At 44.7% G+C, this 115,343-nt stretch carries 102 protein-coding genes, 8 pseudogenes and 2 riboswitches (2 of these 112 running past the window's edge); of the genes and pseudogenes, 48 read left to right on the forward strand and 62 right to left on the reverse strand.

The features are described 5' to 3' along the window. Positions 1-514, forward strand: the 3' portion of a protein-coding gene (locus P4S59_RS18355; protein ID WP_006741386.1) for a LysE family translocator. 101 nt of this gene lie to the left of the window's left edge; only the last 514 of its 615 coding nucleotides appear in the window; its start codon lies off the left edge, out of view; its stop codon occupies positions 512-514. Between the two features lie 93 nt (positions 515-607). On the opposite strand, the gene P4S59_RS18360 is transcribed toward P4S59_RS18355, so the two are convergent. The 10 genes and pseudogenes from P4S59_RS18360 to doeA all read right to left on the reverse strand — a co-directional run bounded on the left by P4S59_RS18360 (position 608) and on the right by doeA (position 11,321). Beyond that, on the reverse strand, positions 608-1,129 hold the full coding sequence (locus tag P4S59_RS18360; protein WP_337168822.1) for a DUF2058 domain-containing protein: 522 nt from the start codon (positions 1,127-1,129) through the stop codon (positions 608-610). Positions 1,130-1,176: 47 nt separating this feature from the next. Beyond that, positions 1,177-1,953: a maleate cis-trans isomerase family protein gene (locus P4S59_RS18365; protein WP_134645445.1), complete on the reverse strand. Its 777-nt coding sequence runs from the start codon at positions 1,951-1,953 to the stop codon at positions 1,177-1,179. Positions 1,954-2,009: 56 nt separating this feature from the next. Further along, positions 2,010-2,969 (reverse strand): cyclodeaminase, encoded by a 960-nt coding sequence (locus P4S59_RS18370; RefSeq protein ID WP_046875814.1) that lies wholly within the window; start codon positions 2,967-2,969, stop codon positions 2,010-2,012. A 14-nt stretch (positions 2,970-2,983) separates the two neighbouring features. Then, complete coding sequence (gene eutB, locus P4S59_RS18375; protein WP_006741390.1) at positions 2,984-3,958, reverse strand: hydroxyectoine utilization dehydratase EutB; 975 nt, start codon at positions 3,956-3,958, stop codon at positions 2,984-2,986. Between the two features lie 87 nt (positions 3,959-4,045). After that, a pseudogene (locus tag P4S59_RS18380) lies at positions 4,046-5,451 on the reverse strand (aspartate aminotransferase family protein). Positions 5,452-5,492: 41 nt separating this feature from the next. Then, positions 5,493-7,013, reverse strand: a complete 1,521-nt coding sequence (locus P4S59_RS18385) for an NAD-dependent succinate-semialdehyde dehydrogenase (protein WP_337168823.1) — start codon at positions 7,011-7,013, stop codon at positions 5,493-5,495. Positions 7,014-7,168: 155 nt separating this feature from the next. Further along, positions 7,169-7,648: an Lrp/AsnC family transcriptional regulator gene (locus P4S59_RS18390; protein WP_006741393.1), complete on the reverse strand. Its 480-nt coding sequence runs from the start codon at positions 7,646-7,648 to the stop codon at positions 7,169-7,171. 91 nt (positions 7,649-7,739) lie between these two features. Next, positions 7,740-8,753, reverse strand: coding sequence for a TRAP transporter substrate-binding protein (locus P4S59_RS18395; RefSeq protein WP_337168824.1), 1,014 nt, complete (start codon positions 8,751-8,753; stop codon positions 7,740-7,742). Between the two features lie 318 nt (positions 8,754-9,071). Beyond that, on the reverse strand, positions 9,072-10,079 hold the full coding sequence (gene doeB, locus P4S59_RS18400; protein ID WP_337168825.1) for a N(2)-acetyl-L-2,4-diaminobutanoate deacetylase DoeB: 1,008 nt from the start codon (positions 10,077-10,079) through the stop codon (positions 9,072-9,074). Positions 10,080-10,133: 54 nt separating this feature from the next. Continuing rightward, complete coding sequence (doeA, locus tag P4S59_RS18405; protein WP_337168826.1) at positions 10,134-11,321, reverse strand: ectoine hydrolase DoeA; 1,188 nt, start codon at positions 11,319-11,321, stop codon at positions 10,134-10,136. 273 nt (positions 11,322-11,594) lie between these two features. On the opposite strand from doeA, the gene ehuR reads away from it, so the two are divergent. The 3 genes from ehuR (at position 11,595) to P4S59_RS18420 (ending at position 14,992) form a co-directional block, all read left to right on the forward strand. Continuing rightward, a complete protein-coding gene (ehuR, locus tag P4S59_RS18410; RefSeq protein WP_080936811.1) occupies positions 11,595-13,028 on the forward strand; it encodes a MocR-like ectoine utilization transcription factor EhuR in 1,434 nt (477 codons plus the stop codon). Between the two features lie 132 nt (positions 13,029-13,160). Beyond that, positions 13,161-13,718, forward strand: a complete 558-nt coding sequence (locus P4S59_RS18415; protein WP_258634053.1) for a TRAP transporter small permease — start codon at positions 13,161-13,163, stop codon at positions 13,716-13,718. Further along, complete coding sequence (locus P4S59_RS18420; protein ID WP_005392736.1) at positions 13,715-14,992, forward strand: TRAP transporter large permease; 1,278 nt, start codon at positions 13,715-13,717, stop codon at positions 14,990-14,992. Before P4S59_RS18415 ends, P4S59_RS18420 begins: the two co-directional genes overlap by 4 nt. A 64-nt stretch (positions 14,993-15,056) precedes the next feature. Here the strand turns inward: P4S59_RS18420 and P4S59_RS18425 are convergent, their stop codons facing one another. Beyond that, positions 15,057-16,058 carry an AraC family transcriptional regulator ligand-binding domain-containing protein gene (locus tag P4S59_RS18425; protein ID WP_337168827.1) on the reverse strand — a complete coding sequence of 334 codons (1,002 nt, stop codon included), beginning with the start codon at positions 16,056-16,058 and terminating at the stop codon, positions 15,057-15,059. Between the two features lie 131 nt (positions 16,059-16,189). Here P4S59_RS18425 and P4S59_RS18430 point away from each other — a divergent pair, with 131 nt between their 5' ends. From P4S59_RS18430 to P4S59_RS18440, 3 genes are read left to right on the forward strand one after another with little or no spacing between them, the layout of a single operon-like run. After that, positions 16,190-16,951, forward strand: coding sequence for an SDR family NAD(P)-dependent oxidoreductase (locus P4S59_RS18430; protein ID WP_237308738.1), 762 nt, complete (start codon positions 16,190-16,192; stop codon positions 16,949-16,951). Between the two features lie 49 nt (positions 16,952-17,000). After that, the gene (locus P4S59_RS18435) at positions 17,001-17,513 is read left to right on the forward strand and encodes a 2,4'-dihydroxyacetophenone dioxygenase family protein (RefSeq protein ID WP_025633388.1); all 513 of its coding nucleotides are present in this window, start codon (positions 17,001-17,003) and stop codon (positions 17,511-17,513) included. 4 nt (positions 17,514-17,517) lie between these two features. Further along, positions 17,518-18,576: a zinc-binding dehydrogenase gene (locus P4S59_RS18440; protein WP_237308740.1), complete on the forward strand. Its 1,059-nt coding sequence runs from the start codon at positions 17,518-17,520 to the stop codon at positions 18,574-18,576. Positions 18,577-18,659: 83 nt separating this feature from the next. On the opposite strand, the gene P4S59_RS18445 is transcribed toward P4S59_RS18440, so the two are convergent. Both P4S59_RS18445 and grxB read right to left on the reverse strand, forming a co-directional pair. Next, the gene (locus P4S59_RS18445) at positions 18,660-19,784 is read right to left on the reverse strand and encodes an alkene reductase (RefSeq protein ID WP_337168828.1); all 1,125 of its coding nucleotides are present in this window, start codon (positions 19,782-19,784) and stop codon (positions 18,660-18,662) included. A 10-nt stretch (positions 19,785-19,794) separates the two neighbouring features. Then, positions 19,795-20,424 (reverse strand): glutaredoxin 2, encoded by a 630-nt coding sequence (grxB, locus tag P4S59_RS18450; RefSeq protein WP_248379496.1) that lies wholly within the window; start codon positions 20,422-20,424, stop codon positions 19,795-19,797. A gap of 215 nt (positions 20,425-20,639) precedes the next feature. On the opposite strand from grxB, the gene P4S59_RS18455 reads away from it, so the two are divergent. Continuing rightward, positions 20,640-21,575: a LysR family transcriptional regulator gene (locus tag P4S59_RS18455; protein ID WP_006741404.1), complete on the forward strand. Its 936-nt coding sequence runs from the start codon at positions 20,640-20,642 to the stop codon at positions 21,573-21,575. On the opposite strand, the gene P4S59_RS18460 is transcribed toward P4S59_RS18455, so the two are convergent. Then, complete coding sequence (locus P4S59_RS18460) at positions 21,528-22,439, reverse strand: LysR family transcriptional regulator (protein WP_100088689.1); 912 nt, start codon at positions 22,437-22,439, stop codon at positions 21,528-21,530. The genes P4S59_RS18455 and P4S59_RS18460 overlap by 48 nt on opposite strands. A 220-nt stretch (positions 22,440-22,659) precedes the next feature. Here P4S59_RS18460 and P4S59_RS18465 point away from each other — a divergent pair, with 220 nt between their 5' ends. Further along, the gene (locus tag P4S59_RS18465) at positions 22,660-25,539 is read left to right on the forward strand and encodes an MGH1-like glycoside hydrolase domain-containing protein (protein WP_337168829.1); all 2,880 of its coding nucleotides are present in this window, start codon (positions 22,660-22,662) and stop codon (positions 25,537-25,539) included. Positions 25,540-25,645: 106 nt separating this feature from the next. Here P4S59_RS18465 and P4S59_RS18470 read toward each other — a convergent pair whose 3' ends face one another. Next, positions 25,646-27,214, reverse strand: a complete 1,569-nt coding sequence (locus tag P4S59_RS18470) for a DEAD/DEAH box helicase (RefSeq protein ID WP_337168830.1) — start codon at positions 27,212-27,214, stop codon at positions 25,646-25,648. A gap of 281 nt (positions 27,215-27,495) precedes the next feature. Next, the gene (locus tag P4S59_RS18475; RefSeq protein WP_337168831.1) at positions 27,496-28,206 is read right to left on the reverse strand and encodes a lipoate--protein ligase family protein; all 711 of its coding nucleotides are present in this window, start codon (positions 28,204-28,206) and stop codon (positions 27,496-27,498) included. Between the two features lie 195 nt (positions 28,207-28,401). Here P4S59_RS18475 and P4S59_RS18480 point away from each other — a divergent pair, with 195 nt between their 5' ends. Beyond that, the gene (locus P4S59_RS18480) at positions 28,402-28,731 is read left to right on the forward strand and encodes a DUF4156 domain-containing protein (RefSeq protein ID WP_114323403.1); all 330 of its coding nucleotides are present in this window, start codon (positions 28,402-28,404) and stop codon (positions 28,729-28,731) included. Between the two features lie 103 nt (positions 28,732-28,834). Here the strand turns inward: P4S59_RS18480 and P4S59_RS18485 are convergent, their stop codons facing one another. Together P4S59_RS18485 and P4S59_RS18490 are read right to left on the reverse strand one after the other, a co-directional pair. Continuing rightward, positions 28,835-29,863 (reverse strand): hypothetical protein, encoded by a 1,029-nt coding sequence (locus P4S59_RS18485; RefSeq protein WP_337168832.1) that lies wholly within the window; start codon positions 29,861-29,863, stop codon positions 28,835-28,837. A gap of 412 nt (positions 29,864-30,275) precedes the next feature. Further along, entirely contained in the window at positions 30,276-31,424 is a 1,149-nt protein-coding gene (locus P4S59_RS18490; protein WP_182018749.1) for an aminotransferase-like domain-containing protein, read from the reverse strand. 125 nt (positions 31,425-31,549) lie between these two features. Here P4S59_RS18490 and P4S59_RS18495 point away from each other — a divergent pair, with 125 nt between their 5' ends. Further along, positions 31,550-32,419: an AraC family transcriptional regulator gene (locus tag P4S59_RS18495; RefSeq protein ID WP_258692148.1), complete on the forward strand. Its 870-nt coding sequence runs from the start codon at positions 31,550-31,552 to the stop codon at positions 32,417-32,419. Positions 32,420-32,533: 114 nt separating this feature from the next. On the opposite strand, the gene P4S59_RS18500 is transcribed toward P4S59_RS18495, so the two are convergent. Further along, positions 32,534-33,571 carry a DUF4382 domain-containing protein gene (locus tag P4S59_RS18500; protein WP_337168833.1) on the reverse strand — a complete coding sequence of 346 codons (1,038 nt, stop codon included), beginning with the start codon at positions 33,569-33,571 and terminating at the stop codon, positions 32,534-32,536. 232 nt (positions 33,572-33,803) lie between these two features. Between P4S59_RS18500 and P4S59_RS18505 the strand changes: the two genes are divergently transcribed. Continuing rightward, a complete protein-coding gene (locus tag P4S59_RS18505) occupies positions 33,804-34,043 on the forward strand; it encodes a YdcH family protein (RefSeq protein ID WP_005392770.1) in 240 nt (79 codons plus the stop codon). Between the two features lie 73 nt (positions 34,044-34,116). Here P4S59_RS18505 and P4S59_RS18510 read toward each other — a convergent pair whose 3' ends face one another. Next, positions 34,117-34,788, reverse strand: a complete 672-nt coding sequence (locus tag P4S59_RS18510; RefSeq protein ID WP_337168834.1) for a cupin domain-containing protein — start codon at positions 34,786-34,788, stop codon at positions 34,117-34,119. A 207-nt stretch (positions 34,789-34,995) separates the two neighbouring features. Here P4S59_RS18510 and P4S59_RS18515 point away from each other — a divergent pair, with 207 nt between their 5' ends. The 6 genes and pseudogenes from P4S59_RS18515 (at position 34,996) to P4S59_RS18540 (ending at position 41,814) form a co-directional block, all read left to right on the forward strand. Next, entirely contained in the window at positions 34,996-36,132 is a 1,137-nt protein-coding gene (locus P4S59_RS18515) for a hypothetical protein (RefSeq protein WP_337168835.1), read from the forward strand. Next, positions 36,122-37,047, forward strand: a pseudogene (locus tag P4S59_RS18520) (metal ABC transporter solute-binding protein, Zn/Mn family). The gene P4S59_RS18515 and the pseudogene P4S59_RS18520 overlap by 11 nt, the downstream one beginning before the upstream one ends. Positions 37,048-37,050: 3 nt before the next feature. After that, the gene (locus P4S59_RS18525) at positions 37,051-37,845 is read left to right on the forward strand and encodes a metal ABC transporter permease (protein ID WP_337168836.1); all 795 of its coding nucleotides are present in this window, start codon (positions 37,051-37,053) and stop codon (positions 37,843-37,845) included. A gap of 300 nt (positions 37,846-38,145) precedes the next feature. Beyond that, positions 38,146-38,865: a beta-ketoacyl-ACP reductase gene (locus P4S59_RS18530; protein ID WP_104973466.1), complete on the forward strand. Its 720-nt coding sequence runs from the start codon at positions 38,146-38,148 to the stop codon at positions 38,863-38,865. A 311-nt stretch (positions 38,866-39,176) separates the two neighbouring features. After that, entirely contained in the window at positions 39,177-39,908 is a 732-nt protein-coding gene (locus P4S59_RS18535) for a hypothetical protein (protein WP_085343241.1), read from the forward strand. Positions 39,909-40,440: 532 nt separating this feature from the next. Continuing rightward, on the forward strand, positions 40,441-41,814 hold the full coding sequence (locus P4S59_RS18540; RefSeq protein ID WP_337169200.1) for a carbohydrate porin: 1,374 nt from the start codon (positions 40,441-40,443) through the stop codon (positions 41,812-41,814). 64 nt (positions 41,815-41,878) lie between these two features. Here P4S59_RS18540 and P4S59_RS18545 read toward each other — a convergent pair whose 3' ends face one another. Next, positions 41,879-42,865, reverse strand: a complete 987-nt coding sequence (locus P4S59_RS18545; RefSeq protein WP_258680203.1) for a LacI family DNA-binding transcriptional regulator — start codon at positions 42,863-42,865, stop codon at positions 41,879-41,881. 235 nt (positions 42,866-43,100) lie between these two features. On the opposite strand from P4S59_RS18545, the gene P4S59_RS18550 reads away from it, so the two are divergent. The 3 genes from P4S59_RS18550 to P4S59_RS18560 all read left to right on the forward strand — a co-directional run bounded on the left by P4S59_RS18550 (position 43,101) and on the right by P4S59_RS18560 (position 47,115). After that, positions 43,101-44,540: a sucrose-specific PTS transporter subunit IIBC gene (locus P4S59_RS18550; RefSeq protein ID WP_104973469.1), complete on the forward strand. Its 1,440-nt coding sequence runs from the start codon at positions 43,101-43,103 to the stop codon at positions 44,538-44,540. A 165-nt stretch (positions 44,541-44,705) separates the two neighbouring features. Beyond that, on the forward strand, positions 44,706-45,629 hold the full coding sequence (locus tag P4S59_RS18555; protein ID WP_182033257.1) for an aminoimidazole riboside kinase: 924 nt from the start codon (positions 44,706-44,708) through the stop codon (positions 45,627-45,629). Positions 45,630-45,660: 31 nt separating this feature from the next. Then, complete coding sequence (locus P4S59_RS18560; protein ID WP_337168837.1) at positions 45,661-47,115, forward strand: sucrose-6-phosphate hydrolase; 1,455 nt, start codon at positions 45,661-45,663, stop codon at positions 47,113-47,115. A 79-nt stretch (positions 47,116-47,194) separates the two neighbouring features. Here the strand turns inward: P4S59_RS18560 and P4S59_RS18565 are convergent. Continuing rightward, positions 47,195-47,305, reverse strand: a pseudogene (locus P4S59_RS18565) (dihydrofolate reductase family protein); the annotation flags it as partial. A 254-nt stretch (positions 47,306-47,559) separates the two neighbouring features. Here P4S59_RS18565 and yghU point away from each other — a divergent pair. The 3 genes from yghU to P4S59_RS18580 all read left to right on the forward strand — a co-directional run bounded on the left by yghU (position 47,560) and on the right by P4S59_RS18580 (position 51,406). After that, positions 47,560-48,417, forward strand: coding sequence for a glutathione-dependent disulfide-bond oxidoreductase (gene yghU, locus P4S59_RS18570; protein WP_053807951.1), 858 nt, complete (start codon positions 47,560-47,562; stop codon positions 48,415-48,417). 1,197 nt (positions 48,418-49,614) lie between these two features. Continuing rightward, positions 49,615-50,784: a D-alanyl-D-alanine carboxypeptidase family protein gene (locus P4S59_RS18575; RefSeq protein ID WP_012842370.1), complete on the forward strand. Its 1,170-nt coding sequence runs from the start codon at positions 49,615-49,617 to the stop codon at positions 50,782-50,784. Positions 50,785-50,998: 214 nt separating this feature from the next. After that, on the forward strand, positions 50,999-51,406 hold the full coding sequence (locus P4S59_RS18580; RefSeq protein ID WP_006741205.1) for an SPOR domain-containing protein: 408 nt from the start codon (positions 50,999-51,001) through the stop codon (positions 51,404-51,406). 50 nt (positions 51,407-51,456) lie between these two features. Here P4S59_RS18580 and P4S59_RS18585 read toward each other — a convergent pair whose 3' ends face one another. The 5 genes from P4S59_RS18585 to cspE all read right to left on the reverse strand — a co-directional run bounded on the left by P4S59_RS18585 (position 51,457) and on the right by cspE (position 54,362). Next, positions 51,457-51,930 (reverse strand): peroxiredoxin, encoded by a 474-nt coding sequence (locus tag P4S59_RS18585; RefSeq protein WP_139061085.1) that lies wholly within the window; start codon positions 51,928-51,930, stop codon positions 51,457-51,459. A gap of 129 nt (positions 51,931-52,059) precedes the next feature. Beyond that, on the reverse strand, positions 52,060-53,073 hold the full coding sequence (locus P4S59_RS18590) for an adenosine deaminase (protein ID WP_337168838.1): 1,014 nt from the start codon (positions 53,071-53,073) through the stop codon (positions 52,060-52,062). An 89-nt stretch (positions 53,074-53,162) separates the two neighbouring features. Continuing rightward, a riboswitch (purine riboswitch) is annotated at positions 53,163-53,261 on the reverse strand. Between the two features lie 250 nt (positions 53,262-53,511). Beyond that, positions 53,512-53,652 (reverse strand): PA3496 family putative envelope integrity protein, encoded by a 141-nt coding sequence (locus P4S59_RS18595; protein WP_005396335.1) that lies wholly within the window; start codon positions 53,650-53,652, stop codon positions 53,512-53,514. A gap of 50 nt (positions 53,653-53,702) precedes the next feature. Next, positions 53,703-53,912, reverse strand: coding sequence for a hypothetical protein (locus tag P4S59_RS18600; protein ID WP_053807947.1), 210 nt, complete (start codon positions 53,910-53,912; stop codon positions 53,703-53,705). A 240-nt stretch (positions 53,913-54,152) separates the two neighbouring features. Next, complete coding sequence (gene cspE / locus P4S59_RS18605) at positions 54,153-54,362, reverse strand: transcription antiterminator/RNA stability regulator CspE (RefSeq protein WP_005396336.1); 210 nt, start codon at positions 54,360-54,362, stop codon at positions 54,153-54,155. A 391-nt stretch (positions 54,363-54,753) separates the two neighbouring features. On the opposite strand from cspE, the gene P4S59_RS18610 reads away from it, so the two are divergent. Then, positions 54,754-55,602 (forward strand): pirin family protein, encoded by an 849-nt coding sequence (locus P4S59_RS18610; RefSeq protein WP_337168839.1) that lies wholly within the window; start codon positions 54,754-54,756, stop codon positions 55,600-55,602. Between the two features lie 143 nt (positions 55,603-55,745). On the opposite strand, the gene P4S59_RS18615 is transcribed toward P4S59_RS18610, so the two are convergent. From P4S59_RS18615 to P4S59_RS18660, 10 genes and pseudogenes are all read right to left on the reverse strand, one after another. Continuing rightward, positions 55,746-56,594 (reverse strand): patatin-like phospholipase family protein, encoded by an 849-nt coding sequence (locus P4S59_RS18615; protein WP_337168840.1) that lies wholly within the window; start codon positions 56,592-56,594, stop codon positions 55,746-55,748. Positions 56,595-56,981: 387 nt separating this feature from the next. Continuing rightward, a pseudogene (locus P4S59_RS18620) lies at positions 56,982-57,321 on the reverse strand (hypothetical protein). Between the two features lie 633 nt (positions 57,322-57,954). Continuing rightward, positions 57,955-58,386, reverse strand: a complete 432-nt coding sequence (locus tag P4S59_RS18625) for a YccF domain-containing protein (protein WP_005373685.1) — start codon at positions 58,384-58,386, stop codon at positions 57,955-57,957. Between the two features lie 217 nt (positions 58,387-58,603). Continuing rightward, on the reverse strand, positions 58,604-59,536 hold the full coding sequence (locus P4S59_RS18630) for a Gfo/Idh/MocA family protein (RefSeq protein WP_337168841.1): 933 nt from the start codon (positions 59,534-59,536) through the stop codon (positions 58,604-58,606). 123 nt (positions 59,537-59,659) lie between these two features. Further along, a complete protein-coding gene (locus P4S59_RS18635) occupies positions 59,660-61,315 on the reverse strand; it encodes a phosphoethanolamine transferase (RefSeq protein ID WP_114323387.1) in 1,656 nt (551 codons plus the stop codon). Between the two features lie 22 nt (positions 61,316-61,337). Further along, positions 61,338-61,694, reverse strand: coding sequence for a diacylglycerol kinase (locus P4S59_RS18640; RefSeq protein WP_269469449.1), 357 nt, complete (start codon positions 61,692-61,694; stop codon positions 61,338-61,340). Positions 61,695-61,837: 143 nt separating this feature from the next. Next, positions 61,838-62,230 carry a glycine zipper family protein gene (locus P4S59_RS18645; RefSeq protein WP_337168842.1) on the reverse strand — a complete coding sequence of 131 codons (393 nt, stop codon included), beginning with the start codon at positions 62,228-62,230 and terminating at the stop codon, positions 61,838-61,840. A gap of 117 nt (positions 62,231-62,347) precedes the next feature. After that, positions 62,348-63,643 carry an ATP-binding protein gene (locus P4S59_RS18650; RefSeq protein WP_048624808.1) on the reverse strand — a complete coding sequence of 432 codons (1,296 nt, stop codon included), beginning with the start codon at positions 63,641-63,643 and terminating at the stop codon, positions 62,348-62,350. Further along, the gene (locus P4S59_RS18655) at positions 63,643-64,356 is read right to left on the reverse strand and encodes a response regulator (protein ID WP_256898808.1); all 714 of its coding nucleotides are present in this window, start codon (positions 64,354-64,356) and stop codon (positions 63,643-63,645) included. The genes P4S59_RS18650 and P4S59_RS18655 overlap by 1 nt, the downstream gene beginning before the upstream one ends. Before the next feature lie 214 nt (positions 64,357-64,570). Then, positions 64,571-64,867: an isoamylase early set domain-containing protein gene (locus P4S59_RS18660; protein WP_005396349.1), complete on the reverse strand. Its 297-nt coding sequence runs from the start codon at positions 64,865-64,867 to the stop codon at positions 64,571-64,573. Between the two features lie 284 nt (positions 64,868-65,151). Between P4S59_RS18660 and P4S59_RS18665 the strand changes: the two genes are divergently transcribed. Together P4S59_RS18665 and P4S59_RS18670 are read left to right on the forward strand one after the other, a co-directional pair. Beyond that, positions 65,152-65,532, forward strand: a complete 381-nt coding sequence (locus tag P4S59_RS18665) for a hypothetical protein (protein WP_185090680.1) — start codon at positions 65,152-65,154, stop codon at positions 65,530-65,532. A gap of 82 nt (positions 65,533-65,614) precedes the next feature. Next, positions 65,615-66,214, forward strand: coding sequence for a thiol:disulfide interchange protein DsbA/DsbL (locus P4S59_RS18670; RefSeq protein WP_104972344.1), 600 nt, complete (start codon positions 65,615-65,617; stop codon positions 66,212-66,214). A gap of 70 nt (positions 66,215-66,284) precedes the next feature. Here P4S59_RS18670 and P4S59_RS18675 read toward each other — a convergent pair whose 3' ends face one another. The 14 genes and pseudogenes from P4S59_RS18675 to P4S59_RS18740 form a co-directional block, all read right to left on the reverse strand. Further along, positions 66,285-66,530 (reverse strand): hypothetical protein, encoded by a 246-nt coding sequence (locus P4S59_RS18675; RefSeq protein ID WP_005373664.1) that lies wholly within the window; start codon positions 66,528-66,530, stop codon positions 66,285-66,287. Positions 66,531-66,682: 152 nt separating this feature from the next. Further along, entirely contained in the window at positions 66,683-67,126 is a 444-nt protein-coding gene (locus tag P4S59_RS18680) for a DUF3429 domain-containing protein (RefSeq protein ID WP_065645077.1), read from the reverse strand. Positions 67,127-67,136: 10 nt separating this feature from the next. Then, entirely contained in the window at positions 67,137-67,637 is a 501-nt protein-coding gene (locus P4S59_RS18685) for a glutathione peroxidase (protein WP_371131089.1), read from the reverse strand. Between the two features lie 149 nt (positions 67,638-67,786). Next, on the reverse strand, positions 67,787-68,443 hold the full coding sequence (gene ribB, locus P4S59_RS18690; protein ID WP_006741191.1) for a 3,4-dihydroxy-2-butanone-4-phosphate synthase: 657 nt from the start codon (positions 68,441-68,443) through the stop codon (positions 67,787-67,789). Positions 68,444-68,555: 112 nt separating this feature from the next. Beyond that, positions 68,556-68,696: riboswitch (FMN riboswitch) on the reverse strand. 104 nt (positions 68,697-68,800) lie between these two features. Continuing rightward, positions 68,801-69,418 carry a triacylglycerol lipase gene (locus tag P4S59_RS18695; protein ID WP_264912436.1) on the reverse strand — a complete coding sequence of 206 codons (618 nt, stop codon included), beginning with the start codon at positions 69,416-69,418 and terminating at the stop codon, positions 68,801-68,803. A gap of 117 nt (positions 69,419-69,535) precedes the next feature. After that, positions 69,536-71,389, reverse strand: a complete 1,854-nt coding sequence (locus tag P4S59_RS18700) for an MFS transporter (RefSeq protein ID WP_337168843.1) — start codon at positions 71,387-71,389, stop codon at positions 69,536-69,538. Between the two features lie 146 nt (positions 71,390-71,535). Beyond that, on the reverse strand, positions 71,536-72,294 hold the full coding sequence (locus P4S59_RS18705) for a helix-turn-helix domain-containing protein (protein ID WP_337168844.1): 759 nt from the start codon (positions 72,292-72,294) through the stop codon (positions 71,536-71,538). After that, on the reverse strand, positions 72,295-72,933 hold the full coding sequence (locus P4S59_RS18710; protein ID WP_337168845.1) for an HD domain-containing protein: 639 nt from the start codon (positions 72,931-72,933) through the stop codon (positions 72,295-72,297). Between the two features lie 261 nt (positions 72,934-73,194). Beyond that, on the reverse strand, positions 73,195-74,472 hold the full coding sequence (locus P4S59_RS18715) for a cytosine deaminase (protein WP_337168846.1): 1,278 nt from the start codon (positions 74,470-74,472) through the stop codon (positions 73,195-73,197). Between the two features lie 9 nt (positions 74,473-74,481). Further along, positions 74,482-75,719 (reverse strand): annotated as a pseudogene (gene codB, locus P4S59_RS18720) (cytosine permease). A gap of 804 nt (positions 75,720-76,523) precedes the next feature. Beyond that, the gene (locus P4S59_RS18725) at positions 76,524-77,870 is read right to left on the reverse strand and encodes a magnesium transporter (protein WP_337168847.1); all 1,347 of its coding nucleotides are present in this window, start codon (positions 77,868-77,870) and stop codon (positions 76,524-76,526) included. 112 nt (positions 77,871-77,982) lie between these two features. After that, complete coding sequence (locus P4S59_RS18730; RefSeq protein WP_337168848.1) at positions 77,983-79,305, reverse strand: ABC1 kinase family protein; 1,323 nt, start codon at positions 79,303-79,305, stop codon at positions 77,983-77,985. A 101-nt stretch (positions 79,306-79,406) separates the two neighbouring features. Continuing rightward, entirely contained in the window at positions 79,407-80,630 is a 1,224-nt protein-coding gene (locus P4S59_RS18735; RefSeq protein ID WP_337168849.1) for an HlyD family secretion protein, read from the reverse strand. Next, entirely contained in the window at positions 80,630-80,956 is a 327-nt protein-coding gene (locus P4S59_RS18740; RefSeq protein ID WP_046875867.1) for an MFS transporter, read from the reverse strand. The genes P4S59_RS18735 and P4S59_RS18740 overlap by 1 nt, the downstream gene beginning before the upstream one ends. Before the next feature lie 107 nt (positions 80,957-81,063). Here P4S59_RS18740 and P4S59_RS18745 point away from each other — a divergent pair, with 107 nt between their 5' ends. Next, on the forward strand, positions 81,064-82,065 hold the full coding sequence (locus P4S59_RS18745; protein WP_054866979.1) for an AraC family transcriptional regulator: 1,002 nt from the start codon (positions 81,064-81,066) through the stop codon (positions 82,063-82,065). Between the two features lie 85 nt (positions 82,066-82,150). On the opposite strand, the gene P4S59_RS18750 is transcribed toward P4S59_RS18745, so the two are convergent. Both P4S59_RS18750 and P4S59_RS18755 read right to left on the reverse strand, forming a co-directional pair. Beyond that, the gene (locus P4S59_RS18750; protein ID WP_046876149.1) at positions 82,151-82,840 is read right to left on the reverse strand and encodes a hypothetical protein; all 690 of its coding nucleotides are present in this window, start codon (positions 82,838-82,840) and stop codon (positions 82,151-82,153) included. Between the two features lie 12 nt (positions 82,841-82,852). Further along, positions 82,853-84,394, reverse strand: a complete 1,542-nt coding sequence (locus P4S59_RS18755) for a hypothetical protein (protein ID WP_337168850.1) — start codon at positions 84,392-84,394, stop codon at positions 82,853-82,855. Between the two features lie 366 nt (positions 84,395-84,760). Here P4S59_RS18755 and P4S59_RS18760 point away from each other — a divergent pair, with 366 nt between their 5' ends. Further along, the gene (locus P4S59_RS18760; protein ID WP_025546713.1) at positions 84,761-85,453 is read left to right on the forward strand and encodes a response regulator transcription factor; all 693 of its coding nucleotides are present in this window, start codon (positions 84,761-84,763) and stop codon (positions 85,451-85,453) included. A 3-nt stretch (positions 85,454-85,456) separates the two neighbouring features. Continuing rightward, a complete protein-coding gene (locus P4S59_RS18765; protein WP_337168851.1) occupies positions 85,457-86,779 on the forward strand; it encodes an ATP-binding protein in 1,323 nt (440 codons plus the stop codon). Here P4S59_RS18765 and P4S59_RS18770 read toward each other — a convergent pair. Then, positions 86,760-87,416 (reverse strand): pyridoxamine 5'-phosphate oxidase family protein, encoded by a 657-nt coding sequence (locus tag P4S59_RS18770; RefSeq protein WP_337168852.1) that lies wholly within the window; start codon positions 87,414-87,416, stop codon positions 86,760-86,762. The two genes, P4S59_RS18765 and P4S59_RS18770, sit on opposite strands and share 20 nt — an antisense overlap. A 100-nt stretch (positions 87,417-87,516) precedes the next feature. Here P4S59_RS18770 and pdxR point away from each other — a divergent pair, with 100 nt between their 5' ends. After that, complete coding sequence (gene pdxR, locus P4S59_RS18775) at positions 87,517-88,962, forward strand: MocR-like pyridoxine biosynthesis transcription factor PdxR (RefSeq protein ID WP_337168853.1); 1,446 nt, start codon at positions 87,517-87,519, stop codon at positions 88,960-88,962. Here pdxR and yjeH read toward each other — a convergent pair whose 3' ends face one another. Then, positions 88,963-90,225, reverse strand: a complete 1,263-nt coding sequence (gene yjeH / locus P4S59_RS18780) for an L-methionine/branched-chain amino acid transporter (protein ID WP_006741172.1) — start codon at positions 90,223-90,225, stop codon at positions 88,963-88,965. Positions 90,226-90,552: 327 nt separating this feature from the next. Between yjeH and P4S59_RS18785 the strand changes: the two genes are divergently transcribed. The 3 genes from P4S59_RS18785 (at position 90,553) to P4S59_RS18795 (ending at position 92,676) form a co-directional block, all read left to right on the forward strand. After that, entirely contained in the window at positions 90,553-91,008 is a 456-nt protein-coding gene (locus P4S59_RS18785; protein WP_005396378.1) for an Lrp/AsnC family transcriptional regulator, read from the forward strand. Positions 91,009-91,051: 43 nt separating this feature from the next. Beyond that, the gene (locus P4S59_RS18790) at positions 91,052-91,966 is read left to right on the forward strand and encodes a LysR family transcriptional regulator (protein WP_104972357.1); all 915 of its coding nucleotides are present in this window, start codon (positions 91,052-91,054) and stop codon (positions 91,964-91,966) included. Between the two features lie 95 nt (positions 91,967-92,061). Continuing rightward, entirely contained in the window at positions 92,062-92,676 is a 615-nt protein-coding gene (locus tag P4S59_RS18795) for a LysE family translocator (RefSeq protein WP_048624827.1), read from the forward strand. 145 nt (positions 92,677-92,821) lie between these two features. On the opposite strand, the gene P4S59_RS18800 is transcribed toward P4S59_RS18795, so the two are convergent. Together P4S59_RS18800 and P4S59_RS18805 are read right to left on the reverse strand one after the other, a co-directional pair. Then, positions 92,822-93,043, reverse strand: a complete 222-nt coding sequence (locus P4S59_RS18800; RefSeq protein WP_005397748.1) for a hypothetical protein — start codon at positions 93,041-93,043, stop codon at positions 92,822-92,824. A gap of 239 nt (positions 93,044-93,282) precedes the next feature. Continuing rightward, positions 93,283-94,716 carry a glyceraldehyde-3-phosphate dehydrogenase gene (locus P4S59_RS18805; RefSeq protein WP_337168854.1) on the reverse strand — a complete coding sequence of 478 codons (1,434 nt, stop codon included), beginning with the start codon at positions 94,714-94,716 and terminating at the stop codon, positions 93,283-93,285. A 615-nt stretch (positions 94,717-95,331) separates the two neighbouring features. On the opposite strand from P4S59_RS18805, the pseudogene P4S59_RS18810 reads away from it, so the two are divergent. After that, positions 95,332-97,967: pseudogene (locus P4S59_RS18810) on the forward strand (ATP-binding protein). A gap of 62 nt (positions 97,968-98,029) precedes the next feature. Here the strand turns inward: P4S59_RS18810 and P4S59_RS18815 are convergent. Both P4S59_RS18815 and P4S59_RS18820 read right to left on the reverse strand, forming a co-directional pair. Beyond that, positions 98,030-99,366: pseudogene (locus tag P4S59_RS18815) on the reverse strand (MATE family efflux transporter). Positions 99,367-99,487: 121 nt separating this feature from the next. Continuing rightward, a complete protein-coding gene (locus P4S59_RS18820; protein ID WP_005373603.1) occupies positions 99,488-99,802 on the reverse strand; it encodes a DUF496 family protein in 315 nt (104 codons plus the stop codon). A 242-nt stretch (positions 99,803-100,044) separates the two neighbouring features. Between P4S59_RS18820 and P4S59_RS18825 the strand changes: the two genes are divergently transcribed. The 8 genes and pseudogenes from P4S59_RS18825 to P4S59_RS18860 all read left to right on the forward strand — a co-directional run bounded on the left by P4S59_RS18825 (position 100,045) and on the right by P4S59_RS18860 (position 108,264). Further along, on the forward strand, positions 100,045-100,248 hold the full coding sequence (locus P4S59_RS18825) for a hypothetical protein (RefSeq protein WP_031780656.1): 204 nt from the start codon (positions 100,045-100,047) through the stop codon (positions 100,246-100,248). Between the two features lie 165 nt (positions 100,249-100,413). Further along, positions 100,414-101,064 carry a YceH family protein gene (locus tag P4S59_RS18830; RefSeq protein ID WP_047008119.1) on the forward strand — a complete coding sequence of 217 codons (651 nt, stop codon included), beginning with the start codon at positions 100,414-100,416 and terminating at the stop codon, positions 101,062-101,064. Beyond that, positions 101,061-101,381: a GIY-YIG nuclease family protein gene (locus P4S59_RS18835; RefSeq protein ID WP_012842363.1), complete on the forward strand. Its 321-nt coding sequence runs from the start codon at positions 101,061-101,063 to the stop codon at positions 101,379-101,381. Before P4S59_RS18830 ends, P4S59_RS18835 begins: the two co-directional genes overlap by 4 nt. A gap of 320 nt (positions 101,382-101,701) precedes the next feature. Beyond that, complete coding sequence (locus P4S59_RS18840; protein ID WP_005397733.1) at positions 101,702-102,799, forward strand: autoinducer 2-binding periplasmic protein LuxP; 1,098 nt, start codon at positions 101,702-101,704, stop codon at positions 102,797-102,799. Then, positions 102,799-105,374: pseudogene (gene luxQ, locus P4S59_RS18845) on the forward strand (quorum-sensing autoinducer 2 sensor kinase/phosphatase LuxQ). The gene P4S59_RS18840 and the pseudogene luxQ overlap by 1 nt, the downstream one beginning before the upstream one ends. 290 nt (positions 105,375-105,664) lie before the next feature. Beyond that, positions 105,665-106,120 (forward strand): MarR family transcriptional regulator, encoded by a 456-nt coding sequence (locus tag P4S59_RS18850; protein WP_005397727.1) that lies wholly within the window; start codon positions 105,665-105,667, stop codon positions 106,118-106,120. A 35-nt stretch (positions 106,121-106,155) separates the two neighbouring features. After that, positions 106,156-107,214 (forward strand): HlyD family secretion protein, encoded by a 1,059-nt coding sequence (locus tag P4S59_RS18855; protein WP_104972361.1) that lies wholly within the window; start codon positions 106,156-106,158, stop codon positions 107,212-107,214. Positions 107,215-107,226: 12 nt separating this feature from the next. Then, positions 107,227-108,264: a DUF2955 domain-containing protein gene (locus P4S59_RS18860; RefSeq protein ID WP_046875880.1), complete on the forward strand. Its 1,038-nt coding sequence runs from the start codon at positions 107,227-107,229 to the stop codon at positions 108,262-108,264. Positions 108,265-108,266: 2 nt separating this feature from the next. Here the strand turns inward: P4S59_RS18860 and P4S59_RS18865 are convergent, their stop codons facing one another. Together P4S59_RS18865 and P4S59_RS18870 are read right to left on the reverse strand one after the other, a co-directional pair. Next, positions 108,267-108,929: a flagellar brake domain-containing protein gene (locus P4S59_RS18865; RefSeq protein ID WP_031780653.1), complete on the reverse strand. Its 663-nt coding sequence runs from the start codon at positions 108,927-108,929 to the stop codon at positions 108,267-108,269. Between the two features lie 94 nt (positions 108,930-109,023). Then, complete coding sequence (locus tag P4S59_RS18870) at positions 109,024-109,950, reverse strand: DMT family transporter (RefSeq protein WP_203347966.1); 927 nt, start codon at positions 109,948-109,950, stop codon at positions 109,024-109,026. A gap of 148 nt (positions 109,951-110,098) precedes the next feature. On the opposite strand from P4S59_RS18870, the gene P4S59_RS18875 reads away from it, so the two are divergent. Both P4S59_RS18875 and P4S59_RS18880 read left to right on the forward strand, forming a co-directional pair. Next, complete coding sequence (locus P4S59_RS18875; protein ID WP_031780652.1) at positions 110,099-110,554, forward strand: Lrp/AsnC family transcriptional regulator; 456 nt, start codon at positions 110,099-110,101, stop codon at positions 110,552-110,554. Between the two features lie 5 nt (positions 110,555-110,559). Next, on the forward strand, positions 110,560-111,183 hold the full coding sequence (locus tag P4S59_RS18880; RefSeq protein WP_337168855.1) for a class I SAM-dependent methyltransferase: 624 nt from the start codon (positions 110,560-110,562) through the stop codon (positions 111,181-111,183). 526 nt (positions 111,184-111,709) lie between these two features. Here the strand turns inward: P4S59_RS18880 and P4S59_RS18890 are convergent. Continuing rightward, on the reverse strand, positions 111,710-112,258 hold the full coding sequence (locus P4S59_RS18890; protein ID WP_104973894.1) for an ATPase: 549 nt from the start codon (positions 112,256-112,258) through the stop codon (positions 111,710-111,712). A gap of 103 nt (positions 112,259-112,361) precedes the next feature. Between P4S59_RS18890 and P4S59_RS18895 the strand changes: the two genes are divergently transcribed. From P4S59_RS18895 to secD, 3 genes are all read left to right on the forward strand, one after another. Then, a complete protein-coding gene (locus P4S59_RS18895; protein WP_047008124.1) occupies positions 112,362-113,030 on the forward strand; it encodes an SH3 domain-containing protein in 669 nt (222 codons plus the stop codon). Positions 113,031-113,155: 125 nt separating this feature from the next. Then, entirely contained in the window at positions 113,156-113,635 is a 480-nt protein-coding gene (locus P4S59_RS18900) for a hypothetical protein (RefSeq protein ID WP_337168856.1), read from the forward strand. Between the two features lie 164 nt (positions 113,636-113,799). Then, on the forward strand, positions 113,800-115,343 hold the 5' portion of the coding sequence (gene secD, locus P4S59_RS18905) for a protein translocase subunit SecD (RefSeq protein ID WP_006741154.1). 295 nt of this gene lie beyond the right edge of the window; the window shows 1,544 of its 1,839 coding nt (coding positions 1-1,544); it begins with the start codon at positions 113,800-113,802; its stop codon lies off the right edge, out of view.

The raw sequence follows: 115,343 nt of genomic DNA on the forward strand, positions 1-115,343 counted from the left end.
CGGTTTTCGTGCCGCGTTTGTCGCTAGTTTAGGGCGTATTACGGCATTTTCTGGCATGATCGCGCTGTCTGCCTCTGGGCTCGCCGTGATTTTGTACACATCAGAAATGCTGTTTTTAGCGTTAAAGCTGGTGGGGGCGTTGTATCTATTGTGGATTGCATTCAACCTTTGGCGTTCTGAATCGAGCCCGATCTCTGAGTTAACTAACTCACGCAACTATGCAGGGCTTGCGAAACAAGAGTTTACGCTTGCCGCCGGTAACCCGAAAGCGATTCTTATTTTTACTGCATTTTTGCCGCAGTTTGTTGATGTGAACGCCAACGTTCAAGAGCAGTTTTTTGCCCTTGGCTCCACGTTTTTGATTTTAGAAATGGTCGCCATTTCAATTTACGCGATTTTTGGTTTGTACCTTAGACATTGGTTTTCAAATCCAAAGATGGCGAAACGTTTTAATCGCGGATGTTCGCTGTTTTTAGCCGCATCTGGTGTGAATTTGCTACTAAGTAAGCAATAACGCATATCATTTCTGTAGCGTATTTTTCTATTAAAAAAGAGCCGCTGATATAACATCAGCGGCTCTTTTCGTTGATGCATCTATTGTTTGTTGTTACCACATCAAGTCATCTGGCACGACGAAATCTGCGTATGGGTCGTCTTCTGCTGGAATGTCCGATTCTGGTTCTTTCTGTTCGATGATGACGGATTCATCACGTTGAGCAATTTTATTTGCTACTCCGCGTGGAATGACAACGTAGCTTTCACCGACAATAGCAATGGCTAGAATGCCTTTAATCAACTGTTCGCGGATGAGAGCATCAACATACAGTGACTTAACCAAGGTGCCATGGGTGAAGTTGTACTTAATATCGCCATCTTTTAAGTCGATCTTGTTCATCTCAATCAATTGATTGATTTGCGCTTTGAGCTCTTTATTCAAACGCTCGGCATTTTGCTGTTCGCTCAATTGTTTATCACGCTCTAACTGTTGGCGTTTATTCTCTTCAACCGCCGCTTTTACTTCGCGTGCTTGAACGCGTGATTTTTTAGAGCCTTTCTTCGCTTTCTTTAGTTTCTTTTCATTAACTAAGCCAGCTTTCAGCATTTGTTCTTGAAGGGTAAGTTTTGCCATGTTTCATCCAGTTAGTGCGCAATTTTGTGCATTTTAGCGAGTCCTTATCAGCAAGGAAAGGGCGATGATGACACGTCGGAGAAATTATCGGACTCAAGCAAACGCAATGCGTCCCAAAGCATCACTTGGTTGGAGCTTAGTACAGGAATACCAAAGCGGCTTGAGAAATAAGGCAGTAGATGCATGACTCGCATGTTCGTGCATGAAATAAATACCGCGTCCACAGTGCAATCAATCGACTCAAGCAGCTGCGCTAAGGCATTTTCTACGTCTTGTCCTCCAATGGTTGGGATATGGGGATCGTAGTCGAGATTGAAATACCCAAAGGCCAGAACGTCAATGCCATGTTCGGTCATGGACTCATAAAGTGGGTGATTGACGTCATTGGTATACGGCGTCAGCATAACGATTCTTTGAGCTTGATGGTGTTCAAGCGCTCTCAGTGCGGCTTGCCAAGGGTTAGTTGTTATGGCTTCGGGTCTCTCTTGACGAATTAAATCAGTGATTTGATCGGAGCCAATGAGCACACTAGCTGACGTACAGCCAAACGCCATGACGTTGATTGGCCACATTGGCACGATGGTGCGTACACACTCGCGGATACTGTTTTGCATGTCTGTTAAGTGCAGAGGATCGACAGTACCTGTGGTGAGAAAGCGTGAAGTGTATAAGCGGACATCTGCGGGTAAATGCTCGCGCCATTCGTTTTCTAGCACATAGTCGGTCGCGAGTTGAATGAGTCCGATTGAACGTTGATAAGCGGAGACATCCGCCGAAAAATCAAACTGAGTGGTTAAAGATTGAAACGTACAGAGCTCTGGCATGTTACGGCCCTCAAAAAGTGCGGTGGTTGCCCACCGCCAAAGTCACAGGGAATAAGTTACATCGTGGATTGAATGCTGGTGAGTTGTTGAGCAGTATAGTCAGCGATTGCGGTGTCTTGAACGCCAGTCCCTGTTAAATCACATACCGAAACATCGTCAACACGCCTTGAGTAGGGGTGCTTGCCGCAAATGATGTCGCCAAGTTCGACTAGGCTACGGGTGAGCGGTTTATCTACACTGCGTAGCTCGCCAAGTGATTCTGACTGACTGATTCGATCAACCACCAGATGCTCAGCGTTTAGGATGACCGAGGTGGCAAGCTCACGTTTATGAGGGCTGTCTGAACCCATAGCTATCACGTGTGCTCCTGATGGGATATCTTCCCAGTTCAGCAAAGGTTCTTTTGATGGTGTTGTCGTGACAATAATGTCGGCTTCTTGGCATGCTTGCTGGATAGAGGAGTGTACGGATACGGATAGATCGTATCGTTGCTCCATGCGTTGTTTGTAAGCCTGCGATTTTGTGTTGTCTCTTGCCCAGATGTTCACTTGGGAGATTGGCCTAACTAATTTTATTGCAGCGACTTGTAGTTCTGCTTGAAGCCCACTGCCAATAACCGTAATTTTGGATGCTTCTGAGTTCGACAGGTATTTCGCGGAGATAGCGCCGGCGAGAGCAGTACGAATGTCGGTTAGATACCCTTCGTCAAACAATACGCTATCAACCAGCCCTGTTTTCGCGCTAAAGAGGACCATCAAACCATTTAGGCTCGGTAGTCCCAGTTTCGGGTTATCAAAAAATCCTGGGCTGATTTTTATCGCGAAGCGCTCATTACCTTTGATATGCGCCGTTTTTACATCCACTTCGCCGTTATGCTCTTCAATTGCCATGCTAAGAATCGGAGGCATAGTGACGTTGCCTTGCCCAAGCGCTTTGAAGCCATTTTCCACGGCCGCTAACGCATTAAGATCTAACTGAGTTACTTGCTCTATCTGAGATTTATTATAGATTTTCATTCGCACGACCTCGGTTACTCTTTGACTTGGCGGCCAATTTTTAACGCCGTCTCAAAAGTGTCTGATGAGACGTTTTTTCCACTGAGCACCAAAACGACTTTCTTACCGCGTAAGTCCAGTTGATGCTGGTGAATGGCGGCAAGCCCCACTGCGGCCGCGCCTTCTACGGCAAATTTTTCTGCATCGAAAATATCTGCCATGCCTTTGGCGATGTTGTGTTCACTGACTAAAAACGCTTTATCCATGACTTCTTGCACGAGTTTGAAGGTATAGCGATTGTCTAAACCTATGCCGCCACCTAAGCTGTCAGCAAACGATTCGTGCTCTTCAACTTGCACTGGTTTTCCTGCTTTAATGCTTTCTACCATCGCAGCGCCTTTGTCCATGGAAACGCCATACACGTTCACTTTGCTGCTGTTTGATTTTGCGGCTAAGCCAATACCACCAATCAATCCGCCGCCAGATAGCCCGGCGAAAATGACGTCGACATCAGGAAGATCTTCAATGATTTCTAGTCCAATGGTCCCTTGTCCGGCGATGATGTCTGGGTGTTCGAATGGTGAGAGATAAGTCATCGACTCTTCTTCTGTTAGCCTCAATGCTTCTCGCTCCGCGTCGTCTTGAGCTTGCCCAACAATTCGAACTTCTGCGCCTAATGCTTTAATTGCGTCGACTTTGTTTTGTGGCACTAAATTGGACATACAAATCACGGTGCGGACTCCTAGTCGTTGCCCAGCATAAGCCACGGCACGGCCGTGATTACCAGTAGAGCAAGTGACGACGCCATGTTGTTTTTGTTCCTCACTCAGTTTGTTCATGGCATGAGTCGCTCCACGCAATTTAAAAGCACCAATAGGTTGTAGTGTTTCCAGTTTTAACCAAATTTCACATTGATATTGTTGCGATAACAGTGGTGAGTGAAGTAATGGTGTGCGACTGACTAATCCGTTAATCGCTTTCTTTGCGGCAAAGATTGCTTGTGTTTCCATGTAGTACGTCTCTTAGGACCGCCCCCCCCCAATTTGGTCAGAGGGGGCGGTAATCATTGGTAGGTTTTTGAGTTGGTTAATTCGCGGCTATTTTGGCTGCCACTGTTTAGACGTGACGAGGTTATCCATCACTTTATTGACCGCTTGGTGCGCTTTGTCGACAATAGTGTCGATGTCATTACGGTTCGCGATAAGCGGTGGAGCAAAGCCGAGGATGTCACCATGTGGCATGGCACGAGCGATTAAGCCTTGCTCTAAACAGGCTGCCGCGATTTGCGGACCCACTTTCAAGTTTGGATCAAAGTGTGCTCGGCGGAGTTTGTCTGAAGAAAACTCCAACGCATGCAACAAGCCAACGCCACGAGTATCACCGACCAATGGATGATCGTTAAACGTCTCCGCCATGCGTTGCTGCAAGTAAGCGCCGACCTCGGCTGCGTTTTGCACCAAGCCTTCACGTTCAATGATATCGAGGTTGCAGTTCGCGGCTGCCGCTCCCATTGGGTGACCGGAGTAGGTATAACCGTGTCCGATAGCGCCCCATTGGTCGGTGCCGTTTTCTAGCATACTCCAAACTCGTTCACCGACGATCACGCCAGACAGCGGTTGATACGCTGAGGTTAACCCTTTCGCTACCGTGATGAGATCCGGTTTCATGTCGTAGTGCAGTGAGCCAAAATCGGAGCCGAGGCGGCCAAAGCCACAGACCACTTCATCCGCAATCAAGAGTACATCGTATTTGTCGAGTACTTTGCGGATCGCCTGCCAGTATCCTTCTGGTGGTGGCACAATACCGCCAGTACCGAGCACTGGTTCCGCAATCATCGCTGCTACCGTTTCTGGGCCTTCTTCCAAGATCATCGCTTCGAGTTGATCCGCACAATATTGAGAGAATTCAAGCTCAGACATGCTCTCGTCTTCACGGCGATAGTAATACGGCGCCATGGTGTGCTTGATGCGCTCAAGCGGTAAATCAAAATGTGCGTGGAACAGAGGCAACCCTGTCATTGAACCCGAAGCGATACTTGAACCATGGTAGCCGCGATCACGGGAGATAATTTTTTCTTCTCTGGTAGACCACGAGCATTGTTGTAATACCAGACCAATTTAAGTTGAGTTTCGTTCGCATCACTGCCTGACATGCCGTAGTAGACTTTACTCATGCCTTCAGGCGCCATTTTGATGATGCGATCTGACAGTGTCACTAGTGCTTCGTTGGTATGACCGACGTAAGTATGGTAGTACGCCAGCTCTTTGGCTTGTTCATAAATGGCATCGGCCATTTCAGTCCTACCATAGCCAATGTTCACACAATACAACCCGGCAAAGCCGTCTATCAGCTCGATGCCTTCTGAATCGGTGATGCGTATTCCGCTTCCGCTCGAGATAATTCTTCCCGAAAGCTCCCCAGCCGCATACTGCTTCAGGTGGGTTGAGGCATGAAATACTCTCTGACGGTCGATCTCTAAAAGTTGTTGGGTTTTGTTGCTCATGATCCTTCTCCTCGAATAATTGGATATCCATATTTCGTGCCTTAACTGCCACTGACGGTTGGTAAAGCGCCTAAGCAGCAGTATTTGATTTCACTGTATTCTTCAAAGCCGTGGCGACTGCCTTCTCGTCCAAGCCCTGACTGTTTCACGCCGCCGAATGGGATAGGGTGGCCAGTCATCTTGACGGAGTTCACGCTCACCATGCCAAATTCCAAACCACGCATGCAGCGCCAAATTTGGTGAATATCGTGGCCATAAACATAGGCAGCTAAGCCGTACTCAGTGTCGTTGCTCATTTCAATCACGGTATCTAAGTCTTGGTAAGGCAACACGCCTGCCACAGGACAAAAATTCTCTTCGCGATACACCGCCATATCAGGGGTGACATCGGCCAGTAATGTTGGCGCGAAGAAGTTTTCGCCTGGTACGGGCTGGTGGTATCCCGCTACCAATCGCGCGCCTTTGTCGAGTGCGTCACGCACCAAATCATGCGCTTTATCCACCGCAGCGCGATTGATCAGCGGCCCCATGGTGGTTTTTTCATCTAAACCATTACCCAAAACAATGTGGTTCATTTCTTTGGCAAACGCTTCCAAAAACGCTTCGTACTTATCGTCAGGGACGAAGATACGGTTTGCGGCCAAGCAGTCTTGTCCTGCGGTTTGAAACTTGGCATCCACGGCGGCTTTGGCTGCTTGCTCGACATCCATATCTGGCAGCACGATGAAAGGGGCATTACCACCGAGCTCCATGCTGCACTTCTTCACGGTTTGTGCCGCGTCACGCAGCAGCAACTTACCCACTCGAGTTGAACCTGTGAATGAGAGCGCTTTGACTTTATCGGAGTGACACAAGGTTTGTGACACCATCACCGCATCGCCAGTGATCACGTTAAATACACCAGGTGGAAAGCCAGCTCGGTCTGCTAACTCTGCCAAGGCCAATGCGGAGAAAGGCGTTTCACTGGCAGGTTTGATAAGCACCGGACAGCCTATCGCTAATGCTGCGGCGGCTTTACGGGTGACCATTGCATTAGGAAAATTCCATGGTGTAATCAATGCTGCGACACCAATCGGTTCGCGCACCGTTGACAGCTGCGCATTCGGAATATGACTTGGGATGGTTTCGCCATAACTGCGGCGTGCTTCCTCTGCAAACCAACGAACAAAGGATGCGCCGTAGTCGATTTCACCCAAAGCATCACTTAATGTTTTGCCTTGCTCCATAACCATCAAACGAGCAAGATCTTGTTTTGATTCTAAAATCAGATCGTGCCAACGCATGAGAATTTCAGCGCGTTCTTCTGCTTGCATTTTTCGCCATTGACGAAAGGCTTGGTCGGCTTCATCAATCGCTTGATAGAGTTGTTGCTGAGATAGCTTGGTAATGTAGCCGATGACCGTACCATCCGCTGGATTATCCACCGGATGAAATTGGTCACCACTTATCCATTTGCCATTTACGTACGCTAAACCTCTCACCAAACGTACGTCTTTCATTATCGCCATCATGTCGTGCGAGGCTTTTAATTCCTCAGCATGTAAGCTGTGCAGTGCTGTCATGAGTCCTTCTCCCAGCGTCGTTGTCCATAGTTAAACTGTAATGGAGAAGTGACCGAAATAATTTCTGATGCCGAGGTTTAAACCATCAAAACTTTCTTTTCCACACCGTTAGATATGGTGATTTTTCTGGTTGTCTTTTAAGCGTGTTTTCCCTTTTAGAACAAGGCGTTTTGGTTCACTTCTAATGTGCCTGCATCACGTTTGATTGTTTTCGTCACGATGTAAGTAAAGTAGCGCTCAATGCCCACTTCTGACTCTAACCAGTTGTCGATAAGCCGCTGATATTGATCAATATCTTCCGACTGAATTTTGAGGATGTAATCGACACCGCCGCCTGTGGCATAACAATCAGTGACTTCTGGTGAGTGTTGAACCAGTTGCTCGAAACGCTTGAACGCTTGGGCGCTGTGCTCTTTGAGCGTAACTTCAACCATGACCGACGTTCGTTTGAACAAAACATCGGTATTTACTTTTGCCCCGTAGCCTTCAATGATGCCTGCTTCTTCCAGTTTTTTGACACGCTCCCAGCAAGGGCTCACGGATAGGTTAATGGCCTCGGCAAGGTGAGATTTGGTAATACGGCCATTGTCATGAAGTATTTGTAGAATTTTTACGTCGTAGCGATCGAGGCGCATAATTGGTCTCCCTGTAAAATACCAATCAGTTCAGAATAGTTGATGACTGGTCAACCGCTATAAGGTGGCCCGAAGGCCACTCCTTTTTCTGTTATTGATTGAACTCTTGTTCCAGTGAGCTCAGCACCGCTTTACCGCTGTCGCCTGTAAGCTCGATGTATTTGTCCCGCATTGGCATAGAGGCTTGTTCAAATGCTGCACGTTCGTCACTGTCGAGTTTGATCATCTGCATATCTGGTTTTGCTTGCTTAATTTGCTCAAGACGTTTTTGGTTAAACTCATCCTGTTTTTCAAATATAAAGTCAGTCATACCAGCGATGACTTTATTGACCTGATCTTGGCGGTCTTGTGGAAGGGTTTCGAACCAACTGTTGTTGGTAATGACAGTCGTAGTAAATTGTTGCTGTCCTGCCCAGATCATGTAGTCGTTCACTTCGTAGAACTTCATTTCTTCGATAGCAAAAACGGGGTTTACTTGACCATCGATCATTTTAAGTTGCAGAGCACCATAGACTTCTGAGTAGGGTAAAGGCGTAGGGTCGGCTCCAAACGATTTATAAGCCTCAACCAGCATTGGCGATGCCATCACGCGTATTTTGAAGTTATCAAAATCTTTTGGAGAACGAATCTCACGGTTGGTCGTCCACACCATTTCACCTTCTGGATACATAGTGAGAAGTTTGAGGTTTTTCTGTTCTAGCTTTCCGCCGAGTGTGTCATAGATAGTAGGGCTTGAACTCAGCACTTTTTTATTCACATCATTGTCTTGCGACAAAAGGTAAGGGATGGAGAAAACCTGCATTTCGGGCACGAATGAACCAAAAATACCTGGCGATGCGTTGGTAAATTGGATAATACCGTTCGCAGTAAGCTCGGTAAGATCTTCTGACTGACCCAATGTACCGTATGGATAGACTTCCACTGTGACGTCGCCATCGGTTGCATTTTCGATGCGCTTTTTAAACTCTTGCGCATAAGCATCTTGCACCGAGCCTTTGACTTCTTCTAGAGCGAATTTCCACGTCTCTGCATAAACATTGCTGGTGGCAAAGCTGGCAGCGATCAGTACGGCACTCGTTAGGTAGCTGTGTTTCATCGGATTCATCCATTTCTTCCTTAATCAGTTTGTGAGTCAATTCACCAACGGCAGGTGATACACCAGACCCGATGTTGTGTCGTGTTTAGGGCGTGTTGACCTTTCGAGCTGATTTTTGCAGCGATTTGTGGGTGGCCTGCATAAAAAGCCGATAACGCAGTAGAAATGAACCACAAAGGCTGCCCGAAGGGTTCGGTTAAAATCGTTTTATGCTTTGTTGAAGACCATTTGCTTAGAATGACTAGGCTGCATAGTCTTCGCCGCGCCTAAAACGATTTTACCTCGAACAAAATTTAACCGCGAAAGGTCAATACGCCCTAGTAAGAGTTAGTTTAATTCGCCACAGTCTTCGGCAATTACGGCGACCGTGTCACCAATGTTGACCATGGCAGGGAAACGACGTGCAGCAAAAATCCCACTGCGCTGCGCTTTGTATTCGATTGGGTCGCTCCCTGTACGCTCGGTTGAATAGATTCTTGCCAGTACATCGTCTTGTTTGATGGTATCGCCAAGCTCAAATAAGTATTCGGTGATACCGTTGTGCTGGCTTTGCACGTAGCAACTTGCATCGGGCATATCAAGCAACCTAGTTGGTAGGGTTGGTTTTTCGTAATCACCTGATAAGTTGCCCGAAAAACGCAAGAAGTTACGAATACCTCGGTCGGCATAAGCGATGGTTTCTGGAGTGCTGGTTCCGCCACCTCTGAGCTCTGTGGTGACGAAAATTTTGCCTTGAGATTCCACTGCAGTGTCGTACAGGCTGGTGGCGTCCATTTCGAGCAAGATCATGGTGTAAGGTGCGCCAAACAGTTTCGCACCTAAGATGCATGCTTCTTCTTGATCGAGGTTGTCGAGACGATGGGCTGCGGCGAAAGGTACGATGTCTAACGTTTTTCCACCTGAATGAATGTCTAACGCAAAATCGCACATGGGTACTAAGTAACGAGTAAAGTAATCCGCGATTTTTTCGGTCACTGAGCCTACAGGGTTTCCGGGAAAGTTGCGATTTAAATTCCCTTTATCGATAGACGATGTGCGCGAGGCATTTTGTACCGCAGGTAAGTTCATCATTGGCACAATAATGACGCGACCTTGGATTTGCTCTGCTTGCAGCGAGTTTGCCAATTTTAGCAGGCTGGTGATGCCTTCGTATTCATCACCGTGATTACCGCCAGTAAGCAGCGCCGTTGGCCCGTGACCATTTTTGATCACGGTGATAGGTATCATGATGCTTCCCCAAGCGGAGTCATCATGGGAATAGGGCAGCGCTAAAAAGCCGTGCTGCACGCCTTCTCGGTCAAAGTCTACGGTGGCTGTGATCGAGCTCTTTTGCATATCGAGTCCTTTTTGTTCTTAAGCCTAGTTCAGCAGAACTTACTGTTTGAAAAATTAGTGTTTAACAAATAAGTGGCGTGGGAAATCACACAGTGTTTTTGCACCATCACGGGTGATCACAATGCTTTCGGTGGTTTCTAACCCCCAATCTTCAAACCATAGCCCTGGCATAAAGTGGAATGTCATGCCTTCTTTTAATACGGTTTTATCAGTGTCTCGCAAGCTCATGGTTCGTTCCCCCCAATCAGGTGGGTAGCTCAGACCAATTGGGTAACCACATCGGGCGCCTTCACGTGAGAATCCTGCTTTATCGAGGACTTGGTTCAATGCGTTGGCGATGTCGGCGCAAGTATTGCCTGGTCTTGCGACTTCTAAGCCTGCTTCGAGACCTAAAGTTAATGCTTCATCTGCACGTTTGAATTTGTCGTCCGGTTCCCCAAGAAAAATAGTGCGAGAGAGTGGGCAATGGTAACGGCGATGCGCGCCAGCGATTTCGAAAAAAGTGCCCTCGCCTTTTTTGAAAGGCCTATCGTCCCACGTTAGGTGAGGTGCAGAAGCATCAGAACCAGATGGCAAAAGCGGTACGATCGCGGTGTAATCGCCAAAGTGATCTTCATGCCCAAGTACTGCTTGGCGGTTAATCTCGGCGACAAGGTGATGTTTCGGTAATCCTGGCTCGATCATATCGAACGCGACGCGATGCATGTTTTCAACAATGCGAGCTGCGCGGTACATATAAGCCAGTTCTTGATCAGATTTAACGGCGCGACACCAATTGACTAGCCCGGTTGCATCGAGAAGTTGAGCATTCGGTAAGTGCGTGGTGAGTGACTCGTAAGCGGTGGCACTAAAGTAATAGTTATCTTTTTCCACACCGATACGGCCGCGATCCCAAAGACGCGCGGCGAGTACCGCTTCTACCAGAAAATCCATTGGGTGCAATGGTGGGTTCATTACATAGTGGTCTGGGTAGTAGGTGATATTTTCTGCCGACATATATGCAGTTCTGTATGCCCCATTGGCATCTTGGCAGCGCCCAAACCAAACAGGCTCGCCAGATGATCCTACAACGACACATTGTGGGACATAAAAAGACCAACCGTCATAACCTGTCAGCCATGCCATGTTAGAAGGATCGTGAATGATAAGGACATCCAACTCTCGTTCTTCCATCGACTGCCGAACTTTTGTTAATCGGTCCTGGAATTCATCCAGTGTAAAATGCAAAGCAACGCCTCTCATATTTTCTCCTTGTTAAAAATCCGACGCCTTATGGGCCTTCGGAGACGTTGAGGTATTTCTACCTTCCACCAGGTCAGCCAGACCTGCGTTTAAAAACTATTGCAACTCACCACTGCGGCTGGGTTTGGATTAAACGATGCCATTTAACATGTTTGTTGAATCTATATTTCTCATGTCAATCATTACAATTGTGGCTCATTTTTGTGCATTACACCGCATTTGATGGCTAAAAACTCGCCATTTGTTAAATTGAAGTTACAATGAGCATTAAAAATGAATCAATTAAAATATTGTGTCATGACAATTTCTTTGAACCCGATCATTCGCCCAGGCACCGCTAAGTACATCTCCATTGGCAATTATCTTGTCGAATGTGTCCGCAGTGGTTACCTAAAACCCGGTACTCGACTACCCACACATCGTGAGTTTGCGGAGCAAATTGGCGTGAGCGTACAAACCGTCAGTCATGCATATGGTTATGCAGAGAAAAAAGGTGCGCTCGAGTCTTGGGTGGGAAACGGTACGTTTGTAAAATCAGGCTTTGTGGATGAAAGCACGGACACGGAGTTCATGCTGACGCAAGAGATGAAAGAAACGCCGGATGAAATTGATATGTCGATCGCTCATCCGGTAGTAACTGATCGCCACATTACGCTTTTTAATCAGGCGTTAATGGAAATTGCTGGGCAAACAAACAATCGCAGTTTGATCAGTAAAGCAAAGCCAGTAACAGGTCAGCCTCATCATATTGAGTCCGGAGCGCGATTTCTCAGTAGCCAAGGGTTAGACGTTGGTACCGATCAAATATTACTCACAAATGGTGCATGCCATGGCTTGACCTTGGCTTTAAGCACCGTTGTTGAACACGGTGATTTAGTCGCTTGTGGTCACTTAGTCGATCATGGCTTGATCTCTCGCTCGAGAATGCTTGGATTTAAGTTACAGCCGCTTGAGATGGATGAGTTTGGTATCACGCCGGATGCATTTGAATGGGCATGTAAACACAAACCAATCAAGGCGCTGTGTTGCACACCGAGCATGGCCAATCCGAATAGTGCGCATATGGATATTTCGCGCCGAGAGGCGATAGCAAATATTGCGAAGCAGTATGAGATCTACGTGATTGAAGATGACGTGTATGGGGCACTAGAGCCCAATCGTGTCCCACCTCTCGCCGCACTGTTACCCGAGCAGGCTTTTTATGTCACCAGTTTAACCAAAGTCGTAGCGCCAGGTATGCGTACGGGCTATTTAACGGTCCCACGTCATTTTTTGCAGCATGCGATTGGCCGTTTAGCTGCGACGAGTTGGTCTGCGACCCCGCTACCGTTTGAAGTCGCTCATTTGTGGATCGAGAACGGTACATTAAATCGACTTGTTCGATTTCAAGTCAATGAATTTGCCAAGCGCCAGCGAATAGCAAAAGCCACCTTAGAAGGGCATGTTTATAGCTCACACCCGAATGGTCAGCACATTTGGTTGAGGTTACCCGAGCAGTGGAGCAGTGATGATCTGGTCGCTTCGGCTAAGCGTTCTGGGGTGCAGATCACGGGGTATAAACCTTTTGTTCTCGATACTAATCAGCCAATGCCTTACGTGCGAATCAGTTTGGGAGCAGAGACTAATCGAGGCTACATCAAGCATGGGTTATCTGTGATTGCAGAAATTCTCGATACAAACCCTCCAACCTCTCACTTTTTGGTCTGAGCAGTATGCTCTGACCAATTTTTTCTGCGAAAGCGCCAAGTTCAGAAAATCTTTCTTATTCACCTGATTGACTTGATTGTAATGAAAAAGATAACGTTTCATTAACATTTTTGTTGATCAGGAGCAGCGCGGATGAAAGGGATTTTTCAGTGGCTAGATAAATATATACAGAAAGCGGAGGCGGCACTGCTCATTGGCTCGGTGCTTCTTATTGCGTTGAACTCAATTGCTAACGTGTTAGGGCGCTACCTCTTTAGCCAAAGCATCTACTTTTCAGAAGAACTCAATTATTTCCTCATTATCGCCGTCACGTTTATTGGTTGCAGTTATGCTGCCCGCCAATCTCGCCATATCCGTATGACGGCATTTACCGATATGCTTCCAAAGCGTATACAAACTTTAGCCAACGGCATTATTTATTTACTCACCGCAGCATTGGTGGCGGTGCTAACTTGGTATTCGTGGCAATACATTGGCAAGGTGAGCCAAATGGGGCGTCTTTCTCCTGCAATGCAAGTACCTTTGAGTTGGGTGTACTTAATCGCACCGATTGGCCTTTTCTTTAGCACGGTTCAGTTCGCGCGTGTGGGTGGTCGCCATATCAAACGTTTCATAACGCTGACAAAGCTTTCACGCTCATCTCGACCAGATGGCGTCGGCTCTGCCACTAAGCAGGAGAAAGCGCTATGACGACCGCTCTTGTTGCAACGATGATCACGTTGTTGGCTTTTGGCTTTCCGATGTTGGTACCGCTATTAGCGGCGACCATGTTGGGATTTATTGTTTTTCTTGGCTTGGGGCCAGATTTTATGATCCAGCAAATGCTTGCTGGCATCAAACCCGCTGCGTTGATCGCTGTGCCTATGTTTATTCTCGCGGCAGAAATTATAACCCGAGGCGTGGCAGCAACGCGCTTGCTAGATGTCGCAATGGCGTTTGTTGGGCACGTTCGTGGCGGTCTGGCGATCACCTCATCGCTTAGCTGTGCGATGTTTGGTGCGGTATCGGGGTCTACACAAGCCACCGTTGTTTCTGTTGGCTCTATTATGCGACCGAAAATGTTGGAGTATGGTTACAAAGACAGTTTTGCTCTGGCTTTGATTATTAACGCCTCTGACTTAGCGCTCCTTATTCCACCGAGTATCGGTATGATCATCTATGGTGTGGTGTCTGGAACATCGGTTGCTGAGCTGTTTATTGCTGGTATTGGACCAGCGATCGTGATTTTATTGATGTTTTCTGCCTACTGTTATTTTTATGCAGGCAAAAGCTCTGTAGAAAATGCCCCGCGAGCCAGCTGGAAAGAGCGTTGGACCACAATACGTAAAGCGGTTTTACCATTTGGTTTTCCGATCATTACTGTTGGCGGTATTTATGCTGGAGTATTTAGCCCTACCGAAGCGGCGTCGGTTTCGGTGTTGTACGCTGTGTTATTAGAAATGGTTATCTTCCGTAAAGTGAAATGGAAGGAGCTTGGCGAAATCGCGCTTTCTACGGGCATGGTTACCGCGGTGGTATTTATCTTAGTCGCAGCAGGGGCTGCTTTTTCTTGGGTAATTTCATTTGCCCAGATCCCGCAAGAATTGTTGGGTATGATCGGGATTAATGATCTTTCGCAGACCGAGTTACTGGTCGTTATTTCAATTGCGTTCTTTATTGGTTGTATGTTCGTTGATCCAATCGTAGTGATGCTGATTTTGATCCCTATCTTTGCACCTGTGATTAAGTCCTCTGGCATTGACCCAGTACTGGTCGGCACCATCGTGACCTTGCAAGCTGCGATAGGTTCTGCAACGCCGCCATTCGGTTGTGATATTTTTACCGCGATTGCCGTGTTTAAACGTCCTTATGTGGAAGTGATTCGCGGCACACCACCGTTTGTGTTCATCTTGCTTTTGGTCTCTGTGATGCTGATTTTCTTCCCTTCGATTTCACTTTTCTTGCGTGATCTAGCGTTTCGATAGTATCGACTAAACGCTCAAAGCCGCTGAATATCAGCGGCTTTTTAATCTTTGCTCTCAAACTGGTTCAACTTATTCTTTTCTCCAGTCTCCATTGGCTGGGAGACTTCCCCGTCCAACTGCGAAAGTGACGGCTGAATACCGCGGGTTCTGCATAGCCCAGTTGCAATGCGATATCGGTAATACTCTGAATATTTTCACTTAAACGCTGCTCGGCAAAATCCTGTCGTACTTGTTGTAACAACTGTCGATAACTTGTTTCCTGTTGTTTTAACTTGCTTTGCAGCATTCTTGGGTGTAAATCCAATGCTCTGGCGACACGCTCCACGCTGCATTCTCCAGTCGATAGCAAACGACCAATCATATTGGCCGCTTGGTCACTGAGATTGTTGGGATAGCGAGTTTGCAGCTCTTTGAGGTGCTGCTGAAAATGGCGCTCTAGTGCGTCTTCATCTTGGTGGTTCTTAGCGTTAAGCAGGCTCGCTTTAAGTAGGATACCGTCAAACTTATCACCAAAACGCAGTTTGTTCTGCTGAGCAAACTTGCTTTGCTCTACTTCCAAGGTTGCGTGTTGAGTCAAATGGAGCGCGAAGTGGCTTGCTTCAATATCGAGCAAACTGGCGATAAACATGGCTAAGTGTGACACACTGAGCTGCATCAACTGCGCAATACCGCGGTCACTATTCACATCAATATTGAGCGACAATCGTACCCAATCATCTTGTGGCGTCATGTTGAGAGTAACGCCTGACGAATGCAAATAGAGATAATCATTCACTCGCGCCAATGCATCACCGACCGTTTCAGCACGAGAAACCAGCATCGGCAAATCGCCTAAACTTTGCAGGTTTTGGCGCTCGGCGAGTAACGCACCAAACAACGGTTGCTTACAACGAGCAGCCGCTTCCTCCAGCAATTCAGCCAATCTTGGATAAGCGAGATACGTATCGGGATCGCGAAACTGCGCGGCAGACAGGCCAGCAGCGGCCATTATCTCTTGCGGATTCTGACCTAATTCTGAAACCAAGCTATCAAATTTATCGGCAGCGCCACTTCGTACGATATACATGTCTCGATTTTTAAATGTTAACAGGTTGTAAATCGCAATATATCAAATTTACTTCGTAAAAGGTCAAGTGAGTGCCAGTGAGTTGATCTAAGTTACATTTCGATAACAACAACGCATGGATGAGAAGCTGTATGGAACTTATCAATAAAACTGCCATCGTGACTGGCGCTGCGGGTGGAATTGGGCAAGCTATTATTGCAAAGCTAAGAGAGCAAGGAGCCAAAGTGCTTGCTGTCGATATTTCAGAGCAATCACTGCAAATGTACGCAAGTTTTGGCTCTAAGCAGTTGGAAACCTTTGTTGCGGACGTCACCGATTACCAACAAGTCGAAGCCATGGTGAGGTACGCGGTCGAACAATTTGGCTCACTTGACATCATGGTCAACAATGCAGGTATCGGCGCACCGAAACCTCTGCTTGAACATGATCCTATCGCCGACTTTGAGCCTATCTCTAAAGTCAACCAAAACGGCGTTTACTATGGCATTCTCGCCGCTGGACGACAATTCCAAGCGCAAGGGACACCGGGCGTGATCCTCAATACCTCTTCCATTTACGCCCAAATGGCCTCCGAGATGACGTTTACCTACAACGTCAGTAAAGCCGCAGTCGATATGATGACCAAATGCGCCGCTCTAGAGTTAGCGCCTCTGGATATTCGTGTGTGTGCCGTCGCTCCGGGACGTGTCGATACTCCGATGTTAAGGCAATACGAAGAGATCGGCTTGTGGAACCACATCCGCAAAGAACAGATGCGCCAAAACTTCACGCAACCAGAAGAGATTGCCAACGTGGTAGCGTTTCTTGTCAGCGAGAAAGCCAACTGTATCAACGGCTGCACCATTAGCGCATCTGACGGTTTCGAGAATTTTAAGTACCCGCTCATGGGATAGATGGAATAGGCGAGCACGCCAAATTACAGCAATAGTGAGGATGTAAGTTATGTCATTACCAGAAGTTATTCAGCATCAAGATTTCCTATTAACTCTTAATACTAATGAAGAGTCGATCATTAAAGACGCGCTACCGGGTGTTGATGTTTACCCGCTGTTTCTTGACCCAGAAAATGGTACGTGGGTGATTCGCGCCAAGTTCAAACCGGGTATCACTCTGCCTAAGCACTTCCATACTGGTGTGGTGCATTTCTATACACTGAGTGGCGCGTGGCACTACATCGAGTATCCAGACCAAGTCCAAACCGCTGGTAGCTACTTATATGAGCCGGGCGGTTCGATTCATACCTTTCACTGTCCAGAAGAGTCGGGTGGCGCAGATGGCTTTATGGTGATCCAAGGTGCGAACATTAACTTTGACGAAGAGGGTAACTTTATCAACATCATGGATGCAGGTTGGATTGAGCAAGTGGTGGTTGCCGCTGCCAAAGCGCAAGGCTTCACTGCGCGCTATATCAAACCGGGTGCGATTGCTGCCCTGAGTGATGAGCTAGCGGAGTAACCCCATGCAACAGATGAACAGTATCGTAATGCAGGATGGTAGTGTCCGCCTGAAGCAAGTCGAAATCCCCAAACCCGCAGCGGGACAAGTCTTGGTTCGTAGTCTCGCCTGTGGGATTTGTGGCTCCGACCTACACATTACTCGACACGCGGATGAGGTGTTTGATGTATTCTACCAGCTCGGGTTGATGCCTGATGAAGTAGGTGAGCACGCTCAAGTGATGTTGGGACATGAATTCTGTGCGGAAATTGTCGAATACGGTGCCGATACGCAGCAAACGTTGCCTGTCGGTAGCCGAGTCACCTCTGTGCCGATGTTGCTCAGCCAAAATGGCGCAGGCGTTGGTGTCACTCCGGGTACTTACGGCGCTTACTCTGAGTATTTCCTACTTGATGAAGCGCTCCTACTGCCAGTGCCCGACGAAATACCGTCTGAAGCGGCAGCGTTAACCGAGCCGCTGGCGGTCGGTTTGCATGCGGTCAATCGCAGTGAAATCGAAACGGAAGATACAGCGCTGGTTGTCGGTTGCGGTCCTATAGGGCTGGCGGTGATTGCAGCGCTCAAACAACGCGGTGTGAGCAATATTCTTGCGGTCGATCTCCAGGAAGAGAAACTGCAACTTGCCAGCGAGTTTGGCGCAAATCGATTGATCAACCCGACCAAGGAAGACGAGATCGCCGTCGGGGCACAGTACGCAATGAATTCACGTTTGGTCATTTATGAGTGTGTTGGCAAACATACTTTAATTGATGATTTCATGCGCCGTGCTCCTGCCCGAGCACGAATCGTTGTATCAGGCATTCATACGACTCCAGCAACCGTTAACTACGCGTACGCGACGGTAAAAGAGCTCGATTTGAGATTCTCTTACTACTACCAACCACACGAGTTTGAGCAATGCCTACAAGCGATTGCCGAACATAAGTTGCCTTGGCAGAAAATGCTCACTGCCAAAGTGGGAATCGATGGTGTGGAAGATGCGTTTAGACAGTTAATGACGCCAAATGATCACATCAAAGTCGTTATCGAACCTTGGCGCAGCGGCGCGTTAGAAGTGGTTTAACTCTTAGCCAACTTAAGCTAGCCAAAACCAAGTTTAGTTTGGTGACAGCCCCAACCGTAGCAGCTAGGTTGGGGCTTTTTTTGTTAGGCCTGTTCTGCGCATTTCTGTTGCAGAGCAGGGTAATCGGTGTAGCCTCGTTCGTTTCCGCCAAACAACGTTGAGCCATCGAGTTCTGCCAACGGATGGTGATGTTGCAAGCGAGAGACTAAGTCTGGGTTTGCTACGAATGGTCGTCCGAATGCGACAAGATCCGCGTAGCCTTTCTCTAATACTTCGTTTGCTCGTTGAGGATCGTAGCGACCTGCAACAATAATAGCGTTGCGAAAGCGCTTTCTAAGTTCGACTCGAAACGCCTCAGGAATCGTTGGAGCATCGGCCCAATCGGCCTCGGACAAGTGTAAGTAGGCAATGTCGCGCTCCTGTAGTTGCTTTGATGCTTCTAAGATTGTTGGCACGATATCTGGGCAGTCCATATCTTTAAACGTAATGAATGGTGCCAATCTCACTCCAACTCGATGCGCACCAACAGCGGCGATAACTGCATCCACTACTTCGATAAGAAAACGGATACGATTTTCTCGTGGACCGCCGTAGTTGTCTGTTCGATGGTTTGAGTTGGTTCTTAAGAACTGATCGATCAGATACCCATTCCCGCCGTGGATTTCTACCCCATCAAAACCCGATTCAATGGCGCGTTTGGCTGCGTTCGCGAAATCACCGACAACTCGGTTGATGTCCGCTTGTGTCATGGCGCGTGGCTCAACACAATCGACCATATTGCCGTTGCCTTGTTCATCCGCAATCCAAACTTGCGTCTCTACCGGAGCGAGCGCAGATGGTGCGATAGGCTGTTCACAATTTTGGAATGTTGGGTGAGACACTCTGCCCACATGCCATAGCTGACAAAACATCGCTGCACCTTGTGATTTGACCGCTTGGGTCACTCCTTGCCAGCCCGCCACTTGCGCATCGGTGTAAACGCCAGGGGTGAACGAATAGCCTTGAGAATCGTCCGAAATTTGTGTGGCTTCGGAAATGATCAGCCCGGCAGAAGCGCGCTGTTGATAATACGTTGCCATCATCTCATTCGGGATGTTGCCCGGCTGAGTGGTGCGTGCGCGAGTCATTGGTGCCATGACAATACGGTTTTGTAGTGACAACGCTTTTAGTTGAGCTGGTTCAAACAGCTTATTTGTTCTTTGTTTCATGTTGCGCTCCTCAGATAAGTACTGGCACGTTGGTCGCTTTACGAGCGGTTGCCATCCAGTGAAGTACGGCTGGATCCCATTGCACTTCGGGCGCACTGAAAAAACCGCGTAGAATGGAGAACATAATGGCTTGATCAACCAGTGACGTTTGCTTTTCTGAACTTAGGTTGAGCAAGGGTTTGGTTTGTTCTATCAAAGCGGCGACTTCTTTCGCAATCGCAGGTGTATCGTTAATCAAAGCTTCAAAATTTAACGCTTCGGTTTCCTTTTTTGCACGCCATGCTTGTTTAGCGGTTTCTGTTGCAAATTCCGGTAACGTCATGTTTGACCAACGCGGATACCCGACTTTTTGTAGCGGTAAAAACGCTTGTTTTTGCCAGTCTAAAACCGCTGTTGAGGGTTGGCTGTTCTCGCTGGAAGATGCCAGCTCAAGGAAGTAGTTGATGATGTCTAAGCTTTCCGCCATGGCTTCACCATCGCCTTTGATCAAAAGAGGAACTTGTTTTGTGCCGATGATGTTTGTGGTGGTGCTCTCGTCGTCATAAGCAATGTTGATGACGTCGAGCTGAATATTCAGCATGCCTGCAACAAAACGGACGCGGGCGCTAAAGGGGCAATGTTCATAAATGTACAGTTTCATTTTTTGTTTCCTATCTCTGGCTGGGCAGGGCGTGTTGTTGTGCGTTGAACACAGTGACGCCGAATACAGCTTTACGGCGTTTAACTTTGCCCTGTCACATAACGTTCTGGGTCTAAACAATGTCGATAGGGTCAGTATATGGATTCGACTTAATTTGATAATTGGTTAATATCTGAATTGATTATTCAGTTTTTCCAAATAATAAGGGCGTGAAGATGGATAAGTTTTCGGATATGACGTTGTTTGTCAGCATCGTTAAACATCAAGGTCTGGCAGCGGCGGGAAGGGAGTTAGGTTTATCTCCGGCGACGGTAACGGCAAGACTGCAAGCGATAGAAGAACGCTATGGCGTAAAGCTGCTCAACCGAAGCACACGCCACGTATCACTCACGGACGCAGGGGCAATGTACCATCAAGCTTGTCTGAACATCATTGATAGCGTGAAAGAGACGGAAAACTTACTTCAAACGGGTATTTCGGAAGTGCGCGGAACGTTGAAAATTTCAGCTCCACGAGATATTGGCAAACAAATTATTTCGCCGATGGTGTCGGCTTTTTCTGAGCAATATCCGGATGTGACGCCTTATCTTTATCTTAATGACAATTTATCGAACTTGGCTGAATCGGGGCTCGATTTAGTGATTCGCTACGGCGAGTTAGCGGACAGTAATCTCATTTCGCGCAAGCTGGCGTCGAGTCAACGTGTGCTGTGCGCGTCACCTGATTATTTGGCGAAGCAAGGTGTCCCAAACTGTCCTCAAGATCTCGTGGACCATCGCAGCTTAGCCATGGTGCGCAGCAATGAAGAATTAAAAACGTGGCACTTTAAAGATGAAGAGTCTCACCAAACGATCACGGTCACGCCAAAGCGCTTTTCTGATGATGGTGAAGTGATTCGACAATGGGCGTTGGACGGTGCGGGGATTGCGTTGAAATCGATTTTAGATATTCAGCAAGACCTCAAACAACAACGTTTAGTAACGGTTTTGGATGGGTATATGAAAAACTTCAGCGCCTTTTCGCAAGGCGCTGAAGCAGATCTGCATGTCATTTATCAAAGCCGCCAATATCAACCGAAAAGAGTTCGCCTGTTTTTGGACTTTCTAGTTGAGCAATTTAGCGCGCTGAGTGATACCAGCAACCAGATCTAGATGCGATTCCGAGGTTTCTCGGCGGTGGCGATAAATCCCGACGGTGCCAGGGTTTGGTTCGTTTTCCATGGTTAAGCATCGTAAGCCAAAGGATTCCAAATACGGTTTCAGGTGGCCGGTATAAGACATCACAGCGACGCTTTCTTTCAGTACATCAATACTGGCGAGCAGAGAATCCACTTCGTAAGTCGGTCTGTCATCCAGTTGCTGCCTTTCGCGTTCATTTTGTTTCGGGATTGGGTTATCGATGACGTGAGCGAATTTCTTAGCGTCATAAGTGACTGAAAGAGCGGGGTATTCGTGCAGCATCTCTTCGGTGACGGTTTTCCCTAGCAGTGGATGGTTTGGGGAAACAAAATAGGCATCAACCGTTTGAAATAAAGGAATAAACGTAACATCGCATTTAGACGACAAGCCGACAATCTCGTGGCCGATGAAGAATTCAATCTGTTCGTTGATTAATGAATCCATCAAGCCTAAGTGGTTACCAAATTCGACGTGCGTAGATGCCGATGGCTGCTTGGTCAGATGTTCATTGAGTGCTTGTTTGACGAACAGCGGCCACCACGCATCGCCAGTACCCATTTTAATTTTTCCGACTTGGTACTGTTTCCGTTCATCAATGCTTTGCATCATTTGGTTGTATTCATGCTGCATCGCGTTGCTATGGCGATAGAGGATGCGTCCGTATTCGGTCAACACCATGCCATTAGGATGACGTTCAAACAGCGTCACGCCGAGATTCTCTTCCAGCTTCTTTAAATTGCTTGTTACCGTTGGCTGGCTTAACCCTGCCATTCTTGCCGCAGCGCTGATGCTTTGGCAGCGTGCAACCAGTAAAAATTGCTGCAGAGATTTGTCCATTTTCTTTCCCCTCTAAGAACGAGGGGTATTTTGCACAATTTCATTTATAAATCACAAATCTGTAATCTCATTTGATTGAAATTATGCGCATTTCATAGATCTACATCACTGTTGGGGTTTGACGTATAGATGTTATCTATAGCTCGCTCCTGACTTCCTATTTTCCCCTCAAAAAGGTGTTCTTTAGACTGTCGCCAAAACAACAATCTAAGGGATGAACATGAAACCGAGTTTTATTGCGCTTGCTGTCGCGTCTTGTATTGGTCTTGCTGGATGTGGGGCAGATTCCTCTGGTGCGCCTGTGCCAGTCGACAAACCAATTATTTCAGCCGACTTATATTTACGTGGTTTAAATGGGGATTGGGGCACGGCAGAGCATGCCAAGCTAAACTATTTGGGTAATAACGAGTACGAAACCGTACTGCGCGTCGCTCGAGGTAGCAATCAGTTCAAGATTGCTGATCCGGGTTGGCAGATCCAATACACCTATTTTGAGGAGCCCGCGGCGTTCGATAAAGCTCAGGAGTACCTGCCAAAACCAGACACGAATGAAGCGTGTATGAACGATGATTGCAACTCTGAGATCACGTTTGAAGACAAAGGGTATTACAAGTTTTCTGTGAGCTTTGCCGATGAAAGTCGCGCGACAATGACTGTGACGAAAGCAACGCAAGAAGAAGCGGAAAAATACTACTCTGATGCGATTCTCGACCCTGCAATGGTGCATGAGGGGCACCTGAGTAAAGAAGTGAAACTGTTCGCCAATTACGATGACTCGAGTGATACCGTGATTTTCTCGGTGAAAGATCCTAAAGCTGAGCTGCGTGAATTTGGTATTTCAACGACGACAGAATTGCGTGATGCGCTCGACCAAGGCTTAGTGATTAATGAGCAAACAGGGCCGCGAGTGGTGTCGGGTGATGTCGCGTTTGACGCGTTGTTTGCGTTGACGATGAAAGAGCTAGACCAGCTTGCTGTTTCTGAAATCAAAGACGGCAATTACAACTACAACAACCCAATCAAAGCGGAAGTTTTTGAGACGGGCGCGAAATGGCATTACGTGTGGACGCGTGACTTGGCGTACGCAGCAGACCTTTCGCTTGCTTTGATGAATCCAACTCGCGTGCAAAATGGTCTGAACTTTAAATTGTCTGCTTTCCGCGACACGACTGATCAGCAATATGATGGCGAGCAGATTGTGCAAGACACAGGCACTGGCGGCAGCTGGCCAATCAGTACCGACCGCACGACTTGGGCGCTTGGTGCAGAACGCTTACTTTCGGCATTGGATGGAGAAGAGTACAACCAGTTTGCTGAGCGCGCATATAAAGCCATCAGTAATACACTTGAAGCCGATCGCCTGGCGGCTTTTGATGCGAAATCTGGTTTATACACTGGTGAGCAATCATTCCTCGATTGGCGTGAGCAAACGTATTCAACGTGGACGCCAAACGATGTCAATGCGATTGGTAGCAGCAAAGCGTTATCGACAAACGTGGTTCACTACCGCGCGATTCAGCTCGCGGCTAAGTTGGCAGAGAAGTACGATTCAACCAACGCGGTCAAATACACCGATTGGGCTGAGCAGTTAAAAACCGCTATCAACGAGCAGTTTTGGAATGCCGAACGCGGTATGTACGTAAGCTATTTGTTTGATAATGGCAAAGACATCGCGGTCGACAAATACGACATGTTGGGCGAAGCACTTGCGATCATCAGTGGCGTGGCAAGTGATGCTCAGGCGAAACAAATCATGGCCAATTACCCACACAGTGAGTTTGGCGTGCCGGTTTATTTCCCTCAACAACCGGATGTGCCTGTGTACCATAACCGCGCAATTTGGCCATTTGTTACCGCGTACAGCTTGCGCGCCGCGCATCAAACACAAAACGTGGCTGCGGCGAACAATGCGATTCAATCGTTGGTTCGTGGTACAGCGACCAATTTATCCAACATGGAAAACTTAGAGTGGCTTTCTGGTAAGTCATTCATCATCCATAGTGATTATGGCGAAGATCCGAGCTTGGATGGCCCAGTGATTAACTCTCAGCGTCAGCTTTGGTCTGTGGGTGGCTACTTGAACATGGTGGTAGAGACCCTATTTGGCATCCATACCGAAACAGGTAAGTTGGAAGTGAAGCCATTTATCACAAGTTGGGTGCGCAATAACTTGTTGGCTCAGTCTGAACAAATCACGTTGGAAAACTTTGCCTTTAAAGGAAAGAACTACTCGGTAACGATTGACTTGCCTGTAGCAAGTAAAGATGAAACAGGCTACTACCCAGTTGAAAATGTAACGATGGACGAAAAGGGGCATTTCCACGTGACACTGGGCGCGCTTGTGAATGTAGATAGCAGCATTACTTTAGTTTCTGGGGTGAAACCGTATGTGAGTGAAGATAGCCGCGTTTATTCTCCGCAAGAGCCAACATTGGTGGTAAAAAGCGTTGATAATTCGGTTTCGATTGACGTGATGAGCAAGTACAACGTGAACTTGTATCGCAATGGCGAGCTGATTCAAAAGAACGTGATTGCTCAATCTTATTCCGATACGCCAACAGGTTTTGCTTGTTATTTGGCTGAAAGCATTAACGATAAAGGCTTCCGTTCTAACCCAAGCCAACCGGTTTGTGTCGGTGAAGAGATCCGCATCAAACTTGATGGTGAATATCAGCCACTCAAAGACAATGTCTCAGTGGTTACGGTGAGCAAAGACAGTGGCCTCGTAAAAGGTGCAGAGTCGTTTACAGCTCCTGTAACGGGCACTTACCAGTTCGATGCTTGGTACAACAATAACCTAGGACAACTTAATACCGGCATCACGAACACCGTGAAACTGTTAGAGGTATTGGATGATGCAGGTAAAGTGGTTGGCCAAGGTTACTTGCAGATGGGCCATATTGGTGAAAACCAAGGTATGTGTTACTCAACGCCAATTGAAGTGGCGCTGGAGCAGGGAAAAACCTATCAGATCGCGCTGAAGGACCACTTCAATATGAGTTACCTCACATCGAACGAAACCTACATCTACGCTGGTGGTATTGAGGGTGAAAAGAACGAAGCGCAAATCGCTGATATTCGAATCACACCTTTAATGTAGGCTGTTTTAACAACGCTGTGTTCTAAAAAACTGTGTTCTAAGAAAAACAAAGCCGCTGAGATTATCAGCGGCTTTGTTGTATTTGCTATCGGTGGCCGTTTACAGATTAGTTTGCAGCCTGCGGACGAGGTTTACGGCGCTGACCTGATGGTTTGTTTCCTGCAGGCTTAGCATTGTTTGGCTTGCGGTTACCAGACGGTTTACCAGCGTTGCCACTCTTATTACCGTTTGGTTTATTTCCATTCGGTTTATTGCCATTTGGCTTGTTGCCGTTAGGTTTGCGGTCATCTGGTTTACTGTTTGCACGACCTTGGCCTTCACGGTTGCCTCTAGGCTTGTCCGCACCGCTTTGGTTGGTGCTGTTTTTGTTGCCGTTGTTACCACCGTTGAAGCGACGCTTAGGTTTGTTTGCGCCATTGCCCGCTTTCTTTTCGGTTGCTGGAGCGTTTTCACCCGCAGCATTTGGCGCTTTTGGTTTTTTCGGCTTCTTAGGTTTTTTCGGTTTGATTGGACGAGTATCCAGTTTAGATTCTGGCACTACATTGGTTGGCGCAAAACCTTCCAACTCTTTACGTGGTAGCACTTCTTGAATCAAACGTTCAATCGCAAACAACTCAGATGCTTCTAGCGCACATACCAGTGAAATAGCTTTACCTACTTCGCCCGCGCGGCCAGTACGACCAATACGGTGAACGTAGTCTTCTGCCACTTTAGGTAGCTCAAAGTTCACCACTTGCGGCAATTGAGGAATATCGATACCGCGCGCAGCAATGTCCGTCGCGACCAACACACGAATTTCACCCGATTTAAAATCCGCCAGTGCTTTGGTACGTGCGCCTTGGCTCTTGTTGCCGTGGATGGCAGCAGCAGGTAGGTTTTGTTCGATAAGGAACTTCGCCAGACGGTTTGCGCCGTGTTTCGTTTTCGTAAACACCAGCACTTGCTTCCAATCGCCGTCTTTGATCAATTTAACCAACATCGGTGCTTTTTTCTTCACGTCTGCTGGGTAGATGCTTTGCTCAACCGTTCTCGCCGTCGAGTTTGCCGGGTTCACTGAAATCTCAATCGGGTTGTTCACCAAGCCTTTCGCAAGATCGCGGATCTCATCCGAGAAAGTCGCCGAGAACAGTAGGTTCTGACGTTGTTTTGGTAGCAGAGCTAGGATCTTACGAATGTCACGGATAAAGCCCATATCCAACATACGGTCTGCTTCATCCAGTACCAGAACTTCTAGTTGGTCGAACTTCACCGCATTTTGGTTGTACAAATCCATCAGGCGGCCTGGCGTCGCAACCAACACATCCGCACCTTTGCGAAGACGCAGCATTTGCGGGTTGATCTTCACACCACCAAAAACAACCGCACTGCTTAGTGGGAGGTGACGGCCGTACATAAACACGTTTTCTTGTACCTGAGCCGCAAGTTCACGCGTTGGCGTCAGGATAAGTGCACGAACTTGGTTAGCACGAACGCGAGGGCCATTCGATAAACGCTCAAGAATCGGTAGCGTAAAGCCTGCAGTTTTACCTGTACCAGTCTGCGCTGCTGCCATTACGTCTTTCCCTTCCAAAATAGCAGGAATTGCTTTTGCCTGAATTGGCGAAGGGGTGTCGTAGCCTTTTTCTTGAATAGCTTTAAGGATTGGAGCAGATAGACCTAAAGAGGTAAAACCCATATGTATGATTCTCAATTGTAGAGTTAGATAACAACGCGCCGAAAACAAATCGGTACGAAAGGTGCGACATTCTGAGGCTTTTACGCGCAGGCTTCAACTAATTCTGTCATAGATAAATATTTGAACTGGATCTCATTTCTTTTTGGCAGGCAAAACTGATAACTGGTTTGATCGATTGAATGGTTTTACGTTGGCGATGCCCATTCTTACATCGCTATCACGGCATGCAGTTTGAGTTTATCGAATGCTTTTCGGAGCAAGGGGGAGGCTTGATCCTTTCATTACTCCGCTTTAGCATGCATTAAAAACGCGCTAGTCAGTTGCTGAAAGAGTGAATCTATCGAGAGGCGGTCGGATATATGATTGAAGAGCGGTGTGTGGACATCGCCACGAATATCATCGCTGTGACCACAAAGCTGATTACACATTCGTACTGGTTCGACAATCTTCTCGACGTCGGCATCAATCAGAATGCATGCTTGTGACAATACCACTTGTCCGCCGCCTTTTTTAAGTAAAACACGCTGCGCGGTTCCCACGACTTTTTGCCCGCCAATGTTGAGGTTGTACTCGCCATCGCAGTAGGAATAAGGCGTAGCATGAACATCCACTTTCACGCCGAGCTGTTTAAAGAAAACCGTTAATATCGCACACAAATCGAGATACGCTTTCTTGATGTCGTAAGGCTCACCGTCTGGCCAGTGATAGATGTGGGATAGATTAATAATACCCGGTACTTGAGGGACGGGGGCACCACCAGTTTTACGGGAAAAGAGTTTCCAGCCAGACGCATTTAACGCATGTTCTAACTCGTTAGAAATAGGCCACTTTTTACCTGCGGGAAGCACGAGCGTCGGGCTTTTTACTTGCCAAAGTAATAGCACTTGCGAGAGTTGGTTGGACTGAACTTGTTTAATGAGCTCATCTTCTTTTTCAAATGCATCAGCGACTTCCGTAGCCGTATAGCGAATTAGCTTATTTTTAGAAACCAAACTCTATCCCTCATCCGTATATTATCGCTACTGTTTTATCTTAGATGTCATGTGATTACTAGCGGTATACGCTGCCTTTAGAGTTTTCTTCGCTTCCATTATTTCTATTTAAAGGGGCGATAGAAATATTTTGTTGGTCATCACATAAGCAATTCATAAAATCCGCCATCTAAATAATTTTTAGGCGATATGACTATGAAAAAGCGAGTGATGTGTCTTGCGTTAGCGGCATCATTGACGGGATGTGTGACGTTCCCGACCCAAGAATCTGAGCAAGTCCAAGTGCTTTGGGACAACGTGAATGCGATTGAAAACTGCGAGCTAATGGGAACGGTAATTGGCTCGGAAGGGCACTTTTATGATTATTGGCTGCACGCAGATAAAGACATGGTTTGGGGTACGCTAAACCAAATGCGCATCAAGGCGGCAGATTTAGGCGCAGATACCTTGTATTTATACCAACCGTTAAGCTTTTCTACGTCAGTGACGATGTTTGCTAATGCTTATAAGTGCAAACAGCCATAATTTTACTTTTCCGAAAGCAAAGACAGGCGAAATGTGCCTGTCTTTGAGTTTGCTGCCAAACAACAAGTTTACGTCTGTGCTCGTTGTGATGAGCACTTTTCAGTTAATTTACGTTCGCTGTAGCCACAGCCGTCGTGTCAGAAAATGACAGCGTGAAGTCTTGTTCGGTATTTAATACTTTGGCCGGGAACTCTAAGCTTAACTGTGCGTGTGGTGCGACTTCTGACGCGATACTGGTGACGAATTTTCGGGTTTCACCCGGAGAGATTGACAAGTTGTTTCCCCCTCGTGATGAGAGCTCTGCGATCCCAATGGTTTCAAGCGTGTTACCCGCAGTATCTGCTAAGTTCAACAAAGACTCCGATTTATACACTAGCTCTCCGCTTTCGGTGCGATAGGCATTAAACGTGTTGAAGTTTGGCTGTAATGAACCTTGTGAACCGACGTTAGTGACGGAAAACGTCACATTAGAGCCATCAAAATTCTCGACTTTCACCAACACGTTACCGTCTTGGTAACGTGCTGCTGCGGCAGCACTGGCTTGCTGTTTCTGTCTCTGTTGTTCTTTCTCGATGTTGCTTAACTGTTCCTGCTCGCTAGCAATTCTATTTTCTGCCATGGCGTAAGATTGATCCACCATTGCTAGCAAAGCGGGGATTGAATACAACGTGAGACCTTCCAAATGGTCAAAGTCGATTTTGGCATGCTGAGTAAGTTCGTGGTTCGAGAACTGGCAGTAACCATCAATCAAGCTAACAAATGCGACTTCAAAAGTACCTTGTAATCGGCTCACTTCCTGTGCGGCTTTCTCTAAATCTGAGCGTATTTTTCGGATCTCTTCCAATGTCTTTTGTGGCAAACGTCCATTGGGTGACACGTCGTTGGAAACCGAGACCAGTGCTTCGGTCACAAATGGATTGTTTTTGGCTGGAATCACCGTGGTGATGCGGTTGGATTTAGTGATGTCTTCGCCCAGTAAAACCATCATTTTTTGCGATACGGCAGTTGTGTTGCCCGCTAAAACATCACTACAGTTTGGAGACGTATTCGCATACGCGGCGAATGCGGTAAAAAGTGAAAAGATAACGGACCAGCCAGTGGCGACGAGTCCTGTCGTGGTTCGAGTGTTCATCCTGATAACCCCTCTGTCATTTGGTGCGATTCACTGACGTAATTGCCAATCAAAAGACTGGCTCGCGACATTCAGAATGGTTCTGGTCAATCCTTCGTAGTGGGTATGCCCGCAGATGCTTTCTAGTCGTTTACTCAATCGCTAAGCCACGACTGAGTAAAGTGTCTGAAATTGAGAACATTAATGCTGCGAAGTTGATGTCTTTTGTTTGAAAGATAGACGTAACTTTTCTAACCATCAAATACGTGATTAGGTTCTCATTTTTATATGAGTGAGAGGATCAAGAGAAAACAGGCACTTACTGTAGAGAGTTGATTTGAGAGAAAAATATAAAATTTTTTGGGGAACTTTTTTGATGCTGCCTTTGAGACTTTTTCGAATCTCAAAGGCAGATTCTAACGTATGCGCTCAATTACAAAGCGTTGAGTACATCCGCAAGTCGAGTGACAGCAGTCGTCAGTTCTTCTGGTGTGGCATTGGTAAAGTTAAGACGCAGAGCGGCTTTTACCTTTGAACCTTCCGGATAAAATACCGGGCTTGGCACCACAGCAACCCAGTTTGCAAGAAGGGTCTTCGCAAGTTCGAAGGTGTCGCATTCTGGAATTTCTACCCAGACAAACATGCCACCATCAACAGGTTTGAGTACGCAACTTTCTGGCAGCTGTTTTTGCAACTCAGTAAACATGACATCGTAACGCGATTTGTAAAGCGCACAGATGGTTGAAATGTGCGTTTCGAAGTTGTCATGTTGCAGTAGACCATGCAGCAAAGCTTGCATAGGAATACTAGAGTGCAGATCGGCACCTTGTTTGATTTTGATGAGTGGCTCAAGGTAACTGCGTTTGCCCGTTACCACACCAATACGCAAGCCTGGTGAGGCGATTTTGGAGAAAGAGCGCAACACGATGGAGTGCTGCGGGCAGAAATCCGAAACCAGCGGCAGTGCTTCACCAGAAAAACGCAGCTCGCGGTATGGTGCGTCTTCAATGAATGCCACGTCGTATTGGATACAAAGCTCGGCAACTTTTTGGCGAGTCTCTAGCGCCCAGCATACGCCCGTTGGGTTGTGAAAATCAGGTACGGCGTAGAACATTTTTGGTTGCTGCGTGGCAAAGCATTGCTCGAGTTCTTCAAGGTTTGGGCCACACTCGGTTTGCGAAACGGTCACGATGTTGGCTTGCACTAAACCGAATACTTGCATAGCACCAAGGTAGCTCGGTGCTTCCATCACCACTTTATCGCCCGGATTCACGTACGCACGCGCAATCAAATCTAGCCCTTGCTGAGAACCCGTTGTGATCATCGCCAAATGAGATTCTGGTAGCTGATAATAATCGGTCAAAAAGTTAAGTAGCGGTGCGTAGCCTGCTGTTGCGCCGTATTGAAACACCTCTGGCATGTTCGCGAGGTTTTCGAGCGTCGGTTTCATCAAGTCGATCGGGAAGGTTTTTTCGTCCGGTAAGCCACCCGCAAGAGAAATGACGTTCTTATCGCTCGCTGCTGCGAGGATCTCTCGAATGTAGGATGACTTAGTTTGTTGTAATGACTGTGCTATTTCCATGTGCTGTGCTTCTCGTAATTGTCTTTTTTTATGTCAGAAATAGTATAGGTAAATTGCCAAGCTTGGTGTGTCCATTTATGCTGTTAAATATGTCCATTTATGCTATTTGAGCGAAAGTTTACTCCGTGAGCCATCAACAAGTTTCCAGAATCAATGACGTGCTGTTTTACATTCACCAGGACATTAGCAGAGATTTATCGGCTAAAGAGCTAGCGGACGTAGCAGCCTATTCTGAACAACACTTCCATCGTATTTTTAAAGATGTCGTAGGGGAGTCCATCCATCAATATATCCGCCGCACAAGAATGGAATACGCCGCCAATCAACTGATGTTTGATACCAGCTCATCGGTATTAGACATTGCTAACAAGTGCGGCTTTAGCTCTGTATCTTCTTTTAGCCGAGCGTTTAAAGCGACGTTCGCTATGTCTCCTGGTGCGTGGCGAAAGCATGATTTACAAGTCGCAGAAAAACCGTATTTGAAGGATCCGGAAGTGGCTGCGGGTTATCATCGGGTTGCTAAACGCGAGTTACCAGAACCTAAAATTATGGAGGTTCCACAACGCTTTGCGGCGTATGTACGGCATGAGGGTTATAGCCGTTCCATTCGCAATGCGTGGCTGATTTTGAAAGCGTGGGCAAGTTCTGAGAATCGGGACTTTTCGGTTCAATACGGCTTGCATCACTCCAATCCTGCTTGGGTCGAACTCGACAAGTGTCGTTATGTGGCTTGTATGGCAATTGATACGCCGCTCAAAGTGCGCGGCGTCGTGAATCAAATGACGATTCCGGGTGGTTTGCATGCCGTCTTTCGCTTAACGGGCGTATATGGTGAGCTTCTTCCTCAACTCAGTATGGTACTAGAGAAGTGGTTGCCTAACTCTGGCTTTAAACAGCGTTCTACACCCGCTTATGTCCATTATCATAAAAATCACTTTCTCAGCCATGATGAGGCGTTTGAGCTGGATTTCTATCTACCCATTAGCTTCTTCTAAGGATGAAAACGAACGTATTATCTTGTGAGTCGATTTGTGGTGAGCAAAGAGCTGACCAAGAGCGCCATGAAGAAAAGGCAGAGCTTGTGCTGGCTCTGCCATTTCTAGGGGATCTTAAAAGTTTGCGTCTGTATTAGTACCAACGGATACGTTAAGTCCGCTAGTTGATTGATAAATGCTGAAAGTTTCGCCAGCGACAATACCTTCTTCAGAATCGTCATTTGCCGTACAGGTATAACCGACCGAGTAAGTACCAGGTTCTACAAAACCGAATTCGTACTCGTAATTTGCATCATCAACGTCTTGAACCACGTTCGCTGCTGCGATTGGCATTGCTTGGCCTTCTGCGCCGGCAAATGGCCCCATGTTTTCTTCAGCGATATTTCCTTGATATAAGTAGACCGCGTGCGCATATCCATTTGCGCTTGGGGTATCCGTTTCGCAGCTTTGATAGGTCAATGTTGCGACATCACCCTGAATCTCCCCCGTTGTAACCGTGTTAATTAAAGTTACGGAGGTGCGTTGAATGCTGTAGCCTTCGTTTTGGCCTGTTCCGTCTTTTAAGCCGCGGCGCAGATCAAATTCAACTACGAACTCATTATTGTCAGGGTTGACTGCAAAGGTGTTGTTAAAGAACAGTACCCCAGAATCAGGATCCTTTCCGACACCTTGTGGGCAAGCACCATCACCTTTGACGGTCAGTGGGATTTGATTTCCTGTCGCTTCGTCAATCACATACGATGGGTAGTTTGGATGATCGCCATCATTAGCAAACACGCAGAGTTTATAATTCCCAGTTGGTATCAGTTCATCATCCACCAATTCTTGTGCGTCACTGCCTTGGAAGTTGAGTAAGTTAACACTTAGGGGCAGTGGATCTTCACCATCGGGAAGGGGGTTACCATCTTCGTCGACCAAATTGCCTTCTTCGTTTGTTTTATACACATCGAATACTTGTGGTGTGCCACCATCAAGAGGAAGAAATGCAACTTTGTTATATGTGATCACCACTTCTGATACGTCATCAATAGGGGCATCTGATACAGACAAAGTAACAGGAGTCATTGTACTGACAGAGTCACTGTCTGAATTACAGCCAATAAGTGCAACGGCTATTGATGCACTGATTAGGCCAATTTTCATTCTGTTCATTAGATGTACCTTTTTATGAGAAGTGTATTAAATGTAGCTGATTATTGACAAAATACAGAATAACAACGAGCGGAGTTACCGGGTCGAAAACAGTGACGAACCATCATTAAGACGTTCAGTAAAAGTGTGCTCAAATCGACGATATTGTGCTCAATGAAGTGCTATGGTTAAGAATGTGTCGCTCAAAAAATGAGCGGAGATATACATCAATAACTCTAGCCAAGAGGTCTCTATGTTAGGTGAAAATCACTCATTAACTCATGAATTCCCAGAACATTTGGATACCATTACTCAGCTTGCCGAAAACGATGCATCATTTGCTGAAACCGTTAAAAACTACAATGCTTTAGATAAGGAAATCCGCGTACTAGAACTGCAAGGAAGCCCGATTGATGATCACGAAATGAACGTGTTAAAACATAATCGAGCTGAGCTCAAAGATTGGCTCCACTCGAGAATTATGGGCTCTTAGCGACGCAATGATCATCGGCTCGTAATCTACGAGCCGATTTTAGTTTCAAGGGACGATGCCAAGTATTCCAACATTAGGGTTGCTGAGCAGGAGCTTGGAGTGGCAGGTGGCCTGTTTTTACCCAAATGATCGTTTCTTGCTCTACAAAAGGAAAGTGCTCACTCATATGTGGACTGCGTATCCAAGAGTAGGGAGGATAGGTTCCTAGCTCGTCTTTAAACTCCCCCGATAACACAAAAATTTCTTCACCACCAAAGTGACGGTGTGGTTGAAACTTCTCGTCTTTCGGCCATTTAACCAATGCGACATGTTCATTCTCAAAATCATGCAATGGCATGACTTTCAGCCCACCAATGCCAGGTAACCAATTCGCTTCGTTCGTGTTGATGCGAACTGTTTCAAGATCATCAGAATTGAATTGATTTAGTTTAACTAAAATCACACAGCCTCCTTTGCTATAGGGCGCATGTTGACTTCCAGGAGGGTTACGCAAGTAGGTTCCAGAAGGGTAGTCACCATGTTCGTCAGAGAACACTCCTTCGAGCACTAATATTTCTTCTCCGTGAGGATGAGGATGAGTCGAAAAGTGCGAGTTTGGCTCATACTTCACTACGCTGGTGGTGTGCCCTGATTCTTTGGCTTCTCTTTCCAAAGGTTTACGCCACACGCCTTTGGAAGGGCTGGCGATCCACTCCTGTTCACCTGTTTCTATCACGATTCTTTTCGAGAAATCCATATTCAACATACTGAAATTCCGTTACTTATCTAATGATTGACTCTCAATAGTATACGTATAAAAAACATCAATTGATTCACTTGTTGATAGTCAAAATCAGGGATTGAATACGAGCTAGCAGTCGGAACCGAGTTAAATTTCTGCTTGTGTAATGATAATTGTTATATTATAACATCGCAAAATTAAATGTTATAATATAACAAAAGGAAAGAAGTAGTGAATAAGAAATTGGTTTCTCTCGCGATCGGTAGCATTTTTGCGTCCCCTGTTTTTGCCGATACATTATCGAACCCACAGATTGGTGTTGTTGTTGATGGCTACTACCAAGATGGTCAACGTCATAATTCTGAGCGCGAAGAAGGCTTTGGCCTAGGCCATACGGAATTGAACTTATCATCAAATATTGACGATAAGTTTCACGGTGCGTTGACCGCTGTTCTTGAAAGTCATGGCGATGAGACAGAATTAGAGCTTGAAGAAGCATTCATCGAAACTTTGGCATTGCCATACGGTGTAAACGTGCGCGCAGGCCGATTCCTATCTGACTTCGGTTACCTCAACAATCAACACATGCACACTGACAGTTTCGTTGAACGCCCAATTGCTTACCGTACTTTCCTTGGTTCGCATTACTATGATGACGGTGTACGCGCAAACATCGTTCTGCCAACCGATCTTTACGTGAAGTTTGGTGTAGAAGCATTAAGCGGCAACAAGATGTCTTCTATTGAAGATGGCTCTAAAGTTGGTGTTTACACGACAACGATGAAGCTTGGTAATGATTTCTCTGAATCTTCAAGTTGGCAGTTTGGTTTAAGTTACCTGCGTAACGAAAACGGCAAAGTTAAAGAATTCGAAGATCACGACCATGGTCACGAAGAAGAACATGACCACAGCCACGCTGCGGCTGTAACGGGTGCGAACCTATACGGCGCAGATTTTGTGTGGAAGTGGGCACCAGATGGTAACTACAAGTACAGCAACTTCACGCTATCTGCGGAATACATGTTGTTAGACGGTGTAGTAGACAGCAAATACAAGAACGATGCAGAGTCACCAGACCACCTAAGCGCATACTATGTTTCGGGCGTTTACCGATTCAACCCAAGCTGGTCTACAGGCCTACGTTACGGCGAAGCAGAAAGCTATGATGGCCACGCACACGGTGATCACATGCATTTCACAGCACTGAATGATAAAGAGATGGATGCGATGATCGCATGGGATTCTTCTCATTTCGGTACGATCCGTGCGCAATACACTCGCATTGATAACCAAGACAGCGAAACAGACAACGTGTTTACTCTGCAATACGTAATGACATTTGGAGCGCACGGTGCACATGCGTTCTAAACTTGCGATAAGTAAATGCAGTTTAGTGATGATGGCGGCGGGATCTGCCATCATCTCTTCGCCTGCTTTGGCTCTCAACATTTTCGTTTGTGAGCCTGAATGGAAAGCTTTTCTTGAAAGTCATGCCCCAAACGCCACCATTTACTCAGCAACCACGGCTAAGCAAGATCCGCATTATGTTCAAGCTCGTCCGTCTTTGATTGCCAAGATGCGCCAAGCTGACATGGCGATGTGCTCTGGCGCTGAGTTGGAGGTAGGTTGGTTGCCGATGCTTCAAAATCGAAGTGGCAATAGTGCCGTTCAAAATGGTGCTCAAAGCATGATTTATGCGACCGATTTCGTGCGTATGTTGGACTCTCATGATCATGTTGACCGCAGCATGGGGGATATCCATGCGCACGGAAACCCACATGTTCAATTTGCGGCAAATGACATGATTCCATTATCTCGCAAAGTAACGGAGCGCTTAAAAGCGATTGATCCCGACAACGCACAAAGTTACCAAGTGAATGGTATGAAGTTTCGCGCGCAGTGGCAAAAAAGCTCAATGAATGGGAGCAAAAAGCTCAACCATTACAGGGGAAACGGGTCGTTGGATATCACTCCACCTACCGATACCTATTTGATTGGCTAGGTATGGTTCAAGTCGCGGATCTTGAACCGAAACCGGGGATATCGCCAACGACGTCGCATCTGCAATCTTTAACTCAATTGGATACCAAACAGTTTGACGCTATTGTGTTTTCATCTCATCAAGATCAACGTCCAGCGAACTGGTTGCAGGAGCATACTGATAAACCTGTGATTCAACTGCCATTGACCGTTTCTGAGGGTGAAAGCTTGGATGAGATGTACGATCAGGTCATTGATGATTTACTGGATGTGTTAGTGCCACCCGTTCCAGTGAAGATCTAAGTCATGGCAGATTATGCATGGCTTTTACCTGCGGTTTTGTGTGGCTTAATTGCGTTAGTTGGCAACATCGTTTTGGGGCAACAAGTTCTTAATCGTCAGATCATCTTTATAGATTTGGCGGTGGCGCAAGTCGCGGCATTGGGGGCAGCACTAAGCCACTACTGGTTGAGCCAATACGCGCTGTTCTCAGGCTCATTCTTTGGTGAAATGATTGGCCCTTGGGTTATGTCTTTGAAGCTTTGCGGTTTGATTGCCTTAATGGAGAAACGATACCAGCAACATTTAGAGCCCATGATTGGCAGCTTGTTTGTGGTGTCTGCATCGCTGGCGATCCTGCTGGTGAGCAAAGACCCACACGGCGGAGACTTTATTCAAGGCATTCTTAATGGGCAACTGTTATGGGCGACTTGGGCAGACGTTTGGCCTTTGACACTCATTACCGCTGCGATGTTGCTATTGGTTTGGTTAAAACCTGCGTTTATGCGCGGTAGTGGTTTTTATCTGATCTTTGCTATCCTGATGCCCATTACGGTCAAGTTAACCGGCATTTATTTAGAATTTGCTTTGTTGGTGATTCCAGCTTTATGTGCGGCAGCATTGAAGGGAACTCTATTCTTTGTCGCCAGTATCAGCATCGGTATTGTTGGGATTTTATCGGGTATTGCCGCATCGGCTCGCTACGACTTACCAAGTGGTGCGAGTATTGTGATCACCCTGTTTATTACTGGAATGTTGTTTAATCTTTTGCTTCAACCTTTTCTGGTGAAAATAACAAAACCAGCTTTTGTAAGAGATTAAGAGACAAGTAATATTGGTCTGATGAAGTAGTATTTGAGTCATCAGATCAATACTTTTCTATCCAAGTCCTCCAATCGTGTAACTTTGCTCCTTCCAACACACTTTCTTAAGTTGATCTTGCCATAGTCATCAAGTTGCCTTGATTAGTTCACATCCGACTCCCAGACTGTTTCTATAGTTTTTATAAGATATAAAAGACCCTGCGTATGAGAAGCGCAGCTGTAGCGCGACTAGGCATAAAAACAAAAAACGCTAGGGATACAAGCGAATTTGTACTCTCAACATTTAAGGAAGACCAAGATGAAAGACGAAAAAGTCGCCGTCGTTACAGGGGCTGCTCGCGGTATAGGGCAGGCCATTTGCGAACAATTACTCGAAGATGGATTTCACGTCGTGGGGCTAGATATCTCGCCTGTGGAGTGGAGTCAGTCGCCAAACCTTTCAAGTTATCAAGTGAATCTCTGTGAGGCCGCAGCGGTAAGTGAAGTGGTCGACAGCATCGTCGCGAAACATCAACGCATTGATGTTCTGGTCAACAACGCCGGGATAACGAGAGATGCACTGCTGCCAGACATGTTAGAGCAAGACTGGGACAGCGTTATCGACGTGAACCTAAAGGCGGTGTTTTTACTCACCCAGCGCGTTGCACCTGTCATGCTAGAGCAAGGCGCAGGCAGTATTGTCAGTATTTCGTCTATCGTGGGAACGGATGGCAATATTGGTCAAAGTAATTATGGCGCGAGTAAAGGTGGCGTGATAGCGATGAGCAAAGGCTGGGCGAAAGAGTTCGCAAGAAAAGGCGCTCAAATCCGAGTCAACTGTGTTGCTCCAGGTTTTATCGCTACCGACATGACAAAGAGCTTGCCTGAAAAAGTCATTCAAATGATGGAAAGTAAAACGCCTCTGGGACGCATGGGCTCGGCGCAAGACATTGCCAATGGCGTTGCGTTTCTAGCGTCTGATAAAAGTGCGTTTATAACCGGACAAGTGCTCAAGATTGATGGTGGGTTGGTGTTATAGCTCGCTAATCAAAATCTCAAATAACAAACGCCCTTTACTTATGTGAAGGGCGTTTTGTTGGGTAACGCTATTCGGGCTTTTGACACGTTCACTTTATTCGTTTCGCACTGCCGGATTTGTATGATTAAGTATAGAGTTAGAACACGTAATTCATTCTGGCATCGTTCTCTGTTATTAACCTAGCAATTTAGCTAATCAAAAATATTAACTTCGAAATAGAATAACTATTGAGGTATTAAAGTATGATTTTATTGCCCATGATATTGTTTTAAATGATAATGCCACTAAATAATTAACTTTGAATACTCACTATGTACTTAAAAACTGTACTGTTTAGCGCGTCAACTCTTCTTATTTTGGGCTGTAACTCCGAATCAACTAACCCATCTACTGAAGAAAGCGGATGGATAGTTGTAAGCTCTCACTCCGAGCCAAGAAAACATCAGGTAATTTACGAAAAACATAGCAGGAAAGGTCTAAGTCTTGCCACTAACGTTCCGGATCTTGACCTGCCTTTAACTTACCAATTGGCGAACCAAATTATTGAGGTCAAAGAAGAGCTTACATTTGGTGAAAATATTGATGGGAACCGTCTAACTTGGAAAGCTATTGGCAATTCTAAACTTAGAGAAAACCAAGTCCACTACGGAGTTAATAAAGATTACTCAGCTTCTAATGAAGGTATTGCTATCGGCTATGTTAACTTTGAGTCGAGGTTTGAGACTGAAGGAAAGCTTGGAATCGAAAAGTTATTCATTGCGATGTATGACGATGTCAAGAGTGTCAAATTTTACTCTGGATGGGATAGTTCTAAAATATCTTGTTACCAAAATACGTTTGATGAAGACTTAGCTTGTTACGGTGAAATTTTAATTAACGACGATATAGTTCATGTTTTTGATAAATATCTGCCGTATGAATATGTAAACATGGTTTACGACACCGTTATGTCCAAAGGTCGAGAAGAGATAATTGAGGCAGATTTTCAACATCAAATTAAATACTTACTAGTCGCCAAAGAGAATAACGTTGAGATGCATTAGACTACATTAGCTTGATTACTTTTTGGTAATGAGTGGCTTTTCGAAACCGATGTGACCATGAGCAAGATTATTGGATTTTACAAAACTCATTTATGTTCAAAAATGAGTTTTGTAGATATTAAAATGCATGGAGCCAATGCTCTCACTGATTCTATGAAGTTTTTTGTGCGCTCTAACCACAAGACAATCTATAAAAGACGTTGAGCCAACGTCTCTGCCACAATGCCACCTGTTAATAAGGCTGAATTTCAATGCCTGTTTCTCATTACCATTCAAATGTGCGCTGGTTAATGATTTTTCTGTAATTAACACAATTGAACGTGATAGAAGTAACAAAAACGCTTCCTTGCGGTAACGTTCCCGAAATTTTTATATATTATCGCCTTCATTGATACAAGTGGTAGAGACGCTCTGTATCTGAGCGCTCTGAAATTCAGGCTTTAGATGGACATTTAAAGTCACCATAAGTTTGCAATTTTGCTTGGGAACGTTTGCAAATGACCTAAGTATAAATTTACGTGAGACTATGGAAATGAAACTACACACTTTGACGATGGCAGTAGCGCTTGGGCTGGTTACTGCACCTGCATTCGCAACAACAGATGTTGACGCTCTTGAAAAGCGAATTAATGAATTAGAACAGAGACTTGAACAGACAGAAAAAGTATCCACAGAAGCAAATGAGAAAGCCTCAAGCTTTGAGTTTCATGGCTACGCTCGTTCCGGGCTGCTCATTAATGATGATCTGAATGGTGCAGTGGGTACTGGTCCTTACATGACGGCAGCTGGTGCTATTGGCGCGCCAATTGGACGATTAGGGGTTGAAGATGATCATTATGTGGAAGCAAACCTTATTCACAAACGCTTTGCAGATGATGGTTCCAGCGCATTGTTCCGAATCATGTTGGCAGATAGTACGGAAACCAATAACGAATGGACAGCGAGTGAGAGTCAATTAAACGTTCGTCAGGTATATGCTGAGCTAAACAAGTTGAGCATGTTCTCTGAATCAAGTGCGTTTGCTGACGCAACGTTTTGGGCAGGTAAACGATTTGACCGTGATAACTTTGACATTCACTTCTTTGACTCGGATATCGTTTTCCTATCTGGTACTGGTGCTGGCGTGTATGACGTCCAAATGAGCGATTCGTGGAAAGCAAACTTCTCGATCTATGGTCGTGATTTTGGTGAGATTGATAGCTCGTCAACGGATGTTGAAAACTATATCGCGACAATGAACAACCGTGTTGGCAATTGGCAATTGATGCTGAGCGGCATGACGTCTGCTGATAACAATGATCGCGTAGAAGGTGCAGCAGACAAAGGTTTACATGCGATGTTTGCCTACCATGGCGATAACTTCTTTGGCATGAGTGAAGGCTTCTCTAAAACTGGTATTTTGATGGGTGATGGACTGGGTGCAGAACTTAAAGGCATTGGTTCAAACGGTGATTTGCTAGAAGACGCAAAAGCCGTACGTTTGTTCAGTTATGGTGTAACACGCATCGGCGACAACTGGCGTGTAGCACCTGCGTTGCTAGCAGAACATAGCCAAGATCGCTTTGCTAAAAATGATGAATTTACGTGGGCATCGTTCAACATCCGCTTAGCGCAAGAGTTTACACAAAACTTTGAGATGGTTTATGAAGGCTCATACCAATACATGGACCTAGACAATGCGATTGATAAAGCAAGTGGCAGTTTTTACAAAGCGACAATTGCACCAACGCTTAAGATGTCTACCGCAGCAGGTTTCTTTGACCGTCCGGAGCTACGTTTTGCTGTTAGCTACGTTGATTGGAGCGAAGACTTGAATGGCTACTCGATTAGCCAGGATGCGGGCGCAGCAACGATGGGTGATGGTGGTGAAGTTATGTTTGCACTGCAAATGGAAACTTGGTTCTAAAGGGCTCTAACCGACAAAGAGTAATAAGAAAAGCGCCAACTGATTTCAGTTGGCGCTTTTTTCATTAACAGGACTGACGCTCAATTGTTTTGAAGGTTAGTACCATCTTACTCATTTCAAAACTTCTGTTGGCAATTCTATCTAGTAACAGTTTTGCACCATTTTCACCTGCTTTATCAAATGCATAGTTAAATGTTGATAAGGTTGGGGTGCACACTGATGCGAGCTCATCATCACCAACCCCTAGCACTAAAACGTCTTTTCCCGGTGTTAACCCGAGCTCTTGAATCGCTCTCATCGCACCGATAGCAATACGGTCTGTCGCACAGAACAAGCCATCTAGCTTACGGTTCTCTGTTAAGTGTTGTTTTGCCAATGCATAGCCAGAATCGATGGTAAAGTCACCACGAGCATGGAAGGCGAGCTCAAAACCATGGTGTTGCAGCGCTTGAACAAATCCTTCAGAGCGTTGCTTATCTACCGCGATATCGTCACCTTGCACACCAATAAAACCCATAGTTTGGCAACCTTTTGCAACCAGTCTATTTCCTGCTTCAAACCCTACTCGTGCGTCATCATGAATGATGCTTGGAATATTAAACATGGAACCATCCTGACCGACGAGCACAACTGGGACCGCTGAGTTTTGAATTGCTTTGACCAGCTTGGAATCGAGGTGGGTGGCGTAAAGAATGATCCCTTCAACCCGTTTTTGGTTAAAGATCTGAATATATTCTAGTTCTTTTTCGTGGGCTTGGTGAGTGCTAGCAAGTAAGACATGTTTCCCGGCTTTTTCAAGGACATCGGTTAATCCATCGACACCTTGGGATGTGGCATGAGAGGAAACCCGAGGAACGATGACACCAACCAGATTGGTCTTTTGAGATTTTAGATCTTTAGCGACTTGGTTCGGCACATAGCCACACTCAGCTACTGCTTGGCGGACCTTCTGTTTTGTCGCTTCTTTTACGCCATACTCATCGTTTATAACCCGTGACACTGTTGATTTTGATACGCCAGCCAGACGGGCGACATCATGCAGACTCGCCATTGTTCCTATCCATTCTGTTTTTCGTTTTTGGGATTGTTTGCAAAGAGAAGATGAAAAGCTCTTTGATAAGTAGCGATTCTAACCTCCTATACTGCTCTTAGGGAGAGAATTTGACGATCATTCTCACATTCTTTCTGCTTTATCTTTGATCATTTGGTTTTATTGAGCAAAAATCTGTTTTGCAAACGTTCCCAAAAATTTCGCAAGCTCAGATAATAATCCAATGGGGTATGAAATGAATTATCCGGCAGTAGCAAAAGAGTTGTTAACTCTATTAGGTGGTAAAAGCAACATCACCGCACTTGCACATTGTGCGACACGCTTACGCCTTGCCGTTGCAGATGAGCAAAAAATAGATGAACAAGCGATTGATAACCTTGAAGGGGTAAAAGGGCAGTTCAAAGTTGCGGGTCAGTACCAAATCATTTTTGGATCAGGCATCGTAAACCAAGTTTATGCAGAAATGGCGAAGTTGACGGGTATGAGTGAAATGTCCACCAACGACGTTGCGTCTGCTGGCGCAGAGAAACAAAACATTGTTCAGCGCGCGGTGAAAGGGCTGTCTGATATTTTCGTCCCAATCATTCCAGCAATCGTCGCTGGCGGTTTGTTGATGGGTATTTACAACCTACTGACTGCCCAAGGCTTGTTTATTGATGGTAAATCCTTGATTGAGGCCAACCCAGGACTGACAGACTTGGCGAACATGATCAACACGTTTGCGAACGCTCCGTTTGTTTACCTGCCTATTCTGCTGGCATTTTCAGCCAGTAAGAAGTTTGGCGGTAACCCATATTTAGGGGCAGCGCTAGGTATGTTGATGGTTCACCCTGACTTGCTGAATGGTTGGGGATTCGGCGGCGCATCTGTGTCTGGCAACATTCCGGTTTGGAATATTCTTGGTTTTGAAATCCAAAAAGTGGGTTACCAAGGTTCAGTGTTACCGGTTTTGGTATCGGCATTCATTCTTGCGAAGGTTGAGCTAGGCTTACGTAAAGTCATACCTTCTGTTTTAGACAACCTTTTAACGCCATTACTGGCGATTTTCATAGCGGGTTTGCTGACGTTTACTGTCGTCGGTCCGTTCACGCGTGATATCGGTTTCCTATTGGGTGATGGTCTGAACTGGCTATACAACACAGCTGGCTTTGTTGGTGGTGCGGTATTTGGTCTTATTTATGCTCCGTTTGTTATTACTGGTATGCATCACAGCTTCATTGCGATTGAAACTCAACTTCTTGCGGATATTGCAACGACGGGCGGCACCTTTATCTTTCCTATTGCGGCGATGTCTAACGTTTCTCAAGGAGCGGCAGCGTTGGCGGTGGGCGTGATGAGCAAAGATAAGAAGATGAAAGGTATTGCGATTCCATCTGGTGTTACGGGTTTGCTGGGTATTACAGAACCAGCCATGTTTGGTGTTAACTTAAAACTACGTTACCCATTTATTGCGGCAGTTTGCGCTGCGGCGTTATCAAGTGCGTTCATCACAATGTTTAATGTGAAAGCTCAGGCATTGGGTGCAGCTGGTCTTCCAGGCATCATTTCCATCACGCCAGATAAGATTGGGTACTACATCGCGGGTATGGTGATCGCGTTCTTGACCGCATTTGTTCTCACCATTGTTCTAGGTATGCGTGACCGCGCTAAAGTCGGTAAAAAAGCAGCGGCTTAATCTGAACTCCTTAAGGGTGGAGTCCCCCAAAGTCCACTTCTTTTCCTAAATGTTTGGGGTGCTAGCCAAGCACTCATGGTTTGGCTAGCCTTTTTCAATTTTTACTTGGTAGTGAATGTGTTCAACACGTTGGACTATCAGGGCTTTAATTTTAAGGTAAGCAAGATGAATCAAGTGTGGGTAACTGGTGATGCTGTTGTCGATCTAATACCGGAATCTGAGACTTCTTTACTCAAATGTCCCGGAGGTGCACCAGCGAATGTCGCCGTAGCAATTGCTCGTCTATCTGGTAAGAGTGCGTTTTTTGGACGTGTGGGTGATGACCCATTTGGTCGCTTCATGCAATCAATACTCGATCAAGAGGGCGTTTGCACGGAGTTTCTCATTAAAGACCCTGAGCAAAGAACATCAACAGTGGTGGTGGATTTAGACGATCAAGGTGAACGCAGCTTTACGTTTATGGTAAAACCGAGCGCTGATCAGTTTATGTCTGTTGAAGACATCCCAAACTTTAAGCAAGGTGACTGGCTGCATGTTTGCTCGATTTCACTGGCAAATGAGCCAAGTCGAAGCAGCACATTTGAGGCGATCAAAAGAGCAAAAGCCGCTGGTGGTTTCATTAGCTTTGACCCTAACTTGCGCGATGAAGTGTGGCAAGATCAATCAGAAATCCAAGCTGTCGTGATGAAGGCTGTAGCGATGGCTGACGTGGTTAAGTTCTCTGAAGAAGAGCTTTTGTTCTTAACTGACTCAACTTCGATGGCACAGGGTTTACAACAAATAGCCGCTTTGAATATTGCGTTGGTCTTGGTGACACAAGGTGCGAAAGGCGTTTGGCGCGTCTTTGAAAGTCAGAGTGAGCTGATCACTGGTCAAGTCGTTAGTCCGATTGATACCACAGGTGCGGGTGATGCTTTTGTCGGAGGGCTACTTGCATGTCTGTCTCGGCATGCCGATTGGAAAAATCATCCTGTTGTTAGCTCTGCGATTCAATGGGCAAATGGCTGTGGTGCATTAGCGACGACGCAAAAAGGCGCAATGACCGCGCTTCCGACCCAGACAGAATTGCTGCGATTTATTGGGCAATGATCTTCAGATCCAATTTCAGTTGAGAAAAATTATGAGCTTAAACAACCGTTGGACTGTAGAGCAAAGATATCGTCGACTTGAGCAAATCCCTCAGTGTGATATCGAAGAAATGACACTTTCACGTCAGCAAGATAAAGGCTTTCCTAGTTTTCATATCGCCCCTAAATTTGGGCTGTTAAATGACCCAAATGGGTTGTGCCATTTCAATGGTGAGCACCACATCTTTTACCAGTGGACACCTGTGGGACCAGTCCATGGAATGAAGTATTGGTATCACCTTTCTACTAAAGACTTCATCCATTTTACTGATCATGGTGTGGGTCTTCATCCTGACCAAGACTACGATTCACATGGTGTCTATTCGGGCGGCGCTTTGGTGGAAAACGACAAGGCTTTGCTGTTTTTTACTGGCAACAAGCGTGACCAAAACTGGAACCGAGTTCCAACACAGTGTTTTGCCACCATGGATTCAGACGGCAACATTGAAAAGCACGGTGTGGTCATTGAGAACGAACATTACACGGAGCACTTTCGTGATCCAAAAGTTTGGAAGAAAGGCGACGACTATTTGATGGTGGTGGGTGCTCAAACCAAAACTGAGCATGGCTCAATGGCGCTATATCAAAGCAAAGATTTGAAAACGTGGCAGCATAAAGGTCCTATCAAGACCAATTTTTCTGACCTTGGGTACATGTGGGAGTGTCCTGATTTCTTTGAGATTAATGGTCAATCGGTGATGCTGTTTTCTCCACAGGGTGTGAGCAGTAGTAATCCTTATGATTTCAAAAACATCTATTCTGTCGCGTATATCGTGGGTGATCAGTTGAACCTGGAGTCGATGACTTTAGAAAACCACCAAGATATTTTGCAGCCAGATTATGGGTTTGATTTCTACGCCCCACAAACCTATTTAGATGAGAATGGGCGTCGCATTCTTATTGCATGGATAGGGTTGCCAGAAATCGACACGCCATCGGTCACACACCAGTGGGCAGGAATGTTGTCTCTTCCTAGAGAACTAACGTTGAAAGATGGTTTTCTTGTTCAAACTCCACTCCCTGAGCTGAAGAGTTTGAGAAAAGAAGAGGTGGTCTTTGCACAATCCCATACACTGGAAAGCACCAATTGTTTGATCCAATTAGACCTTGAGGGCGATGGCTTTGAACTTGAGCTGAGTAACCTCAAAGGTGACAACATCGTCTTTAGTGCGACAGAGCACGAGTTTATGCTGGACCGTCGTTACATGTCTCATTTGTACGCAGAAGAATTTGGTGGCATTCGAAAAGCACCAAGATTGGACGCTAAGCAGACGATTGATATATATATCGACAACTCTGTCATCGAGATTTTTATTAATGGTGGCAAACACACGATGACCAGTCGTTTCTTTATTGATGACCTCAATAAGGTAACGTTGAAAGGGTTGGAGCAAGCAAGGCTTTTCCCTTTGAAAGGCATCACTGGTTTGTTTGAATCAGCTAAGTAACGGTTTCGATTACAAAGATATTAAAACGCCCTTCATTGACTCAGTGAAGGGCGTTTTTCTTTTTAACTATCTAACCTAACTATCTTTCACGTACGTAAGTCTTCTGAACCAAAGTATCTAACACTACTTCGCTCTTAGTGACTGTAAAGTTAAGCGGTTGTTCTAAATCACCAAACAGAGGTGCGCCGCCGAGTTGGGCTTACTCATTATTGTTAGCATCTCGAACCTAACTCACATTAACACAACGTTTTTCCTTATAGCGTGAAAGAAAATCCCATAACCAAAGGTTCTAATTAAGTGAAAGGTCAGGACTTTTATTTGAAGATTCCGGCCTAATATCTTGGGTATGCCCATTTATCGAATGCGGTGGGTTACTTCATCATGCTTGCTGGCGCACTGAGTTTGCCAGTTTGATAATGCATTCAAACACAATAAGGGATAACAATGGCTAACGAATACATTCCACCAAAAGTTTGGACAAACGATAACGAAAACGGTGGCCAGTGGGCGAGCATTAACCGCCCGGACTCAGGCGCTCGTCATGAGCAAGAATTGCCTGTTGGGGAACACCCATTCCAACTTTATTCCATGGGGACTCCAAACGGCCAGAAAGTAACGATCATGTTTGAAGAGCTTCTGGCGGCAGGCGTAAAAGAAGCAGAATATGATGCATACCTGATCAAGATTGGTGACGGCGACCAGTTTGGTTCTGGTTTTGTTGCTGTGAACCCGAACTCGAAAATTCCGGCCCTAGTTGACCGTTCAGGTTCTGAGCCAGTGAACGTGTTTGAATCAGGTAACATCCTATTCTACCTAGCAGAGAAGTTTGGTCACTTTCTACCAAAAGAGGGCGCAAAGCGTGCTGAAGTGATGAACTGGTTGTTCTGGCTGCAAGGTTCTGCGCCATACCTAGGCGGTGGTTTTGGTCACTTCTACGCGTACGCACCAGAGAAGTTCGAGTACCCAATCAACCGTTTTACAATGGAAGCAAAACGTCAGTTAGATGTATTAGACAAGCGCCTCGCAAACAATGAATTCCTAGGTGGCGATGATTACAGTATCGCTGATATCGCAACATGGCCATGGTACGGCAACCTTGTACTGGGTCGTGCTTACGATGCGGCTGAATTCTTAGACGTAGAAAGCTATAAAAACGTTGTGCGTTGGGCGAAAGCGATTGATGAGCGAGAAGCTGTCCAGCGTGGTCGTATTGTGAATCGCTCATGGGGAGAAGAGTGGGAGCAGTTACCTGAACGTCACAGCGCAGAAGATATTGATAAGGTATTGAAGCTTAAACCATAAGCAAACTTGGCTCAGTCACTTCAAGTAAGTTTGTTTTCATCCGAACTCATACTCCAAAACTGATCAAATCCATAGCGCATCTTACTAGATGCGCTACTTTTATTTGAATTGTAAACCCGTTGAAGATTATTCAATCTATAGATGGTTCTTTGCTTCTATTTGTCGTTTTCATATTCAACAAGCCCTCTGCATTTCTATTAACTATTAGCTGATGATATTCTAAAAATTTATACTTTAGATAACCTTAAATTTATAACTTAATTTTATATCTAGTATAAATAAACTTAATGATAATTAATCTTTGACATAACCTTTTATTTTGTGTGGAATGTGCAGGTTAATCTATTTAAATTAAAATTTATAGATAAATAAAATTTAAATAATTTACTGAATTCTACATCTAGCTTTGAGCAATGTTTAATTACAACTGCTTATACCATGAAAGAGGATATGTATAATGTCGTCGTTTGATTCGTACTGGGTTGGGGTACGTGAAAGAATTGCTATACAAACTGAAGGTAACCGAAATTTAAAGTCTTTAGTGATAAAAAAGCAGAGAGTGAACTTAAATAACAGTGGCTTATCTTTTCGTGCTAAATCCGGATGCCTTATCCCTCATTGTTACACTCAGTTTACTGATGACGATACAAACTCAAAGGCATCGAAAAAAGCCTCCCTTAGTTTTAAGAAAGGGAAATTATACTTTTCTCCTGTCTAGTAATAGATAATATTTAGGTTATATATAAATTAAATTTTTATTTTTATCTGAAATTCTGACAATAAATTATTATGTTGTTATGACCGAGATGAAGCATTGGTTAGTAAATTATTAGTTTGGATTATTAATTGAATTGTAGATTTTCTTAGTTGCCCCTAGTTAGATAGTGATAAAATTTTTAGCTATCTTTTCCCGTACAAGCTTAGTTTTAGATCTGGCTTGTACGGTTTTTTCTCTGAACACTAATTACATAGCATAACGGCATGATTTCTCGCCTCTTGTCTCATCTTTCTAGACGAAAGCTCTACCTACCTCTCATTATTCTCGACAAACATTGAGTAAAAGTAACTAATCGTAACAAGGTGGCTGTAACTGAGCGCCGTTTCAATATACTCGCTCTTTACCTAGGTAACCCTGCGCTTTGAATTCATTCGGGTACCGTTTGTAAGCCTTAAATGCTACTAAGATAAGATGTCATGATGAGAAAAAGTACTATATTAAACACAGTGTTAATTACAGGGTTCGCTGCTGTATCTTCGTTGGCTTATGCAGCACCAACGGTTGTGCCAAATGCACCGGAACTCAGTTCTCGTGGCTATGTTTTGATGGACTTTCACACTGGGAAAGTGCTGGTTGAACGTGATGCACATAAACGGCTAAATCCTGCGAGCTTAACGAAGTTAATGACGGCTTATGTGGCTGGTCAAGAAATTAACGCAGGTAATATTACTTTGGATGATGAGGTCGTCATTAGCCGAAATGCTTGGGCAAAAAACTTCCCAGATTCCTCAAAGATGTTTATTGAAGTCAATACTTCCGTTTCTTTATCTGACTTATACCGTGGCCTGGTTGTTCAATCAGGTAATGATGCTAGTGTGGCCATTGCTGAACATGTCGCAGGTAGTGAGTCAGGGTTTGTAAGCTTGATGAATAGTTGGGCTGCTAAGCTTGAATTAAATAACACGGCTTTCACCAACCCTCATGGTCTAGACAGTGACGGTTTATATTCAACACCTTATGACATTGCCAAGTTGGGTCAAGCTATTATTCGTGACTTACCTGATATCTACCCACTGTATAGCGAAACCTCGTTTACCTACAACGGCATTACGCAATATAACCGCAATGGTTTGCTTCGTGATCGCAGTATGAATGTCGATGGTATGAAAACTGGTTATACAAGCGGTGCTGGTTACAGTCTAGCGACTTCAGCGACTCAAGGTGACATGCGTTTAATTGCTGTTGTGATGGGAGCAAAAAGTGAGAATATCCGTGAATCCGAAAGCAAACAACTGCTAAGTTATGGCTTCCGCTTTTACGATACGGTAATGCCAACCGAGGCAGGAACGGAAGTTGCGAACGCTCGAGTTTGGATGGGCGAACAAGATGAGCTTAAAGTAGGCGTGGCCAATGACGTTTATCTCACTTTACCAAAAGGGGATGTGAAAAAGCTACAAGCTGAAGTTGAATATAATGGCGATTTGGTAGCGCCAATTTCTCAACAACAAGTGGTTGGTAAAGTGCTTTACAAAGTCGAAGGTAAAGTTGTGAATGAAGCCGAACTTGTTGCGTTGGAATCAGTGGAAGAAGGCAGCTTATTCAAGCGAATTTTAGACTGGTTTAAGCAATTGGTCGCGAGTTGGCTCTAAAAAACAGCTAACTTCTGCCATTATCACTCTATCTTGTTATTGTTCTATTAAATCAATTTACTAAGGCGGCCAACGTGGTCGCCTTACTTTTTTGGAATACTCGTTGCGCTAAAACATCGAACCTTCTCGTATGGGTCTATTTTCGCCTAATTAGAAGCGTTTTTGTGTTTTTGAGTGCGAGAGAAAAGAAACTAGAACAAAAATGGAGTGACACGTGCACAAGATTTTATCTTTGACATTGATTTTATCGCTCATGGGCTGCGCTATGCCTTACCAGCAGCAGGTCGATAGTGGCCAATGTGTTGGAGTAATGACCTCTCAGGATGCGTATGGTTATTTAAACCCAAACCATTACACGATGCAGGTACTCGCGCTAAAGCAAGAAAAAGATGTGAAAGATTACATTCGTTATATCGATCCTAAGCATCCGGTTTGGGTTAACTGGAAAAACAGCCGAGGCACGCGTTGGTATACGGTAACTGTTGGCGATTTTAAAACGAAACAGGATGCCTACAATGCGCTTTCTTCACTGCCGAGCCGCGTAAAGCAATCATCCCCATTTGTGCTGACTTTTGCGGAAATGCAGCGTAAGCAACAAACGAGTGTTGTGAGAATGCGTTAGCCAACAAAAAACGGAAGCGATGGCTTCCGTTTTTGTATCTAAGGGTAAGCTTAAAGCGCCGCTAAAATCGTTTCTGCTTTGCTTGCTTCAAACTCTTTTGGTTCTTCAACGTTAAGTTTGGTCACAATGCCGTTTTCAATGATCATGGCGTAGCGTTGTGAGCGAATACCACCAAAGCCGCCGGTATCCATTTCAAGACCTAATGCTTTAGTAAAGCTTGCGTCGCCATCACCCAACATCAGGATTTCTGAAGCGTTTTGGGCTTCGCCCCAAGCTTGCATCACAAATGCATCGTTTACAGAAACACACGCAATTAAATCAATACCTTTTGCCTTCAACTCGTCGGCTAATACCACATAGCCTGGTAGGTGAGCTTCCGAGCACGTTGGGGTGAATGCGCCAGGTACAGCGAAGAGTACGACTTTCTTGTTTGCAAACAGCTCAGTCACGTCGTGGTTAACCATACCATCGGTAGTCAATTCGCTTAGAGTCGCAACTGGTAGAGCTTGGCCTTGTTGAATCATGATTTTATTCCTTTTTGTGTGCTAGTTTAGCTTTCTCAGTCTAGCGCTTATAAATGCGGTTAACCACAGAGCTTTTGTAAGGTTTTAACACCTAAGTGTTTGACCCAAGATGTAGCACTGATGGCTTTATTACAACGCTTCATGCTGACTTACGTATTGACTAACGAGATGGCGATACTTCGCTTTCAACTCATTATCGATGAAGCTAGCATCAATCGCATTCATTGTGAATTGAGCTAGTTCATTCTTACTCATTGGGTGTGCGTTGTTGACGGCTAAAAAGTTATCTGTCATGTAACCACCAAAGTATACCGGATCGTCCGAATTAATCGTCACAGCGACACCTTTGCGCAGTAGCTCGACAATATTGTGATCTTTCATATCGTCAAATACACACAATTTAAGGTTCGATAATGGACATACCGTCAGTGGCATTTTGCTTTCAATTAACGACTCGACTAATGCTTCATCCTCAACACAGCGAACACCATGATCCACGCGGCTGACGTGAAGCATTTCAATTGCATCGGTAATGTTTTGTGCGGGGCCTTCTTCACCTGCGTGAGCAACAGTCAGTAAGCCTGCTTCTACCGCTTGTTTAAATACTCGTTTGAACTTAGCTGGTGGATGGCCTTGTTCTGAAGAATCTAGACCGACACCAATGATCTTATCACGGTGTTTCAGAACGGATTGCAGAGTCTCCATGGCGCTTTCTTCTGAAAGGTGACGGAGAAAACACGCAATGATTTGTGAAGTAATGCCGAGCTTCTCGTACCCATCTTTTAGTGCGCGAGCGATCCCGTGGGTCACGGCGTCAAAGTCAATACCGCGCTCTGTATGCGTTTGTGGGTCAAAAAAGATTTCGGTATGAATAACGTTATCCGCTTTACAGTGCAGTAAGTATTCCCAAGTGAGATCGTAAAAGTCTTGCTCTGTACGCAAAACATCCGCCCCTTGGTAATAAAGGTCAAGGAATGACTGTAAGTCTTCGAACTGATACGCGCTGCGTAGTTCACTCGGAGAAGAGTAAGGAATGTCGATGCCGTTTCGTTGTGCTAACTTGAAGAGAAGTTCTGGCTCAAGTGAACCTTCGATATGTAAGTGCAGCTCTACTTTTGGAAGACCTTGAATAAATGCGTTCATATTCCACCTTATGTGTATTGTGGATGCAGTTACTCTAAGAATAGGTATAGATAAGAATAAATCGAACGCTATCACAAAGAGTAAGACCCACGATGATCTCAACTCTTCGTAATCAGCACTTTGCGGGAACTGGTAGAGACCCCAAACCATATCATTGGGGTTATACGAAGCAAACGAGGGGATTATACGCAAAATTCTCAATTTGGCTATACGCAAATAACCTAGTTGTCAGTAGTCGAAGGATTTTTCTAAGAAAAGTAACTGGCAACCGTATAAGTCACTTGGGTATAGAGGATCAAATTGGTTTTTGAGCGTGAACGAGGCTTATCGTGTTGTTGTAAGTGAGGAAAAAGAGTGAGGCTTCGTTTGAGCAAAGGTAGGTGGCGGTACCTTGCACAACGATGGAGCAGAGAGAGAATTGAGAGAGTCAAGGATAGCTTATAGATCAAATAACTTGTCAAATTCTCTTTGTTCCATAATGTCTTCTATACGGCGTCGCGTTTTTTGTTTTACCGCCGCCGCGTTTTGCTCAGACTCTTTTTTGTCTTTTTCTGCTTGCTTCTTACTTTTTCTAGCCATTGGATACCTTCCAAATTAGTTGCATCATTCATTAATGCATGAAAACTGAATTAGTTAACAGTAAAACTTCCTAACTTTGAACCTGAATCACAGAGAATAGTTCCAGATTGCGTTTTCTCACAATATTCAAAATCGATCATGTAGCTATGAGAATGAAGCTTAGGTAATACGTGCCTTCGTAAAATATCACCATTTAATTGATGTATTTTAGCGTTCCAAGAGGTGTGAGGTTGTTCTAGATTAAATTCAATTTCTAACATTTATTCTCCTGTTTCTTAGTGATTTTGTCTTTGTTAAGTAATTGATACCAATGCCTTTGACGGCCTGTTCTTTTTGAGGACATGATTTTTCCTATAAATAATAAATTAAGCAGTACTATCCTATTTATTTTAGGTAGCACAAAGCAATGCCTGATATTAGGCTGAGTGATTAAAGTGAGAATATTTTTGAAGGAGAGAGATTTGGTGCAGCATGGGCATGCTACACCAAGAAAAGCAGTCTTATAGAGGAGTTACTTCAGTCGCTTGAGGACCTTTTTTACCTTGCTCTACGTTGAAGCTTACTTTCTGACCTTCAGTCAGTGTTTTGAAACCGTCAGAAACGATAGCGTTGAAGTGTACGAATACATCTTGACCACCGTTGTCTTGAGATAGGAAGCCAAAGCCTTTAGTTTCGTTAAACCATTTTACTGAGCCGTTTACTTTAGACATAAAAATACCTTTGAATTAAACATTAAAATTTGAATTTGTTTTGTGGATCTTTTCTAAGCTATTGAATGTTCAATCAAGAGGAAGTTGTACGCAGGTGTCTGAATTGGGGGATTCAAGATTTTACTGAGAGGAAACTTAAACTAAATGTTGCATTAACAGCTCTCTTCTAAGAGCCAAGGCCTACTATACACCTTGTTTAGGAAATAGCTACACTTATTTTTAAATATATGTCGACAGCTTGGATAAGTGGGCTGTTCGAAAAATTTGAATAAGTAGCTCAAATAGCAAGGCTCATGATTATTTTTCTTCAATCTAAAATAGAACCATATCGATAGCCATGGCTGAACATGCGGTTTGCAAGCGGCCACAAAGGTAAACGAGGAGAAATAGTATGAGCACATTCAGAGAAATTCGTCAGCTTATTCAATCACAACCCACTGCTGATGGTGACGGAGTGAAAATTCGTCGAGTAGCAGGGTTTAATCATGCGAGCTTTTCTCCATTTTTGATGATGGATGAACTTAAGTCTGACGACCGTGCTGATTATGTTGGTGGCTTTCCTCCTCATCCGCATCGCGGCATCGAGACGCTTACTTACATGTTGAAAGGTCATTTCCAGCATCGTGACCACATGGATAATGTTGGTGAGCTTCGTTCTGGTGGCGCTCAATGGATGGCGGCAGGAAGAGGCGTCATTCATAGTGAGATGCCTATTATGCAGGAAGGTGAATTGCATGGTTTCCAAATTTGGATAAACCAGCCTGCGAAAAATAAGATGTCACCGGCTCAATATCATGACTTTCAACCTGAAACGATAACGGAATTCGAAACTCAAAGCTCGGGCGTTGTACGCTTGATTGCTGGTCATCTGACTATAGACAACGAACGTATTCAGGGGCCTTTAACAGAAACAGGTGTTGCTGCCACAGTGGCCGATTGGAGAGCGATGGTTGGTCACGCTTTGAATTTGACCACGGAGCAAGACCACAACATGATGATCTACGTTTATAAAGGTCGTGTTCAGTTAAAAGATCGTGAGATCAATCAAGGCGAAATGGCGATTCTATCGAAAGGTGAATGGGTTGAATTACAAGCCGAAAAGGAGAGTGGTGCTCTGATTTTTATTGGCGAACCAATCAATGAACCAGTGGTTCACTATGGCCCTTTTGTAATGAATAGCATGAAAGAAATAGAACAAGCAATCCAAGACTACAATTCAGGATTGTTTGAAACCTACTAGCGTCAACATCCTAACTCCCTTTTCTGTGAGTAGCGCAGTTATCAACAGTTTTGAGCCTGACTATTGGGCTCGACCAGAAGCAAATACGATAATCCACTGCCATCGAATTTGCGTTAGCCACGTCTAATCCACGTGGCTTTTTTCTACTTCTGATTCCATCGCATGATAGCTTCTTTTCCTGCTTCAATACCTAACTCATAAGCTTGGCGCAATGGTGCTGGCGAGCGACTCAATCGTTTTAATTTAAATGATTCAGGAGGACAAACTTGGATGATTTCGACTCCCGATGGTGGATTGTCGATCAGTGCTAACGTTTGATTGTAGCGAACTTCACGCGTCAACATCGGCTCAATTAATCCTGGCGTTTCTTTCAACATCCGTTTGGTTAGCGCGCTGAACTTTCCTTTCGGCTTTTGATAGCTAGAGGGTTGACTGCGTAAAACCATAATCTTTTTGGCGCCTCGCTTTATTGCTTCTGCGACAGGAAGTGCATCAGAAACCCCACCATCAACGTATCGGGTGCCGTTCAGTAAGACACCATTTCGGTAAAGTACGGGAAGTGCGCTGCTGGCTTTCATTGTTTCTGCGAGCTCGTCGACATTAGGAGTATGGTACTCCGCTTGGCCATTGTCTTGACGTGTTACGCCTAAAAAGAAAGGTCTCGAATCCGCTTTTAGTACGGACTTGTCTATGCCAAGCTCTTCGAGAGTGACGTCCCACATCCAATTTAAGTTCATCATATCGCCGCCACGTAGAATCTGAGATGGTGAGATGAATTCTTTCCTTAAACTGTAATCGAGATAGATTTTTAAGTTGCGCCCGGGCATTTTAGCTAAATACGCCGCCAAGTTACTTGCGCCCGCCGATACGCCCCAAAAGCTATCAAATGGAGAGAAATCGTTAGCGAGAAAATGATCGAGTATGCCGCAAGAAAATATACCTCGCATTGCACCACCTTCGACAATCAACGCACGATCTCCTACTTGTTCCATCACTGTGTTCCATTCTTTACCTATTGGATGAATAGAATGCAGCTTAACGCATAACGGTTTTATACCCAAGTGGTCCTAAGTGCTAGGGCATCTCCTTAAGTAAAAGAAAAGGGCATCGATGGATGCCCTTTTTATATTAAGCCTAGGGGGTTACAGGTTATTGAGCAGCTCATTTAGTGAAAGCGCACTGAATAAATATGTCACTCCCACACAGAAAGCGGCGCCTGTAATTCCGATACTGATCGTTGTTGTAATTAAAAGAAGTGTCATCTTAGACATACAAGATCAAACTCCTTTTTTATATTTAAGTGGGGCGTTGTGCGTCTGGTTATCGTTTTGAATCATGATGCAAGCGCCCTAAGTTTATTGTTCTAATAAAAGTGATGATCACTTGTCAAAAAAGCAGATAAATAGCACCCAAACTGTCGTTAATGCGAGCAGCGGAGTGAATACTTTCTGTATAGAGGCGCCATCGGTTAGGTTGTAGATTTTGATGGATTCGTTATAGAACGCCCGCTTGAACGCCTTAAAAGAAATATCATTTTTCACATGAGATTGTTCATAGTGTAGGTGTGCTGCGTCTGATAGTTGGTATTCTAAGTCTTGGAGTTCGTACTCTTTGTTAAGAAATGCCTCCCGAAGCCGAAAGACGGGCTATCGTTTTTGGAGATTGATTACCCTTTAACTTCTCTAGACGTTTGGCATAAGCAGCTTGATATTTATCCACGGTGTATTCCTGTCTGAATAGGCGTTGAGTTAGAACATTTGTAAAAAGAAAAACGAGCAAAAAAGGGGCTTTACGTTCTATGTCTGTGATAAATGCTAAGGAGCTCAATGGTCTATTTCTCTGATGTCGCGAATAATATTGATTGAACTTAAATGCGACAAACAAAATAATTTACTCAAGATAACAACGAATATTTGTTGCCTTTTAAAGAAAAGCGATAGTGATGCGAAGTGGTGGCTTTGATCGGGAAGAAACCCGCTTTCGTAACGGCTTACGTTTATTGAGAAAAAGTAAACGCTGGAACTATCGCTGGATTGGTGTGAGTTATTTATCGTCAAAAATCATTAATATCAACTATGCTTATAGTTCGACTTTTCGTAAATGAACTCAATTTAGAGGAGCGGAAATAATACTGATTTTTGAGCGTGGGTGAGCTTGGAGGGTTAAGCTAATCCATTGATTAATAAAAAAGTAAAGTAGTACAGAGCTAGGGTGAACTTCAACTTAAAGGTGACGGTATGGATATACAATCAACCATTATTGAATATGCGATAGCGATAATAGGCTTACTTTTGACGGGAGTTGCCCTCTGAGCAATACTGCCCAGAGGATAGAAAGTATATTGGCTGTTTGTTAGCGGTTGATATTGTACCGAGCCATTGCAGCTTCTTCTGACGACACAACCGTTTTACCAATTGGTGCGAGTGAAATAACCGCAAGCTTCAGGTGTTGGAGTGCAAACGGAATACCAATGATGGTTACAAAACACGCTGCGGCGGAAAGTACGTGACCGATTGCTAACCAAAGGCCTGCAAAGACAAACCAAAGGACGTTACCGATAACGCCTAGAGGGCTCGTACCAATGTCCATTTCATTGGTCAATTCATCGCGTGAAATGGCTTCTTTTCCGAATGGGAAAAAGGAAAAATTACCCATAACGATACACGCACGCCCCCAAGGTATTCCGATGATGCTAATAAAGGCCAAGATACCGAAAAACCACCATAGCAACCCCATAAATACGCCACCAAATACAAACCAAATGATGTTACCGAGTGTTCTCATTCTATTTCCTTTACTCTTGAATATGACGATACAGGTTCCTGAGGGTATCGTAATGTAAAACTAGAACCACTCCGTTAATAAACGTGATCCGTTCCCTCATTCACTTGCTTGATAGAATAGCCGCATAAGTATTAACAGAGAATGAATGACTCCCTGAAGCTACGTTTGTTTTAGTATAGAGCGTAATACTCGATTAAGCATATAGCCAAGAATTAAGCTACCTAGAGGTAACTTTCTCGATATATTGACAAATTTGCTCTGCTAACTGATGGCTAGCAATGTTGCGTTTCACTACTTCACTGGCGATTTTTCCAGATTCAACGACGTTAAACCAGTCGAGCAACATCGCATGGAAACCTTTGCTCGTCAGCATTGGCGTCCAATCTTTCAAATTGATTTTTTGCTCTTGGTTCGCTTGCCATCGTCTCCCTTCAACGAAAGAGTCGAATTCCATTGCTTTGTTTGCATAACAAGCTTGAACGCGTTCCATCGTCATACCGAAGTGACGATTCATCGAAGCGTGGAGTAAAGTATCTCCGTGTTGCCACTGAATGTCTAAACGCGCCAATTGGTCACCCTCAAGCTGATGCGTTATGTAAGCCTCTTTTAAATCGGTTTTGGCTGTCACGTTAATACTGTCTAATGGGTGAATAAAATCATCAAATATAAAGGTACGAATATCGCCTGGTAGTTGGTGACGGTTCTTTTCCCAGCGTAGCGATTTTAGGTCAGAAATGTTGCCTTGCTGTACCTCTGGCATGTGTTGGTTGTAAACCGGAATATGACGTCGGTTGAAGCCCACATAAAGTGGTTGTTTTTCTTTTTCGGCAATATCGTACAGTTTTTCCACGTCATCAGCATTGTCCGCTAATGGTTTGTCGACAAAGGTTGGGATTCCATGCTGCAAAAAGAATGCTGCGATTTGAGGATGTACGCTTGTTGCCGCATGAATCATGACAGCATCTACGCCAAAGTGCAGAAGCTGCTGGTAGTCTTGACAGGTCTCTGAGATTCGATATTGCTTAGCCAGACTCTCAAGTGCATTTGCGTTGCGTGTACAAAATACAAGTTCGATATTTGGAAGCTGAGTGATAACGGGAAGGTATGCTTTCTGAGCAATATCTCCTAAACCAATAATACCAATTTTCATCCTAGTCCTTATTTCGATGTATGGATGGCAGGTTGTAGTATAACGCTTGGCAAGTTGATGAGTTTAAATGCCTTGTTAGAAAAGAGCCTGACTCACATTTTGAGTCAGGCTTTGTTGGTCCACTTAGGAAGTCGTGCGGCAATCTTTGAATATATCTAACTTGCCGTCGTAGGCTTGGGTTTGTACATCCATAACGCCTAATAAAGAGTGGAACACGTTATCATGTGAGTACTGGCCTGCCTTTTGCGCTTCATTCGACAAACAGTCGGTGTTGATTTGTTTCACTTGCTTAAAGCCGGAAGATAGCCACATGAGCAAAGGAACACGTTTTTGGAAGTCTGGTGCAAGGCCGTAAGGCATGCCATGTAAGAACAATCCGTTTTCGCCTAATGATTCACCATGATCCGATACGTAGATGAGAGCGGTATTATATTGAGACTCTAATGCTTTGAGTTTGTTGATGGTTTCTGCCAACACAAGATCAGTGTAGCGTATCGTATTGTCGTACGTATTCACGATTTGTTCGACGCTACAGTTTTCTATATCTGCACGTGGGCAGTCTGGTTTGAAAAACGCTTTGTCTCTAGGATAACGCTGGAAGTAGGTAGGACCATGGCTTCCTATAAGATGCATGGCGACAACGCGATTGCCGTGCATATCCGCAACTTCTTGATCAAAGTGATCTAACAGCGCCATATCGTAACAGGTTTGACCGTTACACAGAGGACTTGCTTGCTTTCGGTTCACTTCAATTTTCTTGATCTTGTGGGCGACTTCTTTGTCTCCGCCATCATTTTCTTTCCAGATGAGGTCAACTCCAGCGCGCTGCATGATGTCGAGAGCATTATCTTGGTTATCTGCCTTGGTCCGTTCAAACTCGCTTCGCGTGAGCTGAGAAAACATGCAAGGCACAGATACTGCAGTTGCAGTGCCACAAGACGCAACCTCTTGAAATGAAATCACATCCAGCTTACTGGTGTAAGGGTTTGTCTCTCGCTTATAGCCATTGAGTTGGTAGTTCTGTGTTCGAGCGGTTTCTCCGACAACAAACACCAGTAGTGTCGGCTTGTTCTGTGCTTGCTTTACTGCGCTATCTGACTGCTTTGCATCGATTCCAATCTCGCGATACGGCTCTGGCGTGGTGAAGTATTTCTCCTTTACATACCCAGTCGCGCTGTAAACGAATTGAGTGGGAATAATGATTTTTTTCAGATAGCTGTTATTGCGACCGACAGATGCATAGTCTTGGTAGTAAACACTGGCAATAACAGCAATTACTGCAAGAGATGACAACATCGACACCAACTTCGTGAGAGAAAAATACAGCAATTGGTGGCGCTGAGATTGCAACTTGACCTTATAGACAATCATCGCAGGGACGCCCCCCATAAGTAGCGTCCAGATTACAGAATAAGTACTCAGGTAAGAGCTTGCCTCGCTCGAATCGGTTTCAGCAATATTAGCAATCATTCCAGAATCGAAAAGCGTGCCATAGTTGTAACTTGCGTAGCTAACCATACTCGAAATTATGAGCAAAGTAATAAAGAATGGTTTTCCAACCCAAGGCCAACTAAATAAGTTAAAAAGGAAATTGAGCGCGGCAAGAAAGAAAATGGGTATCGTAATAATAAAACCAATTTTGACATTATCTAGGCTTGAAAAAATACCATTCAGCTCTTTGTAAATAGGAATATTTACAACCAGCGCGAAATAGAATGCCAACAAGAAAGTAAAGGTAACGTACGAGATACCTTTTTGTTGCAAATTATGTGTCTTCATAAGTAAATGTCTTGAATCAAAATTAGAGCAAGAACGAAGCCCAAACAAAAAGGGCAAGAGTGAGCGCAACAAATACTGCAGCCGAGCCGATATCTTTGGCTCTACCACTGAGCTCGTGCCAGTCATCGCTAACACGGTCGACAATCGCTTCTACGGCGGAATTAATAAGTTCGACGATCAGGACCAATAACAGGCTACTGATCATCAGTACTCTTTCAAATGTGGTGACTGGAAGGAAAAAAGCACAGACGGAAAGCACTAAGGCTAGAATCAATTCTTGTCTGAAGGCGGCTTCGTATTTCCATGCGGCTTTCAATCCCTGAAATGAATAGCCGGTCGCATCCATGACACGGCGTAGACCTGTTTTTCCTGGCTTCAAAATATGACCTTACTACAGCTTAATAATTTAGATTGTGCATCTATCCAAACGATGAAATGAGACTAATCGTTCTTGCGTGAAACATTTGTGAATGGCATTCATCACACAACGATATAGGGTTTGAATAAGAAAAAAGAGTTGAATTAATCAAGGTCGTAGACGGTATAGCCTTTATTCTGAAGGCATTTTCGCAGTACGAGAGATTGTGTCTTGGTGGAGTCATTGCTTCCACTCAACGCTCCGGCCCCTGCTCCAACAGTACCGCCTGCAGCGGCACCAACAGCAGCTCCACCTATCCCGTTTTCCAGCGCACCAGCTGCTGCCCCAATTAGTGCACCTGTAACTGCGCCATTCGCGGCTTCAGATTTTGCAGCTTCCGTTTTGTCTACGTTTTCCGCATACTCTTGGCAATAAAGAAAATCTTGTTCATATTTAGCAGGATCAACATTAGTCATGTCGACAACAGGCTTTTGATTATAAGTACAAGCGCTAAGAGTAGAGGCAAGCGTCATAACCAGAATAAAAGGTTTGTACATGAGTATTATCCATTTGTTCTGTGAATTTATGGATTAAATGTACACTGTTTTATTGCTGAGCTCTGTCGCTGGAGTGTATTGAAGTGTCGTCTTCTGTAAAGGAGGAAAGAGGTTAACTTAACTGTCTGATTTTGGAAGACGAAGTGTGAAGCAAGCACCACCAAGTGGGCTATGAGAAATCGAAACCTCACCATGTTGAAGTTCCATTATCTGCCTGACGATCGCCAAACCGAGCCCAAATCCACTCGTGTTTTTGTTTCGGGACTCATCCGCGCTATAAAATGCTTCAAAAAGGTGAGGCCAATGCTGCTCTTCTATGCCTATACCATCATCATGTACATGGATTAAACAGCTTTGCTGATCACTTTTTATCTCAACCATAATTTGAGTATTTGCGTATCGCATTGCATTGCGTAGCAGATTATCCAAGGCACGTTTTAGCAGTTTTGGATCGGCGAATGCGCGCGCGTTTTCAGAGTTTGTTTCATTGAGTGAGATTGATAATTTGGTCTCTTTTTGCCATCTCTGTTTTAACTCATTAACTAACTTGGCGAGCGCTACGTTTTCTGTTTGCAACGCCGTATCTGGGCGTTCCATTTTGGCGTAATAAAGCAGCTCTTCAACCATATCTTCCATCTCGTCAATGTCCTCGACGATACTACGTACATGCTTTTTCTGTTGTTCGGTTAATGTAGAGTCCGATAACAAGTCAGCTTGCCACTGCAAACGAAAAATAGGAGTGCGTAATTCATGCGCAACTGCATTGGTCAGCATTTTATTGCTAGTGATCAGGCGAGAAACTTTGTCAGCCATCGTATTAAAGCTTTTGTTCAGCGTTCCAACGGACTTGGCGCTTGAGGTGCTTGCTCGTGCTTTGAAGTTGCCTGAAGCAAACTCTACCGTGACTCTTTCTAACTCACGAATTCGACGGCTCAAAAACCAGATCAGCAGTATGCAATACAGAGCAAATCCGGCTAAAAAGAATAACCATACAATGTTGTCATCAAAGTTAATCGCCTGAATAACTGAGCTATCCGGATCATCGATCATTTTGAAAATAGGGGTGTCCGCATCTAGGCGGAACCATATATCCCTTTCTTCGTCGTAAGCCACGTTAACAGAGGTGTCACTTTCAAATGCTTTTCTGATGTCCTCTGGAAGTTCTTCGAGCGTGTGAGGAATCAACAAGCGATGGCTGGACGTGGCAAATTGCTCAAGCTGTTGTTGAGTGTATTCTAGTCCGTGCTCTTCGTAGATAGGATAGATAAGATCGTGGAAAGCTTGACCTTCTTGCTCTTGTAGCAGGTAATCGTAATCTGTGTTGATCTCATAGACCAAGAATTCGTAACCCCACAAACTCACCATAAATAGAATGATAAGACCGACAAAGCTTTCCAGATAAATCCGTCTCATTATTCATTCCATGCATCAGGCATAAATAGGTAGCCTTTGCCGCGAACCGTGATTATTTTTTGTGGAGAGCAAGAGACATCGCCTAATTTTTTTCTCAATGTCACAATACGGTTGTCAATGGTGCGATCTGTACCGTCGTACTCAATACCACGTAGTGTTTTCGTTAACCACTCACGTGAGAGTGTTTTTTCTGCGTGTGTTGCGAGAACCCATAATAAATCGAACTCACCGTCAGTCAGCGCAATTTCTTCCTGGTTCATGACGCATGATTTACGTAATCGGTTTAAACACAGTACTCCAATTTGTAGACCGTTTTCGGACTCGGTAGAGGCTGCCTCTTTTCTTCTCAATAGCATGCGAATGCGTGCCAGCAGCACACGAGGTTTGATTGGCTTGGTAACAAAGTCATCGGCGCCAATTTCTAATGCGGCGACGTGATCGAAGTCGTCATCACTCGCTGTCAGCATCAACACTTTGCCTTTGTAGCATTCACGGATTTGACGACATACGCTCAGGCCGTCTTGTCCAGGTAGCATCAAATCTAACAAAACCACGTCTGGCTGTGTGTCAATAATCGCTTCGGGTGCGTCTGTCCCGTTGTCGATACATTTGACCTGGAAACCTTGTTCAACAAAATACTCTCCCAGCATAGCTTGTAATTTGGGATCGTCTTCCACGATGATTAAAGATGGTTTGACTTGTTGTGCGTTCATTTGAGTGATGTATACAATATTTAATATCACTGGAACTTAAACAAATTTACGAATTATTTCAAATAAAGCTTTCTCAGAATAAGGTTATCGGATGAGTTGATTCGATAAATACCCCAAGTAATGATTCAAACTTAATCATTAATCACATTTTGAAAAGTCTAAAAAAGGCGCAACTGTTGCGCCTTAATATGGAATATTAGGGTGAACTTACGTTTTATTCGGTGGTGCACACGACGCTGTTGTCGCTGCCAAAAGCATTGGGAACATAAGCGTCGGCTTGAGGATCGTTTTCCCACTTTGCATCATTGAGCAAGTAGCGGAACTGAACATTCTGCTCTTTAGGTAAGCGCGTTTTAAATTTAAATTGACGGCTTTTCTTCACTAATTTCATCGGTTCTGGCTGCCAGTTGTTAAAATCCCCAGCAATATGGATGGAGTCCCACTGGTCTTTATCTAGCTCGAACGTGACTTCAACTTCATCTTTTGTCTTAAAGAATCTCTTTTTAAGCATTGATCTTTCCTTGTTCGTACAAAAACTGTTCTAACTATTACTCGTGTTTCATAACGATTTCAAGTTTTATCGAATTGTCGCTGGTATCAGGTGAAGAACTATCTAAATGATGAATAGCTTAATCGCTATGAGTTCTTGTGAGAGGGGAGCGGTATTGAGAAGCCTCAAGGATATGGAACCGTTAACGTACCAAGTTTTTAGGCGAGGCGGAACTCAGAGTCCGTACCTTGAAGTCAAACCGTTATCATGTATTATCTTAAATCACCATTTTTGTTGATGTAGCTATGTTGAAGTTTAACCGTACATTGTTGACCGCGATAGTTTGTTTAGCCGCTATGCTTTTGAGCAGTGTCGCTCCTATGGCGAAGGCTTCAGCCCCGGTGAAAACAATTGAAGTACGCGATATTATTGTTCAACAGGCTGCTCTGCACAAACAACTTGGCGTCAATGACGACTGCGTAGAATCACATCACGATGAGTCAGCCATCAATAAGGTGCAACAGTCTCACACGAGTTGTAGCTCTTCCTGCATGGTCAAAATTCCCGCCAACTTATCTCAAAACGACTTACTGCTTCTTCCTTACAGCCTTGCATTGATTGATAGGCCTTTAGTCGAAAAAGTAGTGACAGTGATCACCAAGCTTTATCGTCCTCCGATTGTTTAATTCCTCATCTCAAATTACTTGGGGTTTCCCCTTTTTACCAAATGAAATGATTTGGCATTTGAATGCCACAAGGAAATAAACAATGAAAAAACTACTTGCCTTATGTAGTGCACTTTTACTGACTTTTACCGCTCACGCAGCGCAATTTGAAGAAGGGAAGCACTACAAAGTTCTGGATGTTAAGAAAGCATCGAAACCTGTTGTGACGGAATTCTTTTCTTTTTATTGCCCACATTGCTACAAGTTTGAGTCGCTTATTGAGCGTTTAAAACCTGCTCTGCCAAAAGAGGCAAAGTTTGAAAAGGTACATGTGGGGTTCATGGGCGGAGATATGGCGATTCCGATGGCCAAGTCCTACGCGACGATGGTATCGCTCGGGGTTGAAGATACAATGATTCCTGCCATGTTTGCCCAAATTCATCAAAAGCGACAAGCGCCAAAAGATGACGCTGAGCTGAAACAGCTCTTCGTTGATAATGGCGTAGAAGGTAAGAAGTTTGATGCGGCGTACAACAGTTTCGCCGTAAACTCAATGCAGAAAGGTTTTGATAAGCAATTTGCAGCCAGCACGTTAAGAGGGGTTCCAGGTGTGGTTGTGAACAATAAATACATTGTTTTGGCCAACGAAATTCGTACTTACGACGAGTACAATCAATTAGTTAATTACTTATTGACGCTGTAACTATAAATAGCATTGATGCTTAAAAATGGCGACGGTAGAGTCGCCATTTTTTATGCTTATCACTTTCGCATTATCTAAGAACGCTTGTGCATGCTTGAGTCGGAACACTAGTCATAAATATGGCATGCGGATAAAACAAGCTAGCTGCAGTGATTGCGACATTACATGGCTGAGCAATCGTGGTTTTAATCACATTGGTAAGCACGGCACCTGTATTATTTACTGTTTGAGCGGCGGCTTGTTGTGCTTGGTAAGACACGCAACCTGTCGTTGCATTGATCATCGCAGTGCTAAACAAAAGTTTGCGAAAAAACATATTCATATCCTTTGTGAATGCTTTGAGATACTTATATGTGGATTGATTCATAAATGAAACAAAACAGTGTTCAAAATATGTGTGCATTCACGAAATGAACATTGTTTTATAAAAAGACGTTTTTTTGTGATCTTAGTACTGGACAGACCAGGTTATGAAACTAAAGCCAATCCGTGCATTACGATTACGCCGAAGGTCAGTTTGCTCCTCATTCCTTGATATCCCTTGGGCTCGGTGTCTTGTTCGACTTTCCTCACGAGTTTTTCTGCATACCAAACAGCAAGATACCCAATTGCTAAGAGTAGGGTAGCGACCGCGTAATGTTTGTGACCCTGCAATAATGCGCCCCAAGCGAGTAAGACAAAAAGGTTGCTGAGAATTAATATATTTCTGCTAAGGCGGTGGTAGTAATGCTCAATGCCATTCCCCCAGAGTATGCCGGATAAAAAACTTAATATAACGGCGCTGTATGCGATGAAAAATTGCTGACCACTTAAATTGAAGAGTGAGATATCAGTGAAAATCAGCCCTAAACTAAACACAAATGGAATCAGGCCTAAGTAACCGAGTTGTAGCATGGTTGAGCGTGTTGTCATGGTCGTCACCTTACAATTGTTGCTCTATCATATTGGTAAGCGTAGTACTTGTCGGTGATGTGGAGCTTGGAAAAGTAGCAATAACTTTGCCTTCAGAGCTAATTAGAAACTTGTAGAAGTTCCATTTTGGTTTTATGCCTGCTTGATTAGTAATTTGGTTGAATACTGGGTTCGCATCTACACCTAATACTGAAGAGCGAGCCATCATTGGAAAGGTGACCCCGTAATCGAGATAACAGACTTTCGCTGTGTTTGTTTCGCTTCCTCTGTCCTGTCGGAAGTCATTGCTCGGGAAGCCTATAACGGTGAAGTTTTGGTCTTTGTAAGTTTGATAGAGGGTTTCTAACTGTTCGAACTGAGGAGTGAAGCCACACTGGCTTGCTGTATTGACGACTAGTAGTGTCTTTCCCTTAAAGCTTTCGCATAGATCGACTTCTTCTGTTGAGTTTAACAACCTTTGCTTACCTTGAAGAATATCAGGGCACTCAGATGCAAGAGTAAGCGAATTCATGGAGATAAAGCCAACGAGAGCGACGAGTTTCAGTAATCCTTTCATGGTGTTGTTCCCTTTGTTTTCAATAAGTATAACTACTCAAGTGCAAAGAGGATCGATCAAAAAAGCCGCACAAATGCGCGGCTTCTTTCAGAGCTGGGATTTAATTATGCCAGTTTTAACTCGAACTGATTGCGGTACATCACCATGTCTTCAATAGTCAGCACTGGCATGTTGTGCAGGCGACCAAACGCAACGATCTCTGGTGCTTTTGCCATCGTGCCATCTGGGTTGGTCACTTCACATAGTACGCCAGCGGGTTGAAGCCCTGCCATTTGCATCAGGTCAATCGTACCTTCTGTGTGACCACGGCGAGTCATTACACCACCTGGACGTGCGCGCAGAGGGAATACGTGGCCCGGGCGAGCAAGATCCTCAGGTTTCGCATGCGGGTTTGCCGCCGTTTTAATGGTCGTCACTCGGTCTGCTGCTGAAACCCCCGTTGTTACACCAACTTTCGCTTCAATAGAAACCGTAAATGCGGTTTGGTTTGCGCTGTTGTTGTTTACTACCATTGGAGGCAGTTCCAGTTTGTCCGCTTGAGCATCTGTTAAGCACAAACAAACGATGCCGCTACATTCGCGGATCATCAACGCCATTTGCTCGTTGGTGAGGTGCTCGACTGAATAAATGATATCGCCTTCGTTTTCGCGATCTTCATCATCAAGAAGAAGTACGCCACGGCCTTCTTTTAGAGCGATAAGTGCGTTTTCAACGCGAGTAATTGGGTCGCCGAATTCGGCAAGTAGTGATGACTGATTCATGGTTAACTCCTAAATTTCACCAGAATCAGGGCGGTGTGAGAGATCGTCGTAAAATACGATCAAAAGAAGTGCACCAGCACTCTTAGCAATCTGACTCGCTATGCTGGTGTATTCTTATTCTCTTTCATCCGGACTATAACCGTCGGCTCTGGCATCTCACCAGATCTGCTGACCTCGACGAATCGAGCGCTCGCGGGCTCACTTGAAAAAGTATACCGCCGGTGGGGAATTTCGCCCCGCCCTGAGAACAATTAAAAATGTGCCACTTCATCCAAGTTGTGAGGAAGTGGAGCTAGGATAGTACTGCGAACTGAATAGCTTGGAAAGTCGATTCCATCTGTATGATGGAAAAGTGTGCTATCGACGGAAATAATCTGTGCGAATAAAGTGATCAATCTGCTGTGGCACGAAGGTGTTGTAAATCAGGCTCGTATGCGTTTGCTTCACTTCGATATGATCTTGCATACCGTCCAGTCTTGTCTCTTCTACGGTAACCGTACCGTCCGACATGGTGTTGTCATTACGGATCAACAATGGGCGAGCGCCAATCGGCATCGTTCCTGCGATACTGCCGAGTTTTTGCGGAAAAGCCCACGCATCATCATGTTTGTTTAATCCGTGGTGTGGCGAGTTTCCTAAAATGGCACCCAACCCGAGATCTTGAATCCGACCTACTATGGACGCGCCTTTAAGAGGCGAACCGATAGCGACAACATGAGAGATTAAGCTAGTGCTCGGTTTTCTGTTGGCGAGATAGCGCTTAATCATCAAGCCTCCCAGGCTGTGCCCCACGAGCACGTTTGTGGTCAGTGGATTAAGCGAATGATCAATAGAATCAAACAGTGAAGACTCATCGATAGCAACAGTGTTATAGCTGAGTACTTGCGTTTCGTATCCGAGTTTTCTCAGCTTTTGGCTAAGAGGCTGCATGACCAGCCCATGCATATAAAGACCATGTAAGATGATGATTTTCATAATACCTCCTAGATTTATGACGTTGTAGATATCCTACTCTAATTAACAAAGAACTACTTGCCCTTTGTGGTGCATATTTACGTTTTGCTGCAAAGTTTGATCGGTATAGCAAGCGTATCAGCCCAGTAAATCCTGTACTTGTTGTTGCAATTGATGACGATTTAAAGAAGCTGGGCTTAACACTTCACCGATAACAACATCCACTTTTGACCAAAAACGAGTCGGTCGTTTTGTGAGAGCATGTCCGCCTTTGTGGCTGAAAAAAGAACCCCAAAGCCCTTTTAACGCCATAGGGATGACAGGAACAGGATTACGCTCAAGGATTTTTTCCACACCAGGGCGAAACTCACCCAGTTCACCGTTAGACGTTAAGCGACCCTCAGGGAAGATACAGACAACTTCACCGTCGTTAAGCGCTTGTTCAATCTGTTCAAATGCTCGTCGATAAGTGTCGGCACACTTACGTGGAGAACAGATCGGGATAACACCGGCATGACGGAAAACATATTTAAGAACAGGCAGCTCGCTGATGGATTTGTCCATCACAAAACGAACCGGGCGAGTAGAGGTTCCCATCAAAATCAACGCATCGACATAGCTAACATGGTTAGCCACGATTAACGCAGAACCTTGTTCAGGAATATGTTGGCGCCCCTTTACTGACACACGATACATACAATGGCTGAGTAAATAACTGATAAAGCGTTGTGTAAATTCCGGTACTTGACGATAGACATAGATTGCCACGAAGAAGTTACCTATTGCCATCATGGCAAACAGTTCCACAATAGAAAGTTCTAGTACGCTGAGTGCAACGATCGAAACCAAAGCAGACACCACCATAAACAACGCATTCATGATGTTGTTAGCAGCAATGGCACGTGCACATTCACCTTTGTTTGAACGCGATTGGATGAACGCATAAAGAGGAACAATAAAGACACCGCCGCTTACACCAACAAGGAACAGGTCAATCATGACGCGCAGATGTTTGGATTCAGCAACGAAGTTTTGCACATCATAAAAGTGCACCGGAAGTGATGGATAACTTGGGACTGCCCATAGCAAGTCGACGCCAAAGACGGTCAGACCAAGGATACCGAATGGCAAAATACCAAGCTCAACGTGGTTGAAAGAGAGCTTTTCACACAACCAAGAGCCTGTAGCGATACCAATGGAAAACAATGCCAACAGTAAAGAAACGACAGTGCTGTCTGCAAACAAATGTTCACGCGCAAAGTTAGGGAATTGAGTCAGGTAAGTCGCACCCATGAACCAAAACCAACTGATGGCTAGAACAGACATCCAAATGCCTCTCTGTTTTTTTGCCACTTTTAACGTGTTTTTTAAACCAGAAATCGGTTCAAACTTCGCTTTGTCAGTCGATTGGCTAGGCATCGTTGGAATGTTCACACTGCTCATAAACCCGAGCAAAGACAAGGCAATAACGACACAAGAAGCAATCAAGGTACCATTAGGAATGGCTAACAGCAGGCCTGCGCTAAGCGTACCTATAAGAATCGAAAGGAACGTGCCCATTTCAACCCAAGCATTTCCTTTAACAAGCTCATTTGGTTTGAGTGCTTGTGGTAGCAAGGCGTATTTTACGGGACCAAAGTAGGCCGATTGAGTGCCTGTCATAAACAGCAGAACCAGCATCAGCATAGCACTTTGGGTCGCAATAGCGGTTGCTGCGCAAGACATGATAGCCAGCTCGATGAGCTTTAGAAGTCGTATTAATTTGGCTTTGTCCATGCTGTCAGCGACGGCACCAGCATGCGCAGAGAATAGAAAGAAAGGTAGGATGAATAAGCCTGCCGCCAAATTAACAAATAGATTAACGGATATTGGTAAGTTATCAATTTGGCTGTATGTCACCATCAATAACAGAACGTTTTTGTAGATGTTGTCATTGAGTGCGCCAAGACACTGCGTCACAAAGTAAGGAAAAAAGCGTTTTGAGAAAAACATGCTGGCCCCGATTAAACAAAGTCGAATGAGATGGGAGCACTTTATGCTCAATGAACGATTAAACCAGCTTTCTCTGTCAAGTGACGTTGGGTGTCACCAAAAGTAACGAAATTCGTTACTTTAATCTCCATTTGTTTATTGAGTTACTAATTTCGAGACTTTTGAGTAGGTTTTCTTTCCCATGGTTCAAACAGAGGGAACGTCCAGCGACGCATCGCAATAATCAGAGAGGTGCCGTGTTTCTCGTCCATATCGAGAGAGCTATCACTTTGGCAAGCCTGATAAAACTCATCGATGACCTTTTGCAGTTTCTGTTGCAGCTTCTTGTTGGTTGGTACGCTCATCAATCCTGTTGCCATGGACAACTTTTCATCTTCACCAGAAAAGTAGCTTTGGAAAAAGGCGTCTTGAACTTGCTGTTGGAAGAACCGTTGAATAGGGCCGCCCATCTGCCACTTAAATGTCGGAGATATACGCAAACGAATTTTGTTATTTGGCTGCAAGTCGATGATGTTCAGACGATCCAAATGAGCAAGCTTTTGCACCAGTTCAAACTCATTGAAGGTGTATTGCTGAACGATTTGCTCAAACTGATAGCCATTTACGACACAGATCGCCACGAGTAGCAGGGCTTTATCGTCAACCAACTGCTTTTCTTGCTCTAACGTTAGCGACTCTAGACCTTTATTGTGCGCAGCCGCGAGCTTAAACAGTTCCGCCATTTCTAAACCAATCAATTGGCAAATTCGTTCTAAGCGTTCAAGGCTAATGTGTTGACCTTCAGCCAGTAACCGTTTGACGCTGCCTTCACTTAAATCAAGGTGTTGTGCAACATCGATGTAATGCAGCCCAGCTAACTTTAGCTGGCGTTTAAGCTCTTTAATTAACGTATGGCTTTCAGACACTTACGCGGTCACCTCATCGTGCAGCTGTTCTAGGTACGTTTGCATAAAGGCTTTGCGTTTTTGAGCTTCGCGTCTCGCTGACTCCGTGTTCATGGTTTCGGCGATTTTGAATAACTTGGTCTGGAAGTGATCCAGAGTGAATTGTTTGTCGTCGAGTTCTCGCTGTTGAGCAAAGATGTCTTTGTCATCGTAAAGTTGCGCATCAAACTCAGTGCTCACTTGTATACAGCGAGTAACGCCAATAGCACCTAATGCATCCAGCCGACCGGCATCTTGAACGACTTTTGCCTCCAATGTGTTGGGTCTGATATTAGCGCTAAAGCTGTGTGCTTCTATCGCATGGGCAATGGCATCATGGTATTGCTGCGGATAATCGATACTTTCTAAAAACGCGACCGCTTTTTTGGCTGCAATGGTTGAGCTCTGCTTGCGGTTTGGATGATCTTTCGGATAGGTAAAACAATCATGTAAATAGGCGGCGGGAAGCACAATAGATAAGTCGGCGCCTTCTTCTACAGCTAGTTTTTTTGCGGTGTTTACGACCCGTTGAACATGGCTTATGTCATGCGCCGCATCGACTTGCATCTCTTGCTGCATAAATTCCAAAAATTGCGATTCTATCTGGCTTAATAAGGTCATGAGTTATATCTACAACTAAAGTGAAGGCAGAAGTATGCCGAACGCAGAGAGGAATTTCCAAGTTCGATAGTGTAATTGAGATTTAGCCATCAGAACCTTATGCAACTTAGTGGGTATCGGGTCATCTTAAATAGCATTTTTGTGCGCTCGGTTGGCTACTAAGGTCGTAAGACACAAAACAGCAGTGACGTTTGCCAATAGCAAAAGGGCCTGATGATTTCGTCAGACCCTTTTTCGTTTTAGTCGGTATTTTTACGAACCTTAGCGCTTGAACGTCACTTGCTCTGCTTGTTCAAGATGAATATGAGTCGTCGCAGGTTGCGTTTCTGCAATGACTTTACCGTGACGAACCGAGTAGCGCACAGTCACTTGGCGACGTACTGCATCAAAGCCATTTTCAGCTGGAAGAATCAGAAGACTACCTGGTTTGCCTTCTTCAATTCCGTAATTGTCTTGAATGTTCAATGTGCGCGCTGAGTTGGTGCTGATGAGATCTAGTGAGGTATTGATTTGCTCGTAACCCATGACCTGACATACATGTAGGCCCATGTGTAGCACTTGCAGCATGTTTGCTGTACCAAGTGGATACCATGGGTCGAATACGTCATCGTGTCCAAAGCAGACGTTGATGTTGGCATTCAGCATCTCTTTTACTCGCGTTACGCCACGACGTTTCGGATAATCATCAAAACGGCCTTGTAAGTGAATGTTCACCAGAGGGTTTGCCACGAAATTGATACCGGACATGCGTAATAAACGGAACAGGCGAGATGCGTATGCGCCGTTGTAGGAACCCATCGCTGTTGTGTGACTGGCCGTGACTTTACTTCCCATATCGAACTTGTGCGCTAATGCTGCCAGCGTTTCAACGAAGCGAGATTGTTCGTCATCAATTTCATCACAATGTACGTCGATCAGACGGTCGTATTTTTGCGCTAACTCGAATACGTAGTGCAGCGATTCAATGCCATATTCGCGTGTGAATTCAAAGTGTGGAATCGCGCCAATCACGTCCGCACCTAATTTGACGGCTTCTTCTAGCAGCTCTTTGCCATTTGGGTAAGAGAGAATTCCTTCCTGCGGAAACGCAACGATTTGGATGTCTACCCACTCTTTCATCTCTTCACGCACTTCTACCATCGCTTTTAGGGCAATTAGGGTAGGGTCTGAAACGTCTACGTGAGTTCGAACGTGTTGTACACCGTTTGCGATCTGCCATTTTAAGGTTTGTTTTGCGCGCGTTTTCACGTCTTCAATCGACAGTATTTCTTTGCGCTCAGCCCAACGTTCAATACCCTCAAACAATGTGCCAGAGATGTTCCAGCTTGGCTCGCCAGCGGTTTGCGTTGTATCTAGGTGAATGTGTGGCTCGCAGAAAGGCGCCACCGCCATGCCGCCTTCAGCATCGATGGTGTCACCGTTATGATTAAGCTCCACATCGTTGCTTTCAATGCGCTTGAATTGACCATCTTCAATCAAAATTTGCTGCAGACCTTCTTGTCCTTTTAGCGTTACGTTTTTGATCAGTAGTGTTGTCATGATGGTTCCTTACGCTGGCTGTATAGCCAGTGCTTTTTTGTTAAGAATAGGATTAAGAATTAGGAAGCTAATTGCGCCGCCAAGTACAGCGTTAATCGGTACTACGCCAGGAAGGAAGTGTCCCGCACCAACGCCAATCGCTACTGCGATAATGCCAGCCCAGTTAACGTTTTGGAATTGGGCGGCTTCAAAGTTTGCGTAGCGCTTACGGTTCGTGAAGAAGTCAGCGATGATCACACCGCCAATTGGTGGAATTGCCAGCGATAGGAAGGTCAGCCAGCCAACAAAGTTATTGTAGAGCCAGAGAGCGCAGAGTGTGCCAACAAGCCCGTTCGCCATCGAGATGTATTTACTTGGTAAGCCTGTGATGTTGGAAAATCCAAGACCCGATGCGTAGAGCGCGTTGTCGTTAGTCGTCCAAATGTTTAATCCAAGTACGATGATGGCGGGAATTAATAAGCCTTGCGCAATCATCACTTCAGAGATGTCTGATTGACCAGTCACGGATGCACCTGCCGCGCCAAAGATAAACATTAACGAGTTACCGATGAAAAATGCCACCATGGTGATCATCACGGCGCTGCGCGGCTTTTTGCCAAAGCGCACGAAATCTGCCGTTAATGTACCAGCACTGACAAAAGAGCCAACAACCATCGCGAGAGCTATTGAAAAATCGAGTGGCTCGGTTGGTTGAACTTGTTGTAGTTCGCTAATACCGCCAACGCTATTTACTGCCTCAATGACAGAGTAACCGCCAAGTAGCGCAATGGCAGGAACGGCGATTGCTGACAGCACCATCAGTGCGGAGATGCCAAAGTAAACGGTCGCGGTCATGAGCAAACCGGAAACGAGGATCAATGTATTGGTATCGATGCCCGTTGCTTTATGCACCGGAATCGCAAACATCGCGACACCAACTCCAAACCACCCAACTTGAGTACCACCAAGAAGAGCAGAAGGAAGCCAAGATCCTTTAGAACCAAAAGAGAAACGAGCAAGAAGGTGAGTAGAGAGACCAGTAGAAGCGCCGATGTAACCGAGGAAAGAAGTGTAAATACCGAGGATTAGGTTACCGATGAGAACAGCGAGGAAAAAATCATTAAAGGAGAGCCCAGTACCGAGAGAACCCCTGTCCACATACTTGCGGAGAAAAAAGTGAGTCCTAACATCACCATGGTTAGTGACGCCACGCCTTTTCTGGCCGTGTTGGGAACTGGTCCAAGACTGTAGTTATTGTCTCCAGCCATTATTACCTCCGCACATTGAAATATTAAATTATAGCACCTGGTTTTCAGGCAAACGGCGCGTATTATCGTGATGTAAATTTAATAGTCAATGATAAAATTGCAATTTAAACGTTTGCTTGGTTTTTGATGTCTATTTTGTCTTTTAATAACAATGGCTTGATTTTTTACTTATAAAGGTAAAAAGTTTGTTTTTACGTGTTTTATATGATTTATAGACAGGTTTTCTATGTGAAATGAATGTTTTGAATTGCTATTTATGTTTATGGATTAAATTCATCTATAACTCTAGATTGTTCAGTCGATTTCTATGAAAAGAAAACGATTTCATGATGAGCGTTTTGGTTTGGACGTTATTTTTTCTTTTTTGGGTATGTTTTCTTGGTTTTATTTTATGTAGGTAATTTGTTTTTGTTGAAGCTGGTATTTCTAATGGTTTAGTGGGCGAATATTTGAATTTTATAAACAGTAAACAATCTGTTGTGCGCAGGAAAAGTACAACCGAGCTCGGTCAGAGGATAAGAGAGCAATAGCCACATAAAAAAATAGCCAGCCGCAAAGAGTGCGATTGGCTTATATACATGTGAACAAAATCAAGTTCACTAACAACGTCAGTTGGCTAGGTGACCCTCGGCTTAAGAAGGGTCGATTTATATAATGCAGTTACTGTGCCAACTTTAATATGCCCTAAAATACGTAGTTTCTGTGACATGCGTTGCTTAAAGTTTGAGTTTGTTTGCAATTTGCAACTGCGTTATGCAATTTGACTCTATTATGCTAATGATTGATTAATAAACAGTGGACTTTTTAGAGCATGACTAAACTCGCCGTTCCCAAAAAGGCGAAAAAACCAACCACATCTGTCACCGTCGTTAGAATAACCGAACCTGCTAAGGCTGGATCCAATTTAAACTTATCCAAAATAATGGGTATCAACACGCCAAATAAAGCAGCGGTAATAATGTTGACGATAATGGCCAGCGCGATGGTTCCACCTAAAACTGGCGATTGGAACCACAATCCGGCTAACCCGCCGATGATTAGCGCCCAAGCAATGCCGTTCAGTGAGCCAATACCCAGCTCATTTTTTAAGAATTTGAATCGGTTACCTGGGGTAATCTGATTAAGCGCCATCGCACGAACCATTAGAGTCAGCGTTTGGCTGCCTGCAATGCCACCCATCGATGCAACAATTGGCATTAGTACGGCCAAAGCCACCACTTGAGCAATCACGTCTTCAAATAGCCCGATAGTGACAGACGCTAAAATTGCAGTCAGCAAATTGATGCCCAGCCACACGCCGCGTTTTTGTGAGCTTTTTAATACTGGCGCAAACAAGTCATCGCCTTCATCCATACCAGTACCGGCCATTAAGCGCGCTTCGTAGATTTCACGTTGCGTACTTAATGCAAATTGCCAATCGACTTCACCAATCAGAGTTTGGTCTGCATCAGTCACAGGCAGAGCGGGCAGTGTGCTGTGCTCTAATGCTTCTACCGCTTCGGGAAGCATCATCTTACTGTCTAGCACCGTCACCGCTTCAATAACGAGTGTTTTCAAGCGAGTATCAGGATCACTACGTAAAATTTCGTAGTAATTGACTGTCCCTCGATACTGTTTATTACGGTTGATCAGGTAGACTTGTTGAGGCATGTCATAGCTATAGCGCTCCATTAACTGCTTAGCCGTTCCAATCGTAATATTAAAGGGCAGGGTGATGATTTTACGCTCAGCCCAGTGGCCGAGCTCTTCATCTTCATATTCGTTTGCCTGATCGTAAAGCTCTAACTCATCTTTTTCGATTAACGCGAGCGCTTCGTTGATGATCGACTCAGGCAACGAATCCGCCCATTCGATCAGCGATAAGTTATCAAGTTTAGCGAGGGTGAGTTTTAGCTCGACTTCAGATAATGCATTGATGATAGAAAAACGTACGTCGGCACGCATTTCCGTTAACACGTCGATATGCAGTTCTAGTGGCAAAGCTCGCCACAAGCGAACACGATCATCGATTGGAAAGGCTTCCAGAATTAGGGCGACTGCGCCAGGTTCGAGACCCGCTTCAATAGATTCATTGAGCGTTGCGACTTGATCCGCTTCTTCGGCTTGGCCAATTTGCTGGATTAGAGTGGAGAGATCTTGAAACTTGCTCACCGAGTACCCCGATAGTTAATTCGTTTTATGGAAGTATGGCATGTTATTGAGATGCACAACTATGCATCTTAACCTTGCTCAAGGTACTTGAAAGTAACAGAAAAACAATAGGCTATTCGCTGTTGATAGTGAGATATGGCTGTACCAATTGGCGAATGTTCACTTTTGCGCCAATTCTCGCTGCGAGCAAATACATGCCACCAATTTTACGATGTAAAAATAGGGCATCGGCAGGTGGGGTATGCCAGTACTCTTGTTCCATGCTCAAAATAGTGCCAGCTTCGCGAAGTTTTTGCGCTAAGCCACTGGCTTTAAAATCATATGGCTCATCGACTAACATGGGTTCACATGCCATTTTTACTAAATCGAGAATCGCTTGGCGCTGATCAGGTAAGATGGTTTGGCTGAAGAAGCCAATTTGCTCAAGCGCGTCATTCAAGCATTGTTCGTCATTATTCATGACGGACGCAAAGGCTTGGCGATAGCCGGCACTGAATCGTTCGCTGTATTCGCGAGTTGCACCGAAATCTAACAAGCCGATTTGGCGAGTACTTTCAATGTACAAGTAATTGGCGAAGTTAGGATCGGTTTGCACCATCTTGAATTCGAACAGCTCTCTGAACAGCAATTCGAGCAAACTGTGCATGACAAAATCTCGCGTACTTTGATCATAATGTTCGATGTGTTCAATGGGTACGCCGTCAATAAACTCCATGGCGAGAACGGAGTCTGAGCAACTTTCAGTGTGAATCTTTGGTACGACAAAATGAGGGTGCTCCTTCAAAGCGTCATGATAACGAATGGCAAATTGCGCCTCTCGTGCGTAATCGGCTTCATCATGCAATTGCTTTTTCGCTTCTTCGAGCAACCCTTTGTAGTCGACAGACTCGGGAATCAACCCAACGACCTTGAGCAGTGTACCGACATTATCGACGTCGCTATCAATACTTTTCCGTATGCCCGGATATTGCACTTTGACGGCTAGGTTATCGCCCGCATCGCTGTAGGCTTGGTGCACTTGTCCTATTGATGCACTGGCGATTGGTTTGAAGTTAAATGACAGAAACTCAGCTTTCCAATTCGTTCCAAGCGAACTTTCCATTACTGCGTTGAGTTGTTTTGCAGGCATTGGGTCTGCGTCGGAACGAAGACGGGAAAGAATATCGGCAAGTTCAGGTTCTAAAACATCACCAGCATCCATTGACAGCATTTGACCAAGCTTCATTGCAGCGCCACGTAGGTGAGCGAGTTGGTCGGTTAAACGCGCGATGTTCTGTGGCGTCAGCAAGAGGTCTTTCGCTTTTGGTTTGTTGCCTTTGGCTATCTGCTTCGTGCCTTCTGCAATCACATTGCCTGCGACACGGGTAGCAAGTGAGGCGAATTTGCTGAATCTTGAGATGCGATGGGTAGGTAGGCTTCTTTCCTTTGCCGACATGAATCTTCTCCGCTATTTACTAACTAATTGTTATACGGGAAAAGGATATGTTTGGATACAAATGAAAAGAAAACCGCCAGCGTAACTGGCGGTTTGCGAGTTTAGATAGAGTAGAAGAAGTACAGTTGAGACTTCATTCGGATGATGATCCCGCGAATCACATCTAAGAAGGCCATGAAGCCTATCGGTTTTTCACCGCTGACCCATGCGAGGCCAACAGAGCCAACAGGGATGTCGTAGCCTTCTGGCTCATCAATCTTAAGACGAACAAAGTGGTGTTTGTTCTGTAAATTCTTTCCAGTGGTGACACGCACAGAATCATCGAAACCCAGCAGATTACCTTGTGACTCACCTGTTGCTTCAACAATGCCTTCGACGGTCGCTGAGAAGATCTTGCCTGGGTAAACGGACGAGGAGAATTCCGCAGGTTGACCCGGTTTGATGTTACGAATCGCCTGGTGGTTGACTCGCATCAGCACGTACTTCTCGTTGGTGTACATATTAATACGTGGCATCATCGAAACACGCTGACCTTCACGCAGGATAAAGTTGGTGACAAAGCCATCTGTTGGGGCATGAACTTTGGTGCTGTTCAAATCCCATTGCGCTTTTGCAATTTGCTCTTCAGCTTGGCGCAGTTCGGCTTGTTTCGTTTCAACTGCGAGCTCTACTTTATGAATCGTCAGTTTTGCACGTGAGATATCGACTTGTTTCTTCTTAATTTGAGACTCAAGGGTTAACACGTTGTGACGTGCCATATCAACCGCACTCGATTGTTTGTCGATGTCGCTTTCCGTGATGGTGTTTTGCACCACTCGGTTTTGCTCAACATAACGATCTAGCATCTTTTTCTGCAATTTGTAGTCAACTTTCGCCGCTTCCAATTGGCTCTTTGATGTTTCTAGATCTTGCACCAATGCTTGATGATTCGCTTCTTCAATCTCGATGTCGCCTTTTGCCGTAGCTAATGCGACTCGTGCAGAATCGGCGGATACGTTCGCCTGATTTAATGCGATTTCGTATTGCGTTGGGTCAAGTTCATAAATGAGCTGACCTTCTTTAACTTGTTGATTTGGCTTAATGTAAATGTGGTCAACTTTACCCTTCACATTGGTTGAATCCGGACGCAACTGGATGTGTGGTGACTGCACCACTGAGCCGCCGGATAGATCCATCGGCGTGAAGTTGATGAGGCCTACCCAGACGAACATTAACCAACCCAAGCCGCCTAGGTAAGCGAACGATTTGGTTGCTTTGTTCCAAGGCATGCCGACTAAACGGAGCAGATAGATGAAGAGAGCCCATACCGCTAAACCTTCTAACATTACGCTTCCTCTTTTGGCTGTGTTTCTGTTTGCGGTTTACTTCTCCATGTATCACGCAGATTGATGATGGCTTTTTCCATATCAACGAATGCAAAGATAACAGCTAGCACCCAAACCCAGTGCCAGACAAACCCTATCCAGGTGAGCGCAGTGATGAGCCCTATCTGATGATGGTCTTTGCTGTGCGCCTTATTAATTGGCAATTCATGGATTTTCCAAAAGCCGTAACACGCGCCCGCGACACTCGCGATTAAAACGACAGCAGCGACAACATGTAACGCTGTATCTGCACCAGTTCCGACAAATGGGACACTCAGTAAACTCATTAAACACTCCTCTATCAAACGGTTGGCGTATTGTGATCTGGATTTGATTTAGGTCTTTCTTTGTGACAGATTCAATCAATAGAGGATTAAATTTGATGTGATTGGTAATGAAGACGGTTCGATTTATTCGCGCGATGGGCATTCTAAACATGCATAACCTCGCGTTATCTAAATATAATTTGGGCTCGGATGAACTGGGGATTCCGTCGTCGGTGTTTCACAACCCAATGACACTGATCCCGCTAAAAGCCGTCGCAGAATGGTATCGTTGTGTTGAACAAGCCAGTAGTGATCCAGATGTGGTTTTGAGTCTCAGCCGAGGTATTGAACTGCAAAAGCTTGGGCCTGTGGGACGCTGGCTATTTTCTGGGAATGATTTAGCCAGCGCGATTCGACGCGTTAATTATGGTGCGAGTAACTTACAATCTGGGGCATTTTTTGCTGGCGAACAGTCGGGCAAAATCATCAAATGGACTTACCACAATCCGTTTATAGAAACGTCAGTAAAGGTGCACGATAGTATCCGCTGTGCGGTATTTATGATTAAAGTGCTACGCGAATTTCTTGGTAAAGACTATCAGCCTTTGCGCGTCAAGATTTCAGGGTCGAGAAAAAATACTGAGCGATACAGGGAATATTTCGGCTGCGAGGTGGAATGGAGTCAGCCAAAAACAGAAATATGGATCCCGGGAGATGACCGATTAGCTTCCCGCCAAGTGAGCCATCGCGAAGACAGCCGTCTAGCGATGAGTTTTTCCGATTTGGATGATTTGCTTAATATGCCCGACCCAGAAGATGAGTTGAAAGTGATTTATGAAGTGGTGAACTACAGCAGTCATTATGGATTGCCAACGTTAGAGCGCGTTTCTTCTCTGCTTGATTTATCTGAACAGCAGTTTCAACGTCGTTTGCACAAATTAGGCCTCAACTTCTCGATGGTATCCGGCTATGTATTGAGTAATGTTGCGGCTGGGTTATTGAGTAAGCGCGTGAGTATTGATGACATAGCCATGCGCCTTGGTTACACCAATGTGGCGAGCTTCAATCGTATGTTTAAGAAACATCGTGGATTAACGCCCAAGCAGTATGCGGGAAGATTAGAAAAGTAATGCTTCACTTGTCTTTATGAAAACAAGCAATAAAAGCCCTCAAGGTAGAGGGCTTTGCTATTTTTGGTGTTGTTTAATGTAATGGCTATTTCTTAGGGCGCCAGCTTAGTGCACTTGCAACAGCGCCGATGGCAATCACATCCTTTTTTTGTTCACTAAGTTCTGGGAGCATTTGTACCGCAATGGTACCGTTCGTCTGTACAGCGGCAATTTCTTGTGTGCCTTCCTTAAAGCTATAACCCAATGGAATGTCTACCGCCATCATGGCGTCGGGACTAGTATGTACGGTTTCTACATTAAAGTGGGTGCTGCCGATACGCACTACGCCAGTCTCTTTTTTCTCGAAGCTGATGTCGATGAGAGCGGATTTTGGCTCCATAGCAAATTCTCCCACTTTGACGCCATCTTGGGTGATATCACAGGTGTAAGGATCATTCCCACCAAAATCGACGCCCATGTAGTTAACCGACATACCGCCTCCAGAGCAGCTCAGAAGCCAAGTTTCCCCGTTGTCGATACGAGTAACTTCTGCGCCCATCGTACCTTCTTTGAAAGAGATATGGTTAAACCAACTTGAGTTAGAAGCACTGCGTGAATAGTTGCCTTTGTACTTACCAGCAAAATCAAAATGACCATCTGCACCGAATCCCCAAAAATCTCCGTCGGTTTTGATCAGCATTTCTGGTTGTGCTTTTACGGCATCAGTACGATCCATGACGGCTAGGCCACCACAACCTGCAAGGAGTAGGGGAGCGAATAGAGTAAGTTTCTTCATGTTTTTCATCGTTTATAGCTCGGTTACATCTAAGATTTGGTCGGTGAATTGGATCTTTTGAATGTCGTACAACTCGTCAGTGCCTGTACTCGGGCACTTAACAGAAACGCTCTTTGCTTTGATAACAGTACATTCTGCCAGTTTGTGTGGCACGATATAGGTGTTGATACCACCTTCACCATAAATGCTGTTGTCTTTGCTGTTGCCTTCAAAGGTATTGTTTTGGTCATTACCGATGACATTCATTGCGTCGTCGCCAATGATCTTCACTCTTGTCAGCCACTGAGATTTGTAGGTGTATGCTTCTATCAAGCCGTCTTTGTTGGGAGCCATACGGAAGGTAGGCACTGTGCCTGGATTTGTCTTTTCTGTGTAAAGTTTGACGCCCGCAGAGTCGATGTTCGCGGTGTATTGCAAGTATCCGTGGAATAAGCCGCTGATCCAATCAACGGCTTGTGGATCTTGAGTTTGCATTTCTTCACGTGTTAACGCTTGGTAGCCATCTAAACCTTGCCCGTTTGCTTTTGCTACACCCATGTAAGCTTCAAAAGCGGCAGCAAAGTATTCGTGAGAATATGAAGGGCCCGTTTGTTTAACACTTTCAGGATCGAAGTCGTCCGATTTCCAATCGTCCCAGTCATACTGAGTTGGGCGCCACACCGTCGGTTTGCCCGCCTGAATATCGTTATAGATTTTTAACGCATGAGCTTGAATGTCATTTTGCAGTGCCGCAGTCCCCGTGTTAGGTGCAATACCTTGCGCTTGGACCAAGTGTAAAATTTCTTCAAAAGCGGCGTCTCGTTCGGCTTTTTTACCAAGATTGGCACAGTAATCGGCAAAATTACTCATGTAATGGCAATCGCCTTCAACTGTCAGTTCTCGATACATCAAAGATTGGCTGTTCCTTAGCCAGTTTGGTGTTTCTTTACTATTTACTAATGTTGCCACGATAGATGTGACAAGTGTATCCATATCTTCTTCGTTAAGTACCATCATGCTTACAACAAACTTTTCTAGAGAACTCGTATCAAAAGAGTGTGCTAAGCCCGAGTTTGTCACTGCATCGTTCAGTTTGTCTTGGCGAATCAGTTCGTTGATAAAGATTTTGGTTAACATCTCATCATTCTGTTCGTCGTTTTCGGTCAGCATTAGTGTGGCATCACGCTCGGCTAATGTCTTAGCGATACGAGACTTGTCAGCGCCGTACTTAGAGTCTGGTTGGTTTGTGAGAAGGTGTTGTATGATTTTGGCTGCACGAAAGATTTTTTCATTATTCGCACCGTCATCAACAGCCACAATGTGAAATGTATCATTGTTATTTGCTTCAGAAAGGGAGATTTTCACATAGTGAGTGAAGCCCGCATCAGCAGCCACTTTTAACTTGGCTGGAAGCTCTGTAGAAACGACAGTTGGGATTGTGACAGTGCTCAATGTTGGCGCTGGTGGTGTTGGAGGTGTCGCTGTCGATGGTTTCGAATTAGATTCACTGCCGCCGCAAGCAGTTAGACTTATCGCGCAAAATATGGCTAAAGGTGTTAATTGGGAATATCTCATTTCATGTTACTCGTAGACTTTATTAGAGCAAGAAACTTAGAAGCAACATAAAGTCCTGTCTATATAAGCAAACTAAGTCATATATATCGATATTGTTTTTTGGTAAGGACTATCATTCGATATATTTAAAAACATAGTAGATTTTTATTCCGAATTTTATTTTTTATGTGAAGCTATATTCTGCTAATGAATAAAACATCAGGTTATTGCATGGTTTTAGGGGCGTAGAATGATTAGGATTATCGTATATGTATGGTTTGTAAGCGTATGTAAGCCTGCTTTTTATTAAAATTATCATTTAAGTGGGTTGCGCAGTATAGGACGAGCGATATACTCCCTCCATCATATTGGTGGAGTAAATGATTCATGGTGGGCAATACAATCTTACTGGTAGAAGACGACTCTGAGATTGCTCGATTAACCAAAATGTACCTCGAAGCCGAAGGCTATACAGTAACTGTTATCGATAACGGTCAAAATGCATTAGAAACGATTCACGGACTCAATCCGGACCTAGTGCTGTTAGATTTGATGTTACCGGGAAAAAATGGCGCAGAAATATGCCAAGAGGCACGTAAATTTTATCATGGGATTATCATTGTTTTGACTGCAACCGATGATGAAATGAGCGAGGTGAGCTTATTTAAGTTCGGTGCTGATGATTACCTTACCAAACCGATAAAAGGCAATATCCTTCTCGCCCGTATTGAAGCGGCGTTGCGTCGCTATCGTCGTCAAGTTGATACCGTTGAAGAAGAAAAGCTGAGCCGATATGGCATTAGCCTTTGTCTTCGTCGCTCCCAAGCATTTTATTTGCAAAAAGATATTGGTTTAACGAGCTCTGAGTTTGAAATTCTAGAGCTCCTGATGCTGAATGTCGATAAGCCAGTATCTCGTGAATCATGTTGCCGTCTTGCCAGAGGCATTGAATACTGCATTACTGATCGTTCGATTGATATGCGTATATCCTCACTAAGGAAGAAATTCTCTAAGGCTCATATCCATACTGCTACCATTAAGACCATACGTCACCACGGCTATATGCTGACAGGTAAATGACGCATGTTTTCCCTGTTTACTCGTCTATATGTGGGGTTAGTTACTGGCCTTGCGCTGACTGTTGCTTTGTTTCTCTTTATGGGGGAAGAGTACATGCGCAAAACAGAAGTCGGTGTTTTTTTGAGTGATGGTGCTTATTTTGTCGATCAATACATTGAGCAACGAGGCACTCCGGATTCTCTCTATAAGAAGTTAACCGAAAACGGCAAGCAAGATTTCTTTATCTTTGATTTAACATTGGTTGAAAACTGGGACGGATCACCGCCTTGTCGAGATTGTAAGCTGCTGTACCGAATACAAGGGATACCTGTTTATCTTATTGATGGCAGTACCTATGCCGCGGTATTCCCTTTACCTAACACCTCGAAGAGCTTAGTTTTCAAAGAAAAAACGGATTTCTTTAGCCCAGATGTTGATTGGAATGAAGATTCTGAGATTGTATTTATACTGACTCTACTTTTGGTTGTTGTGTGCAGTTTAGGCATTATGGTTTACATACCTGTACGACGTCTTGACCGCCAAATTCGACAACTAACGGCTGCACAACAACAATTTGGTTCTGGTGAGTTGAATACGCGAGTCGATCTAAAGCAATTTTCGCAACCCGTGAAAGAGCTCGCCCAAGGCTTCAACAACATGTCTGAAGAGATTGAGAGACGAGTACGCCAAACCCATATCTTTACTCAAGCTATTCCTCATGAAGTGCGCACTCCGCTGAGTCGTATTCAGCTAGCGACGGATTTAGCTCGGCGCACGAGTGGTGAAATGCAGGCAGAGTTACATGACGATATTGAACGATACGTTGATGTAGTGACGGATTTAACGTCCGACATTGTCATGCTGTCTCGCTTGAGTGTGAAAAACCATTCTTTGAGCGATTCTGTTGAAACCATGGAACTGCCTCTTTGGTGTAAAAGCCGCATGAATTACCTAGGCTTAGAGTCCACCATGTTGAGAGCAGAAAATGAACTCGCGAACCAATTGATTCACTTTCAGCCTACTTTGGGTAACCTCGTCCTCGATAATTTACTGCAAAACGCCAAGCGTTACGGTGAATTCTGCGTTGAGGTGACGATTCGAATGGTAGCGGATTGCTGGAGCATCGATATTGAGGACGATGGTCCGGGCATCCCTGAAGCGATGCGAGAAGAAGTATTTATGCCATTTTCGCGTTTAGACAAAAGCCGCAACGCCGACATGAAAGGCTTTGGTTTAGGGCTTGCCATCGCTACCAGTGCAGCGAGGCAATTAGGGTGGGAGCTTTCCGTCGGCGAGAGTCACTTAGGCGGTGCACGTTTTACGGTGCTTATTCCTGCCAACGATTAGAGTAGGCACTGCGGTAGTCTGGCTCAGCGATACCTTCATACAAATCGTCACAAGCTTGCAGTGGACCTACGACGGTTCGGTAGGGTAGGACACCTGCCCAAACAGCAATGTCCATGTCTTCCGCATCGTCGTTGACGCCAAAATTGCTGATTTTCACAGATGCCTCTGTGAGTGGGATACGCAGCAGCATGGTGGCTTTGAGCTCTTTTTCGTTGCTCAAACGGACTTGTTTTGTTCTCCCAGGAGCGATCTGTTCGATAAAGTGATTCAGCAACCTGTCTTTCTCTTGGTTATTCTCCACCATCTCAAACTGGCCAAAGATCACGGCGCTACGATAATGCGCACTGTGGTGAAATGCACTTCGAGCCAATACCCAACCATCAAACAAAGTAAAGGTTAAGCACGTTTGCACTCCTTGTTTGAGTGAGCGTAACAGTCGACTGTTGTTGGCACCATGGATATACACGTAATCATCGACACGCCATGCCAGCATGGGGATGACCACAGGGCCTGACTCGTTGGTTATCGCAATATGAGCGATTAGGCTTTCATCTATGATGGCGTGCAGTTTGCTAACATCAGAGACGGCTTTATGTGCGCCTTTCTTAATTTCCGTTCTATTGGTGTTGGATAGCATTTTCTCTCCTTGTTTGCTCACGATTACGAGCGATTGATCCTCATTCTTTGATTGCAATGTAGCGTTTAACTGGTAGCTTAAAGAGGGCCACTTTTAACTAATGGATGGATCCAGTTTGTCTTTGATTGATATCGGTGACCTGCATTTAAAAGACAGTGATGGAACGCGTCAGCAAGCGTTGTTTTTTGCTATTCGCAAGAAAATTGTTCAAGGATTGTGGGTGAAGAATGGGAAGTTGCCTTCTACGCGGAAGCTTTCACAAGCGCTTAATCTAAGTAGGAATACCGTGATTTCTGCTTACGAGCAGTTAGTGGCGGAAGGTTACTTGAACAGCCAAAAAGGTTCGGGTTTTTATGTTGCCGTAGAACTGCCGGAGCAGTACTTGCCTGAACCTAATTCAGTTCAGAGAGACTCATCACCGAAAACTCACTTTGATATCAACCTTGCATTTGCACCAGGTGTGCCGGATCTGGACGCTTTCCCGATGGCACAGTGGCAAAAGCTAGTTGCTCGCCACATGTCCCGCCCCTGCTTGCTAGGGAATCAAGATATTCAGGGTAGTTGGGCATTGCGCTGTGCTTTAGCTGACTACCTCGCATCAAGTCGTTCAGTGAATTGTTCCCCAGAGCGCATTATTATTACCTCTGGGGCGCAGCAAGCGTTGTCAATCGCGACGATGGTAGCTCTAAAACAAGGTGATAAGGTTCTGATGGAGCAACCAGGTTACGCGCAAATGCGGAAGTTGATTCAGTTCCAAAACTATCAATTTGAGCCTTTGTTCGTAAGAGAGAAATTAGGTTTTGATGTGGAAGCTGTGACCTCAAGCGATGCCGATGCGCTGTATATCACACCAAGTAATCAATATCCGATGGGGACCACACTCAATACCGAGCAAAGAGGAAAGATCATCAACTGGGCGGTCGAACAATCAAGTTGGATCATCGAGGACGATTATGACAGCGAATTTCAGTTTGCTCATCGTCCCTACACCAGCTTACAGGGGCTAGCCGCTCAAATGGGTCGAGATGATCGTGTGTTGTATGTGGGTTCCTTCAGTAAAGTGATGTTTAACGGATTGCGGCTTGGCTACCTTGTAGTTCCTGAACGTTTAGTAGAGCAATGCTTAGTGGTTAAAGATGCGTTAAGTGGTGATTCACCGACGCACACTCAAGAAGCGTTGGCAGATTTTATTACCGAGGGTGGGTTGTTGCGCCATATCCGAAAAATGCGCCGACTATATAAAACCAAGCATGAACAGATGCATTTATCCATTCAACAGCATTTTGGCGACAGTGTTTGCGTCGTTAGCCAAGAGGCGGGACTTCATATTACGTTGAAATGGCAAAACGGTATGGATGAGCTGCGTTTTACAAAACTGGCAGAACATGAAGGGATCATCTTGCGACCTTTGAGCTATTATGAACATCCAGGTTTCCAAGCACGTCACTGGCATGGTGCCGTGCTTGGTTACGGTAATATCGCGTTAGAGAACATAGACGCTGGTATTCAACGTTTAGCCCTAATTTTTCGACATGGGAAGCAGTGACTATTCAACTGCGCGTGTTTGTCGTTTATGTCGCCACTGTTTCCAAGGCAGTAAAAGTAGAGTGAAAATGCCAAGTGCATAAAACATTGACCAGCCTAAACATATAAAAACACCGGTACAAAGCAGTAGAGAAAGTCCCGCAAGCGCTTTACCAAACCCACGGAGCAATTTATAAGCGGCTAACATCGCCAACATGTAAACCAAAACGAATACACTATTTGCTAGTTTTAGGAAAAACTCCAGATCGAGCTGCGATAGCGTTCCTATCACGCAAGATATTAGCAGTACGCCGCCAACTAATAAGGTGGCTGAGAAAGGGACACCACGACGCGAAATCTTGGCTAGTGGGCTGTAAGGACGATGTTCCCGAGCTTGAGCCCAGACCATTCGCGCTAGGCTCTGTGTGTATAAGTTAACGCTCGCGAAACAAGCGGAGAATCCGATCAAACTGATTATCCATTTGGCCCCATCGCCAAGTAGTTGAGCACTCAACCATGGAATCGATGCATTATCGAATTGAGCATTACCATATGCACCAAACTTTAAAATAACAACAGAGCAAGCCCAGTACGTAGCTCCCGCTACAAAACAACCGACAATAATGGCGATAGGGAAGTCTCTTTGAGGGTTTTTGAATTCTTCCCCCATATGAGCAAAAGCCTCTATGCCAACAAAACACCAGAACATCACGCCAAGCGCTGCGGTAATAGGCCAAATTGACTCTTGTGTGATAGCTGGCATCACGAGATCGGCGCTGTTAACGTCACCTTTCCATAAAAATGTGCCAACGAGCGCAAAGACACTCAAAGCAATAAGAGTTTGTAAATGACCTGATGACTTAGTGCCCATCAAGTTGACGAACACAAGAAGTAATACCGTTAGAATTTGTGCAAACAGATTATTGCTAATAGGCTCTGGCAATATTTGCTGTAGAAAGCCTGCGGCGAGTGCAATCGCGGCCGGAACCCCTACCGGAATGACACTAACAAATAGCCAAGCTACACTACTTTCCAGCTTGGCGTTAAATGCTTTACGCACAAAAAATGCGGTTCCGCCCGCGTTGGGATATCGCTTGCCTAGCTGGGCAAAAGTCAGCGCAATAGGACAAATGGCGATGAATAATAAAATCCAGGCCCATAGTGAAAAATGACCCGCTATGCCTGCTGCAATAGCTGGTATCATAAAAAGCCCCGTTCCCATTAATGTTGTGGATAGTTGGGCGATACCGGATGTGAGTGAAATGTCTTTTTTGAGCTGTTCCATGCTAATTGATTCATCCAATGTTGTAGGACTTATGACGAAAATGCTTGTGGCTTCTAATTATCTCATTTATTGGAGTTTAATGAGCCCGCTAGTGCGCTGAGTGCATAAGAAGCGTATTTGATTTCAATGCGTTATCGCTCTTTTATTTGAATGGATAACGGTGCTCATCTCATGCTTACCAAATAGCATATCCAAAATCTTAATAACAAAATGATTTACTGAACCGTCAATATGACGGTTGTTTTAAATATTTCCAACAAAATGTTGGTTTCTTATGCAGTTAGAATCGGTATAGAATGAGAAAAATAAGGAAAGCTTGGTAAGTATATGGACAAGTTTGATCACAAGATTGTGGATCTTCTCCGACACAACGCTCGGCTGTCGGTGACTGAAATTGCGGATAAAGTGAACCTTTCTCGTTCTGCGGTGACGGCTCGTATTCGTAAGCTAGAACATGACAAAGTGATTCTCGGATATCACGCTGAAATTGCCTCTTCAGGCGGGGACTCGATTTGTGCTTATTTTGCTCTAAAGTTCGATAAATCTACATCCACGTATTATTGCGAATCATATGCCGACGAACTATACAAAATCGATGGCGTAAAATGGTGCCATGCAATCAGTGGTGAAACGGATATGATGGTTTTTGTCGAAGTACCTACGATGACTCGTTTGAACGAAATCAGAGATCAAATTCAACGTTACCCAGAGCTAAGGCACCTCATGACTCATACCGTTTTAGCTGAGTTCTTTAATACGACTGGCAACCAGTTTGTGAAATAAGCATCATGGGTGCCATTATTTATTAAAACCTTCTTGAGCCGGTATGTTAAACAACATCAATTTGAATCTACTTAGGTCCTTGCATGTACTTTTAGAAGAGTGTCATGTCAGCCGAACTGCAGAACGTTTGCACATTACGCAGTCTGCGGTTAGCCGACAGCTTGCACAATTGCGCGATCTGTGTGGTGACCCACTGCTTATTCGGCAAGGTAATCAGCTGATACCAACCCCGCGAGCAATAGCATTAAAATCAAAGCTTGATGCGTTACTGGCTGAGTTTGACCATTTACTCGATGACAAACCTTTTGAGCCGCAACTGTGGCAAGGCGAGCTGGTTATTGCCTCAAGCGATTACGTGGCACAATACGTTTTGCCCGATATTGCATCTCACTTGGGTGAACAAGCACCACAATTGGATTTGGCGTATCGACTGTGGCAGCTAGATTTTATCGATAAGCTTCACGAGTTAGGAATCCACCTTGCTTCTTCTATGTATCCCACTCAGCCTGAAGGTGTATCTAGCATCAATATTGGTTCTGATAAGTCAGTTTGTTTGATGAAGGCGTCTCACCCTTTAGCTGGTAAGGCTTCGATTTCTATAGAGGACCTCATCAGTCATTCGCATATTCAAGTGACGGGTGGGGGAGACAAAGACTCAAGTACTGATATGGCACTAAAAGACAGGGGGCTGATGCGTCATGTTACCTTTAAAGTGCCTTTTTTCTCTGCGGCGGTAAATCGTTTGGTCTCAAGTGACCACTTGATGGTAGTTCCGGAGCACATTGCAAATAATTTGGCCAAGCACTGGCCTTTGGTTCATAAAGCGCTTCCTTTTGAGACACCTACCCATGAATACTGGCTGATGTGGCATCCTAAATACGACAATGATCCAGCTCATCAGTGGGTGCGAGAGCAAATCCACGCGGTGATGAAAATATCGGAATACTCCATCCATTAAGTCATGATTTTAAATCATGACTTTTATGCGAAACTTTGATTTCAAATTATAGCTCTTCAATTGATAGATTGAGTTCAAATGGAGAGAGGTTATTTATGACACTAACAGTTTGGTTATCACTTTTTACCGTGTGTTTACTCGGCGCTATGTCACCTGGGCCTAGCCTAGCAATTGTGGCAAAACATGCTTTGGCTGGTGGACGCATCAATGGTTTGGCAACGGCTTGGGCACACGCTTTTGGAATTGGCGTTTATGCCTTTATCACGCTGATTGGCCTCGCTGTTGTTTTGCAGCAAAGCCCGATGTTGTTCAAGACGATCAGCCTTGCAGGCGCGGCATATCTTGCATATTTAGGGTTCAATGCGCTGCGTTCGAAAGGCGGTGTGGCGGCGAAGTTGGAGTCAGGCGAGGAAACAACGGTAAGCCAGTCTGCTCGAGAAGGTTTTTTTATCTCGATTTTAAGCCCCAAAATTGCCTTGTTTTTTATCGCACTATTTAGTCAGTTTGTAGCGCTAGGTAATGATTTGAGCAATCAAATGATCATTGTGGCTACACCATTTGTTGTGGACGGGCTTTGGTATACCTTTATCACCCTAGTGTTATCGAGCTCTAAAGTAGTGGACAGAATTCGTTCTAAAGCGGTGTTAATTGATCGTTTGTCAGGGATTGTTCTCATGCTATTGGCACTTCGAGTGGTCGTAACCGTATAAATTTGCCAAGACAACAAAATATTAAAGGCAGCCCAGGTGGCTGCCTTTTTTGTAAAAAAGCACCCTGCCATTGTAAAGACAGGGTGAAAGCAAGAAGTTTCTCAGGAGCAGTCGGGGGAGAGAAACTTATATAAATTCTATTTACTTATCGGCGAACCTCTTCGAACTCACCTTCGATAGCATCGGCTTTACCAGTATTGAATTCATACTCTTCATGCATTTCTTTCTGCATTTTCTTCACGCGCTTCTCAATACGTTTGCCTGTAATTAATGCTGCGATGGTCAACGGAATCGCAATGATCAAGCTAAAGACTAATGTAAAAAAGCCCGTAATCAGTGCTAGTGCGGTAACAATAATCCGATTCATAATCATGACCTCTCTGTAATTCATGTGTTCAGATTAATGCTGTGAACATGAACAAAACATGAATGATAGTCTTCACTTTGTCCGGAGAGTGTCAAATGAGCGAAATGAAAAAACGCCTGAGGGTGATCAGGCGTATAAACGGGGAAAATATTAGTAATGCGCTTCGCGCTTATTATTTAGAACAAATATGAGATATTGTCCGTTACGCTATGTGGTTAACGTTGTGGAGCAAAGTTCACCTATCGAGGGAATGTTTGGTAACGAACACCCATCATTTGTTCCATACAGTGCACAACTTGGCAGCTGTAACCGAATTCGTTGTCGTACCAGATGTAAAGTACGCAACGTTTGTCTTGTGCGATAGTCGCTTGACCATCCACGACGCCTGCATGGCGAGAACCAACTAAGTCAGTTGATACAATTTCTGTTGAATCGGTGTAGTCAATCTGTGCCGAAAGCTCAGAGTTCAACGCCATTTCACGCAAGTAATCGTTCAGTGAATCACGGTCTACGTCTTCACCTAAGTTTAGGTTAGCGACTGCCATCGAAACGTTTGGTGTCGGTACGCGAATTGCGTTACCTGTTAGCTTACCAGCTAGCTCTGGCAGTGCTTTTGCTACTGCTTTAGCTGCGCCAGTTGAAGTTAGAACCATGTTCAGAGAAGCACTACGTCCACGGCGGTCACCAGAGTGGAAATTGTCGATCAAGTTTTGGTCGTTTGTGTATGAGTGCACGGTTTCGATGTGACCAGAAAGGACACCATATTTATCATTCAGCGCTTTAAGAACCGGCGTGATTGCGTTTGTGGTACAGCTCGCTGCAGAGATGATGGTGTCATCTTCTTGAATAACTGATTCATTTACACCGAATACAACGTTTTTGATGTCACCTTTACCTGGTGCCGTTAGCAGCACTTTCTCTGCACCTTGACACGCTAAGTGTTGGCTTAGACCTTCAGAATCACGCCAAACACCTGTGTTATCAACAACAAGCGCGTTGTTAATACCGTAAGCAGAGTAGTCCACTTCGCTTGGATTGTTTGCGTAGATGATTTGGATGTAGTTACCGTTAACGATCAGAGCTTTACGTTCCTCATCGATCACGATGCTACCGTTGAACTGACCGTGGACTGAGTCACGACGCAGTAAACTAGCACGCTTCTCTAAATCGCCTTTTTTACCGCCACGAACCACAATCGCTCGTAGTCGTAGTGGGTAACCTGGGCCACTTTTCTCGATCAGAAGGCGAGTTAGTAGTCGACCAATGCGACCAAAACCATAAAGAACTACATCACGCGCTTTCAATGAAGAGTCTGCATCGCGTGCGCCATCGAGTGCAGTGATAAGGAAATCATTTAGAGATGCAGTATCGTCATGCTCATTCCAGTACTTAGTTGCCAATTGGCCAACATCGACACGACACGAAGAAATGCTCATTTCACATAGCGCTTGAATGATAGGCATCGTGTGCTCAAGTGAGAGTGGGCTGCCTGTATAACGTCTTGCAACGCGATGAGTTTTGAGAATGTCTATAGTAGTAGCATTGATAAGCGTTTTACCAAACAGAACCGCTTCGATTCCTTTTTGACGATATAGCTTACCAATTAGAGGGGAAATAGATTCAGCAATCGTTTGGCTAGTTTGCCAGTCTTGGAGATATTTCTCTGGACTCATTGTTGTATTAGACCTTTCACGTTTTGGGGGCTAACCATACTCCCTGCTGTTGCCTCTTCGGCAGCGTGCAAGAGTGTGGTGGGTTATGTAATCGGGTTGTAATAGTTATGTGTGCGGATTCTAAGGTCGGAGCCCTTATTCTGCTAGGAAAATTAAATCCAGTGTAAAACACTAGTTAAGGTCGTGTTAGTGGTGAATTAATGTGACTAAATCGGTGGTTTTCACGTATTGACATTTAAAAAGTCATCCACTTTTTTCGCGATGATAATGTGTGTTTTCAAATTAGTTTTGTTGTCACTGTGAATTCGTTTGCATTTTTGTGTGATTTGTCTCGATAAGGCAACGAGATAGGTGAACATATGGTTTGGAATTTCATGAAAAGTGATGTGCATCTTAGGTATGAGTGAAACTTCACTGTTTGTACTCAGCTTGAAGATCGAAAAGTATGATTCGAGTCACAATTACCATTTCATTGACCGATGGCGAAATAAGCGGAATGACCATGGTTTTGGTGGGTGAATGTTGTTTTAAAGTAACCATGTCGTATATGCCTTTCAATGCTAGAAACTAGTCTAGTATTAAATAATCGGATGAGATCAACCATTGGGCTGATGGATGTTGAGATTATCAATAAAAACACGCTTAGCACTCCTCGCACTATTACCCACGGTGGTGATAGTGGTTTTTGCAGTTCAGCAGTTTTCTGACAATGCGTTGCGCGTAAGCCGTCTCAATCAAACGGTAATCAATATCCAAGGTTTCCAGTTGATATCCCAAGCCTCTCATTTTATATACTCCATAGAGAAAGCACGCCGCCAGCCTACGCTTCAAGCATCAGCCGCACTTAATATAGAAGAACAAGACGGTGTTATTTCTTCCATGCATCAAAAATTCGTCAGTAACCCCAATACCGCTGAATATGCTGATGAGCTGAAAGAGGCCATGCTAGGGGTATTATCCGGTAGGTTGGACGAGATGGATGACCTTGGCGATTGGGCATTTCAACTGCTTCAAAATATGTCGCGCTCTTTGCTACAAAATCATCAGTGGTATGGCAGTGAGGACGGCATTCGAATGCAGAATTTTATTGCTTACCTTGCTCAGCTGTCTTTTTGGACACAGAAAGAAGCCTGGTTGACACATCGCCTAGTTCAAGATCCTAAGAGTCGGTTGAGTCAGAGTCTGTTTTTTCAGGCGATTGATCGACAGCAGCAAAATTTGGATGCGTTTTTAAATTTAGGAGGGTCATACGATCAAGTTGATAAATTGCTAGGCTTGTTTACGTCGCCGAGATATCAGAGAAATTTGGCATCTCGTGGGCGATTAATGTCAGGGGACATGTCACGTAGTGACTATGAAGCGTATTTGAGAGAACTCGATTTCCGTGTGCAACGCTTGCAAGTACTCATTGATGGGTTCACGAAACAAACAGAGCAGTCGCTCCTAACACAAGTTCATGAACAAAAGACCAATATTGCTATGATTACCTCTGGCGTTGTTTTGGTTATTGTCATGCTTTGCTGGCTTGGCTTTGGCACTTGGTTTCGGGTTAATAGCAAACTAGATGCGATTATTCATACCTTAACGGCGCTGATCAACGATGAAGAGAAACAGACGAAAGTCAAAGTCGATGGCTGTGATGAACTGACGATTTTCGCTCAGCAAGTGAATCGAGTGGTTGAAGAAAAGCAGAGACAAACAGACGAAATACTCCATGCTAAAGAGTCAGCAGTGTCTGCTAATCGCGCTAAATCAGTATTTCTTGCCAACATGTCGCATGAAATACGTACCCCCTAAACGGTATTATGGGCATGACGGAGATACTCTCTCAAAGCGAGTTATCTTCCCATCAACAAGAAGTCGTTGATGACATTGACTCTTCATCCCAAACATTACTTACCTTGCTTAACGATATTTTGGATCTTTCTAAAATCGAATCTGGTCGACTGGAGTTGTCGTTAGTCGAGGCCGATATCCGAGAGGTGGTGTACCAGTCGATGGTTTTATTTCAATCCAAAGCCACATCTAAACAGCTAGAGCTGGGGATTAACTTAGCTGAAAACATTCCAACTCGAGTGATGGTTGATGATCATCGCATCAAGCAGGTCATCACGAATCTGGCATCGAATGCGGTCAAGTTTACCGAAAGCGGTCATATACGTGTTGATGTCAGTTATGACGAGTTACCTGAGAACGAGCGCGGAACGCTGATGTTTAAAGTCGAAGATACCGGGATAGGCATTGAACAAGATAAGTTAACGACGATTTTTGAACCCTTTACTCAGGAAGATGAAGGGGTGTCGAGGCAGTTCGGCGGAACGGGACTGGGATTGGCAATTTGTCGTCAACTGGTATCCATGATGGGAGGGCAGCTTATAGCGACATCCACAAAAGGAGTGGGCACATGCTTTGAATTCTCTATTGAGGTTGACGTTATTCCGGTGTTTGGCTGGCGCTCGGACGTGATAAATAAAGGGCTCTTGATCTGCACAAATTACGATTACGCTGATCAACTTTTGAAAGAGTGTCGATTAGCAAAAATCAATCTCTTTGGTGCGAATAATGTTAATGAAGTAAAAGCAATAAACGATGACTTTGATGTCATATTTCTGTGCCATAGTGACGACTCCAATACGGATGAAGCCTTAGATGAGTTGTCACTCAAGTATGATCTTCGTCGTGTGATTATTTGTCAGCATCATCTATCCACTCCCTACGACAATGCAGAAAGAGTACATGCTGTGCTCACATTGCCTTTTCTTGGCAATCGATTTAAGCATGTCATTGACGATTTAGCGAAGGTAGAAAAAACCATTTCAAGTGACGCTGTCACCAATGGTGTTCCAAAGTCTGAATATCGAACGTCGCGCTCTCACAGGAGGATCTTAATCGCGGAGGATAACTTGATGAATCAGAAAATCGCGAGTTTCTTTCTGGATAAAGCAGGATATGACTATTTGATAACAAGCAATGGACAAGAAGCGTTGGAAGTCATCACAAAGGGAGAAGAATTCGATGCAATTTTAATGGATTGTATGATGCCGGTGATGGATGGACTGACCGCGACGAAAGAAATTCGTCGTTGGGAAAAGAAAGCCGGGCGTGAGAAAACGACCATTATTGCGCTCACCGCGAGTGTTTTGGAAGAAGACATTCACAACTGTTTTGCTGCAGGTATGGATGCTTATTTACCTAAGCCTTATAAATCGAATCAGCTATTTGAGCTCTTCAATGAATTAAAACTCGCCTAAATCGATAACATTTCGAGACGATAAAGCCCCAATCAAAGGGGCTTTATTTTAACCATGCATTGTTATGCGTTTGCTTGAGCGCCAGCGAGTTTACGTATGGTTTGTCGGTAGGTTAGGTAAGCGGAAATGCCCGCCAGAATGTTGCCCATACAAGCGCCTAAAAGTAGACCTCGGATTCCCCCATTTGAGCGCCAACCCATAAGCAAGGAAGGAAAAAGACAAACAAGCGTAGCGCTGAAATGGTGAGCGCGGTGTAAGACTTACCTAATGCATTGCAAAGAGAAACCATCAACATACATACACCTAGTGAACCTAAGCTGATAGGAACAATCAGCAAATGCATTTCTAATACTTGCTCTACTTGAACATCACTGGTCATCAGTAGTGCAAGTGGGTTTGCGACGGCAAACGTAATGGCTGCGATCAAAAGTTGAAAGCCCAGAATGAATTTTACGGCAATACTGACTAGCGATTGGATATCTTGGTAGTTCTTTGCGCCAAGTAAGCGCCCGACCATTGGGGGCATAGACATTGTCAGCGCTAACACCGAAACGATAGCAAAGAATTCGTAGCGTGAACCGAGCGCCCAAGCGGCGACTGCTGCGGTCCCGAAGCTTGCTAACAACTTTGTTGCCAACATGGACGACAACGGAGGCAGCAGTTGGCTGATCATCGCAGGTCCCATGATGTTACCGATAGACGCAACACTTTTAGTTACGTTGAGGTCTTGCCACTGCGTTGTTGCCCAGTGATTCTTTTTTACGCGAGGCGCGACGACTAAAATACCAAACCCAAAAGCAACGATGGTTGCTATTGCGGCTCCGTTAATACCCAAGTCAAACGTGAAAATAAATAGTGGATCGAGCACAAGGTTCACGCCGCTGGTCACCATCATCATTGTGCCGGGCAACATGGTGTTGCCGTTAGCCCGGCAAATACTGTAGTAAAAATATAAAACCGCGCCAGTCCATGAACTTAGCAGCCACCAAGGCCAGTAGCTGTCGATAATCGGCATCACAGACTCTGGAGCACTTAATAGAGATAAAATGGGGTAGCGCAAAAGCCAAATTAGCCCTCCAAAAACGGCTACACCGATTGAGCCAATCATCAAAACTAAGCCACCGAGCTGTTTGGCATAACGACTTTCATTCGCACCAAGCGCTTTAGAAATGACAGCAGTCGTGGCGATACCTAAACCGACTTGAATGCCGATAATGACCATTTGCAACGGAAGAGTAAAACCTTGAGCGGCCAAAGGTAAAACGCCGAGCTGACCGATAAACGCACTATCTACAAGCTGAAAGCTCATTAAAGATAGAACGCCAAATAGCATTGGCCAAGTCATCGTAAATAATTGTTTTGCAAGTGTTGGTTGTGTACTTGTCGTAGTTGAGGACATAGAAAGCTGAATGCGTTAGGAATAAGAGTTGGATTGATTGTACACGGCGCTTAGTTTAGAGACAAAAATAAACCCCGAGTAAGGTAGCCTTACTCAGGGTTGGAAAATCTAGCTTAAGCGTTTATTTTTTGCCGCTAGTTTGCTTGTCTTCTTCAGTCAGTTCGCGAATACGACGGCTGATGTCACGACGTGCTTTAGAGATTTCTGCACTTTTGATGATGTGGTCATCAACACGATCTTCGTAGTCTGCTTTCATATTTTTGATGATTGCGACGATTTCATCGTGAGTCATTTCTGGTTTGATGTAATCTAGAAGGTTTTCTAGAAGGTCAACACGTTTGCGGTTATCACGAACTTTCTTTTCGTTATCAAGCAGCTCACGTTTTAGTTTGTTTTTACGACGAGCTTGGTTAACGATTTCAAATACGCTACTCATAGTTCTCTTTCCTAATTTTATGAATATCTCCCTCGATTAAAGCACAACATCCAGTGGCATAACAGTCTTTAGAATCAATCACAATGCAGAGTTGAACATTTCTCAACCAATTGCGATGTGTCTACATAATCACGCTTCTTTAATCGAGTTTTGGGCAACATCGTAGAATCCATCGATGCATTGTCATAACGTGGCCTTCACTATATTATCAACACCATTGAATGCAAAATGATGAACTTGATATGGACTCTGGGAACACTGCGGAGCAAGTAAGTAGTCAAGATAATGAGCAAGCCACTCGCTCTGTGGCTGAAAAGTTAAAAACAGCGTATATCAACGCTCGCGAGCAACTCGAAATCATCGAAGTTGAGCTGAATCGTTCAAAAATAATGATGGTTGATCAAGATGGCAATTTGACGAAAGTGCCAATTCTCTCGGAGCATTGATACCTGACCCGATTCGCAAAGGGTGCCAGGTCTTGCGCTATGCTTTAGCCTGACACCGACACCTGAATCGTTAACGCTTCTTGCATCTCTTTGCCAATGTATGATGCATGATTTCGAAGCGATTTAGGTACCAAGTCAAATGCAAAAATAATAAGGAAATGCATTATGAAAGTTGAGCTAACGGCAATTGAAGCACGAGTCATTGGTTGCTTGATCGAAAAAGAAGTCACCACCCCAGATCTTTACCCCCTCAGCCTAAACGCTTTAACCAACGCGTGTAATCAAAAAAGCAACCGTGATCCCGTAATGTCGCTCTCTGAGTCAGACGTTCTCGATGCCGTTGATGCTCTAATTGAGCGTAGGCTCGTCAGTGACGAAAGTGCGTTTAACAGCCGTGTTAGCAAGTATCAGCACCGTTTCTGTAATACGGAGTTTGGTGATTTAAAACTGACAGAACAAGAGAAGGGAATCGTGTGCTGTATGCTTTTGCGTGGTGCTCAAACGCCTGGGGAAATTCGCACTCGTACCAATCGTCTCGCGACATTTCATGATGTAAAAGAAGTTGAAACGGTTCTGGAGCACTTAGCAAGCGAAGACAAAGGGCCATTAGTGGTCAAGTTACCGCGTGAAGCCGGAAAGCGAGAGTCACGCTATATGCATTTGTTCTGTGGCGACGTTGACGTCTCTGAGCTAGCAGTGCCAGTGTCAGCGGCTGGCTCTAATTCTGATCGAGTCAGCCAGTTAGAGCTCGAAGTTGCTCAGCTTAAAGAAGAGCTCGATGAACTAAAAGCTAAGGTCGAGTCACTACTTTCATGATTGAAAATACAGCGCAGCGTTGGAGTGTCTATTTGATACGAAATAACCGCAATGCGCTGTATTGCGGTGTCACAAACAATGTTGAGCGAAGATTCAATCAGCACCAAACGGGCAAAGGAGCGAAAGCTTTAAAAGGAAAAGGTCCCTTGGTATTGGAGTGGTCTTCGGATTTTGATTCAAAGACACTTGCCATGCGGGCTGAGTATTATATTAAGCAACTAACAAAAGCTAAGAAAGAGCTGCTTGTTACGTCAAAAGCAAGTATTGTCGTTGATGAAAATCAGCAGATGATGTTAGAAATGGCTTTATCGAAATAAGCGTTCGCGACATGCCGAATAACAAAGAAACCGTCCACTGAGGCGGTTTCTTTTTAGTTTTGGAGTACCATGTAAGAACAAACTGACGCATAATGGGTTGGTGTTCTGTTTAAACACTCAGAGTATGAAAAGGAGAAATGATATTTTGTGACCTTACAATTAGGTACACAATAAACGTTTATTCGTTCCAACTCAGACTAAGAACCAATTTATTATTGAAACAGGCACTCAGAGGAAGGTAGATTACAAGAGTAAAGGATGACTCGGCTAGGTAACGAATAGAGCTGAATTAGGCTCATAAAAAGCTAAAAGAGCAGTAGATGAAAAAAGCGTTAGTATTCTCCCTGATGTCAATGGCCACTGTCGCGCCGATAGCGCAAGCCACTCAAGTCCTCAACGGGTATTGGGCATATCAAGAATTTTTAGACCAGTTTCCAGAACAGAAGCAGTTAACGAATGCGTTGGCTGACGCCGTGCGAGAGACTCCCGTTCCGGTTGAAAGAGACAAAAAGCGTCCGTTAAAAATTTCTGTGGTTTATCCAGGTCAACAGATTTCGGATTATTGGATTCGAAATATAGACGCATTTGAACAGCGTTTAGATAAACTTGATATCGACTATCAACTTAATCAAGTTTTTACCCGTCCCAACGCAGATATTAAGCAACAAAGTTTGTCTTTAATGGAAGCGCTGAAGAGCAACTCCGATTATCTGATTTTCACTCTCGATACCACTAGGCATCGTAAGTTTGTTGAACACGTCTTAGACTCAAAGAAAACCAAGTTGATCTTACAAAATATCACTACACCGGTAAGAGATTGGGAGGATCACCAACCGTTCCTTTATGTTGGTTTTGATCATGCTGAAGGCAGCCGTGAGCTTGCTGTGGAGTTTGGTAAGCGTTTTCCAAAACAGAGCCATTATAGTGTGCTCTACTTTTCAGAAGGGTATATCAGCGATATCAGAGGCAATACCTTTATCAATCAAGTCAACCGTGATAACAACTTTGAACTACAATCTGCTTACTATACCAAAGCGACAAAGCAGTCTGGGTATGAAGCAGCAAAAGCGAGTTTGGAAAAATACCCTGACGTCGATTTTATTTATGCGTGTTCTACAGATGTGGCGCTAGGGGCTGTTGATGCGCTGAAAGAATTAGGGCGTGAAGATGTCATGATCAACGGCTGGGGTGGCGGCTCTGCAGAATTAGAAGCGCTTTCGAAAGGGGAGTTAGACGTTACTGTTATGCGTATGAACGATGATACTGGCATTGCAATGGCAGAAGCGATTAAGTGGGATCTTGAAGGGAAACCCGTTCCAACCGTTTATTCTGGTGATTTTGAAGTCGTCACGAAATCGGATTCTCCAGAAAGAATTGAAGCATTAAGAAAACGCGCATTTAGATACTCAGACAATTGATGACAACTACATCAAAAACAAGAAAGCGTCGCTCATTGTCGACGCTTATTACGAAAATAATCATTCTCGTACTTGCTCCGATCATTTTAGGCATCTTCGTTCAGAGTTATTACTTCTCGAAGCAAATTATTTGGCAAGAAGTGGATAGAACTAAGCAACAGACGTCAGCGCTGATTCTTAATATTTTTGATAGCCATTTTGCTGCGATTCAGATTCATCACAACAGTAACTCGAAGAGTGATGTTGTTTTAGATTTTTATACAGAACGGGATGAAGAAGCTCTCAATTACTTTTTCATGAGTATTGACCAGAGTGATCCTTCTCATACGCCAGAATTTCGCTTTCTCACCGATCATCAAGGCATTATTTGGGACGATGGGAATGCGCATTTCTATGGCATCAATAACTTGATTCTCAATGATCTCGCGAGCCAAGTGACTTTTAGCAACAATTGGTATTACCTCCCTTCACATACCCCAATGGGAACTCGCCATCTGTTACTGCGTCGTGTGCCGGTTTTACAACCTAAAACCGGTGAAGTGATGGGGTATTCTTACAATGTTGTTGTTCTAGATAACAACTTCGGGTTGATGGAAAGACTAAAAAACGAAGGGAACGTTGATAATGTTGTTTTGGTGGCCAACGATACGCCACTAGCTAGCTCACTAGTCGGAGATGAAGCGTACAAGATATTTGATGTTCTGAAGCGGCGAGAGTCTCAGCAAAAGCTTGACCAGTTGTTGATCATTAAAACCCCTATCGAAGTCAATGCTGCCACGACGGATTTGTGTTTACTAACCGTACAAGACAATCAGAGTGTTGTGACGCTGCAAATCCAGCACCTTTTGGCGATGCTGGCTTCAGTTATCGGGATGGTGATGATTGCGTTGATGACCAAAGAGTGGATTGAGAATCGAGTCGTCGAAGAGCTTGGCTCGTTGATGGCATACACTCGTTCGGCTCGTGAAGAAAAAGGGTTCGAACGGTTTGGTGGGTCGGATATCGAGGAGTTCGATCATATTGGTTCGACACTAGAAAACACCTTTGAAGAGCTGGAAGCGCAAAAGCGTTCATTCCGCGATCTGTTTAACTTTGCGTTATCGCCGATTATGGTGTGGTCAGAGTCTGGCGTACTCATCCAAATCAATCCGGCAGCCCGCAAAGAATTGGTCATGGAAAACGACATTGAAACCATGCACCCAGTGTTTAAAGGCTTCAAAGAAAAGTTGATGCCTCACCTGCGAATGGCAGCTCAAGGAGCCACGTTAACTGGCGTCAATGTACCAATTGGAGACAAGGTATATCGCTGGAACTTATCGCCGATTCGAGTTGACGGTGATATCAGCGGTATCATTGTTCAAGGTCAGGATATTACGACGCTTATTGAAGCGGAAAAACAAAGTAACTTGGCACGTAAAGAGGCAGAAAAATCCGCCCAAGCACGTGCCGATTTTCTGGCTAAAATGAGCCATGAAATCCGAACGCCAATCAATGGAATTCTGGGAGTTGCTCAATTATTAAAAGACTCGGTCGAAACGGAAGAGCAGAATAACCAAATTGACGTACTCCGACATAGTGGTGAGCACTTACTTGCTGTTTTGAATGATATTTTGGATTTTTCGAAGATTGAGCAGGGTAAGTTTAATATTCAAAAGCACCCGTTTTCGTTCACTGACACGATTCGGACGTTAGAAAACATTTATCGTCCAATTTGCGAAAATAAAGGCGTTAACCTCGTCATTGAAAACAAGATTGATCCCAATGTTGAAATCTTTACTGACCAAGTTCGTCTGAACCAAATTTTATTCAACTTAGTCAGTAACTCAGTTAAGTTTACCCCTCGGGCAGCGTACGCTTGCATGCGGAACTGGAGCAGTTCTACGGCGCCGAAAATAGTGTGTTGGTAGTGGAAATTACGGATACGGGCATCGGCATAGAGCCCGATAAGCTCGACCAAATGTTCGAACCTTTCGTTCAAGAGGAAGCAACGACCACTCGAGAATACGGTGGCAGTGGCTTGGGACTGACCATTGTGAAAAGCCTCGTCGATATGCTGGAAGGTGACGTTCAAGTACGTAGTCAAAAAGGTTTAGGCACGACCTTTGTTGTTACAATGCCAGTGAAAGATCGTGAGCGAGTGCTCACCCCTCTTGATTCAAGCTTGCGAGTTAAGCCTGGGGAGTTATTCGCAGAGAGTCTAAAAGTACTGTTGGTAGAAGATAACCATACTAATGCCTTCATTCTTAAAGCATTTTGTAACAAGTACAAAATGCAGGTTGATTGGGCAAAAGATGGATTGGAAGCGATGGAGTTCTTAAAAGATCATACTTACGATTTGATTTTGATGGACAACCAACTGCCGCATCTTGGAGGAATTGAAACAACCAAAGAGATCCGACAGAAGCTGAAGTTAGGCACGCCAATTTATGCTTGTACTGCCGATACGGCGAAAGAAACCAGTGATGCGTTTATGGAGGCGGGCGCGAATTACGTATTGCTCAAACCGATTAAAGAAAATGCGCTGCATGAAGCCTTTGTTGACTTCAAGCAGCGATTCTTAATTGAACGAACGTGATGAACTCATTCGCTATGAGCCTTAATTGATAATTCAATCGCTCACTAAACCGAAAAGCACAACGCCATAACTTAGGGTTGTATCTCAATGCTTCACTTGTTGATAAGCCAGGAGTGCTGATATCACCTTTAGTGTCGTATATCACTACTATTCAACCCAAGTACTACGTTGCGTTACGCAAACTTGTTCCCCAATGGCATATTCTATGTGATTTAAATCACAAAAACTTATTTACTTAGCGTGCTAACTATTTTATATTACTTAGCAAGCTAAGTAATTGAGTAGATCTTATGATTCAAGACATCAACAGTTTGCGCGACCTTTCTCTGGCTGAAAAGTTATCTCGCGTTGCCCGTTTGTGGAAAATGGTTGCAGATCGCGAGTTGGAGCCTTTAAACCTGACGTACCCGCGTTGGACTGCGTTATGGAAACTTTATCGAATGGGCGACAACGTTAGTCAGAAGCATTTGGCTGAAGCGCTTGAGATTGAGTTGGCATCGCTGATGCGCACATTAAAGCTATTAGAAGAGCAATCTCTGATCACTCGCCATTGCAGTGAGCATGACAAGCGAGCACGCATTGTTAGCCTTACAGAAGAAGGTAAAACCCTACTCAAGCAAATGGAGACTCGAATTCTTCAAGTCCGGAGCAAGCTACTGACGGAAATCAATGACCAAGAGCTTCAAAAGCTTTCATTGATCCTCGATCAGATTGCTCACAATGCACTTGATTCACTTAGCGAATAAGTCAGAAACCCGAATTAAAAGAGAAGTAAACGCCTATGACTCCAGATCAAAAATTCGCACGTTGGATCAAGTATTCTTGCGTCGCGTTTGTCCTTGTCTTTGCCTATTTTCTAGTCGCAGATCTCGCCATGCCACTGACGCCTCAGGCAATGGCAACGCGAGTGGTAACTAAAGTAGCTCCCCGTGTGAGTGGACAGATTACGCATCTTTATGTTGCCAACAACCAAGAAATAAGCCAAGGCGATCTACTATTCCAGATTGATCCACAGCCTTATCAGCTCGCCGTAGAAAAGGCTCAACTTAACCTTGAGCGTGTGATTCAAAATAATGAACAGCTTGATGCCTCTATTGCAGCGGCAAAAGCGGACGTTGAAGCGAGCAAAATTGTCGCCGAGCAAAAAGTTCGCGAAGCCAAACGTCTTGATACATTGTTTCATCGCAATGGCACCTCGCAACAACAGCGTGACGACGCACAAAGTAGTGCAACGGCAGCCAGAGCAAACTTACTGGCCGCGCGCGCTCGTTTAAAAGAGTTGGAAGTAAACCGAGGCGATTTAGGTGCGACGAATGTAAATATCCGCGTGGCACAAAACCAGCTAAAACAAGCGGAACTTAATCTGTCTTACACTCAAGTAGTGGCCGAACATGATGGCGTTGTCGCTAACTTGCAACTGGAAACGGGTGCCTATGCAGCAGCTGGTACACCTCTCGTGGCTTTAGTCTCGGATGACGTGGATATTATTGCCGACTTTCGTGAAAAGAGTCTGCGACACTTCAATCAGAACAGTCGGGCGTTAGTGGCCTTTGATAGCTTGCCTGGTGACGTATTTGAAGCTCGTATTACGAGTGTGGATGCGGGGGTAAGCTCGGGCCAGTTTGATGCGGATGGCCGTTTAGCGACACCGACAGACTCAAACCGTTGGGTGAGAGACGCGCAGCGTTTACGTTTACATTTAGCTATCGATGAACCTCAACAGCGCGCATTTCCGGCCGGGGCACGTGCGACTGTGCAACTGTTGCCAGAAAACTCGTTATCTGGCTGGTTAGCGAGATGTCAGATCCGATTTTTGAGTCTTCTTCATTACATTTATTAACGGGGAGGCGATATGAAGTTATGGGATCATCCCATGTCGGAAAACGACTTCCGTCAGTGTTTGCGCATTGCAACTGGCGCGACCATTGGCTTCACCTTATGTAAGGTCTTTGGCTGGAATTATGGCGTATTTTTTACCGTAACACCGATGTTGTTACTTGGAATGGTACCAGTCATGAGCCTGCATGCCGCACGACAGCTGATTTTTTCAGCGGTCGTATGCGGATTAGAGGTCGGTATTCTTGGTGGGCTATTTGGTGGACATCCTGGCATGATGACGATCATCGCCTTCGGGTTGTTTTTGTATAAGTTCGCCTGTATGTCAAAAGGGAGCTTATTCCTGTTTGGGGCAAATAGCGTGCTGAGCTTGAGCATCATGCTGCATTTTGCGAGTTATCCAACAACCGACTTAAATGATCTGATATTCAGCAACCTACAAGCGAATGTTATTTCAGTGATCGTGGCCTACGTCGTGACATTTTTGATCCCTGATGCAGAGCCTCGTCAGCCACCGGCAAAACCATCTCAGCCTAAACAGAGTCACCGCATGCGTCATGAAGCCCTTATGGGGGCGAGCATCGCTACAATGTCTTTCCTTGTATTCCAGCTATTTGACCTCAGTGATTCTATGTCTGCTCAGGCGACAACCTTGCTTTTATTGTTTCCTATGCATTGGAACGGTGCTTTAGGGTATGCGCGCAAAAGAGCAATGGGGACCTTGATGGGGGTAACCTTTGGTATCGCTGGGCAGCTCGTACTATACGATTGGTCGGATACCTTGCTGTTTATCGTCCCATTGCTTTGGATTGGCGCGATGATGTTCAGCTATATGCACGTAAAAGAGTCTAGTGGGTCAGGAGCCGGATTTGGCGGATTAACCACATTAGGTATTTTATTTGGCCAATACCTTACTCCGGATGGCGATTTAATGTTCAGCGCGCTGTATCGCGTGAGTAGTATTTTGTTTGCTATTGTTGTCACTCTGCTCGTGACCTATGCGGTGCACAGAGTGCTCAACAGCTTTGAGGCGACGCGCTTTAGCCAGCAGTAAGTTCAGACGTTACTGGTTAGAAAGGACTGCTCCAGTAACTCTGTTTTTAGCTCGTGACTCATCGCTATTGGGCTTTCAAACTTAATTCCTATTACCCAGCCTTTCACCAACTTCTTAATGTTGGCAATGACACACCGATTTTCTTCTCCGATATAGTGGCTTAGAGAAGAGTCGATAGTGACACTTTCACCAACGGTGAATTCAGGCTCTATAAAGGTTGAGATACCAATACCTGCCAGTGAGAAGTCGATAAGGCTACCGTCGTAAACATTCCCCGCGTGAACAATCTTACAATCCATTTGCAGCTTATATCGTTCGTGTTCCCGGACTGGTTTGGTTGCAAATGTTCCTGGAATTCGAATAAATAAAAGGGGCGAAGGACGAACCGCAGTTGTTAGCACACTGGATTTAAATGCAATGACATGGCCTAACTCCGTATCTGATACACCACGCACGATGACATCGGCGTTTGGGAGTTTTCTCATCACTTGCTCTTCAAGCAAACGCATCGGTATATCAAGAATCAAATACGCGTTCTCTTTCATCCCAAGATAGGTGGTGGAATACGTATACTGGTCCTTAGGCCCAAACTCGAAATTAGTCGAAAGTTTCATTCCCGGTTTGAGGAATCTATGCAGTTCATCTTTAGTATGAGTGGCAGGCATTACATTGGCGTTTTAATTATTGGTTAAATCGAGGCTATCAAAACGCCATTTTGTTATTCAAGATAGTAGGACAAAAGTTTTTGTAAAATTATCGCTATCTGTGAAGTGGTGGGCGATAAGTTTGGCTCATTCCATCTTTCATAAAGATTTGGCTTGCCACAATACTGCCGCAGGTTACCAGCATCAGCGCTAACCAAGTAAGTGAATCTGGTTGTTCACCAAAAATTGGAACGGCAAGAAGTGTCGCGACGACTGGAGTTAATGACCCAAAAGCAGCACTGGCTTCGGCGCCAATAATTCGGATTGCATAGATAAAGGTAAAAGAGGCGATTAAGCCTGCGCCGACACCTTGCAACATCGCGTGGCCAAATAATTCTTCCCACGGCCACTGACTGATCGGCGTTATCGCTAGGTAACTATCTACCCATCCGAAGCCAACCGCAATGATGAGCAGTGCCAAAGACGCGATTGCAACGAATCCAGCACAGACATGCGCATTAAGGTTAGCAACACGAGCACTGATGGTGAAAACAGCCCACATAATGCTACCGGTTAGAAACAAGATGTGGCCTTGTAATTGAGGCCAGTTGTACTCTGCACCGCTATTAGAAAGAAGAAATACGAAAATCCCTAACAGCACCGTAGAAAGCCCGATTAATCGGTGAGCACTCAGCGACTGTTGATAGCACAACACCGCGATAGCAGAAACAAATAATGGCAAAGTGCCAGGTACTAATGCACTGCCGTGCGCCACGGGAGCGAAGTGCATAGCTGTGCCGACGACCAGCAGGTAGGGCAGGCCACTCCCTACCACAACACCAGTTAGGTAGCGTTTAGGCACGACGCGAAGCGCCTGCTTATGCTTAATCACAAATGGTAATAAAATTAAACTTGGGATTAGAAAGCGAACTAGCGCGATATCGGCTGGCTGCAAGTTAGAAATTGCGCCCCCTTTTAAAGAAATAAAGAAACCAGACCAAAGCAGTAAGGTCGTTAATATAGCTGCGTATCCCAAGATCATTGTCGGCATGTCCATTTGTAAATGATGTGTTAATTGTTGAATAAAACACGTGCCAAAGGGAGGCAAAGTTTGACGTAATTAAGCTTGATGTTGGTGATAAAGCGCGTATAAATGTTAATTGTTAGTGATTATTGGCATGGAAGGATAAATGGATAAAATTGACAGGCAACTGATCAACTTGATGCAGAAGGATGCAACCCTGACTACGGCAGAGCTCGCTGACAAAGTAGGATTATCGGCATCACCTTGTGCAAGACGCATTAAGCGTTTAGAGCAGGAGGGCGTAATTAGCGGTTATCGAGCCATTGTGTCCAGAGACACGGTGGGTATTGCGATGACCGTATTTGTTGAAGTCAGTTTGAACAACCACCAAGCTTCTTCGATTGATGAATTTGAACATGCTGTTGTTGAAATGGACGAGGTGATCTCGTGCCATGTTGTATCAGGGGCTTATGATTATTTGTTAGAAGTGGTCAGCAAAGATCTCGCTGGCTATGAAACATTCACTAGAAAGCTACAACGATTAGAAAACGTAAAAGATATCCATACGCACTTGGCGATTAGACAAGTGAAAGGAAATGGAAGCTTGCCGATTTATGCATAAGAAAGATGAAATTCCTCGATAGACTTAAGATTGCTCACTATCACCGAAAGCGATACCGACAGTTCGGTACAGACAGAGCGCGAACGCTGGGATGGAGGGATAAGTACAGCCAAATCAGTCGATTTGAAGCCTTGTGCCGTGGGTTAACGTTAGACGGTTCAAGTCTTTTAGATATTGGGTGCGGCTACGGAGACTTATTAACGTTTATTGAGTTCAACAATCTGCGTCCCCAAAGTTATATTGGCATTGATCAGCAAAAACAGTTTATCTCTGAGGCCAGAAAGCGGGACTTTCGTACTCAAAGTGAGTTCGTATGCGGTGACTTTTCAACGTTGGTATTGCCCCGTAGTGATTATGTCTTTGCTTCTGGATCATTGAATTATCAATCCGCGAATCCAAATCATACCATTGAGATGATCGAGAAAATGTACCGGGCCGCAGAGAAAGGGTGCGTGTTTAACTTATTGGATGAAGAAAAGCTGCCGAGCATGAGAATGCTCGCATCGCATAATAAAGTTGGGGTGTTACGCTATTGCCGATGGCTATGTCCAGACGCACAATTGATCGAGGGTTATTCCGATCACGACTTTACGATCGCGATGATCAAAAAAGCGGAATCAGTTTCCTAACTCCGCCTTATAAATTCTTAAGCCTTATTGGTGCTTGTATTGTGAGATTTCACAGTTACCTGTGTATCTATCAACCTTGAATGAGAACGCAGCTGAATGGTATTCCCTCCCATCACTCCAAATTGTTTCTCCGAAGATTTTACAAAGGTCCAAATCGCTGATTGAACCAAACTCTTTTACGTGCCTAACTACTGACAAAAACTTGGCTTTGGTAGCATTAGGACAGTCCCTGTTACTTAATCGATTGATAACCATGGTTGTAGCATCATCTCCAGCCAAATGTGACTTTTTATTAAATTTTATTAATGGGTAAATTAACCAAAAATTGGCCATAAGTAAAGCATTATTGTGACGTATGTCTCTATAAGTTGCCTCTCTTGGTCATGGTTTAGTCAAGTTTGTAAAAGGGAACAGTCCCATTTTTTACATATAATGTTGGGATCACTAAAAGAGGGAATTAAAGCACGAATAACGTCCAATATTGGAGTGAAAACCCGACATCGTCTTTTCAAAACGAGCTCGATTTTTACCTCGAAACATCTTGAGCGTATTGAAGCGATCTCGCTTCTTTATCATAGAGTTGCGCTAGTGCTTGGTACTGTGAAGAAAGGCGTTTGTAATCCTCGGTAAGTTGCAAAGCGTTGGTGTTATACCACTCCGCAGTGATTTGATTGGCAGTTTCGTTTGACTCACGGCACTTTTGGGCAAGTTTCTTCCATCCATTTGCTGACCATTGAGATTGTGTGCTCAATTTAATCAACTCATTAGCTTTAGTCGTGAGTTCTTCTTTATATTGAATGGAGGCTTTTAATTGAGTTTTGAACGCATTTTGGTTCGAGCGAGCGCGCCAAAGTAACACGAGTTCATGTAGGGAAAAGGTTTGGGACAATAACTGGCGCTGCTTATGTTCGGCTAAAAGTGCATTGAATACCTCAACATGCTTATTGTAATTGGACTCTAAACGATTGAATTGGGTAAGATTGTCATTCCACGACGACGGGTTACATTGAATATTGGCGTGCCCCACAATGGGGAACAGAAGAAGCAACAGTATCCAATTGAGTTTGTTGATCATTATTGCTCGCGTTAGTTGACCGACCCTTTTGAGTATATACCCAAATTTCCGCGACATGCGTGTTGCCGGTGAGATAAGAACAAAGAATGAAAAGGAAAAGTACATGAAGAAAATTCTCATCGCATTGATTGTCATACTGTTGCTCGGTGGGGCGGGTGCTGGATACTATTTCTTCTTTATGCAGAAAGATGAACCTGAGGCGCCAAACGCTGTGCAAGTGGAGCAAGCGCCAGTGGAAGAAGAAATATCCAAACCGATTCTGGATTTAGAAACTGCCCCTCCTGAAGTGACCGAATACTATGTCATTGAGCGTCGAATCAATGTTTACAATAAGCCAAATGCTAATGCTTTGGTTGTCGATACGCTCTATAAGGGAGAAAAAGTATCGGTGTTAGAAAAAGTGGATGGTTGGTATCGAATCTCTGGTTACCTTGTTTATGAAGAGGGCGGTGAAGAAAAAGCTGAGTGGTTGAATGCCGAAGGATTATCTGATGCAGAGCCAGTTATTAAAGAACAAGAGCGTTTAGAAATACTGGATGGATATTTGCAGAAGTCGGATGATTTAAAAGTTCACTTGGACATCTTCCGCAAGAAAACACAGCAATTGTTAGACGATGAAACCTGTGATCCGAGTGATTTTGAAGAGCTCGGCGGCTGGGTTCGTTCGGTTACTTATGACAAGCGCAATGTGTACTTCATTTATTGTGGTGGTTTGGAGCAAGAAAACAAAATCTATTTAGATGTCGATAAAGGCGATATCTTTTACCGCTAACAGAGCGCCTTTAGTTTAAAGCCTCTAGAGATTTATAACTTTTTAGTTGTGAACCATAATTAATAGGAATACTATCATCGAGTCGAGTGAAAAAACTCGACTCGTTTTGTTTTTAGTGAGTTCTTATGTCTCAGATTTGCTTGAAAAAATTGCTTTTTATGCTGCTTGCGATGGTGTTGCTACCAGCGCATGTTTTTGCTGCGCAAATCGATCAGAAAGCTCATTTACCTTACTTTTCTAAGCTGCAACCATTTGTTGCGAGTATTGCTTTTGCAAATACCTCAATCGATTTTTCTGAAGTCTCAGAAGAAACGACGCAGTCTCCGATTTCTGAAAGTCACGCAAGACTCGATACGCTAGCCCTATTTAACACTCAACGTTGGGTTTCTCACTTACGTGAAGGCCTCGATGATGAGCATGTTGACGTTGTTAGTGACCTAAACACGCCTTTCTATGCTGACGCAGGTTATGCCTACAGCCTGATGGATATCAATTGGTGTCAAAACCAGTACACTTTTTATCATTTCACAAGCGATCATCGCATTTCTGGTTGGAAAGAGACCAACGCAATGTACGTCGCACTCAATAGTCAATTTTCTGCCTAAACACCATCTATTTGCACCATTGTGCACTCTTAACACGACGATTGTATTCAACAGGGCGTAACCGTCCTGAGCTTTTCATACCCTGAATTTATTCTGGGGGCATCTGTCGTGTGTTAAGCCTTGTTATTAAAAGCTTCACTTCGTAGTGAAGGGATGATGTTTACATGAAAAAAACAGCAAAGCAGCAAAAGAACAGAAAGCTGATGAATCACTATTCAGCTTGGAAATATGTCGTATTAATCACGACGGTCATTATCTTAACGTTAAGCGCGATTCCGACTTGGTTCGGTGAGCAACCATCGATCCAGCTAACGTTTTCAAACCAAAACAGCAGTGAAATGTCGGTTGTTCAGTTGAATCAACTACTGAAAACCAATCACATCTCAGCAGACAAAATCATCGAAAAAGATGGCAAAACGACCATTGTATTCGATGATGAAAATGCGCAAAGCAAAGCTCGTGCGTTACTAAACAATGAGCTAAATAAAGAAGACAGCATTACCTTCTCATATGTGTCTGTTGCTCCAGAGTGGCTAAATGAGATGGGTTTTAGCCCAATCAAACTCGGTCTTGACCTTCGCGGTGGGGTACAGTTCCTCTTGAATGTCGACGTAAATAAAGCATTTGAGGAGCAACGTAATGCTTTGATCGATGAGATCAAAGCAAGCCTGCGAGATCAGCGCGTGCGTGGTGTACAAATTCGCGCAGAAAGTGGTAACCGCATTGCGGTAAACAGTGAGAGTGATACCGCCCTAGCTGAAGTAAACAAATTCTTGCGTCAAAACTATCCAGGTTGGGTGGTGAAAAGCTCGTCTCGCGGTTTTGTTCTTGAGCCAAGTGAGCAGAATATTCAAGAGTTCCAATCAACGACATTGCAACAAAACTTGAAGATTATGCGTGGTCGTATTGAAGAGCTAGGCATTACGGAAGCATTAGTTCAGCGTCAGGGTAAAGACAGCATTCGTATTGAGCTACCAGGTGTACAAGACCCAGCACAAGCGAAAAACGTTATTGGTGCCACTGCGAGTTTGGCATTCTACGAAGTGAAAGATGCAGGCCAAGCGCGAAGCGGCCAAGATCTTGTGCTGAAAGATAACGATGGCCGAACTGTTGTTCTGGAGAAACGACCAGTCCTAACGGGTGAGCACATTGTTAACGCTCGTGCAGGCGTCGACAATATGGGCATGTCAGAAGTTAACATCTCGCTTGACCACGCGGGCGGTAAAAAGATGAGTGATTTCTCTGCAACGCATATTGGCAAACCAATGGCGACGGTTTACCGCGAATACAAGACAAACGATCGTGGCGTAACGGAGCGCAGCGAGCGCGTTATCAGCGTTGCGACTATTCAATCTCAACTTGGTAGCCAATTCCGTATTACCGGCGCTGGCAGCATGGACGAAGCGCAGCAGTTAGCGCTATTACTTCGTGCGGGGTCGCTAACAGCCCCGGTTACTATCGTAGAAGAGCGCACTATTGGTGCTTCTTTGGGAGCTGAAAACATTGAAAATGGCTTTGCGGCACTTGCTTTGGGTATGGGTTTAACACTGACCTTTATGGCCCTTTGGTACCGCCGCTTAGGTTGGGTGGCGAACGTGGCGCTTTGTGCCAACATGCTTTGTTTGCTTGGCCTAATTGCCTTGTTACCAGGTGCGGTACTAACGCTTCCAGGTATTGCAGGGTTGGTGTTAACCGTTGGTATGGCAGT

Origin of the sequence: Vibrio sp. M60_M70, from assembly GCF_037162085.1 — a bacterium.
GTDB lineage: Bacteria > Pseudomonadota > Gammaproteobacteria > Enterobacterales > Vibrionaceae > Vibrio > Vibrio diabolicus.

Excerpts from the sequence above, each read along its gene's own strand:
- P4S59_RS18895 (WP_047008124.1), top strand. The coding sequence starts at position 112,362 with ATGAAGAAAATTCTCATCGCATTGATTGTCATACTGTTGCTCGGTGGG.
- P4S59_RS18820 (WP_005373603.1), bottom strand. The coding sequence starts at position 99,802 with ATGAGTAGCGTATTTGAAATCGTTAACCAAGCTCGTCGTAAAAACAAA.
- P4S59_RS18460 (WP_100088689.1), bottom strand. The coding sequence starts at position 22,439 with ATGGACAAATCTCTGCAGCAATTTTTACTGGTTGCACGCTGCCAAAGC.
- eutB (WP_006741390.1), bottom strand. The coding sequence starts at position 3,958 with ATGGAAACACAAGCAATCTTTGCCGCAAAGAAAGCGATTAACGGATTA.
- P4S59_RS18755 (WP_337168850.1), bottom strand. The coding sequence starts at position 84,394 with ATGAGATATTCCCAATTAACACCTTTAGCCATATTTTGCGCGATAAGT.
- P4S59_RS18715 (WP_337168846.1), bottom strand. The coding sequence starts at position 74,472 with ATGACAACACTACTGATCAAAAACGTAACGCTAAAAGGACAAGAAGGT.
- P4S59_RS18805 (WP_337168854.1), bottom strand. The coding sequence starts at position 94,716 with ATGAGTCCAGAGAAATATCTCCAAGACTGGCAAACTAGCCAAACGATT.
- P4S59_RS18385 (WP_337168823.1), bottom strand. The coding sequence starts at position 7,013 with ATGACAGCACTGCACAGCTTACATGCTGAGGAATTAAAAGCCTCGCAC.
- P4S59_RS18555 (WP_182033257.1), top strand. The coding sequence starts at position 44,706 with ATGAATCAAGTGTGGGTAACTGGTGATGCTGTTGTCGATCTAATACCG.
- P4S59_RS18550 (WP_104973469.1), top strand. The coding sequence starts at position 43,101 with ATGAATTATCCGGCAGTAGCAAAAGAGTTGTTAACTCTATTAGGTGGT.
- pdxR (WP_337168853.1), top strand. The coding sequence starts at position 87,517 with ATGGATGGATCCAGTTTGTCTTTGATTGATATCGGTGACCTGCATTTA.
- P4S59_RS18645 (WP_337168842.1), bottom strand. The coding sequence starts at position 62,230 with ATGTACAAACCTTTTATTCTGGTTATGACGCTTGCCTCTACTCTTAGC.
- P4S59_RS18700 (WP_337168843.1), bottom strand. The coding sequence starts at position 71,389 with ATGTTTTTCTCAAAACGCTTTTTTCCTTACTTTGTGACGCAGTGTCTT.
- P4S59_RS18900 (WP_337168856.1), top strand. The coding sequence starts at position 113,156 with ATGTCTCAGATTTGCTTGAAAAAATTGCTTTTTATGCTGCTTGCGATG.
- P4S59_RS18840 (WP_005397733.1), top strand. The coding sequence starts at position 101,702 with ATGAAAAAAGCGTTAGTATTCTCCCTGATGTCAATGGCCACTGTCGCG.
- yjeH (WP_006741172.1), bottom strand. The coding sequence starts at position 90,225 with ATGGAACAGCTCAAAAAAGACATTTCACTCACATCCGGTATCGCCCAA.
- P4S59_RS18470 (WP_337168830.1), bottom strand. The coding sequence starts at position 27,214 with ATGGGTTTTACCTCTTTAGGTCTATCTGCTCCAATCCTTAAAGCTATT.
- P4S59_RS18415 (WP_258634053.1), top strand. The coding sequence starts at position 13,161 with ATGAAAGGGATTTTTCAGTGGCTAGATAAATATATACAGAAAGCGGAG.
- P4S59_RS18770 (WP_337168852.1), bottom strand. The coding sequence starts at position 87,416 with ATGCTATCCAACACCAATAGAACGGAAATTAAGAAAGGCGCACATAAA.
- P4S59_RS18480 (WP_114323403.1), top strand. The coding sequence starts at position 28,402 with ATGAAAAAGCGAGTGATGTGTCTTGCGTTAGCGGCATCATTGACGGGA.
- P4S59_RS18670 (WP_104972344.1), top strand. The coding sequence starts at position 65,615 with ATGAAAAAACTACTTGCCTTATGTAGTGCACTTTTACTGACTTTTACC.
- P4S59_RS18890 (WP_104973894.1), bottom strand. The coding sequence starts at position 112,258 with ATGATCAACAAACTCAATTGGATACTGTTGCTTCTTCTGTTCCCCATT.
- P4S59_RS18590 (WP_337168838.1), bottom strand. The coding sequence starts at position 53,073 with ATGAACGCATTTATTCAAGGTCTTCCAAAAGTAGAGCTGCACTTACAT.
- P4S59_RS18665 (WP_185090680.1), top strand. The coding sequence starts at position 65,152 with ATGTTGAAGTTTAACCGTACATTGTTGACCGCGATAGTTTGTTTAGCC.
- P4S59_RS18445 (WP_337168828.1), bottom strand. The coding sequence starts at position 19,784 with ATGAAACAAAGAACAAATAAGCTGTTTGAACCAGCTCAACTAAAAGCG.
- P4S59_RS18760 (WP_025546713.1), top strand. The coding sequence starts at position 84,761 with ATGGTGGGCAATACAATCTTACTGGTAGAAGACGACTCTGAGATTGCT.
- P4S59_RS18560 (WP_337168837.1), top strand. The coding sequence starts at position 45,661 with ATGAGCTTAAACAACCGTTGGACTGTAGAGCAAAGATATCGTCGACTT.
- P4S59_RS18610 (WP_337168839.1), top strand. The coding sequence starts at position 54,754 with ATGAGCACATTCAGAGAAATTCGTCAGCTTATTCAATCACAACCCACT.
- P4S59_RS18360 (WP_337168822.1), bottom strand. The coding sequence starts at position 1,129 with ATGGCAAAACTTACCCTTCAAGAACAAATGCTGAAAGCTGGCTTAGTT.
- yghU (WP_053807951.1), top strand. The coding sequence starts at position 47,560 with ATGGCTAACGAATACATTCCACCAAAAGTTTGGACAAACGATAACGAA.
- P4S59_RS18630 (WP_337168841.1), bottom strand. The coding sequence starts at position 59,536 with ATGAAAATTGGTATTATTGGTTTAGGAGATATTGCTCAGAAAGCATAC.
- P4S59_RS18860 (WP_046875880.1), top strand. The coding sequence starts at position 107,227 with ATGAAGTTATGGGATCATCCCATGTCGGAAAACGACTTCCGTCAGTGT.
- P4S59_RS18530 (WP_104973466.1), top strand. The coding sequence starts at position 38,146 with ATGAAAGACGAAAAAGTCGCCGTCGTTACAGGGGCTGCTCGCGGTATA.
- P4S59_RS18435 (WP_025633388.1), top strand. The coding sequence starts at position 17,001 with ATGTCATTACCAGAAGTTATTCAGCATCAAGATTTCCTATTAACTCTT.
- P4S59_RS18750 (WP_046876149.1), bottom strand. The coding sequence starts at position 82,840 with ATGAAGAAACTTACTCTATTCGCTCCCCTACTCCTTGCAGGTTGTGGT.
- P4S59_RS18790 (WP_104972357.1), top strand. The coding sequence starts at position 91,052 with ATGTTAAACAACATCAATTTGAATCTACTTAGGTCCTTGCATGTACTT.
- P4S59_RS18660 (WP_005396349.1), bottom strand. The coding sequence starts at position 64,867 with ATGCTTAAAAAGAGATTCTTTAAGACAAAAGATGAAGTTGAAGTCACG.
- P4S59_RS18395 (WP_337168824.1), bottom strand. The coding sequence starts at position 8,753 with ATGAATCCGATGAAACACAGCTACCTAACGAGTGCCGTACTGATCGCT.
- P4S59_RS18875 (WP_031780652.1), top strand. The coding sequence starts at position 110,099 with ATGGATAAAATTGACAGGCAACTGATCAACTTGATGCAGAAGGATGCA.
- doeA (WP_337168826.1), bottom strand. The coding sequence starts at position 11,321 with ATGAGAGGCGTTGCTTTGCATTTTACACTGGATGAATTCCAGGACCGA.
- P4S59_RS18420 (WP_005392736.1), top strand. The coding sequence starts at position 13,715 with ATGACGACCGCTCTTGTTGCAACGATGATCACGTTGTTGGCTTTTGGC.
- P4S59_RS18830 (WP_047008119.1), top strand. The coding sequence starts at position 100,414 with ATGAAAGTTGAGCTAACGGCAATTGAAGCACGAGTCATTGGTTGCTTG.
- P4S59_RS18510 (WP_337168834.1), bottom strand. The coding sequence starts at position 34,788 with ATGTTGAATATGGATTTCTCGAAAAGAATCGTGATAGAAACAGGTGAA.
- P4S59_RS18865 (WP_031780653.1), bottom strand. The coding sequence starts at position 108,929 with ATGCCTGCCACTCATACTAAAGATGAACTGCATAGATTCCTCAAACCG.
- ribB (WP_006741191.1), bottom strand. The coding sequence starts at position 68,443 with ATGAATCAGTCATCACTACTTGCCGAATTCGGCGACCCAATTACTCGC.
- P4S59_RS18500 (WP_337168833.1), bottom strand. The coding sequence starts at position 33,571 with ATGAACAGAATGAAAATTGGCCTAATCAGTGCATCAATAGCCGTTGCA.
- P4S59_RS18785 (WP_005396378.1), top strand. The coding sequence starts at position 90,553 with ATGGACAAGTTTGATCACAAGATTGTGGATCTTCTCCGACACAACGCT.
- P4S59_RS18525 (WP_337168836.1), top strand. The coding sequence starts at position 37,051 with ATGGCAGATTATGCATGGCTTTTACCTGCGGTTTTGTGTGGCTTAATT.
- P4S59_RS18730 (WP_337168848.1), bottom strand. The coding sequence starts at position 79,305 with ATGTCGGCAAAGGAAAGAAGCCTACCTACCCATCGCATCTCAAGATTC.
- P4S59_RS18625 (WP_005373685.1), bottom strand. The coding sequence starts at position 58,386 with ATGAGAACACTCGGTAACATCATTTGGTTTGTATTTGGTGGCGTATTT.
- P4S59_RS18710 (WP_337168845.1), bottom strand. The coding sequence starts at position 72,933 with ATGACCTTATTAAGCCAGATAGAATCGCAATTTTTGGAATTTATGCAG.
- P4S59_RS18765 (WP_337168851.1), top strand. The coding sequence starts at position 85,457 with ATGTTTTCCCTGTTTACTCGTCTATATGTGGGGTTAGTTACTGGCCTT.
- P4S59_RS18390 (WP_006741393.1), bottom strand. The coding sequence starts at position 7,648 with ATGCGCCTCGATCGCTACGACGTAAAAATTCTACAAATACTTCATGAC.
- P4S59_RS18850 (WP_005397727.1), top strand. The coding sequence starts at position 105,665 with ATGATTCAAGACATCAACAGTTTGCGCGACCTTTCTCTGGCTGAAAAG.
- P4S59_RS18650 (WP_048624808.1), bottom strand. The coding sequence starts at position 63,643 with ATGAGACGGATTTATCTGGAAAGCTTTGTCGGTCTTATCATTCTATTT.
- P4S59_RS18600 (WP_053807947.1), bottom strand. The coding sequence starts at position 53,912 with ATGTTAGAAATTGAATTTAATCTAGAACAACCTCACACCTCTTGGAAC.
- P4S59_RS18615 (WP_337168840.1), bottom strand. The coding sequence starts at position 56,594 with ATGGAACAAGTAGGAGATCGTGCGTTGATTGTCGAAGGTGGTGCAATG.
- P4S59_RS18505 (WP_005392770.1), top strand. The coding sequence starts at position 33,804 with ATGTTAGGTGAAAATCACTCATTAACTCATGAATTCCCAGAACATTTG.
- P4S59_RS18535 (WP_085343241.1), top strand. The coding sequence starts at position 39,177 with ATGTACTTAAAAACTGTACTGTTTAGCGCGTCAACTCTTCTTATTTTG.
- P4S59_RS18575 (WP_012842370.1), top strand. The coding sequence starts at position 49,615 with ATGAGAAAAAGTACTATATTAAACACAGTGTTAATTACAGGGTTCGCT.
- P4S59_RS18680 (WP_065645077.1), bottom strand. The coding sequence starts at position 67,126 with ATGACAACACGCTCAACCATGCTACAACTCGGTTACTTAGGCCTGATT.
- P4S59_RS18880 (WP_337168855.1), top strand. The coding sequence starts at position 110,560 with ATGAAATTCCTCGATAGACTTAAGATTGCTCACTATCACCGAAAGCGA.
- P4S59_RS18635 (WP_114323387.1), bottom strand. The coding sequence starts at position 61,315 with ATGAAGACACATAATTTGCAACAAAAAGGTATCTCGTACGTTACCTTT.
- P4S59_RS18825 (WP_031780656.1), top strand. The coding sequence starts at position 100,045 with ATGGACTCTGGGAACACTGCGGAGCAAGTAAGTAGTCAAGATAATGAG.
- P4S59_RS18745 (WP_054866979.1), top strand. The coding sequence starts at position 81,064 with ATGAAGACGGTTCGATTTATTCGCGCGATGGGCATTCTAAACATGCAT.
- P4S59_RS18595 (WP_005396335.1), bottom strand. The coding sequence starts at position 53,652 with ATGGCTAGAAAAAGTAAGAAGCAAGCAGAAAAAGACAAAAAAGAGTCT.
- P4S59_RS18655 (WP_256898808.1), bottom strand. The coding sequence starts at position 64,356 with ATGAACGCACAACAAGTCAAACCATCTTTAATCATCGTGGAAGACGAT.
- P4S59_RS18430 (WP_237308738.1), top strand. The coding sequence starts at position 16,190 with ATGGAACTTATCAATAAAACTGCCATCGTGACTGGCGCTGCGGGTGGA.
- P4S59_RS18695 (WP_264912436.1), bottom strand. The coding sequence starts at position 69,418 with ATGAAAATCATCATCTTACATGGTCTTTATATGCATGGGCTGGTCATG.
- P4S59_RS18370 (WP_046875814.1), bottom strand. The coding sequence starts at position 2,969 with ATGAAAATCTATAATAAATCTCAGATAGAGCAAGTAACTCAGTTAGAT.
- P4S59_RS18490 (WP_182018749.1), bottom strand. The coding sequence starts at position 31,424 with ATGGAAATAGCACAGTCATTACAACAAACTAAGTCATCCTACATTCGA.
- grxB (WP_248379496.1), bottom strand. The coding sequence starts at position 20,424 with ATGAAACTGTACATTTATGAACATTGCCCCTTTAGCGCCCGCGTCCGT.
- P4S59_RS18855 (WP_104972361.1), top strand. The coding sequence starts at position 106,156 with ATGACTCCAGATCAAAAATTCGCACGTTGGATCAAGTATTCTTGCGTC.
- P4S59_RS18485 (WP_337168832.1), bottom strand. The coding sequence starts at position 29,863 with ATGAACACTCGAACCACGACAGGACTCGTCGCCACTGGCTGGTCCGTT.
- P4S59_RS18465 (WP_337168829.1), top strand. The coding sequence starts at position 22,660 with ATGAAACCGAGTTTTATTGCGCTTGCTGTCGCGTCTTGTATTGGTCTT.
- P4S59_RS18800 (WP_005397748.1), bottom strand. The coding sequence starts at position 93,043 with ATGAATCGGATTATTGTTACCGCACTAGCACTGATTACGGGCTTTTTT.
- cspE (WP_005396336.1), bottom strand. The coding sequence starts at position 54,362 with ATGTCTAAAGTAAACGGCTCAGTAAAATGGTTTAACGAAACTAAAGGC.
- P4S59_RS18545 (WP_258680203.1), bottom strand. The coding sequence starts at position 42,865 with ATGGCGAGTCTGCATGATGTCGCCCGTCTGGCTGGCGTATCAAAATCA.
- P4S59_RS18740 (WP_046875867.1), bottom strand. The coding sequence starts at position 80,956 with ATGAGTTTACTGAGTGTCCCATTTGTCGGAACTGGTGCAGATACAGCG.
- P4S59_RS18835 (WP_012842363.1), top strand. The coding sequence starts at position 101,061 with ATGATTGAAAATACAGCGCAGCGTTGGAGTGTCTATTTGATACGAAAT.
- P4S59_RS18440 (WP_237308740.1), top strand. The coding sequence starts at position 17,518 with ATGCAACAGATGAACAGTATCGTAATGCAGGATGGTAGTGTCCGCCTG.
- ehuR (WP_080936811.1), top strand. The coding sequence starts at position 11,595 with ATGAATCAATTAAAATATTGTGTCATGACAATTTCTTTGAACCCGATC.
- P4S59_RS18365 (WP_134645445.1), bottom strand. The coding sequence starts at position 1,953 with ATGCCAGAGCTCTGTACGTTTCAATCTTTAACCACTCAGTTTGATTTT.
- P4S59_RS18685 (WP_371131089.1), bottom strand. The coding sequence starts at position 67,637 with ATGAATTCGCTTACTCTTGCATCTGAGTGCCCTGATATTCTTCAAGGT.
- P4S59_RS18795 (WP_048624827.1), top strand. The coding sequence starts at position 92,062 with ATGACACTAACAGTTTGGTTATCACTTTTTACCGTGTGTTTACTCGGC.
- P4S59_RS18455 (WP_006741404.1), top strand. The coding sequence starts at position 20,640 with ATGGATAAGTTTTCGGATATGACGTTGTTTGTCAGCATCGTTAAACAT.
- P4S59_RS18540 (WP_337169200.1), top strand. The coding sequence starts at position 40,441 with ATGAAACTACACACTTTGACGATGGCAGTAGCGCTTGGGCTGGTTACT.
- P4S59_RS18735 (WP_337168849.1), bottom strand. The coding sequence starts at position 80,630 with ATGTTAGAAGGTTTAGCGGTATGGGCTCTCTTCATCTATCTGCTCCGT.
- P4S59_RS18675 (WP_005373664.1), bottom strand. The coding sequence starts at position 66,530 with ATGTTTTTTCGCAAACTTTTGTTTAGCACTGCGATGATCAATGCAACG.
- P4S59_RS18585 (WP_139061085.1), bottom strand. The coding sequence starts at position 51,930 with ATGATTCAACAAGGCCAAGCTCTACCAGTTGCGACTCTAAGCGAATTG.
- P4S59_RS18425 (WP_337168827.1), bottom strand. The coding sequence starts at position 16,058 with ATGTATATCGTACGAAGTGGCGCTGCCGATAAATTTGATAGCTTGGTT.
- P4S59_RS18870 (WP_203347966.1), bottom strand. The coding sequence starts at position 109,950 with ATGATCTTGGGATACGCAGCTATATTAACGACCTTACTGCTTTGGTCT.
- doeB (WP_337168825.1), bottom strand. The coding sequence starts at position 10,079 with ATGCAAAAGAGCTCGATCACAGCCACCGTAGACTTTGACCGAGAAGGC.